The sequence below is a fragment of the Oscillospiraceae bacterium genome, assembly GCA_035380125.1.
GTDB lineage: Bacteria > Bacillota > Clostridia > Oscillospirales > JAKOTC01 > DAOPZJ01.
Map to the genome: position 1 here is coordinate 57,672 of DAOSWV010000001.1, position 94,586 is coordinate 152,257.

Sequence of the window (94,586 nt, forward strand, 5' to 3'; positions counted from 1 at the left end):
TCCGGTTTTCATGTGTTTTTTACCTCCGTGTTGTTCGTGTAGGGAACGGTCTTGACCGTTCCGTTTTTTGAAACATTTATTTCAATATTTCAAAAAGAATGATTTCATAAAGTGAAAGCGGTTTGTTGTTCGGGGGTCATTGCGCTAGAGGGCTGTTTGTCCATACGGAACGGTCAAGACCGTTCCCTACAGAATTGCAGTTTTATTCCACCATGACCGATTTATTGTCATCCTGAGCGGAGCGCATAAGCGCGTAGCCGAAGGATCTCGTTATCATAAGGTTTACGGAAACCTTGCCCGGAGGCCGTTATCAGTCTGAGATTCCTCGCTGCGTACGCCTGCCGAAATGTTTCTATTTGATGAAGTAAAACCCCATTGACGATCCGGAAAAATACTTTAACCGGAATGAAGATTTAATCTTGATTTTTTGAGTTTTATGGTATATAATACAAAAACTTGGTGCGTATAATGGTTCAGCACGAGACTATTTATTAGTTTCGTGTTTTTCATTTTGCCCGGGAATAAAAAGGGTGGTCATAAAATAAATGGACTTTTACATGAAATTACCTCGAAACAAAAAAGAATTTGCATTATTCATGGCAGTGATATCCGTTATATCCGTCAACATCATTGCTCCTCTGATTACCGGTTTTGAAGTGGGGTTCAGCCTTAATATGTGGACGGACACGCTAACAGTCATTCCTTTCATTTGGATTGCTGTGATTGCCACGGTTTTGATCACATATAAACCCGCCGAATGGTTGACTTCCCGCATTGTAAGGGAAGGTGACAGCTTTGGTTCTCATGTTACAATCAATATTCTCTGCACGGTGTTTCTGATGTCTATTCTCTTGACTGTCATCGGAACATGGATTGGGACACGGCATATCAGTTTGGAACCTATCCGGTTGTTCTTTCATAAATGGCCTCGAAATGCCGCCATTTCATTCTTTGTGGAAGCGTGTATTGCACAGCCTGTCGCACGCCTGGTAATGCTGAAGATGCATCAAAAAACCGATTTAGAAATAAAATAAGCACTTTACGGACTATTGTCCGATTTTACTCCGCCGTGCGGCTCAGAATGACATTTTTATTCCACCGTGACCGACTTGGCGAGGTTGCGCGGCTTGTCGATGTCGCAGCCGCGCTGTAACGCCACATAATAGGCGAATAACTGCAGCGGCACCACGCTGAGCGAAGGCAGCAACGCCGGATGGGTATCGGGCACCACGATGATGGCGTCGGCGATTTTACCCATCTTCTCTTTTCGGCTCTCGGTAGTCAGCGCCATAACCTCAGCGCCCCGAGCCTTGACCTCGACGATGTTGCTCACGGTCTTGTCGAACAGGGGGGCGTAGGTCCCGAGCGCCACGACCAGCGCGCCCGGCTCGATCAGCGAAATCGTGCCGTGCTTGAGTTCACCGGAGGCGTAGGCCTCGGAGTGGATATACGAGATCTCTTTCAGCTTCAGCGAACCCTCCAGCCCCATGGCATAATCGAGGTTGCGTCCGATAAAGAAAATCGAGTTGTGGTTGAAATAGCGCGAGGCGAAATATTGAATATCTTTTGTCTGCGCCAAAACCGTTTTCATCTTTTCGGGCAGCGCCTGTACCGCGCCTAAAATCTCGTTGTATTCCGCGGGGTTGACCGTACCGAGCAGATCCGCCAGATAAAGTCCCAGCAGATCCATCAGAACCAGCTGTGTGCTGTAGGCCTTCGTGGTGGCGACGGCGATTTCGGGACCCGCCCAGGTGTAAAGGACATGATCGGCATTGCGCGCAATCGACGAACCGACGACATTGACGATGGAGATCGTTTTTGCGCCCCGGCGTTTGGCTTCACTCATAGCCGCCATCGTGTCAAGTGTTTCGCCCGACTGGCTGATGACGATGACGAGCGTTTCCGGGCCCGCGAGCGGGTCGCAATAGCGGAATTCCGAGCCCAAAACCACCTCGACGGGAATACGCAGCAGCTTTTCCCAGATATATTTACTGACCATGCCGACATGATAAGACGAGCCGCAGGCGACGATATAGACGCGGGATAAGGTTTTATAATAATCGGGCGAAATGCAGGTCAGCTCGGGCATGATCACGCGATTTTCTTTTACGCGCGGGGAAATGGTTTTGCGCACGACCTCCGGTTGTTCTAAAATCTCTTTGTACATAAAATGGGGATGACCGCATTTTTCCGCCGCCGTGACATCCCAGTCGACAGTCTGCCGCGTCTTCTCGGCCGGCACGAGCTCGCTGTTGAAAACCTCGATGGAATCGGCGCTCACAACGGCGATCTCGCCGTCCTCCATATAACTCACTTCACGGGTGTGGCGGATCATCGCGGTTACATCGGAGGCGATAAAGTTGAACCCTTTGCCGTATCCCAGAATCAGCGGGCTGTCTTTTCTGGCGGCGATTAACGCGTCGGGAAAATCGCTGCACAAAATACCGAATGCATACGAACCCTCGATACGGTGCAGGGTGCGTGAGACGGCTTCGAGCATGTTATGGCATTCGTTATAATAAAACTCCAGCAGCTGCGCGGCGACTTCGGAGTCGGTGTCGGAGGTGAACTTGACGCCCTTTGTGAGCAATGCGTCTTTGATCTCCATGTAGTTTTCGATGATGCCGTTATGTACCAGCGCGATGTTGCCCGAGGCGCTGACGTGCGGATGGGCGTTGGCGTCGTTGGGTTCGCCGTGGGTGGCCCAGCGGGTATGCCCGATACCGAGCGTGCCGTTAAGGTCTCTCCCGTCGTGAAGAAGTTCCGAGAGCACCGAAAGGCGGCCCTTTGCTTTTTTAACCTGTAAATTTCCGTTTTCACCGCGTACCGCGATGCCGGCCGAGTCATAGCCGCGGTATTCCATCCGCGCAAGACCGTCCAATAAAATCGGCGCTGCCTGTTCTTTTCCGACAAATCCGATGATTCCGCACATATAAAACCCTCCCGTTCAAAACTAAAAAACGTACCGCGAAATTCCATATTCACAGTATATGACACAATTATGCCGTTGTTGTGAAAGAGAGATTTCGGAAATGTTACGCTTATCTATTTTACCAAATCGCATATCTATATTCAAGCAAAAAATCTCCGCCCCGAATTTTTCGGGGCGGAGATTTTCATATAAATTTAAAATTTATTCAGATTGTCTTTTTTTCGAAGTGATAACAATTACGGCGAGAGAACCTGCAGCAAGCACCAAGCAGCCGATGATGATAAATACAAGATAATTCCCGCCGGATGAAGTCGTTTCGTCAACATTGCTTTCCATCACGGTGACGGTGTCGTTGATTTCGCGTTGTTCAACACCGATGAGTGTCGGATAATCATAACTTGAATCGTTTCCGCCAAACGTCCAGACGTTGGTCAAATCCCAACCGGAATATTCATTTTGTTGTTTTAGCTGTGTATCCGTTAACCCGACCGCTTGATCAGAGAAATCCGCACTGTCGATTCCGCCGGAAGCGGTCTCTTTGAGATAATAACAGTTGCTGATCGCTCCCGAAGTAAACCACCCCATAACGCCGAGATTCCAGCCTGTTATGCCGCCGACTTTTTTATTTCCGCCGATCATTCCGATACTGTAACAGTTATGGATAGCGCCTGAGATACTGCCGTAACTTGAAATATCTCCCGCCACGCCGCCTACTTTTTCATCTCCGTTGATTATTCCGGTATTGTAACAATTATCGATGGAACAGGAAATGGCCCATCCCGCGATACCGCCGACATATTTGCCCGTTCCGCTGACGTTATTAATATTACAGCAGTTATTGATTGTGCAGGTATTGGCATATCCGGTGATACCGCCGATGATTCTGCTGCCGCTGACCATTCCCGTGTTACAGCAATTACTGATGGCGTAACAAATTGCCGTCCCGGCGATACCGCCGTTTTGACTGCCTGTTCCCGTAACTGTTCCGGTGTTATAGCAGTTGTCGATGACCGTGGATTCAGAGGAGGAGGAAATAGCGTAGCCGATTACGCCGCCGATACCGTCTTTATTTTCTTCATCTGCAATTCCGCTGACAGGGCTCGTGTTATAACAGTCCTTGACAGACCCGCCGTTGAGATATCCCACCACGCCGCCGACGGCACGATTCCCTTTGATAATGCCCGTGTAATAACAGTTGCTTACAGTGCAGAAAAAAGCATATCCGACCACACCGCCGATACTGGAGCCTCCTTTGATATAACTGCTGACAACACCGACATTTGCTACGGTTGCAGTATCATTTAAATATCCGAATAAACCCAAGCAATCACCTGACGAATTGATATAGACACCGCTGACCGTATACCCGCCGCCGTCGAAAGAACCGCTGAAAGTAAACATGCCGTTTCCGATCGGTGTCCATTTATTTGCCGGTGCGGTTTTGTTCCAGTTCTCCCAATTCGAAGTATCGTTTAAAACGATGTCGTTTTCAAGTTTGACGTACTCGCCCTCATACGTAGATATTCCAAGGGTGATGCTTTTTGAAAAAAACGCAAACTGCGATGCCGTTTGGATGAGGTAAGGGTCCTCTGCCGTCCCTGATCCTCCTGCAAACGCCTTAGCGATGCTCCCATCCCAAACGGTGTTTTCTTCAGCGGAAATTGTTATTGCTGAGATCGGTAACATCAAAAAAACCAAAATAGTTGCGATCAAAACAGACCGAAAGCGTTTCATAAAAACTCTCCTTTCCGATTTAAAGGGCGGTTGCACAGTCATAAAAATAACCTGAATCCCGCTTCTTTTGTCTTTTTTGTACCGTATTTCTTTATATTCTTTTTCCGCGACGTCTCTGTTTATAATAAAAGTATAATAGCTAAGGCAAAAAATGTAAATAGATTCCATGGAAAAAATATCAAATATTCTCAAAAACATCACATTAAAACTAAAACCCGCCGCCCCAAAGGGCGGCGGGTTCCTTGAAAACGGTAAAATTTATTTAATTGGTATGTTTTTTTCTGCGTATTGAGATCACGAGGATCAAAGCGAGGGCAAGGATGGCAATTACAGGGATCGACCAAACCAAAATCGCATTTGATGATGTCTGTGCGGATTCAGTGACTTCAGTTGTCGTCTGAGAAACAAGGGAAAAATCAACTCGATTCTGAGCGGGTATATCTTGAGGGACGCTGATTTCAAAAGAAACGTCGACCGACAGGTTCGGACTGTTGATCTGTTGTTCGGAAACTGGTTCGGATACGGTGCTGTCTGTCTCAATGACGACAGGTTCGGAATTATTTGAAGAAGAACGGGAAGCCGTTATCTGCTGTGAGGTCTGGATCATCGCTTTGATGAAATCCGGTCCACTGATCAGCTGAAAGGATGAGGAAGCGTCCGGATAACCCTCGCCGACTTCGTAGGGCGAAAACTCAGGCTGATATCCGATGGGGGTGACAAATTCCAAAACGCCGTCTGAAAACAGATAATATTGCCCGGCTTCGCACATAAAGAGCGTTGCAGCGGTTTTGGTCAGATCGAGATCGCTGTCTTTGAGCATCGCATAGACATCCACGGAATGGGTGCGCAGATCATAAGTAATATATGCGGATTCGAAATCTTGATAACCCATTACATGGTATGCGCCATCTCTTATGACGATGTGCTGCAATCCGACATTGATACGCTGATTATCTTTCATCATGATTATGTAATTGACACTTGTGGGATTAATGATCGCCTCCGCCACGGTTTTCTCCTCGGAAAACGGCGGCATATTAATGCTGAAGCTGAAATCGGAATATAAAGATGAAAAATCAGGTGTCCAGTTTCTATATTCGCAGATATGATTAAAATCATCTGTTGCAATGGCCTCGCACAGCGTTTTGTCGTTTGAGAGATAAAACGACGCAAAAACCGGTTCGAGCGCCTCCTCGGCCTCTTGAATTTGTTCGTCGGTATAGGGTTTGATGATGATGGTGTCGTTTGCGCTGGTGCCGACCTTGCCGTTGGGATAGATATAGGTATTGCCGTTGATGATTTTTGTTGTACCCGACACGGTTGCGCTTGAGGATGTGGCGCCAAGTGCCGGTGCAAACAGACGGCACATTATCGTCGAAACCAATAGGATAATAAATATTCTTTTCATGATTTATCCCCCTCCTGTATGAAAGATCAATTCGCTATTTAACCATATTATACCACATGATCTGGAAATCGCAAGAGGAAAAACCCGCCGCCCCAAAGGGCGGCGGGTTCCGGAATTGGAAGTAGAGTCTTTTAATAAACTTTAGAGACCGTGGAGGAGACATAATCCGGCATAGAGGGCTCTGTGGGTTCGATAATGTTGTCTTGTGGGATTTCGAATTCGATACGTGAAATCTGTGTGAAGTCGCTGAGACGGTTGGCTGCGAGGATGTTGTTTGACAATGTATAGATCACATCGTCGATATACAGGCCGCGCACAATGTTGCTGTCATAGCGGTAGCTGATTTCATCGGTGCTTGCCGCGTGGGTGATGCGTCCTTTTTCATAGAAACCGGTCTGTGCGTCATAACCCAATACGATATAGCCGGTAAACACGGTCGTGCCGTATTCGTATATCTCGGCGCCGTCCCTGAGCTTTGAAATCGAGATGGGGAACGCGATGATATTCTTCTCCTTGTCGAACAGCAATGCCTTATGGTCATAGGACAGATCGGAGTAGGTGCCCCGGTCGCCGATATAGAAGGTGGTCAGCTCTTTGGGATTGCTCGGGTCGGAGACATCAAACATCGCGACTTTGAAACCCATGGTCAGGCCGTTGGTACCGGTGACATCCTCAATCGCATCCATGCCGAAGCCGATCACGAGGTTTTCGGCATAGGGCTGCAGATACTGTGAGAAGCCAGGGATTTTCAGTTCGCCCTGTACATAGGGCTGGGTCGGGTCGTCGAGGTTGATGACGAAGAACGGGTCGGTCTGGCGGTAGGTGACCGCATAGGCCTTTTTGCCCTCGAAACGCACCGCGTACATGTTTTCACCTTCGGCCAGTCCTTCGAGCGTGCCGATGGTCAGCATTTGTCCGTTGAGCACATAGAAGTTGTTGTATTGCTTGTTGTCTTTTTGATAATCCCAGCTGTTGGTGGCGACACGCAGGTTGCCCTCGTATTCGTCCATTGCGAATTGGCTGCACAGATTGCCGCTGACGGTGCCGGTTGCAATGACCTGCAGGGTACCGGAATAAGCGATCTTGGTGATGTCGGTATAACTGCCCAGCGTGGTATAGTAGGTGTAATCGCCGTAGGAAGTGGATTCGCTTTTCTCCGCGTATTCATACCGGTTGGCGGTGACATATACGTTTTCGGTATTGGCGTAGATCGTATTGATGTCGCCCATGATCGTAACCGACTGAGCGGGGGTATCGCTTGTGAGGTCGATGGTGCTGATTGTGCCGAAGGACAAACTTTCGGTGTTGGGGACAATATAGCATGCATCGGGCGGCAGGATGGCCATCTCTTCGGAAACGACCGAATCCATTGTGCGCGGGATGACGGCTTCGGCATCGAATTCTGTGATGCCGTAGATATAGTTGTAGGCGTATTTACAGGTGACGAGCAGCAGCTTGCCGTTGCTGATACGAGCGTCGTTGTAGCTGCCTTCCTGTTCAAAGGAGCGCACAAGTGTGGGGTTGGCTTTGTCGGTCAGGTCGTAAATCTCAACGCGTGTGGCGCTGTTGACTGGGGCGAAGTCCGTCGCAAAGGTCCTGTAGTAAAAAGAGTTGGGCTGCATCAGCAAAACCAGTTTGTTGTCGGACAAAAAGATCTCGGAAATGGTGTGGTCTTCACTGTTGTATTCCCAGACCTTACTCATATCGCCGCTGTTGGCTTTGACGATAGCGACGGTACTGTTGTCATAGTAGCGGTTGACGACGAAGTAGATGTATTCGCCGTCGGTCTTGATGATGTCGGCCTCGTCGACGCCCTTGACCTGTACGTTGGTCGTAGAATAATCATTGTCGTCGGATTGGCTGCCATCCGAACCTGCTGCCGGTGCTTGGGGAGCCAGCGTTGCGGATGAATTGGACAACATCGCAGCTGAGCTTGTAATAACCTCTTCTTCTGCCGCGTTTTCGGTGGTGGTTTTTGTCTCTGTATCAAAATAACCATAACGATTGTTGTTTTGATTTTCGACATATGCGTCAAACACCGTCTTTACGGCATTATAGTTTTCTCCGGCCGTGTTTTCGGTTGCAACAAAGACACTCTCAGCGCTGACGCCGGTTATACTCATGGTCTGTTCGGAACTGTTGTCCTGCGCCATATTGATTCCGGCCGTATCGGGCTGGGTTGTCATATTCTCTGCGAGGGGCAGATTAGGTAGCACGGCAAAAGCCGCCACGATCAACAAAAACGCTGCTGCAATCGCTCCGTAACGCCAGACGGGGAATTTGACCACTTTTTTTTGATTTTTCGTTTGTTCGCTCTGCTCAAGCAGCTTGCCGATATTTTGGGGCAACAGCGAGTCAGGCACCTTGTCGGCTGCCGGATCGTTGAATTTCCCATCGAATTGTGCTTTGAGCCGATTGATTTCATTTTCACTTGGAAACTCTTTTTTCATCTTAAATCATGCCCTTTCTCAAACGGGGCGTTTTGCAGTTGCCATAATGGCCGGATAAACCAAAAAGCGCAAAACGCTTTGCTTAAAAGTTTTCTTTTAAGCTTACACCTCAAATTGCAAGCCGTATGGTCGCCTTAAATTGCGGCCAAGCCGTTTCGAAGCGCGCCGAGGGCCCTATGGAGCCTCACGCGCACGTTTCCGGCGGTCATGCCGAGCATCGAAGCGATCTCGTCGGATGAGTATCCGCCCTGAACCGACAGCAGGACGATGTTCTTGTCGTCGGGCTTCAGGCGGTCGAGCATCTGGTTAAGCGCGGTACGGGTCTCGGTATCCACCGCGTTTTTGTCCTGAATGTCGATCGGCTCGTCGTCTGCGTTATACAACGGCATAACGGCGGCAGAGCGTTCTCTCAGACGGCTTTTGCAGGCGTTTTGTAAGATCTTCAGGAACCAAAATTTAAACTTTTCACGCTCACGCAAACTTTCGAATTTCGCATATGCCAAGGTGATGGCATCGGACACAGCATCTTCGGCGTCGTCGGCATTGCCCATAAAATAGAAGGCATAGCGGTAAAATTCGGAATAATACCGGGCATAATACTGTGTGAAAAGCGCCTGTTTGTGTGTGTTGGGGTCATCGGCCATTATAATCCCTCCGCTTCACGTTCATATGAGACGAAAAAATGTCGAATTGTTACAACATTTTCAAATAAGTGCATAAAAAACCGCACGCGGAAAAAAATAACTATAAATCCTGCGGACCTCACGTCGGCTTTCAAAGGCCGAATCGGTCGATTTGATCAGAAAGGATGGTTTATCCATGGAAAAGGACGATCAAAATAACAAGAAGGAGAGCAAATTCATCGCCTACATCACGGGCAAGGGCTTTTACAAGATCATAGGGCTTTGTATTGCGTTGGTTGTGCTGGCGGCCTGGTTTATCACCTCGGTTTATAAAAACCGGATCGGAGGTGAGCTCACGGACACTTCCTCTTCGGCTTCGAGCCAAGAGACATCACAGAACGGCGGCGTCGCCTTTGAGAGCGGTCTGTCCAGCGAACTGTTCGAGCCTTCGCAGCCAACCGTGACTGAGAACAGTGAACCCGAGACGCCGACAAACACCCAGTCCTCCGATGAAGCGACAGCAGCCAATGCGTCTGCCGAATCGGTTGAGACAACAATTGAAACCGAGGACATGCTGTTTATCATGCCGGTGAGCGGCGAGATCATCCGGGACTATTCCGCAAGCCTCCCGGTGTATTCGCCCACATTTCAGGACTGGCGGGTGCACAACGCCGTGGATATTGCCGGCGAGGTCGGTACACCGGTTCGTGCAATGGCTTCGGGCACGGTGACCTCAATCACCTCGGACGTACTCTGGGGCACAACGATTGTCATCACCCATGACAACGGCTATGTAAGCAAGTACTGCAATCTCGGCACCAAACCGACCGTGAAGGCAGACAGTGTTGTCGAAGTGGGGCAGGTCATCGGTTCCATCGGCACCACCGCACAGGCCGAGACCGCCGACGAATCCCATCTCCATTTCAGTTTAACAAAAGACGGCGTTTCCGTCAATCCGATCGACGTGATTGCGGGTGTAAATTAATCACAATTCAGGCGAATCGACCCAATTTGTCCAAAGAACGCGGGCGCAGAAAAAACGGCGACCGCGTTCTTGACTTTTCGTGGAATATTTTGTATCATTGGCATAACAGAGAAGAGAGAATCAAGAGAGGGGAACGGTGATGTCGGACTTGAAAAAATGGATTTACTGGGTTGCATGCATACTGGTGCTTGCCGGTGCCGCAGTGATCATCATCTCGGCGTTTCCGAAAAAAGAAGTGATTCCGGCGTCCAAATTCAACAGCAGTGTACAGCTTTCGGAATTGTCGGAAGACGACTGCATCGATTTTATTAAATTTTGCGGGATTTCCATACCAAACGATTTAAAGAATGCCGATTTAGGTGCATTCGTCAGAGAAAACATCATCCGATTTGAAGCCGAACCCTATTCTGCAGCGGTCTATGATTACAGCATTACATTAGAATTCGTCGAGAATATCCGGCGGGCGGTCAACGAACATTACGGCGTACCGATGCTTGAATACGGAACCTATGAATTTGACGAGTGCCTGTATATGACCCCAATCAGCTCCTATTATCCGTTTGAGGGAACAGGTGAAAACTATACTGTTAGTTCCAATTATTTTTTGATTGTCAGCCTGCAAAACGCGGGTGCAGTCCAAAAATTCTTCAAGCCCTTCTGGAAGGTGCAGCCGGTCGATCTCAGCACCTGGGACGCCAGATTTCTATTTATCCATCCGGATTTCATCGATATCACCGACTATACCTATCGCGCCTGTTATCCGGTCAGCGAGCGGTACCAAATCTATCTCATGGACGACGAGGTCTGGTTTGCGACGCTCAGTTCCGGCTCGGATACTTTCTGGTCGATTTATAAATTGAAACCGGCCTCTTAATAATTTACAGTAATATCTTCCCGGTTTGCTCGTCCAAAAACACCGTCTGCGACGGTTCGAGGGTGAGTTTGACCGGTTTTTTATTTTTTAATGTGATTTCACGCTCGCCGCCGTCTCGGCTTTGAATCATGATCAGTCCGGCACCGATAAGGGCGGCGTCGTCTTGTGCATTGTAAATATGGCAGCCGCAGGCCGAGAACAGGTTGCGAAGCTGCGACGGCTCGGTCGGCGGCAGCGCGAAAAACCAGTCGGTGTGATCTGTTGAGGCCTTTTTGGCGGCGGCGCAGGTCTGATCGGCGTCATAAGTCCCGATGCAATCTGCCTCGGGGTCGTCGGGTGAAAACAACGTCTGCATAATCTCGGCGTTTTTGCGTTCGGGGACGTTGGGATTAAACTTGACGCCCGGAATTTTGCCGCCCAGCGTACCGCCGATCTCGTTTTCGAGCGTGATTTCGGGCAGCAAAACGCAGGGATGTTCGGTCATTTTGATCCCCGTGATCTCGCTGACAAAATCGGCGCTCAGTTGTTTTCCGTCGGTGTAGGCGGGTGCGGTCAACCACACGAGATTGCGCCCGTTTTCCCCGGCTTTTTCGCGGATTTCACGGCGCTGTTGTTCGGTCATATAAAAGCAGTTGCAGAATACGATAACCTTGTATTTGCCGAGCGGCATGTTGAACAGGTCGGACAGATAGCAGGTCTCGACCGCCGCGCCGCTTTTATAGGCCGCCACCGGTGTGATGTTGACCGAGATTTCATCGGTGATCGGGTCGTTTTTAGACGAAATCGCGGTCTGCAAAAACACCTTGGTGTCAAAGACCAGCAGCACCTCGGCGGGCGCCGTATGTTCCATGTGGAACTGTCGGTCGGCCAGCGCTTTGAGTTTTGCGATGTCGGCGCGGTATTCGGGTTCCTCCCACCAGCCGCCGCAAAACAGATAACCGAAGTCGTAATACCAAAGCCCTGCGCCCCGAATGATCGACTGCATTACGCATTTGCGGTTGTTTTGAATGCTGGTCGGTTTGTCGAAAATGTACATACCGCCGAGAATCGTGCCGTCTGCCGTCGGCTGATCCATCTCGTCGAGCCAGAGTTTGCCGTGGCTTGTCACCGATTCGATCAGCCCGCGCGAAAGCCCCGGTCCGCCCGGTTCACGGCAGCTTTTGCTGTAAGCGCCCGGTGCGCACAAAAAGTCGATGTCGGGTGAGGTCAGCAGTTCCTGTTCCATCAGATGACCGCCTGCGGCAGCCCGCCCGAACACCGAGATATAATAACCGTAAAATGCACCGGTCAGAATCTTGCGCGGCCAGTTTTGCTTAATGAGTTTTGCGAATTTGAGAATGGAATCGGTGACGGTGTGGTGCTGACACTCGTAATAATCCGAGACGAGATGTTCCTTTTCGGGGTCGCGGAAAATGCCGCAGGAGACCTCGTTGCGCTCAAGCCCCGGCACCTGAATTGAGGAAAAATCGCCGCCGTATTTAGCAGTTAAAAATTGCGCGAACTTTCGGCGCATCGGTTCGGAGGTATCGGGGTCATGGTGCAGAAACGCCCAGTAGTGGTTTTCGCCGTAGATGCCGTTAGCGATTTGAATCGCAAACAGCCGGTCGCCCTCGGGGGTCTCGGCGAGTTCGTGCAAAAACCGCTTGACCTGCTCGCTCATATAGTCATACCATATTTCGGAGGCATAGCTGCAGGAAGCGCGCGGTTTCAAATCGTCCTCGATATAGCCGCGGAATTTCGGCAGATAGTCGGGCAGGGGAACGGTATCGGTATCGGCGAACTGCGTCCAGGTCTCCGGATGCGCCTTGATCCACCAAAACGGCGGGTTGACATGCAGCCGCAGCATCACCGCGCAGTCGGGGCAGCAGTCTATGGCACCGCGAATCTGCTTTTTCGCAAACGTGATGTCGAGTTTGTCGCCCGGAAACAGCATGTCGTTAAAATTGACGTCAAACTGGAACAGTTTAAAACCCATTTCGGCGAAGAGTTTGGTGTTATAGCCCGAAATACCCTCGAAAGAGCGGTTTCCGGTCGGCTTGTCGGTCAGCGCGTACAGCATCGGCGCGACCGGTTCGCCGTTGAGGTGAATGGCGGGTTTGCCGCGATACGATTTCACTTCCGCCTGAATTTTCGCAGTCATTTGAAAAGGATTCCTTTCGTTTTATGCGCGGTTCTCGAACGCCTTGTCTTTTCGGATGAGCGCCTTATGGAGCAGCCGCCCGATAATATACATGACAAACATCATGATTAGCGCCAGCGCATCGATGACAAAGACATAACCCGGCCACCCGAACATGCCGTCGAGTGTTGCGATAACGGTGCCGGACGGTGCTTCCATGATGTATAAAAAGTTTGTGTCCAGCGCCCGGTTGACGAAATAGACGGCGGCCAGCGCGACATTGCCCAGCCCGGCGATCCAGAGATAGGCCTTAAAAGTCGGTTTCATCTTGTCGACGATCAACAGATACAGCGCGCCCATGATGAGCAGCGCGTGGCTCATGATAAACAGAATCGCCCGGGGTTCGCCCGGTGCGGGATGGTTGCTGCCGGGGAACAGCGCGACCGAAAGCGCCGCCGGAATTCCGATCAGAAAGCAAAAATTGAACAGCGGCTTGAACGGTTTGATCAGGCAGACGGACAATAAAATCAAATCGATGTGGCAAATGTGCAGTGAGAACAGGTCATACCACTCGAACACGCCGAAATAGGCGTCCATGACATAACGGGCGCCTCTGCATACGATAATGGTGATTGCAAAGAGAAGCCCCAGCGTTCTGCGCTGCCGTTCGGTTTTGGCGTGTTTTCCGAGCAAAATGAAAACAACGCCGATAATGACCGACGCCAGCAGCGTCAGCAGATGCACGGGCCCGAAGCCCTTGAAATCCGTAATCATCAGTTATTGCACCTATTGCACCGAAATTCGCTCGGTGTATGAGGGCAGCGTACCTTTGACGTTAAGTTTTCCGTTGTCAAAATCCAGCTGTTCGATGTTGCTGCCGGATTTTGCGTTCATCCGGGCGATTAACCCGTCCACCGTATCGACGATAAAATCCTCATTAGAGTCAATCAAATCATTCGGAATCGTGATACCCATCACGCTGACCGATTCGATGTCGAGGTCTTCCACGCTGTTGTCGACCACGGAACCGGACAGCTTGACATAGAGGTTGACGTTGTCGGGAATCAAACCGAGCATCGGAAGCGCGCGCTGTGCATCCTCCATCGAATACTCCCCGCCGAGAACATGGTCAAACACATAAGCGGTGTTCAGGGTTCCGGAAGCCTCGACGGTCCCGTCGTCGTTGATGCGGATCTGAACGTTTTTCACCGCGAAATAAGGCGGGCGGTTCTCGTTGACATAGGAGGTCAGTTCCTCGCTGGTCAGGGTCTCATCCACCGTATGTGAGCCGGAATATACCACCTGATAATCTTCTATGGCGCCGGATTCGGGCGTGTCGTCTCTGCTGAGTCCGACTTTGTCCATGGCGGACAGATAGGCCTCGTAAGAAGATTTGACCCCGAGGTTGACGGGCATAACCAGTCCCGGAACAAGGAATGTGACGGCGATAAAACCGGCCAAAAGCACAATGATAATGACCAGTAAAGTAATCAGCCCTTTATGTTTTTTGGGCTTCACCGCAACTGCGGCTGCCGGCTGCGCCTGATAGACGGGCTGTTGATAAACCGGTGCGGGTTGGGGTTGATATGTCGGTGCAGGTTGTTGATAGACCGGCGCCGGTGCAGGGTCAGGGGTGGGCGCGGTCTTGGCGGGAGACGGGCTGATGCTGTGGCCGCATTTCGGGCAGAAAGCGGCATTATCCGGAATCTGTTGTCCGCAGTTATTACAAAACATAGTATTACCCCTTCACACTGTAATAGTGACTATATTTTATCATCCGGACTGCGATGCGTCAACCGTAAAACCGGATATTATCAGATCTATTTGACAAAACCTTCAGCGAACCATATAATCAAAAAGAATTTACACAATTCCCCGGAGTTAAATGAGGATGATTGTTTTTACTTCCGAGTACGTCAATCCGGTTGCTTGCGGCTTCTGGCCAAGCATTTCAACGTATAACACCCACAGCGTCGCCCGACGCGTTGACGAACGCAGAATCAACCGACACGAAGGAATAGAATATGGATAACGATAACTTTAACGAATTGAAAACCTATCTGAAAAAGCCGGAACTCTATGAAAAGACCCCGGAAAAATTCTGGGACGACGAACATATTTCGAAAGGGATGCTCGAGGCGCATCTGAACCCGAATACCGATGCTGCGAGCCGAAAGCCGGAATTTATCGGCCGCGCGGTCAAATGGATTTCGTCGCTGCTGCCCGCAGGCGCGAACCTACTCGACATCGGCTGCGGCCCGGGCCTTTACACCAAACGCTTTTCCGAGCGCGGGCTGAATGTGACGGGGCTGGATTTTTCCGAACGCTCGATTCATTACGCGAAAGCGAACGATTCAAAAACCGAATATGTGCTGCAAAACTATCTTGAGATGGATTTTGAAAACAAATTCGATATGATTACGCTGATCTGGTGCGACTACGGCGCTTTGGTTCCGAAAGATCGGAGGAAATTGCTTGAGCGTGTACACAGAGCGCTTAAACCGGGCGGTTTGTTCCTGTTCGATGTTTTTACGCCCGAACAGTATGCTGAACAAAGCGAGAAAACCTCATGGGAGGTCTGCGAAAACGGCGGTTTTTGGAGTCCGAACCCGCATGTTTGCCTGGACGCGGAATATCGTTACGGCGAGTATGTCGACATGCACCGGTATGTGATCATCGAAGGTGAAAAAATCCGTTGTTTCAATATCTGGAACACATGTTTCACTAAAGAAACTCTGGCAAAAGAAATGACTCCGTTTGGCTTCAGCGCGGCAGCGTTCTTTTCCGATTTGACCGGAGTGCCTTATATTGGCGGTTCAAAGATTCTGTGCGCCGTCATGCGAAAAGGGGGATAATCGGGATTCTTTGAATCAGCGGAATAAATGTCATTCTGAGCGCAGCGCATCATATTTTGGGCATAAAGGAACATCCTCGATGTTCCCCGAAATCCTAAAAAATCTCGGATAGATAACGGCCTCATAAATCCGAGTTCATTCGGCTGCATTTTGTTCAGGATGACAAGTTTTGAGGCGTGAAACATATTATGAAGCAGGGTGGGGTGTTTGCACCCATCGTGTTCCCGTAGGGCATGGCATTCCTGACGCGCCGTGCGGGACTTAATATTCATATATGGCGGGTCTATGGCGGGTCGTACCCGGGTCGCCTTATAAAATATTACTGCATAAAGAAATTTGATTTAATTTTCCCTCTTGACATCTTTTTTCTCCTATGGTATACTCATTTGCGCAGTAAATTAGTAAATTACTGCGTAAACAGAGGGAACTGTGATGAAATATAAAAAATTCTCATATCAAAGGAGAGAACGAAGCATGTCAAGCAAAAATTTTATGAAAATCCCCACGACGCTCAAACACAAACCGGTCGTGGTCTGTGAAAATTACGAGGCCGTCGACGGCAGGGACCAATACGATTCCTGCGCCAAAGGGCTTTCACTGGGACTGGCGCAGTGGAACGACCGGGGTAAGGTCGACATCTCGGCCAAGGTCTGGCGTTATACCGGCGATAAATGGTCGCGTCAATCCGAAGAACTGCCGATGCACCGTGTACTGGATTTGGCGTTATTGATCTGCCGCGCCAAGCAGTATTTCATGGACGCTTACCGCTATCCGAAACTGTACGACGAAAACAACCCGCGTATTGACCGGATCGGATTGCAGGGCGATGCGATGACCGTGGAAATCTGCAAGGATAACCCCATGCTCGACACCGATATCAAACTGTTTGCCGACGCGCTTTCCCGCGACGACGAGATGATCGCCGAACGCCTGCACACACTGGCTAATCTGCTGAACGAAATGGGTTACGGACGCGGGAAAAAGTAACGCTTTAAAAAAATATGACAGGAGGACGCAGCAATGTTACTGATTAAAAATGCAAATATCGTTTCTATGAAAAGCCGGGCGATTGATGAAAATCAATCGGTACTGATTGAAGACGGCATGATTCAAACCATCGGAAATACGTCCTCCGTGCCGGAATCGGATTGTACCGTCATTGATGCGAGCGGGCTGTATGTCATGCCGGGTTTGGTCAATATGCACACCCATCTGGGCGACAACCCGGACGATCTGACGCTGTATCTCGCAAACGGCGTGACTGCCATTCGCAATATGTGGGGGCAGGAGGGCTTCAAACCCGGTCAGTATCTGTTCGGCACAAGGGTGTTTCACCATCTCAGGTTAAAAAGGCAAATCGAAGCCGGCAGCGCCGTGGGGCCGGATATCTTTACCGCAGGCGCCATACTGGACGGCGACCCGCCTTTCTTTCCGAAATTTATGAACATCCACGCGGTAAAAAACGCCGGTCAAATTCGTAAAATCATCAAAACACAGGCGGAAAAGGGATATGATTTTATCAAAATTTATTCCAAGCTGTCTCTTGAAAATTTCGATGATATTATGCGCATTGCGAACGAATACGGCATGCCCGTTGCGGGTCATGCGCCCGATGCGGTGGGATTGAAACACGCGCTGGAGTCCAAAATGCGTTCCGTCGAACATTTATACGGATTCGTCAATCCGTATTTCCCCGAAAAAAACCTGAGCGATGAGCAAATTCGGGAAATGGCGGAACTTGCGGCTTCAAATCATGTTTGGAATTGTCCGACGCTGGTCGCCAACGAGCGGTTGGCGAACGTAAAAATGCAGGAAGAATACGAAAAAGAGGAATCCCTTGCTTATGTTTCTGAAAAGAACAAAAAAGCGATGCGATTCCTGATCATTGAGGCAAACAAAGTGTATGAAAAAGCCGGACTGACCGACCAGGAAGCGTATATGGAAAAGCTGTTTTTCATCATCCGACAATTAAAAGCAGCAGGCGCTGGAATTTTGCTCGGTACCGACAAATCGGTGCCCTATGTGGTCGCGGGTTTTTCCGAGCATCGGGAAATTGAACTGCTGTCAAGGGCGGGACTTTCGAATTACGAAATCCTCTGTGCAGCGACGGTCAATGCGGCGAATTGCTTGGGAAAAGCGGCGGAGTTCGGAACGGTTGAAGCCGGCAAACGGGCGGATCTGGTGCTGACGGAGAAAAATCCGTTGGATGATCTGCGGACTTTATCCCGCCATCGCGGCGTTTTTAAGCGCGGCGTCTTTTATTCCCGGGAGACATGTGATAAAATGCTTGAGGAGATCAAAAAGCGCGCGGCGTGCTGATTAAAACGCAGATTGGAGTATAATATGTATAACAGCGAACGGACGAAATGGTTTCGGGAATCCGGTTACGGCTTGTTTTTTCACTTTTTGCCGGGTACCAAAGAGGATTTGATTGCACGCACCGAGGGTTTTGATATCGAGGGCTTTGCCGGCGACTGCGCGGCGGCGGGTGCGGGTCACGTCTTTGTGACGACCGGGCAGAATTCGGGCTTTCTGAACGCACCGAACGCGGCCTATGAAGCCGTTATCGGCCCCGGGTATTGTGCAAAGCGTGACATTTTCGCGGAACTGATCAAGGCGTTTGAACCGTATCATATCAAATTGATGCTGTATCACCCCGCATCCGCTCCAAAGAGAGAAGAGCGGCTCGGCAGGGCTTTGGGATGCGACAAAATGAGCAGCGCCGAGACCACCGATTACATTTTGACCGAACGGTTTATCCAAAACTGGTGCGCGGTGATGTCGGATTTTTCTAAGCGGTACGGGAAAGATGTACACGGCTGGTGGATAGACGGCTGCTATGACTGGATCGGATTCGATTTTGAGATTTCGAAGCGGTACGCGGCGGCGCTTAAGAGCGGCAATCCGAACTCCATCGTCGCATTTAACCCCGGCGAGCAGCGGATGTACGCCAACGGCGCCGGCGACTACTGCGCCGGAGAATATAAAAATATCTACGACCCGATTTGCACTTGGCCGACCGCCGATCATATCCAGTGGCACGAGCTCACATTTATCGGCACACGTTGGAGCGGCGGCGACATCCGCTGCAAAGAGGCAGAACTCGCCGCGCACATCAATAACACCCGCGCACACGGCGGGGTTTTCACGCTTGATGTTCCGTTTGAACCGGGTACGGCGAACCGCATGCGCCCGGACGTGCGGGAATTCCTCGTCCGCGTGCGCAAGATGTTGAAATAAAATTGTCATCCTGAGCGCAGCACCGCTTGTGGTGCGGAACCGAAGGATCTCGTATTGATGAAAATCGGTTTCATATAAACAAAGCCTTAATCAGTCCGAGATTCTTCACTTCGTTCGAAATGACAAATGTAAAATGGGCAGACGAAACCGTCTGCCCATTTTGCCGTTAATTTTTATTGCAACAAATATAAGAAGTGAACAACCAATTATCAGATTTCGGGCGGCTGAAAGCCGCCATACGGTTCGGAGCGCCGAGGTCGTCGCTTCCTACAGAGAAACACCGAGGCTGGAAGCGCGCGTTATCGGATGAACGGACAGCAGGTTTCAGGCCGCGTTTGCAACCGCCATCATGGCGGCAGACGGAAGCCGTCTGCCCCCTTACTTAATTATTGATATTATAAATTGAACCGTTCTTTGATCTGCACAGCAGCCTGCGCGGCGGAGAGATTGGTATTGTCGATTTTGATATAATTTTCAAACGGAATTTCACCGTCGTTGCTGACGCAGCGGTGTTTGGCGTCGTCATTGATCAGCCGCTGATTGGAGATTTCGATGTCGCGTTTTGACGCCTTATGCTTCAAACGGTTTTCGGTGGCGTTGCGCTGCAAGCGGACTTCCTGCGGGGCGACCAGTTCAGCGTAAAAAACCTCCGCACCGTGCTGTTCAAAGAGCTCTCGGACATGCGCGATATAGTCCCAGTCCGACTGCAAGTCAAATCCCCACATATAGGTGAAAATCAAGCCGTATGCGTCGGAGGCGGCGAATTCCTCGAAAATTACCTCGCGCCAACGCCTAATTACGGTTCCGTTCAATTTCCCGAAAATCTCAAGAACCGGTTCGATTGTCATATGGTTGTGGAATAATCGCAGATCGGTGATTTTCATCAGTTCCTGCCCGACGGTCATTTTCCCGACTGCGCTGTCTCCGATTAAAACCAACAGTTTCATCTTATGACCTCCTTTATGCAAATCGGCGGCCTTCCATCGAAAGGCCGCCGATCGTTTCAGCGATTGTATTACAGCTCGTGGACGCTCTCGCGCTTTTTGAAGTGAATCTCGACCGTGCGGTCGATCGGGGAATCGTCGGTGCTGTAGATCGTGAAGCAGTCCTTGGCCTGCGGGACGCTGCCGCGCATGCTCGTATGATACAGATGGCTGGCGAACGTGCCGTCGATATAAATCTCCTCGCCGGCCGGCTGTTCGAGCCGGATCTGCCCGTGCTTGACCGTGATCTGGCTGCCCGCAGTTGCCTCTGTGACGGTATCGGCGGTCTCGACCCGGCAGTTCGGGGATATGACATATTCGAGTTTGAACGGCACGCCGTCGGTGCCCGAAGTCGTGATGTGCAGCTTTACACCGTCGTTAAGATCGGTGAATTCGACGGTGAAATCGAGATCGCAGGAATGGATGACGCCGCGTTTGGAATGATCCATCTCAGTCCAGATCGAGGTGGTCGGATGCTCGAACGGCATTTTATATTCGCCGTGAGAGTGGAAAAACATTTTATAACCCGTGTCGGTTTTTTCGAGTTTATTGGGCATGAACTGGGCGACCGCGAAGAACGAGGCGCAGATGCGCAGATACATCTGAATATCGCCGCATTTGAAGAACATAAAGTTCGGGTTGTTGGCGATGATCGAATAGGACCAGAAGCCGTTCCTGCGGCGGTAGATGTCAGAACCGGGATAAAATGCGCTGTAAGTTGTCGATACCTCGGTATCGGACAGGTCCGGTTCAAATTCCTTAAGTTCCGGCATCAGCATATACAGCCACAGCGGCCCGGGCGTGCCTCTGCCGGAATACAGCGTATCCTCCATGATCTGCTCGGCAAATTTCAGGTAACGTTTGTCGTTGAACAGATAACCCGCCCACAGATAGATGTGGTAATAGGAGTGGGCCGGATAGAATTTACCGCTTGCGGAACCCTCGCCTTTGTCCTTGCGGCGGGAATTCTGGGTAAAGATCGTGCCGTCCGGTTCGATGTAGTTGAACAGCAGATCCATGTTCTTTTTCACATGCGGGTAAAGTTCGGGCATATTGCCTTCCTCGGCCATCATCAGCAGGGCGTTGTCGTTGACGGCGTTGTACATGCCCGGGGAACGCTCGGTGAATTCGCCGTCCTCGTCGATATCAATACCCTCGGCGAGATATTTATTGACCTTTTCTTTGAGTTCCGGCCAGCCGAGAATGTTATAGCAGCCGAGCATCGCGGCGCTCTCGACCCAACGGTGGTTGGGCGTGTGGAAACCGCCGTTCAGGCATCCCAGCGCCAGTTTTTCGAGCAGTTTTTTGATCCATCCGAGGGTCTCTTTTTCTGCCGCGCCGTCTCCGCAGTATTTTTCGAAAACCTTATAGGCGCGCACCACGGAATGCAGTTCAAAAGTCGCGGGTGTGAAGAAATTGGTGGCGCGAAAGTCGGTCGTGCCGTCTTCGTGCGCTCTGGAAATGATGTATTCACAGGCAAGCTTGATATTGGGCAGCAGCGACTTGTCGCGGTAGTGGCGGCTCTCGGGGCAGCAATACAGAACCGAGGCCGCATGCATGGTGCCGATGTGATAATTCGGTTCGACCAGCAGGGTGTTGTCGGCGCGTCCGTTAAAATATTTGCTCTCGGGATTGCGGATAAAGTGGCTGAGCGAGCTCTCGTAGCCGCGATCGTTCGCTTCTACAATCCGTGCGTAATATTTCTTCATAAACTGATACTCCTTCTAAGGCGTTTTTAGTATTTTACCACAAAAAAACCGAATTGCAAATATAGAATCGGTATGGTAAAATCAAACCCGACAATAAGGTGAGTTACTGATCCGCGAAAGGATGGTTTTCATGGAAAAATTAAAAATCGGCGTTTTCGGCGGCCGCAGAGGCCAGACAATGATCGATGTGCTGTTGCGGCACCCGGATGCGGAACTGGTCGCGGTCTGCGATAAGTTCCCGCATCTGCTCGGAAAAGTGCGGGAAAAAGACCCGAAAGTCGCCTGTTATTCCGATTTCGAATCGTTTATCGAACACGACATGGACGCGGTTGTATTGGCGAATTACGCCAACGAACATGCGGTTTATGCGGTGAAATGCCTCGAACACGGCCTGCATGTGCTCAGCGAGGTGCTGCCCTGTGAGACCATGGCGCAGGCGGTGGCGCTGATTGAGGCGGTCGAAAAGAGCGGAAAGGTCTATGCCTACGCCGAAAATTACTGCTATATGAAGCATGCTTTCGAGATGTGGAAGCGTTATCAAAACGGCGATATCGGCGAGATCATGTACGGCGAGGGCGAATATATCCACGACTGCTCGGGGATCTGGCCGCAGATCACCTACGGCGAACGCAGCCACTGGCGCAACAATATGCACCCCAATTTTTACTGCACCCATTCACTCGGCCCGCTGCTGACCATTTCCGGTCTGCGTCCGGTCAAGGTGGTCGGTTTTGAAATGCCGCCCGAGAAGTGCATGCTGGAACTCGGCGCCTGGCACGGCGCGGGGATGGAACTGGTGACGCTGGAAAACGGCGCGGTGGTCAAGAGCATTCACGGCGGGTTGAAGCGCGAACCGAGCAGCGTGAATTACGAGATCTACGGGCAAAAGGGTATGATGGAAAGCGGACGGTTCAAAACCCAGCCACCGGTGAATGTTTATCGCGAGGGCGAAGAGTTGTGCAAGGGCGAATGGGAGAACTACGACCCCGAGCAGACCATCGCGGGCGATGCGGCGAAAAACTTTACGGGTCACGGCGGCAGCGATTTTTACGCGACGCACTTTTTTATCGAAAAAATCTTGGGCAGATCAGACGGCAAATGGTCGATCGACGTCTATAAAGCGGTCGATATGGGTATTTGCGGGCTTTTAGGATATCGGTCGGTGCTGAACGGCAATACACCTGTTGACGTGCCCGATCTGCGCGACCCGAAACAGCGCGATCAATGGCGCAACGACAATGCCTGCACCAACCCCGCAGTCGCCGGAGATCAGTTGCTGCCGCGTTCGTCATACGGCGAGCCGGAAATTCCGGATGAGGTCTACGAGCGGGTTAAAAATACTTGGTTAGAAGGGTTGAAAAATTAGTTTTAGCCCCTAATCTTCGAAAGTGAGACAAAAATAATGAATTCAAGGGAACGCGTCGCAGCTGCGATGAAGTATCAAAAACCGGATAAAGTGCCGGTGGAATATCTGTGTACGCCGGTCGGTTATTACGAGCACGGCGAAAAGCTGAACGATCTCTATGCAACATTGCCCGGAGACTTCGGCCCGTTTGAACGCAGACCGATTCCGTTACTCGGTCCGGAATTGTTCGACATGAACGGGAAATACCATGAATTCCGCCGTGACGACTGGGGGATTTTATGGGAATACCGCATCTACGGCATTGCCGGAATTCCGTATGAGCGACCATTGGAAGACCTTTCAAAGGTTTATGATTTTAAATTTCCGGAACCGCCCAAAGCAGTAGGCGAGCGGTTTGAAACTGACCTTGCGGCGGGGAAAATCCACCGCGAACAATATTATCACCAATACCACTGCGGTTCATTGTTTGAGCGTCTGCGCGAATTATGCCTTGACGAGGACGTCTACTGCGAGATGGCCGAGGACAGCAAAGAGATCAATTATCTGGCCGATAAAATCGCCGAATACGACCGCGCAAAAGTAGAATACGCCGTGGCGCTGGGTGCCGACGGGGTCTCATTCGGCGATGATTACGGCACCGAGCGGGCGCTGATCACCAGTCCCGAGATGTGGCGCAGATTTTTTAAACCGCGTCTGAAATATATCTTCGAACCGGCGGTCAAAGCGGGCATGACGGTGCATTTTCACAGCTGCGGGCAGATCAGGCCGATCATCGAGGACTTGGCTGATGTCGGCGCGACCTCGATCTGGCCGCAATTGCCGGCATACGATATGGCCGATCTGGCAAAACTCAGCCGCGGCACGGGGCTTGCGATCGCCATTCACACCGACCGCGCCAACACGATGACGTTCGGCACGCCGCAGCAGGTGCGCGATCTTGTCAAGCGCGAATATGAGACCTTCAAAATGGCCGACGGCGGTTCGTGGTTTTATATCGAGTCCGACAACGGTTTTCCGTTCGAAAACCTCGAGGCGCTGGTGAACACCGTCAAAGAGATTCGGTAATGACAAAGCGCCGACCAGCAGGTCGGCGCTTTTTACGTAGAGTGAATTCCCCCTGTGCGAACTTTTTTCGCACTTCCCCTTCTTTGACAAGGGGGGTTAAAGATTACGTTTTCACAAACCCGCATTTGCCGATGTCCTCCGAGGTACGGCAGACTTCTTCCGACAGGCGGGTGAACAGTTCGCCGTATTTTGTCTTTTGCGCGAGCTTCATCGCACCCGCCCGCATTGAGACGGGTATGTTTTCGTTGCCGCAGGTTACTGTTTTGCCGTTTTGGCTGAGGATTTTTTCGGCAAATGTTTCGACGTCTTTTTTCTCGGTAAATTCGGTGAACAAGGCGAATTCGTCACCGCCGATGCGGCATAGCAGCATACCGTCGTCGGTTTGTTCGTCAATCCGGCGCAGGCATTCGGCAATAATCTTATCGCCCGCCGAACGACCTTTATCGGTGTTGATCGCGCGCAGTCCGGCGATATCAAAACTCAACACAAATTTACCCTCTTTGGCGCGGATGTAGTCATATAATTCGGTCATATCGAATTTTCGTCTATTCATGTTAGAATCTCCTTCTGTATTCAAGATTAATTTCGGAAATATCTCGGTAAATTTTCGGGTGTGTTTAAAGTTCGAGGGCGTGGTATTCCAGACCTTCACAAAAGCCCGTGAGAAGACTTCAGGCGAGTTGTATTGATAGTTCATTGCCGTATCGAGGACGCTTGCACCCGTAAGTAGATCACGCGCGGCTAACGTCATGCGCCGCCGGGTGATGTAGCCCCCGACCGAGATGCGAAAGACATACCGAAACAGTTTTTGCAGATGAGACAGCGAACAAAAACAAGACGAAGCAATGTCTTCCTGCGAAATGTCGTTTTTGATATTATCTTCGATATAAGCGAGTGAAACCGTCAAAACACCGAGATCCCGAATACCGAACACCCCCAAACGATTTCAAAAGTACTTTTGTGTTTCTATTATAGCATATTGTTTATAAAAATCCTGATGTTTTGAGTACAAATGATCTCTCGGGAAATCCGTGATTTTGTGTTTTTGCCTTGACCTTTTGGATGATTATGGTATGATGATATCAATCAAAGCGCTACGGGATTATGATATTATTGACGAAAGAGGTATTTACAGATGTGTTTTAAACGCACAACCCTAATACTGCTCGGTCTATTGATTATGATATCGGGATGTCAGAATATCTCGGAGTCAAGCGAAGCAAGCAGTGTTTCTGCCGTTTCGAGTTTGGTTTCAAGCGAAGAAAGCGGTGTTTCTGCCGTTTCGAGTTCGGTTTTAAGCGAAGAAAGCGGTGTTTCTGATATTTCAAGTTTGGAATCAAGCGAAGCGAGCAGTGTTCCCGCTGTTTCAAGTGAAAATACAGGTATTCCGTCAGATTCTCCTTATACACTCGAAGAATATAAAGCGATTCTGCAGCCATATTTAAATGATGATGAATTTATAAACTATGTGAGAGCATACAATGTCTATCCTTCACCCGATGGGGAAAATCAATTTATTGAAGTAGCTGTTTGCCTTTGGTATGTTGATGATGACTATGAAAATTATGTGAGTTATCTGTTCTTGAACGATTTTGATCATTTTGTTAAGGATTATGGTTATACTTTTATCGAAACCGTAAAATGGATTGATAACAATCGAGCGTTGATTGATCAAGGAACCATTATCGATATCGAGACAGGCCAAGAAAAGAATATCATGGATAACAGCTATTTTGATAATATCGAATGGAGTTATATTGTCGAGTCCGACGTAAATTCAACAGGAACAAAGATCGCAGTATTTTCAAGACGCCATAACTTTGATTATGTGATCAGACCGTCTATGCAGTATCTGTTCCTCTATGATATTGCCGAAGATAAATGGATCATGTTATATGAGGCTTCTTATCGATATGAAGATACGGGAGATCCGAGTGCTTTGCTGAAATGGAAAACAGATGACTGTATTGAATTTTATCTTCATTACGGAGCAAAACTCAATTTTATCATATCGTCAAATGAGATCATTGAAGTTCCCAATTTTATTGTTGAAGATGGTGGTGTCTATGACGCTGCAAGATTGAGGGAAGACGGTGGATTCGCAGGAGAAAAAACGATTTATGTCTGGAAAGAATATGCTGCGGATGAATCTACTCACGCTTTTTCAAGACTTTATTTATATATGGAAAGGAATAATTTAAAAATTGCGCCGGGCGAGTATTTTATCTACGAAAATGATCCCTATGAAAATTTGATCGCGAAGTTGAATTTCGTGCCGAATGAATAATCTAAATAATCGGAGGTGCATTTTATGAAAAAGCCGCTGATCATTCTTTTCTGCCTCATCATTGCGATACTCACAATCGGTTGTCAAACAAATAAAGGTTCAGAGGTTCAAGAATCATCAATTTCTGCAAATTCATTTTATGAAAATGGATCATTTGAATATGAATGGGGAAATAAAGTAGCCGAAATATCTTATATCTATCAATATGACTATCATGAATACTATTTTTCAGATAAGTTTTTAATAGAAATCATGATCAGTGTTAATGTTGAGGAAGACGACTACGGTTTCGAAGATGAGTGCTTTGTTTACATTGACAATGCAGGGAGTATTGAAAATTTAGTTCATGTTTTCTTTGCAGACCCTTCTGTAACCGGCGAGAGAATGGAAGGCGTCATTTTCCTCGGGGAAAGATATGCGTTAATCGGCGGCGAGGTCATTTTTGATATGGATTCCCGTGAAAAATACAGCATTCCCTTTTTAGAAACGTTTGATGAGAATAACACTGAAGAAATATCCGAAGGAACCGCGAAGTATGTTAGCAACTGTATTTATGATCCTGATAACAATCGTTTGATCTATATATTTACTTGCGGATATATAGATGAAAACAATGATCTTGTGATGTATGATTACCTCTATACCTATGATCTGAGCGACATCGCAAATCCTTCCGAAGCAAATTGGACACTGATCGGAAAATATCTTGCCGAGATTTATAACACCGAGCCGTATTTCGTTGATTTGCAGCTAAATGAAGACGGCACGGTAACTTATCGGGAGTATTACGATATATACTATAAAGTTGATATTGATACCGGAGTGCGGAGCCCTGTCATCGAATAGTTTTAAGCAATACATGACATAATAGAGCGGAATCCCCTATCTCGCTCTATTATTTGGTGTTATATTACGGCGTAGGGGCGAACTGCGTTCGCCCGTCAATTCCCATAGAGGTGTTTTGTTTTATTGAACCAAAATTAGCGGGCGAACGCAGTTCGCCCCTACGATTCACGGATTTTACGACGCTCGCTAATTCCGAAAGCGGAACAGTTAAGACTGTTCCCTACGGATTTAAACCACCTGGAATAAATAAAACTTCAAATAATCGGTCTCGGGGACGGTCAGTAAAATCGGGTGGTCGGGCGACTGTTTGCGCGCCTCAATCAGTTTGAGCGTGACATTCGCGTCCGATGCTGCCGTCAACAACGTTTTGACGAACAGCTCATTCGTCATAAAATGCGAACACGAACAGGTAGCCAGATAACCGCCGCGCGGCAGGAGTTTCATCGCCGCGCTGTTGATTTCGCGGTAGCCCTTTTCCGCGCCCGCAACTGTTTTGCGGCTCTTGGTGAACGCCGGCGGATCGAGGATGATCAGGTCATAATCCGCTTTTTGCTCGCGCAGTTTAGGCAGCAAATCAAACACATCGGCGCAGATAAAATCCATTTTGTCGGTCAGCCCGTTTTTTTCGGCGTTCTGTTTTGCCAGTGCAAGCGCCGATTCCGAAACATCGACCGCTGTGGCGTGCGTTGCGCCGCCCATCAGCGCGTTCATGCCGAACGACCCGGTGTGAGTGAAGCAATCGAGTACCTTGCGCCCTTTGGCGATGCGGGCCAAAGCGGCGCGGTTATATTTTTGGTCGAGGAAAAAGCCGGTCTTTTGGCCGTTTTCCACGTCTACCGCGTATTTTAAACCGTTTTCGGTGATCTCGGTAATTGCGCTTTCGGGGTGCGAAATAAAATCGCTCTCGTACCAACCCTTGCCCAAAGAAAGCCCTTCCAGCGAACGGATTGAGACGTCGTTGCGCTCGAAAATGCCCGAGACGGTCACGCCGTATTCGTTTAAAATTTTCACAAGTTCGCGATAGATCATGTCTTTGCGCTGTTCCATGCCATAGGACAAAATCTGACTGACCAGAATGTCATTGTAGCGGTCAATCGTCAGACCGGGCAGGCCGTCGGCCTCGCCGAAAATCAGGCGGCAGCACGAGAAATCGTCCCGCATCACCGTGACGCGGTAATCAATCGCATATTTCAAGCGGCGGGCGAAAAACGCGTCGCCGAAAGTTTCGTTGGCATTGGCGGCCAGCACCCGAACGCGGATTTTGCTCTTTTCACTTAAAAGCCCCGTGCCGAGATAGACGCCTTTTTCGGACAGCACGTCCATCAGACCGCCGTTTTCACAAGGCCCGTTGACATTGGTAATCTCCTCACCGTAGACCCACGGGTGGCCGTTTCGCAGGGACGCCTCGGCCTTTTTCGTGACCGTTGCCGCCGGGAATTTCCGTTCGGTTTTCATCGGTTTTTCTCCTTTTGTACGATTTCATGTACAATCTTTTGAATCAATGATAGTTTATCCGCTTCCGCTCCGTTTGGCGCAAAGGTGTTTTTTGCGATATCTCCGCCGAGTAAAAACTCGTACCAGACCGCCGCCGTTGCATACCTGCCGTAGATGTAATCCATGTGAAAACCGTCTCGGCACAGCGAAAGCCCGCCGTTAGCATAATCGAATGCGGGCGTTTTGCGCAAGTGTCGGATCACATCGCCGCAGGGGATGATCGGAACGCCGATGCGCTTTGCCGCTTCGGCGCTTGCGGTTTCGATGGCATTTGCCATCTGCTCCTGATCGCGGTCGTAGTTGGCAAAACCGGGATGGGTCGAGTCGATTTCATACGCCCAAGTTCTGTGGAAAACTTGCTTGGCAAGCGGTCTCAGCTTTCGTACATAAGCCGAAAGTTCGGCAAGATAGGGAAAATAGGTCTCGAGCAGTCCGCTTTCGTGGCTGACCTGCTGCATGGTCACGATGTCCCAGTCATCTTCGAGCAACGTCTGTTTGATGGACACAAGCGTACCCGTTGAAACACCGTTCAACTGATAATCATAGGCGGCGGCATCATTTTGAATGTTCTCGCAATGCCGCTGCAATGAGCATCCACCGATATAGAGATTGACGATTTTCGTTTTCATTCCGCCGGCTTCGGCAATGGCATGCAGATAAGCCGTGGCGTCCTCGGAAAAGCTGTTCCCGATCGCAAGTATTTTGGTCACTTTTTGAAAAATCCTTTCAATTTGTCCTCGAGCAAGCCCATCATCAGACCCGCTGAAATTTCGGCGACCGTCCAACCCGACTCAATCGCCCACGGACCCCAGCCGAGGTCATTCGGCAGGGCAAAGACCTCCATTTGGTCAAGGTCCAATGCCCGTGTCCAGCCGCCGTCGATTTTCGGGTTTGCACTGTGAATCTGTGCGCTGACCATGAATCCGGCAATGCCTTTCCACAGTTCCTTGAAGTAGGAATCACCGGTGATGAAATACGCCTGAATGAATCCGATCGGCAGCCAGTTGCAGGAATAGAGCAAATCCACCACCGGATCGCCGTTTTTGGTCAAGAGCGAACATTCGCTGTCATTTTGAGAGAAGCGGTGCGCTTTGTAACCCTCGTCCCACTCGGCGTAGGCGCCGCTTTTATGACGCATGGGCTGCAGATCGGCGGCGACTTGATACAGCCAATCCTTATGTTTTTTTTCGCCCGTCACCCAATAGAGATAGGCGAGCGGCAAAATCAAGCGGCAAAGTTCCTGCGTCTGGCTGTGTTCGCGGATGGTGTTCGGGTAGACATTCATCAGCGTCTCAAGCCCTTTTACGGCGACGTTTTTAAATTCCTCGATTCCGGTCAGTTTGTAAGCCAGCAGCAGAGCGGCCCAGTAATATGCGTTGTGATGCGCGCACGGGAAATTGCCCGAGGTGCTGTGAAGCCGTTCAATCTCCTGCGGCGTGAGTTTAAAGTTGTCGGTTCTGGAAACCCTTGTGCCGTCGGTGCCGGTGGTTTTTACGAGAAAACGGAGTGCGGACACGCAGTCGGAAAGGTGATTGTCGTTTTGCAGAATCAGGCATTTGAAAAGCTGCGGCAGAATCGCTCTCGCCACATCGTCCTGATAGCATGCGCCCCAGCCGATTTCCGTCCAGCGCATCATGCCCTCGAGCGGGCCTTCTTTGATTTGAAAACAATCAAAGCAAAAATCAAGCAGATTGTCCGAAATCGCAAGGTCTTCGGCTTTGCCGTGCAGTAAATAATTCAAAAAGTGGGGCAGGGCGGTTTCGCCGCTGCAGTCGTCGCGCACACCGGTCAGCATACGTTGGTTTCCGTCGCCGTCAATCTCGGTCGCAAGCCCTTCCAACACACCGTCTTTGCCGTCGTGAATCAAAATTCCGGCGTTTTTAAACCAACCGAGCCCTTTTTCGGCGCTGTCCGAAAGCTGTGCTTCGAAATCGTCTGCATTCGGATCGGCGGGCAGCAGCTCATAAGTGCTTTCAAGGCCGTCGAAAATATGCGCACCGGCGGGTTGTCCCAGCAGCCATTCGGTGATATAGCGGACAACCGCATGCCAGCGGCTGCGCGGAGAAAACCGGCTGCGGTTGAAATTCGACAGCCGGAACGAGCAGATCAGGAGATTGTCGCTTTCGAGCCAAAGCCCGCGCTCGGTCACATTTTGAAAGGTCTCTTCGGTGACGGCAATATGACCGTGGACATTTTTGCGGACAAATTGCAGCAGCGGCTTTGCCGTTCCGAGCGACAGCCACGGTTTGACGCGCATGCCGCACTGGTCGTCCAAGATGTCGCCTTCGGCAAGTCCCGGAAGATCGGGCCCGAGCCAAACCGGACGGTCAAATCGGGTGGAGGATGCCTCCGGCCAGTAAATTTCCCCGATACTGCCGCAGAATTCGGCGAGCAAACGCTTTCCCGCCGCAATCTGTCTTTCAATCAACACACGGGTTCTTGCCGGAATTTCGAGCGGCGTATTGGCCGCACCGCCGAGTACCGCAATCGCATCACAGCTGCCAAGGGATTCCTGCGTTGTGTCGTCGGGTTTTAAAATTAACAAATCGGGGCAGGCGGCTTGAAAAACCGCAAGCAAATCGTTTTCTTTTACACAGATTACGCCAAGTGTTTTTTGCGGCATAAAAATAACCACCCTTAATTAAAAGAATCCCGCCGCTTTATCGTTCGGCGAGATTCATTATAGCGTAAAATTTTTATTTATACAATGACATTGCTTTCACGAATCGGTTAAAAAATCAAACTTCCGATCTGATAGACAAGGAACGCGCAGACCCAGGCGATCACGCACTGCCCGATCACAACGCCGAGGGTTTTGATGCCGGAATTCAATTCGCGTTTGATCGTCGCCACGGCGGCCGCGCAGGGGGTATAGAGCAGGGTGAAGATCAGAAAACTGACGGCGGAGAGCGAGGAAAACAACCCCGGCAGCACACCCGAAAGCGCCGAAGCGGTGGTTTGCGTCAAAACTCCGAGAGTGCTCACGACGGCCTCTTTGGCCGTAAATCCCGCGATCAATGCGGTCGTGATGCGCCAGTCGCCGAAGCCGAGCGGTGCAAAAATCGGCGCGATCAGCTGCCCGATGGCGGCCAGCAAGCTCTGCGAATGGTCGGTCACATAATTCAGCCGGAAATCGAACGCGCCCAAGAACCAGACGATAATGGTCGCCAAAAAGATGATCGTAAACGCCCGCTGCAAAAAATCCTTGGCTTTGTCCCACATCAGCAACAGGACGCTTCTGAATGAGGGCAGGCGGTAGTTGGGCAGTTCCATCACGAACGGCACCGGCTTGCCTTTGAATGCGGTTTTATTGAGCAAAAGCGCCGCCAGAATGCCTACGAGGATGCCCGTAAGGTATAAAGCAATCATCACGAGCGCAGCGTGGCCGGGGAAGAAAGCCGCGGAAAAGACCGCATAAATCGGGATTTTTGCCGAGCAGCTCATAAACGGCGTCAGCATAATGGTCATTTTACGGTCGCGTTCGCTGGCCAGCGTCCGGGTCGCCATGATCGCCGGAACCGAGCAGCCGAATCCGATGATCATCGGCACAAAGCTGCGGCCCGAGAGCCCGACTTTGCGCAGCAGCTTATCCATCACGAACGCCACCCGCGCCATATAGCCGGTGTCTTCGAGAATCGAGAGGAAGAAAAACAGCACGACGATCAGCGGCAGAAACGACAGCACGCTGCCGACGCCGGCAAAAATCCCGTCGATGATCAGGTTCTGCAAAACGGCGTTGACGTCCCAGTTCGTCAGTGCGGTGTCGACAAGACCGGAAAGCGCATCGATGCCCATGGACAGCAGGTCGGATAAAAAGCTGCCGACCACGCCGAACGTCAGCCAAAACACCAATCCCATGATCGCAATAAAAATCGGAAGCGCAAAAATTTTATGGGTTAGCACGTTGTCGATCCGGACACTGCGCAGATGCTCTTTGCTTTCGCTGCATTTGACCACGGTTTTGGCGCAGACATTTTCGATAAAAGCGTAACGCATGTCGGCCAGCGCGGCGTTGCGGTCGAGGCAGCGCTCCTGTTCCATCTCGACGACCGAGTGTTCGATCAGATCCAGTTCGTTTTGGGTCAGCCCGAGTTTATTGATAAACGGAATATCATCGCCCTCGATGAGCTTGGTTGCGACATAGCGCTGCGAGACGCCAATGCGTTGGGCGTGGTCTTCGACAATGTGGCAGACCGCGTGAATGCAGCGGTGAACGGGTCCCGGGGAACAGAAATCCATCACCGAGGGTTTGATTTTGTTTTCGGCGGTGCGCACGGCGCAGTCCACCAGTTCGGCGATGCCCTCGTTTTTGGCGGCGGAGATCGGCACGACCGGAATTCCGAGCAGTTTCGACATCTCGACGGTGTCGATCGTGCCGCAGTTTTCGCGCACCTCGTCCATCATGTTCAGCGCCAGCACCATCGGAATGCGCAGCGAAAGCAATTGCAGGGTGAGATACAGATTTCGCTCGATATTGGTGGCGTCGACGATGTTGATGATGCCGTCGGGTTTTTGATTTAATATAAAATCGCGGGTGACGATTTCCTCGGTGGAATAGGGGCGAATCGAATAGATACCCGGCAGATCGACGACGGAGTTATTCTTCGAATTTCTGATTTCTCCGACCTTTTGCTCCACGGTTACGCCGGGAAAATTGCCGACGTGCTGGTTGGACCCGGTAAGGGCATTGAACAGCGTCGTCTTGCCGCTGTTCTGATTGCCCACGAGCGCAAAAACCATGTCCGTTTCCTCCTTTTAATTCGATTAACGCCGCATCCTCTTTGCGCAGCGTCAGTTCATAACCGCGTACTCGGATTTCAATCGGATCGCCGAGCGGTGCCATTTTGTGAACAGAAATCATCGTGCCTGGAATCAAACCCATATCCAACAGACGCAGCCGCAAAGCACCCTCGCCGTTGACTCTTGTGATAAATCCACCGCTGCCGATGGGGAGTCGGTCAAGTGTCATATATTCACATCCTTTCGATGAATGATATCAGAGGGCAGGTCCGCCCAAAGGCGGAAGCGAAAAACGTTTTCCGCAGGACCCGCTTTCCGCCACTATGTTAGCATATGCTAACTCGAATGTCAACAGTTTTTTTCGGATTTATTAAATATACTTGATTAATCGTTTTTTGCATGTTACAATCTGTATCTGTAAAAAGAGATGCAGGTTCTTGCAGCCTTGTCGATCTTTTGAATGTGCTTGTAATTTTGGAAATACTCAGGGAACATATTTCGGACTGCTTTTAAATATCCAAAAAATGCCGAATTGTAAGACGTATGCTGTCGCTTTTTCATCAGATGATCGGGGCGAGTCAGTAAAAGTATACCCAGAACATCTGGAAAAATCTCAAAAAATCAGTATACTGAAAGATGAATTTTCATGTCTGGGAAATTCTCGGGCAGATGAACGGAGTTTGATGATGGTGAATAATGCATTATATGTAACAATTAATGCAATCGGAGTGGTATTGCTTTTGCTGATGCTGATCAATTTCGGATCACACAGTATCATGCGAAAAAGCGTCGATGACAGATTATTCACGGTAATGCTTTATTTTAATATGTTTTTATTGATTACCGATACGGTAATGTGGCTTTTAAACGGTAATCCGACACCTCTTGCGGGTGTGGTTTTACGCATCGACTCGGCATTGTATTATATTTTGCAGCCGGCAATATGTTTTGTTTGGTATATTTATTGTGAATATAAGCTCGGCGTAAATACGCGAAAAATTATTCGGCAGCTGCCATGGCTTGCAATTCCCGCTTTTGCGGCCACAGTATTGACGGTGGTCAGTTTATACACACCTTTTTTCTTCTCTATTGATGCTCAAAACAATTATACACGGGGAAATTATTTCTTTTTGTGTTTCGTTTTAACGCTGTTTTATATTTTCGGCATCTATTTTGTTATGCTGCACATGGTTATAAAAGACCCCATGACAACAAAGCGTGAGACCATCCGGGTTCTCTATCTTTATCCGATTCTTCCGGTTATTTGTGCGGTGATACAGTGGATGTTCTACGGTATTTCGGTCCTTTGGATCGGGTCTGTAATCTCGTTGTTGATTATCTATTTTAATCTGCAAAACACGTTAATCACAACAGATGCGCTGACCGGCCTCAGCAACCGCCGGCGTTATGAGACCTTTATCAACAATAAAATCAACTCACAATTAAAGAATCCCATCTTGTTCGCTTTGATGATTGATATTGATAAATTTAAAAAAATCAATGATAAATTCGGGCATGCCATTGGAGACGAAGCACTTAAGAACGTAGCGACGATCCTGATCAAAGCGGTAAACCGAACTGATTTTATTGCCAGAATCGGCGGAGAAGAATTCATCGTAATCGGGGAATGTGAAACCACCGAGACTGCTTTTATAACTATGCAGGCCATCAAAGAAGAAACCCAACGCTTCAACGAAAAGGGGACGGCGCCATACAACCTCTCTATGAGTATCGGTTATGCATTTATCAAAGCGGGGGAATCCCGCACAGCCGATGAAATTATCCGAGAGGCCGATAAACGGATGTATGATGAGAAGGAACGGACCGACGGGAAAGTAGGGCAGGCATAATTTTAAGTTATCCCATTCGGCTTAAAATTAAAAAAATAACCGGGATTTAAAACAGGTATTAAGCACAATATAATTATGGAATTTCGGAAAGGAGCGGAGCGGTAAGAAATCCGAAAAAACGGACGTTTTATCGCATTACAATGGGAAGAATCAGCATCGGATTGTTATTATCAATAATTGCCGTGGTTTTTTTGGGCGCTCTTATATTTAAGTTTGTTCTGAAAGCTTTGGTTTTCGGGTTGGCGGCCATTCTGTTTATCGGATTGGTTGTCATACTTTTCGCCGGGTTGGTTGTCGCTTTGATTAAACATTTATGAAAACTTCCAATCCTCAACAATAAGAGAAGAACCCCCATCCTTGCGATGGGGTTCATTTATTGATTCATATCCCGTTTCGGCATTTTGAAAATGTGAAAGCTGTTATGGTTGTTATATAATTTTTAACAACATCTCACGGGCGAATTCCCGCAGGACGGATCTGTTTGATTCAAATTCCGCATCCGATGAATAACTGTCCAGCGCTGCTTGAATAAGCGCGGTATACTTATCGGGAAGATGTGATATCCCCCATTTTCCGCCGTCCGATTTCGAAACGACGATTCCGTCTCTGAAATAAGCCAACGTCCGGCAGAGATTGAGGATATAATAGACAGGACTGTTTTCTATCTCGCTTTCGCAATTTTCGAGATCGGCTTTGATACTGTCGAGATAAGCGGCCTTCGGAACTTCGTCGAACGCTTCGTCAATCGGTTTTCCGCAGAGGACGATCCCGATATGCTTAATTACGGTAAAGTGCGCAGCCAAATCGGGGTCTTTTCCGTGCACGGTACGGCAATATTCAGGCAGGTTTTTAATCGCTCTTTTTAAGTATGCATTGGAAAAATGCAGTTCGAAAGGCGTCGGGTGAGAAAAGTTTAAGCAATCTCGAAGCAGCACCACACTCATCTCAAACCCCTTTTTCGTCGCCTCCGGGTTCAGCTGAAGCAGCGTTTGAATCAATGCCTGCTTTTGGTCGAGAGTCGGCGGTTCGTTCACAACAACAATGAAATCAATATCGCTCTTGACCGGATTAAAACACCCGAACGCAAGCGACCCGTGCACATAAATCCCGCACAGATTTTCGTTGAGAACGGCTTGATATTCTGCTTTAATGATATTTAGGAGTTCAAACGGTTCCATGATGTGGCGTTATACTGTACTTTTTATCTTCTTTTTCCGTATGACCGGACTCTGGAACGGTTATAACGATGCGCGTTCGGTGCGGTGGACTTGGCAAGGGCATTGTTTTTGGCAATCACCTCGGCCGGTTTTGCGGCAGAACGGTTCTCGGAAACGCTTTTAATATTGACACGTCCGATATTGGCTGTATCAAGAGAAGCACCGCGGCGGTTTTGACCTCCCGAACGGCCTGTCTTGTTGTGAACCGTTGTGTCGGTCAGCGGATATTTGGGGTTTTCGGCGACCGGAATGCTCTTGGTGAGCAGTTTTTCGGCCTGTTGGATCAACGGAAGCTCCTCGTAATTGCAAAACGAGATCGCAACGCCCCCTTGTCCGGCTCTGCCGGTACGCCCGATACGGTGGATATACATCTCGGCTTCTTCCGGGATATTGTAGTTAAACACATAGGGCAGTTCTTTAATATCAATGCCGCGCGCGGCAATCTCCGTCGCAATCAGCATTCTCACCGAGCCGTCTTTAAAACTTCTCAGCGCGTTTTGGCGTGCGTTCTGAGACTTGTTGCCGTGAATGGCCAACGCCGATACGCCGGCTTTTACAAGCTGTTTAGTGAGCATATCTGCGCCGTGCTTGGTGCGAGTGAACACCAGAGCCTGCCGGATGTTTTCATCGGCAAGGATGTCGAGTAAAAGGTCTTTTTTGTGTGCGGTATCGACGTAATAGAGCCGCTGCTCGATGGTCTCAACAGCCGGGGTGTCGGGCGAGATATCGATGCGGACATAATCCTTGAGCAGGGTGTCCACCAAACGGACGACCTCGGTGGGCATCGTGGCGGAAAACAACAAGGTCTGGCGGTCGGATCTCAACGCGCGGGCGATCCGTTTGACGCTGTAAATGAAGCCCATATCGAGCATCCGGTCGGCCTCATCCAGTACGAAGAATTCGACGGATTTTAAACTGATAACGCCCTGATCCATCAGGTCGCACAGCCGTCCCGGTGTTGCGATTAAAATATCAATGCCTTTTGTGAGCATTTGTTCCTGTGTTTTCTGACTGACGCCGCCGACGACCACACCGCAGCGCAGCGGCAGGTGGCGTCCGTAGGCCTTGAAGTTGTCGTAAATTTGAATGGCAAGCTCTCGGGTAGGGGTGAGAATCAGCGTGCGGATTTTGGAATGATCGTTATCGCTGCCGTATTTACTCCATAAAAGTTGGAGGATCGGCAGGGCGAAAGCGGCGGTTTTTCCGCTTCCGGTTTGGGCACAGCCCAAAATATCGCGGCCGGAAAGCACCTCCGGAATGGCTTTTTCCTGAATTTGCGACGGGGTTTCGTAGCCCTGTTCCTCCAGCGATTTCAAAATCTGAGGGCAGAGCTGCAATTGGCTAAATGACATGAAAAAAATCTCTTTCTAAAATTATTCCTTTACTTTAATGGGTGATAAGCAATTTAAATTAAAAACGCATGGCGTTATAATCAAGCGGATATGAAGTATCATGAAGTAAAGGGCATACATAAACATCCCATAATACGCTACTTTAATAGTATAACATAGATAAAAAATATATTCAAGTTTTAATAGTATGATTTAAAGCGGGTGAGAGATGCGCCTTATCGCCATTAAAAAAGTCGAGAACGGATTATATCAGTATGATATAATCAAATCACTTCATGCATGAAGGGCGAGGGATGTTCATGGATTACTTTCTGGTCATATGGTCGGTTACTGTATTTATTGAAAACCGGATTGAGTCGGGTTTCGACTATGCAGAGTTGGAAAAGTGCACAGGCTTCTCACTCTCACATCTTCGGGCGATCTTTGCCGGGCTGACGGGTACTTCACTGTCGCGCTATATCTTGGAACGCAGGGTATCGCATGCGGCCTTCGACTTGATCCACAGTGAGAAAAGCATTCTGGACATCGCCGTTCAATACGGGTTTCAAAATCCTGACACCTTCACACGCGCTTTCAAGCGCATCACGAACAGAACGCCGCAAGAGTTCCGAAAGCAGAGGCCACCGGTCGGAAACATCAAACTCTGCGCGGGGGTCTTCGGCGTCTCGGAAAGGATTTTAAGCATGGAGATTAAACCGAAAAATACGCAGGACAGCACAGTTTTATACGGCGTTCCGAAGGTCGGCTACGGCGTCTACGGCTGCACGCCGTTCCCGATCTGCCTCAAAGGAGCGGCAAACTATCTCGGCGAGGACGTCGATTACGATTATGCGATGACGGCGAGCGGTGCGGCGTTCCGATTAACCTGGGACGAGACCTGCTGGAACGGCGGGAATGTCGATGTCCTGCTTGCGTTTGACGATCCGATCATGGCTTTTAAAAAGGGAATCGAAGTCCTTGGTCGGGAATTCACAATGTTGTGCAAAGGCGAATTCTTCAGGAACGATGAGAAAAATTCCGAAGTTAAATCGAACGCAACGAAAGAGGAGTTTATCAACTTTATCAGAGAGCAGATCGACAAGGGTTCGCCTTGTATCGGGCTCGGGTTCATCGGCCCGCCGGAGGCCTGCCTGATCACCGGTTACCGCGATAACGGCAAAACGCTGCTTGGGTGGAACTTTTTTCAAGACAGCCCCGAATTCGCAACGCAGGTGAAGTTCGACGAGTCAGGCTATTTTATCACCGACCGCTGGTGGGAAAACGCAGGCACTTATGCCGTGATGTCACTCGGTGAAAAAGTCAAAGCCCCGATGCCGCTCAAGGAACTGGTTCATAACGCCGTCACCGTGCTTTCGGGCAGAAAATACGGCGATTACGCAAAGGGTATTCTGGCATACGAGACCTGGAAAAAGGCGATCACGGATGAGAGCCAGTTCCCGAAAGATTTGATCATGCCGCTGCTCGTCGAGCGGCTGATGTGTCAGGGTGACGGGATGGACTGCCTTGCAGACGGCAGGGATAATGCGGCGAAGTTTTTTGCAAAGCAAGCCGAAAAAAATCCCGGGCAGCCGCTGTTTGCGGAGATTGCCATGCAATTCGGAATTGTGAGAGACGGTGCGTTTGAGATGTATAAGACGCTCGGCGGTTGGTGCCGGGACGAAAAGCAGCTCAAGGCGTTGGCACAACCCGAAACCCGCCGCAAGCTCGCAAAATTGATCGATCGCTGCAAAGCCGCCGACACCGAGGCGCTTGCATTGCTCAAAAAACTTGAGCAGGTACTTTGAAATATCCGTTTAAAATCGATATCCCCCGGGAAAATCCGGGGGATATTTGCTGTTAAAAATCGTATTTCATACCGTCGTATGCAACGATGAAACCCTCTTTTTCGGCGATCGGAGCCATATCATCATAAAGCGCCGCTTCGGCGTTGTGCGAAAAATGGTTGAGGCAGAATACGGTGTTGCCGTCTGCCGCACCGCGTTCTTTCAATGTTTTGCGAAACCGCAGATTTCGCTCAAAATTCATATGGCCGCGGTATTCGATCGGCTTTAACCCCTCGGTGCAATCCATCGACACAAAATCAAAGCGCCAGCCCCTGTTTTTAATAAAATTCCAAACCGCGTCTTCAAAAATATCGGTGTCGTGGGCATAGAACAGGGTCTTTTGCCCGTGTTCGATCACATAGACATAGGGGTGGTCGGTACCGTGGACGGCTTCGAGCGGTGTGATCCGGTAACCGTCCGCTTCAAAGGTGATGCGGGGTGCGACAATATGCACACGAATGAGGTTCGGGTTGCTTTCGGGCAGCTTGACGATATATTTTTCCATATCCGGCAAAATGTCCTCCGAACCGTAGATGTCCAGGGGTTTGCAGTCGTCGATATGGGCAAAACCGGGTCGGCGCATCGCGAAGTCGGCGGGGTAGAAATGATCGCCGTGGGTGTGTGTGATGAGCAAGGTGGAAATGTGTGCGTAGTCGATATTGCAGTTGCGCATATGCATAAACGAATCCGCCGGCCAGTCGATGAGGATTTTATCGTCGATGAGCGTTTGCGAGCGGGAGCGGATGTTGTGTCCGCCGAGAAGCCGTGCGCGGCGGCAGTTTTCACAATGGCAAAACAGCGCGGGCAAGCCCTCCGCAGCCCCGGTTCCGAGATATTGAATCTGCATGAATGATCGTCCCTCCGTCTTTTGTTACGGGACCATTTTGCTCTTGATCTGCTTTTTTGTCAAGGGCGTTTTTTATCGTGTATAAGATTCAAATTCTTCTGCTGACCCGTAAAACACATTCATATCGATGTATTTTTCATCACCCCGATAGCCGTCCAGCCGTTCCCGATTGGTATACTGCCAAAAGGTCCAATCCCGGTTGTCCGAGAGGGTTGGGGTTGTAATGACATTGCGGATCCAAATGTCATAGCCGTCGAAGCGATCCGCGATATACAGCTGATAAGATTTTTCGGTGGCATATAGAATCGGTTTCAATCCGTAATATGCTTCAAGTTTCTGCAAAAGGGCGGTTAACTCTGTTTCAACGGTCTCGGCATCGGGGGGATTTTTCTCTTTGTCCCCGTAAAACTCCACGTCGACTACGGGCGGCAGCATATTTTCGATGATCGGAACGGTTTTGATAAAGTTGTCGGCCTGTGTGCCGCCTGAGCTGTCATAGCTGAAAAAGTGATAAGCGCCTACACGCAGCCCGTATGCCGCCGCTTGTTTGTAATTATCAGCAAAATATGCATCGGCATAGCTGCTGCCCTCGGTGGCTTTGATAAACGCAAACTGAATATCCTGACCTGCAAGCGTTTCCCAGTCGATTTCGCCTTGATATGAGGATACATCCACTCCGCGCACCGAATATTTTTGTGCAGTTGCTCCGTTTAAAATAATAACGCCGTTATAAATCAATATACAGAAAAGTAAACCGATTGAAATGACAGCGGCGGCGGTGAAAATTAAAACTCTTTTTCGTTTCATGGTTACACCTTTAGATTTTAATGCTTTTAAAAAAACTTTTTCTGCCATGTGGTTTAACTTGCTTTATAATATCGTATGTTCATTTAAAAGTCAAATTGTGGGTTATGTTCATGTTTTTTTCAAACTTGACAAAAAGCGGCCTCTAAAATAGAATAAAATTGATATAATAAGAGGTCTGCCCGAGAAAACAGCAGGGAGGAACGTATCATGGAAGCCAGCCCTTTGGAACGTATGATCAATGCCGATTGGACGGCGTACAGAACGGATTTACAATTTGAGATTCGGTTTTTCGGCACTGACGGCACGGTATATGAAGGCGACGGATTTCAGGTTCCCGCCTGCACAAGAGGGAATTGGGCGTTTTATCTCACCAACAACGGCATGGATATCCAAGCGCCTTTGACGCTGGAACTGTACGCTTTGAATATTGCGTTTGCCGTAAAAACACAGATGGTTGATGTCTGGCAACAGGACTATCTCTCTTTGGCTCAGGGAGATGCGGAAAAATGGGAACTCGACCCGACGTTTTCGGGTTTCTTCAAGGCAGTGCGCCTGACGCTGAAAACGGGTTGTTTTGAATCCGGAGAACAATTGATCGTAGCGCTGGGTTCGCCCGAAAATCCCTGTGAGACCTATTGGACTGCCACCGATGCGTTTATCGTTCTTGAAGCCGTCACGGAAAACGAGCGGCAGTTTGTCGGCAAAAAGCCGTTTGAATTTTCGATTACAGCCCGCAGCCGGCCGACCATAGCGCGGCTGCTGTTTCCCACCTGCGTAAATCTTGATTCGCCGTTTCGTGTGACCTGCGGGGTTTTTGATCTGTGCGGCAACCTCTGTGAAGAATTCACCGGCAGGTTGAAAATAACGCTTACTGACGCGGTAAAAGGGCTGCCGGAAGAACTTGTGTTTTTACCGGAGGACAAGGGCAATAAAGTCATCGAAAATGTGCGTATTACAACGCCCGGCGTATACCGCATCGCCGCGTCGTTGCCGAACGGCAGGTCGTTTGAATCCAATCCCTGCGTGGTGGGAGAACACGATTTTAATATTTATTGGGGCGATCTGCACGCCCACGGTTACGGGGATTCCACGATGCATCTGATGCATATGAACACGAAAAAAGTAAATCCGCTTTCGCGGCATCTTCAAGCCAGAGACATCGGTCGGTTCGACTTTTCCGCCGTGGGTCCGATGTCTTTTCCCGCAACCGATCGGGAATACATATGGGATTTATATAAAAACGCCGTGACCGAGACGGAAAAAGAGGGCTGCTACATCCCGTTTTTGAGCTATGAAGCCCATCCCGCCGACGAGGACAGAACCGTGATCTATCAAAACGCCGACGAACCCGTTCCGCCCGATATGCGCACGGACATGAAGCAGCTGATGAAAACGCTGTATCCCCGTCGGGATGTTTTGATGGAATGTCATATCGGCGGCGCCACACCGAAATGGGAGCATTTCCGCCCCGATCGGGAAGATCTCGTGGAGATCAGCAGCGCATTCGGCAACGCGGAATGGCTTTTGCACCACGCCCTGTCTTTCGGATACCGTCCGGCGGTTTGTGGGTGTTCCGACCTGCATTTGGGACTGATGGGCGGACCGCGGGCAGTGGAGATGTCGCGTGGGCGGTTCGGAAAATCTTTAAACCGGCGGGACTGCGCCTACGGAACCGGTCCGATCACCGCCGTATACGCGCAAAAATTGACGCGGAACGGTCTGTTCGACGCCATGAAAAATAAAACCACTTATGCCACCGACGGCAATCGGATTTATCTGTCGGTGCTGTTGGACGGAAAGCTCCCAGGCAGTGAACTGACCGAAAAATCCTCTTATCAATTGCAATGCAGATGCCACGGAACGGAGGTCATCGAAAAAATTGACGTGATTTCGGGCGAACGCGTAATTTTCAGCTGGAGCCCCGACACGCTTGATTTTGTCGGGGAATGTACGATTGAGAATTTGCCCGCCGATTTCGTCTATGTTCGGGTGAAGCAAACGAACAAAAGCTATGCTTGGACGACGCCTTTTTATATCAACGAGACCTGTCCGCATTGGAACGACGGGGACGATTTTGACGAGTCGAAAAAAGCCGAAGCCGCAAAGTATCTGAAGTCGCTTCAAGATTACTTACGTCTAGAGGAAGATGCGGTGCTGTTTGAAAATATCGAGCCGGTGGGAATTTTGCATGAGACGCTGACCTCCTGCGCGGTGTTCCGCTGCCGGTATAAAGGCCGGTATGAGATGATGCTTAAATGGTATCACGAATTTGACCGGCCCAAGCTTCGTCTGGATTGGGGCAGTTCCTACTGCGGAACGCGCGACGACGAGGCGGTTTATCAGTGAAAAACGCGTTGTTGTTTATTTTAAAATACATTGTAAGCGATATTAATTTTAAAAACCACCGTAAATAAAGTGCCACCAATACGGCCAGATAACTTCCGATGCACTTCCGGTAGTTGACCAAATGGTATTCCATCTTGTTTCCGTCCATTTTCCGTTTATTTTAGCAAAAGTTAAGACATCAGCGCCGCTCATGTTTTTTGATACATAATAAACTTTTGCCGAATTGTCGGAGCATTCCAAAACTTTAAAATATTCCATATCTCCAAGCATTGTATTTGAGGAGTAGGCATATTCAAAGTCGGAATAATATTTCCATGTCAAGTAATCACATTTTATAAGTGAAGTTCCCCATGTAAAAAAGAACGCGCCATAAAAAAGAGCAATTATTATTAAAATAATGAATGGAGAAGCGTTACTTTTTGTTTTCAAATAGATCACTCCTACGTTTTTTTGTTTGCAATCTCGTGAATCCGAGTTTGCGGATTACTTTTTGCATGGCATCATTATCTTCTTCCGTCCTTATGGTGGCTGTTTTGTTTTGCGATAAAATATATGTAAGAACAAATAAGCACAGTTGATAGGCATATTCGTGATTTCTGAATTCTTTGACAGTTCGGACGTCGGCGATCTCCCAGAAATCCTCCGAATATTTTTCCGCACAAGCGCGGGCGACCATTTTATTGTCGGTAAAGATACCGCAATATACCGTCTTTTCCAGATATGCGGATTCTCATATGGATTTTTTCGCAGATTTTCTGCCCGCATAATGCAAGGTGTTCGGCAAAAATGTCGTAATCGTCTACGGTTAACCAGCGGATATCTGATTTGCTGCCCCCCGTATCTATGGCACCGTTTTTCACAACTGACATATCTATTATACACCATCTTGATGCTTTTGTCAATAGAATTGGGATATATTAAATAAATAATTTATAAAGTAATAAAAAATGTTTACACAATCAATTTTATGGTGTATAATGCAAGACCCACAGATCTGTTTTTAGGAGGTCAATATGTCGGTGAAATTGTATCTTAAATCGGTTACAGACTTTATCTCGAAAAAAATCAATTACTTGGAGAAGAACCTGAAAAACTATTCCAACGAGCGAAAGAACACCATCGCGCATGTGCGAAATAATATTCGCGATATCGACGGATACGAAATGGCGTTTTGGAACGACCGAAGCATGTTCCAAGACGAGATGGCGGACGGCAACGTCAAGGAACTGCGGCAATTGAAGCGGGCGCTTTATTCTCCTTTTTTCGGGAATATGCTTCTTCGTTTTGCCGGCGACGAGACCGATGGGACCTACTATATCGGAATCAAGGGTCTGTATGACGACGAAACGCTCGAACCGTTGGTGCTCGATTGGCGCGCGCCCATTGCGGGGTTGTTTTATGAAAACGAAGTGGGACCTTGCAGCTACGAGAGCCCAAACGGCAGCATCATCGACCTTGAAATGAGCAAAAAGAATCAAATCCTCGTTCGCAACGGTATTTTAGAGTCGGTCACCGATATCTCCGACCCTGTTCATGACACTATGTTGTTGGCGTATCTCAATCAAAACGCCACCCGCGAGATGAAAAACATCGTCGCTTCTCTACAATGTGACCAAAACCGAATCGTGCGCATCAATCCCAAACAATCTGTCTTTTTGTTTGGGCCTGCTGGCTCGGGCAAAACCTCCATCGCACTGCACCGCGCTGCCTTTTTGCTTTATAAAAACGAACGGCTGCAATCCGATCAAATCGTTTTCATCTCTCCCAAAAAGCATCTGCACCAATATATTTCATGCGTTTTGCCCAGCTTGAACGAGGACAATATCCGCCTGCATACATATGAGGAGCAACGCTCTTTGATCTTAAAAGGAGCTGAAATCGGAAGTCCGGATTGTTCTGTAAAACTCGGTATTCCCGAGCAGTTTGCAGTCGTCTCTTCACTCGGGGAGTTCGCCCAAACGCTTGAATCGGAGTGCTTTTTGCCGACCGACATTGTACTTGACGAATGCACTGTGCCCAAAGAGGAAATCGAACGGTTGTTTTTTACCGAATACAAACATTTGCCGCTTTTTTCACGGCTGCGTCCCGTAAAAAAAGACATCAAACGAAATTTCAGCGGCTTTTTTCATCAAAAATCCAAGCGTGACTTTTTGGCATCGGTCAATTCGGAAACGGAGCGGATGCTCACTCCGCTTACGCTGCAGCAGGCATATGATCGCTTTCTGCTCTGGCTTTACTCCGAAAAGAATATCAAAACCGATATGACGGGTGTTGATCTAGATATCGCCGCATTGCTGCAGCACACACTTTTTCGCTCTATCACCGCTGACGATGCGCATTATCTGATTATCGACGAGATGCAGGACCTCACTTTGCTTCAGCACGCCGTTATGAACTGCCGGTTCAACTGCCCGTTTTTGATAGTCGGGGATATCAACCAGTCCCTCAATTATTCGGATGATGAGGTGGGATATATACAGCGTGTGTACCGTCAAAAAGCCGAGAATATCACGCTTTACCGCTGTTATCGCTCGACATATGAGATTGTCGAGTTCAGCAAAACCATTATCCGAAACCAAAAAATCGAGGGTTTTCAACGCCATGGCGATCCGGTTGAAGTCCATCATAATGTCGAGTTGGGCGGGCTGCTCAAGCATGAAATTGATTCAAAACGGTGGAACACCATTGCTGTTATCACACCCGATTCGGCAAGCTGCGAAAAGGTCGCGGCACAGCTTTCCCGAAATTACACCGTCGGCAAAAATACGATTGAAACCGAGAGCGACGTGTATGTATATGCGCTTGACAAGGTGAAAGGTCTCGAATTCGACTGCGTGTTGGTCTGCGAGTCCGAACATGAGGTCTATCGGCAGGAACGGGGTGAAAATAATTTGTATATCGCCGTAACGCGTGCCTTGCACAAGTTGATATTGTCATAAATATATTGACATTATCAGTTTATTGGTATATAATGCTGCCGTTGGAGGTGAGCCCAATGGCTTTGAGCGATACCATCAGAATTCTTTTAATCAAACGCGGAAATATCTCCGAGGCGGAATTGGCCCGCCGCCTTGGGATCAGTCCCCAGAGCTTAAACGGCAAAATGAAACGCGATAACTTTTGCGAGAGAGATTTGCGGGAAATTGCCCGTGCGCTGAACTGCGAACTCAATATAAATTTCACATTGACCGATACAGGTGAGAAAGTATAGGGTACAATACGCCGTTGCCTGCGTTATTCGTGTGTGAAAAATCAATTTGATAAATCGCCGCCGCCCTGAACGGGCGGTTTTTTATTGACTTGATTTTTTATGGGTTATTCTATATGATATAAGGGAACTGTTTAAAAAAGGAGGGCTTACCATTCCTAAAAGACCGAATCTGTTATTTTTGATGGTGGATCAAATGCAGGGCAAGGCGCTCAAAGACCCCGCGTGCATCACGCCGAATTTTGACGCCCTCATCGACAGGGGCGTCTGTTTTGAAAACGCATATGCCCCGAATGCGGTTTGCTCTCCTTCAAGGGCCTCGTTGATGACGGGTCTTTTGCCGCATAATCACGGCGTATTGCATGTGATACATTTGGTTGATGACGATCAAAGCGTGATCAGAGATCAGTATCCGCATTGGGTAAAGGGACTCAAAGAATCGGGATATCAAACGGCCTATATCGGAAAATGGCACGTCGAGCGGAGTGAGAACCTCAAAAAATACGGATGGGATCACTATATCCCGACGACAAATGTCAAGACCCCGTTGATAAAATCAAGGTATATCAAAGAGATGGAGGGGTATCCTCCATGCCTTTTATACGGCGTGACCGATATGAAACCGGAAGAAAGGTCATTCGGCATCAGCGTAAAGCATGCGCTGGACAGTTTGGAACGCCTGTCCCAAACGGATGACCCCTGGTGCCTTTTTGTCAGCACAGAAGAACCCCATGATCCGTATGTATGCGGAAAAGACGCTTACCAATTATATAAAAACCAAAACATCACTTTGCCTGAAAATTTCAACGATACGCTGGAGGGGAAGCCGAATCTGTATAAAAGAGCGGCAAAAATATTCTCGGATTTGACGGATCAAGAAAAAACAGAGGCCAAAATTTGCTATTACGCGTCTATTACGGAAATCGATCAGCAATACGGCAGATTGCTGCAAAAACTGAAAGCGCTTGATCTGGAAGACGACACCATCGTGATTTTCACAAGCGACCATGGCGATTTTTTAGGTGCGCACGGGCTGTATCAAAAAAACATTTCAGCGTTTGAAGAAGCGTATAACATTCCGATGATCCTTGCGGGGCCCAAAATCAAACCGCAGGGCATTTTAAAAGCGCGTGTAGGGATTCATGATCTTTATCCGACTATTTTGGAACTGATGGGTTGCCAAGCGGAAAAATACCCCGATTCCAATTCGTTTGCCGATCTGCTCTGCGGCAAGGGCGATCCGGCGGAATGGGATAAAGGATTTGCCGAATATTTCGGCGGCAGAATTATATTGACCCAGCGCGTGGTCTGGGATAAGCAGTGGAAGTATGTTTTCAACGGGTTTGACGACGATGAACTGTACAATCTTGAAGAGGACCCGCAGGAGATGCGCAATCGAATCAACGACGCGGACTGCGCCGAAATCGTGAAGCATATGGTAATTTTGATGTGGAGTTATGTCAAAAAAACCGGCGATCATAGTTTGGAAAATATCAATTATCCGATTTTGCGGCTGGCCCCGTTCGGCTCGAAGATGGAGTAGGGAAGGTAGATTATATCGCAGGCAGTTTTTCTGCCTGTGGAGGGCTAAACCACAGGCCCCCGGACTGTTCCCAAAGTCCCGAAGGACTTTGGTGTGGTCCGAATTTGCTCCTTTTTAGTCGCACATCATTCAGACGCAAGCATCGCTTGCGTTACGGCCCTGGTTCGAATCCACTTTAAAATCTCATACCAAAACAAAAAGAACACCTGAAGGTGCTCTTTTGTTTTGGTGGGGGAAGGTGGATTCGAACCACCGAAACGATCACGTAACAGATTTACAGTCTGCCCCCTTTGGCCACTCGGGAATTCCCCCATACGGTATTCGGTTTTGGCGCGAGCAGAGCCCGCTGGAGCTGGTGGACGGATTTGAACCCCCGACCTGCTGATTACAAATCAGCTGCTCTACCGACTGAGCTACACCAGCAAAGCGCCGCGACGCCTGACTATAATAGCACAACCGATTTTCCTTGTCAATATTTAATGGCAATTTTTTTGTAAGTAAAATTTTCGCGTCGCTTGCATTTCACATCGAATTCCGGTATTAAAAAGTAAAAATTCATTTCCTGAAAATTCGAACGTGAACCGCTTGACAAAGAGTAAATCCGTGCTATAATAAAAAACTGTCGGCGGGAGACCGCCGCGATATATGCGCCCGTAGCTCAGCTGGATAGAGTGACTGGCTACGAACCAGTAGGCCATGGGTTCGAATCCCCTCGGGCGTGCCAAAAGCTCGGCAGAAGGCCGGGCTTTTATTCAATCGAAAAGGAGGTGAACGAAATAGGAATATGGTCCAAAATATTCGGCGCCGAAAAGCGATCAAGCGGTGAAAAACGGTCGGCAGCGGTATTTGTGGATTTTGAACACTGGTACATCTCACTCGAGAAACTGTATGGCATTAAACCGGACATCAAGAATTGGAGCAAGGAATTGAATACCAAATATGACGTCCGCGAAATGACTTTTTTTGCCGATTTTTCGGTACAGGGCATGCAGAACGAGATATCAAAAATCAGAGAAGTCACCAATATGATTGTTCAGACCCAGAATACGAGCCATTATAAAAAAGATTTTACCGATTTTATCATGCTCGATTTGATCTACCAGCGCGCCTTTGATCCCAGCAGCGCCGAAGTTTTTATCATTTTCACCGGTGACGGTCATTTTTCCTCGGCGGCACGTTTTTTAAAGAACAGATGTAACAAAGAGGTCGGGATTTACGCGGTAAAGGGTGCATTCAGCAAACAGCTGCAATCCATTTCGGATTGGAGCGTCGAAGTCGAAAAACCCCCCGTAGCCGATCCGCTCGCAACTTATTACGAGATGATTTTGAAAAATTTCAAATATCTCGAGAGTCAGAACAAAAAAATGGTTTTGTCTTTTAATAAGACCGTACAGACAATCTCAGGGATTAATCACGTTCAGTATTCAAAGGTCCAAACAGCATTAAAGGCCCTGATGAAAAAGGGATATATCTTTCAAAAGAAAGATAAGATCGACGGGAATCCGATTACGACACTTGCCGTCAACTGGGAATTGGTAAAACGCGACGGGCTTGAGCCCGCGCAAAATTAAGAGGAAGGGCGGATACTCCGCAAAAACGGAGCATCCGCCCCTCTTATTAACAAAGATATAAATATTAAAAATAGATATTCAAATTTAACGGTTTTGTCCTTTCTTTTGGAAAAAGTGATTTATCAGACAAAACTCTAAAAAGTGTGAAAGTAGCCATAACTATGCCGAAACTTGAGACCAACCTCGTACAGGGACATGTCGGAAAGCAGCTGATTCAATTTGCGCTGCCTTTTTTATTGTCTAATTTTATTCAAACTTTATATTCGGTCGCCGATATGATTATTGTGGGGCAGTTTTCCGGAACCGCCAGCATGTCCGGCGTCAATATCGGAAGTCAAGTCACGCTGCTGATCACCAATTTGGTACTCGGCCTCTCGGTCGGCGGAACGGTATTGATCGCGCAGTATTTGGGCGCCGGAAAACGGCAGGAGATCAAAGAGACCATCGGCACATTGTTTACAACACTGGGCGTTTTGGCGGTTGTGATGACCGCAGTGATGCTGGTTTTAAAGGTTCCGTTATTAAAATTGATTCAGACGCCGCAGGAGTCCTTTTCCGAGGCGAACAGCTATTTCGCCATCACGATGATCGGGACTGTTTTCATTTTCGGTTATAATGCACTCAGTGCGGTGATGCGCGGCATGGGCGACAGCCGAAATCCGTTGATTTTCGTCGCCATTGCCTGCGGTATCAACGTGATCGGGGATTTGATTCTCGTCGCAGGTTTCAAAATGGGTGCGGCAGGCGCCGCAATCGCGACCGTCATCTCTCAGGCTATCAGTATGTTCCTGTGTGTTATTTACCTGAAAAAGAACGATTTTATCTTTGACTTTAAACTCAAATCCTTCGGGTTCCATCCCGACCGTATGAAAATGATTTTAAAAATCGGGATACCGACCTCGGTGCAGAATACTTTGGTCAGCTTCTCGTTTCTGTTTTTGACAGCGTTGGTCAACACCCTCGGCGTCACGGCTTCTGCGGCGGTCGGTGCAGTCGCAAAACTGAACGGATTTGCGATTCTGCCGGCGATTGCGATGAGTTCTTCGATTTCGGCAATGAGCGCCCAGAACATCGGCGCGGGAGAGATCGGACGCGCCAAAAAGACCATGGGGATCGGCATGCTGATCTCGATGTCGATCAGTGTCGTTATTTTCGTTTTGGTTCAGCTGTTCCCGGAGGCGTTTTTGGTCCTGTTCGACAACGACCCGGAGATGATCGCAAGCGGTGTGCAGTATCTGCGCAGCTTCAGTTTCGACTATCTGCTGGTACCGTTCCAGTTCAGCTTTATGGGTTTGTTCATCGGTTCTGGGCATACGGGCTTTTCGCTGTTTTGCGCTGCGGTTGCTTCGCTGCTTGCCCGAATTCCGGCCTCGTATATTTTGGGTATTACACTCGGTTATGGGCTGCTGGGTATGGGTGCCGGCGGGCCGGTGGCGACAACGGTCGGCGCCATTATCAGTTTGATCTATTATTTGACCGGCAAGTGGAAAAAGATGACCATCATCAAAATACCTGCAAAGGAAGCATCATAATACAGAACAAAAAGACAGGTCAACGCCTGTCTTTTTTATATATTTCAGTGTTGATACAGCCATCTGCTTTGTGCTATGATGAGTTCGGTATAAAGCGCTGAAGGAGTAATCTATATGGTTGAAAACAGCAAATTGTATATGAGACACAACGGCTGGGGCTTTGTCCAAAACGGATGTTCGCTGACTTCCGGCATCTCGCTGGAGGTCGGGGGAAGGCAAATAAAATGGGAATCCGATAAGATGCGGACCGAGAATGGTATTGACCCCGTTGAAGGTGCATACACGAACTATACCGGCAGCATGGAGACTTCTGCCCTTTTACTCACACTCACAGCCCGGTATTATACCGAAGCGGGATTTATTACCCTGCAGATGAAGATCGAAAACCGTTCCGCAATGCCGGTCGTATTGGGAAAATGCACGCTCTTTTCCGGTGAAATCGCATTGGACGGCGGAAATCCGGCTGTTTTGAAACAATCGGGTTGGGTGCTGGAAAATGACGTCCGCGCTCTGCGGGAGGGGGAAAACGTCTTCTCCAAGACATTTTCTCTCCTGTTCAGCCGGGAGACCCGAAAAAGCATTCCACTGTGTTTTCTGACCTTTGACCGCGTCACGACCGCCGGAGAACTGACCCTTTCACAGGGGAAAATCACGAGCGCTCTTCATTGTGATTTCGAGGGCTTTTCGCTGTTACCCGGCGGGGTTCAAAACAGCGAAACGCTGTATATCGCAGTAGAGACCGACCCATTTGCGGCTGCTGAGCATTGGGCGGAGCGGGTTGCACGACACTATCAGCCGGTCTTCAATCCAACGCCCTCAATCGGTTGGATCGGCGGCTGGACTTGGCGCTGCGGCTTTACGCAGGAGTTGTATGAAGACCTTGTTGTCGAAAACATCGCGGCGATTGAGCAAAAACTACACGGTTTCGGCGTTAAAAACATCTGGATGAGCATCGCCAATTACAAAGACATGGTGCCGGGCAACTGGCTTGACTATAACCGCGAGCGTTTCCCGCACGGCTGGGAATGGCTTTTTGAGCGGATTCACGAAAAAAAGATGCAGCCCGGGTTTTGGATCGCACCCTTCTGGGTACCCGACAAACTTTCTCCCACCGCAGAACGGATGAAGGATTGTTTGTTAAAAAAAGATGGTGTGGCTTTCAACAACGGGTATCGGCTGGGTTACGGGCTTTCGCAGACCCTGCCGCCGGAAGAGCGGGTCTGTTTCAACGCGCTCGACCCCAGCAACCCGAAAGCCATTGCCTTTTTGAAAGAGGTCTTTACCGAACTGCACCGGTTAGGCGTGCGCTACTATATGATCGATTTTCTGCACGTCGCCTCGGGCAGCACACCCGGGCATTTTCCGTATGACGAATATTGTGATACGAGCATGGTTAAAGGTCCCGAGGTTTACCGCAATGGCCTGAAAGCCATTCGGGAGGCTGCGGGCGCCGACACCTGGCTGCTCTCCTCCACAGGCACAACGCTTCAGCATATCGGCTGTGTGGATGCCGTACGCGTCGGCCCGGACTTCGGCGAAGGACGCCCGCTGTATCGCGAGATGTTGTTTTATCCGGCCATGTTCATGGTGGACGATTTTGAATTATTGAAAAAAGTACTGTGGTCTTTCGCGGCAAGCTTTTTCACAGACCGGCGGCTTTATTATAACGACGTGTTTAACGTCATGACCGTCGATAAACCTGTTCCCCACAGCGAGGCCGAGATTGTCGCCAGCTTATTTGCACTTTCTTCGGGTCCTGTGATGCTTGGGGACGACATCGCCACCATCGACGATGAGCGGCTGGCCATGATCAAAAAGGTGCTGCCGCAGTATGACCGAAGCGCCGTCGCCGCCGATCTTTTTGACACGGATTATCCCGATTATCCTAAGGTCTTTGTGCTGCCCGTCGAAAAGGACTGGGAATCCTATGTAATCGTAGGGCTGATCAATTTAGGGGACGAGCCGCTTTCTGTTGAGCTGCCGCTTGAAAAAGCGGGGTTATACAGCGGCGAATATACCTTATTCGATTTTTGGAACGCCCGATACTGCGGCAAAATCTCGAATGATCTCACTGCTTCTGTTCCGCCGCGTTCCGTTAAAGTTTACCGGATTGCACCGGTACGCGAGTACCCGTGGTTTTTATCCACCGATATGCACGTCCTGCAAGGCGCGGTCGAGGTTGAGGATGTTTGCTGGGATGAAGACGCAAAAACCCTCACAATCACCTGCACGCGTCCCATCGGTGAAAACGGTCTTCTGTGGATTCGGATTCCGAAGGGTTGGAAACCGACAGATTACAGCGGTTTACACACCGTTAAAACCAAAACCGACGACTGCGTGATCGCCACCCGCAGGGTGGAATTCAAATCCGAGCACGAGACTGTCCGGTTCGCCTTTGAAAAAATGTGATTATAAAATAAAATTGTCATTCCGAGGCACAAAAGCGTCCCTTCGTGACGCTCTGGAGGAATCTCGGTATAATACAGTTTCCGGGTAATGTTCCACCGGATTCTGCGTACTGAGATCCTTCTGACTTCAAAGGAAAATCCATGGATTTTCCTCAGGAAGAATTGCGCGGGGAAGCAATTCTTCTCGCTCAGGATGACAAAATTTATTCGTGAAGGATTACATTTTTATGACCGCCAGTTCGGGGATAAATTTCTCAAAATCGGCCTTGGTGCAGGGAGTTGTGCCTTCATGAATCACCGAGGCGTGCGCCGCCGCACAGCCGTAAATCAGGATTTTATCGGGCTCGCCGTTCTCGATCAGCGCTTTGCAGATACCCGCGACCATGCTGTCGCCGGTTCCGACGGTGCCTTTGACCGGGACGTCGAGCGCGTCACATAAGAAAATCCCGTCGCGGCAGGCCAGCAGCGCGCCGTCTCCGCCCATTGAGGCACAGACATAGGCGATGCCCTCATCCAGCAGGTGCTTTGTCGCCAAGGCAACTTCTCCCGAACCGGACAGCGGCCTTCCGAAAATACGCCCAAGTTCGGCCTTGTTGGGCTTCAACAAGAACGGAACAGCTCGGATACCCTGAAACATCGCCTCGCCGTCGGTGTCCAAAATCGTGCGCACGCCGCAAAAGTTGGCTTGTGCGATAATCTCGGCATACAGTTCGGCCTCAATACCCGGGGGAATGCTGCCCGAGAGCACGAAGATATCGCTGTCTTTGAGCGCTTCGGTGGCCAGTTCGAGCATCTTTTTCGAATCCGATTCGGTGAGCGGGTTGCCGCCTTCATTGAATTCGGTCAGCTGTTTGCTGTTTTGTTCAAATATCTTGATGTTTTCACGCAGTCGTCCGGAAACCGGAACGGACCGGCTCTCAATCCCTTTTTCCTGTAAGAAAGCGGAGACGGCTGAGCCGCCTTCCTCGTGCGAGAAGTAAAGACAGCGCACGTCAAGGCCGAGATTTTTAGCCGCTGCAGCTACGTTGATGCCCTTTCCGCCGATACTGCGGATGGTTTTTTCAACTCGATTAGTACCGCCGGGAATCGCTTCCGATAACTTTAAAGTCTTATCGATGCAGGGGTTTGCGCAAAGTACGGTGATCATGAATAAAAACTCCTCCGTTTCAAATGGTATTTTAACATAACATCGTTTTATGTTCAAGAATGTAAAAATTTAAACATAATATTGACATATTTTTATTCGCCCCTTATAATATTTATATAACCGAAAGGAAAAAGGAGGAGTACATATGTTCTGCAAGAATTGCGGCAAAGAAATTCCCGATAACGCCACATTCTGCACCTATTGCGGCGCACAGACTGGAACTCCGCAGCAGCAGGTACAGCAGCCCCAGCAGCCGGCCTATCAACAGCCCACTTATCAACAACCGGCCTATCAGCAGCCCACCTATCAACAGCCCGCCTATCAGCAGCCCGGATATGCGCCGGCTCCCATGGAATCTCCGGAAGGAAAAAGCGCAGCCACGGCGGCACTGGTTTGGGGCATCCTCTCGTTTGTTTTGTGCGCTGTTCCGATTTTGGGATTTGTGTTCGGCATCGTGGGGATTAATAAAGCAAAAACGGCTCAGCGGCTGGGTGTCAAAAACGGCATGACGATCACAGGTAAGGTTTTAGCAATTATCGGCTTAATCGCGGGCATCATTTGGACGATCTACTGGATCGTTGCGGCTATTATTGCTATTGTTGCCGCAAGCACTTATTCAGGCTATTACGATTATTGGTATTGATAATTCCTTAAGAATTTCATAGCAAACATAGAATACGCGCAGAGTTTCTGCGTGTATTCTTTTATCTTAAATGTTATACATTGACATATTCACAAAGAATCTATAAAATAAGTATCTGAAGGAAGGTGTTTTTATGTTCTGTGAAAACTGTGGGAAAGAGATTCGGGACGGGTCCGTTTTCTGCACTTATTGCGGCGCACAAACAACCTCATACCAACAGTCAGATTATTATACATCTTCGAACGTCTCTCCGGGTGCCAAAGGCGCTGCGATTTCGGCGATGGTTTGGGGTATTGTTGCGCTGGTAACCTGCCAACTGCCGCTGGGATTTATCGTGGGTATTGTGGGCATGAATAAATATCGTTTGGCGGAAGAACTCGGTATGACAACCGGAATGGCCAGGGCCGGAAAGATCATGTCGATTATCGGAATCGTTTTAGGGGCGATCTCTTCTTTGTACTGGATTGGTGTTTGTTCAAACACATATTCATATTATTAATTCGGTAGTTTTTCATTCGGAGGGATTTTATGTATTGCAGCAACTGCGGCAGGGAGATTGCCGATAACGTTCAATTCTGCACCTATTGCGGTGCACGGAGGGGGCAACCCGGTTCTGCCCCCGCGATGTCTCCGGAAACCAAAGGGGCTTCGGTTTCGGCGCTGGTCTGGGGCATTGTGGCGGTGGTGGTATGCCAGCTGCCGCTCGGTTTTATTTTCGGCATCATCGGCCAAAACAAAGCGCGGGAAGCCGCGGAGATGGGCATTGAGAACGGTATGGTCAAAGCCGGACGGATCATGTCGAAAGTCGGCTTAATCGTAGGGATTGTCATGTCGGTTTTCTGGGTGGTCTATTTCTTGGTTATCGTCGGGCTGTTCACCTTTGCCGTTTCCTATCCTTATTATTGGAATTAATGGCATTAACGTTTTATACAAAAAATGGTTGACACCTGCAAATATTTGCTATAAAATGCGGATATGAAGAGGTGTATTTATGCAGTTTGTCAGTGCAACATGTACGAATTGTAACGCGGTTTTACGAGTTGACAGAAGTAAAAGCGCTACCACATGTCCTTATTGCGGAACCGTTTTCACGATAAAATATGAAAATAATGATTTTGGTGGGAACGGAAAGGATACGTTTGTGGTTCGTGCCGGATTGCTCTGTCAATATAACGGCGCTTCTGCCACTCCTGTTATACCCGACACGGTTGTTAAACTCATTCACGGCGTTTTCTCAAATCTTCCGGTTTTCGAAATTATAATTCCGGATAGTGTTAGAATTATTGAAAACAAGACCTTTGAAAGATGTAACTCGCTTGTTTCTATTACTATTCCGGACAGCGTTTCCGATTTAGGATTTTGGATTTTCGATGAGAGTGTAAATCTGAAAGCCATTGTTATGCCTCGATTTTTCAGGGACAGTACCGGAAAAAGACGTGATATTACAGATTCATCCACAAGAGAAGAAATCTTAGGGAGATGTCCGAATCTACAGGTTATTCGAAATTCCAACGGGGATCTTTTATGGAGCCGAGAATATGAAATAATCGAAAAAAATAAACAGTATAATCAAGCGATTAAAGAACAACAGGCGTTTAATCATACACATGCCTGGGCGATCGCTTCTATCTGTACGTCATGGATTCCGTTTTTAGGGTTTATTTTTGGTGTCATCACCCTTATAAAAATAAATAAAGCAATTAGTGAAGGGATAGATGAAAACAAAATAAGGCAAAACAGAGGATTGCCTATTGTGGCAATATTTATAAATGCGATTTTTACACCGATTTGGTTATTTTCTTAAATATTCAATCAAAAAGGCGGGTTTTCACCCGCCTTTTACATGATTTATGATTATTTAATGTATTGATCAATGTCGACGTTCGTCATCGGCAGCAGGCGCGAAAGCAGCAGGCGGCGGCGCATATAGGGGTGGTATTTCAGGGCGTCGTGCAGTAATTGTGCGTCTACATGCACCTCTTCGGGAGTGATTGCCGCGCCCGCGCGCTTCATCATATCCACCAGATGTTCATCGGTCGGAAGTTCGGTTAAAACCAGATTGCGAATTTCCGGCCAGCACGCTTTCAGATGCGCCGGTTCAATCCCGTCGATGATGCTCGGATTGTTTTCGGCGAGCATCGAGTCAACCAGTGCGGGGCCGTATGCCTTTTTGATCGCCTCCCAGTCGGGGTTGTCGGCATGGGTTTCGATTTCGGGATAATCGGCAGCGATTTGGCGGAACATCCGGTTGATCAATACGGTGGCGACGCCCACTTTACGCCCGTGAAAATCCGGCCAGATGCCTTTGACGATCTTCTTACATTCCCAGAAATGCGAGACGACGTGTTCGGAACCGGCGGCGGGGCGGGAGTTTCCGGTGAGTTTCATCGCAAGGCCCGTCAGAACCAGGACTTCCATGATCTTCCCCGCGGTTTGCTCATCGTTATCGGTGACATGGTCGCACAGGGCCGTAATGCGCCGCAGCGCCTCTCTGACGAGTCCCGCGACGTTGTCACAGTAATATTCTCCGGCAACGATGTTTCCGATTTTCCATTCCACCAGCGCAAGATATTTTGCCATCACATCGCCGAACCCGGCGGATTTCAAAATCGTCGGGGAAGCGGCGAGGATTTTGGTGTCGCCGATGATGACCTCGGGTTGTTTGGCCTGCCAGGAGGTCTTATAATTGTCTTTGACGATCGGCGCAGTGTCGGAGGCGAAGCCGTCCATCGAGGGCGCGGTTGCGAAAATACAGTATTGTTTATTCTTACGGAACGCCGCGACCCGGCAGATATCGTTGAGTGAGCCGGTGCCGACCGAAATGATCGAGCCGATGTCGGCGCAGAGTGCCTCGACTTCGTCGACCTGTTCGGCATTCGCGTATTTCTGGTCGTTGTAGATAAATTGTTTGATGATAAAGCCGGAGTTTTTTAACGCATCCAGAATTCCGTCCGCCGCTGCCAGCGTATTGCGGTCAGCGACCAGCAGTATCTTTTTGTCGAAATTTGCTTTTTCAAGAATTTCACCGGTTTTGGCGGTTAATCCGCTGCCGATTTCGCAAAATTGTGTGTTAAACGTATGTGTTTTGCCGCACGGGCAGTTTTTCATGTCTTTCAACAGAGCCTGAAGATCCATTTTTTACGCCTCGTCATAGTAAAATTTGACGCATCCCGCGTCTGAAAAATTATAGCATCGCCGTTAAGCGCTGTCAAATGACGGATCTGAAGAAAACCCTTGACAAAAAATAGACATCTGTGTAAAATTATCAAGAAAAAGCACACCAAAATAGTGTTGTTCTATTTTATCCGTGTTTCCCAACCTCTTTTTTAGGGACGGGCGGATAAAACGCGAAAAGCTGTGCGATTCGCTATTCTAAACTGTGCGGGGGAGGCATTTTATGATTTATCGCTTTGATGAAAAAATCTGTTTAAACGGCTGGTGGGATATCCTGCCTGTTTATGATGATGCTTCCTTCGCAAAAGTACCAATCGAAGGGTGGCTGGAGGGGAAGTATCTCGTCCCCTCGTTTTACAATAAACCCTACGATGCGGTAAAAAAGCCGGGAGAAAAGTATTACAGCCAAAATCCCGACATTGTGGGTGAATCCGACACCGAGAATCTGTTTGACGCGTTCGGTTATCCGGCGGAATGGTGTGCCGCAACCCGGGTATGGGTACGCCGAGTATTCGATTTGAAGCCGCAGACCGGCAGGCGGTACTTTTTTATCGCCGAGGCCGTCGGTCCAACTGCGACGATTTACATAAACGGAAAAAATGCGGCCGTCAGCCATGAATATACGCTGCCTACCGAGGTCGACATCACCCCGTTTGTCATTGACGGGAAAAACGAATTGGCCATCTTTTTGGACGATTACGAGCGGGATGAAAATGGGGATTCGCTCCACGGAACGGGAAACTGGCTCACCAATAAAATGCGCGGCATCCAGCGGGATGTCTGGCTGATCGAAAAGGGTGACGTCTATATCGACGATCTCACGATTATGACCTCGGTGCGGGAAAAGACGCTGAAGCTGAAGTATACGGTTAAAAACACGACGGGCAACACGCAAAAACTGACCTTGAGACCGGTTATCGACGGCAAAGCGATTCAGATACCGGAAGTTGCGGGGATTGTCGAGGCGAATTCGGAGGCCGAAGCGGAGATTTCGGTACCGTGGGAAAATCCAAAACTCTGGGATACCTTTAAACCGAATCTGTATTACATTCGCACCGCACTCATTTCCGAGGAAAAGGAAATCGATCACATGACCGAGCGCTTCGGTTTCCGTGAGGTCTGGCTCGAAGGCGAAAACCTGATGCTGAACGGCCATCCGCTGCATCTGTTCTCCGACTTCGGGCACAAGGGCACGCCGTTTTCTTATACACGCGGCTGGATCGGGAAATGGTTCGGCATGATGCGTGATTATAACATGAATCACTCCCGCCTGCACACGCATCCGCATCCGGAATTGATTTTAGACATGGCCGACGAGGCCGGTATTTATATCACCAGCGAGACCAATATGCACGGCAGCGGCAGCGGACAGGCCGCTGCGGATATTCGGTATTGGAAAAATGGGCAGCAGCATGTACGCGATCTGGTAAAACGCGAAAAAAACCATCCCAGCGTGCTGTTGTACAGCTGCGGCAATGAGCTGCGCTGGACCGGTTGTTCCACCGAGCTGATGAAGTGTGAAGCCCCGAAAATCAGAGCGCTTTTTAACGAACTCGATCCGACCCGCCCGGCTTATCACGAGGGCGACAGTTCCATGTGGGATGAGACCACGCAGGAGATGTTAAGCCGGCATTACGGCAAAGACGCGGCGGGGACCGGCTGGTGGGATAAAACCAGACCGCTCAACAGCGGTGAGATGTGTCTGTATCATTATATCGGCCATAATAACACGCTGCAGTTCATCGGCGACGACGCCTGGCGCGAATATGACCGGATGGTGGCGGCTGCGACCAAAGACCTTGCCTATATCGTCGAAGACGCCCGCGCAAACGGCGTCTGCTGCCTCGGTCCCTGGAATATGTCCTGCCACATGAATCTGCGCCCCCACAAAGAGAAGACCTTTACATATAAAGATTTTACAACGTCCGGTATGAAGCCGCTGTTTGCCAAAGAGGGCGTCAGCGAGTTCGATTATTGGACGAAAAATGCCGGAAAGGGTTATATCACCCAGCCCGGAACGGAGGACGTCGAACAGGCGTTCCGACCTTTGGCGGCCATCGACCGAAGCCGCAGAAGCGGTTATTATCCCAATGCGCCGATTGAGCGGGAAATCTATATTGTCAACGACACCAAACGGGAAATCAAAGGCACTTTTATCTGTGAACTCAAACGCGGTTCAATTGTGAAAAGACGGTATCGCTGTAAAATCAAGATAGAGCGCGGTGAGACACAAAAACTGAACTTCACCTTAAAACCGGTGAATAAGTACGGAGCGTTCACACAGGTTCTGAAAATTAAAAAAGGTCTTCGGACAATGGAGTGCCGTGAAAAACCGATTCGAATTGCAAATCCGAAAGTGTTCACGCCGAAAAATAGGGTTGCGGTTATCGGCGGCGGATATTTCAAGCAACTCTTAACCGAAATCGGCGCGGCATTTGAATATAACCCGCAGACCCTTGACGGATTCGGCACACTCATTATCGAAAAAGACGCCGTTGAAGCGGGAAGCGGACTCAATCAAACGATAAAAACCTTTGCGGAAAAAGGCGGGAGCGTTTTGATTTTCGAGCAGCGCGTCTCGCCGATGCCCGGCGTGAAACTGGTGCAAAAACCGGTGCAGACGGCATTTATCCGGTCGTTTGATACGGTTTTGACCGAAGGAATTGAAAATGCCGATCTGGCGATGTGGTCCGAGGATCCCTATACGTTGATCTCGGGTGACGCCTTCGTGGCGCTGAAGATGTATCAAAAAGACGACGGAACCTTCATCAAGCCGATTCTGGACAGCGGAGAGGGCGATTTCGGCGACGGCGATCTATCTCTTACACCGCTGTTCGAAACCACCGTCGGCAAGGGCAGGGTGATTGCCTGCCAGATGCGCGTGACCGATAAATATAACGAGATTCCGGCGGCAAAGCAGTTGATTTTCAATATGCTCAAATGTGCCGAAGAAACGGATGTCGTGAGAAAAACTCCGAAGGTACTCGACAGCCTCGTAGAAGCAGCGGCAGCGTTGTCGGGGATGCGGCGGGGAGATGAATTCATCATTTTCCGTGTGGATAAAAAGATGGCCGAGACCATCTCTGAGAAGACCGGTATTTCAATTGCGTTGGATGAAGACCCCGACGGGATCTACAGCGGTGTGCGAAGCGGAGATAGTCCCGAACTTTCCGGCATTTCGAATGAGGATTTGTGCGGCATGGAACGGGTCAGTTACTGCAGCCCCGACAGTGAGAACATCCCCGTGGCGAAATACATGATTCAACCGGTGAAAGGATTGGAGCCGCTGGTCGAGACCTGTCCGCAAAATTGCATGACACCGCTGTACAAGTATAATAACCGTGCTGAACTGCTGCGATCCTATTGTGCGATGCATTATTGTTATCAAAATGACGAAAAGCCTAACATTTTAGCCGCTAAGCTCAAATACAACGGCGCTGTAATCTGGCTTTCGACCTTCGACTTTAACTCTGAAAAACGTGAACGTTTCGGACGCTTTGAAAATTTATTGATGCGAAACCTCGGTCAAAAGACCGACGCCGGCATTTTATTCGACGGAAACATCGAAAACGAGGGCGGCAGCAAGGGTTTCCCGGAGCGCGTTTTCACAATTCCGACCGCACAGTTTTCACCGGAAGAAGCGTTGCATTATACGAAATATCTGACCGAGCGCATGTTGACAATGCCGATTTTGGCGGCAGCGCAATTCGAGGAGAAAGATCATCCCGAAGGCAGTTACACTGTCGCAGGCGATACTTTGATTTATTTCACGCTTTATTCACCTGCGGCACGTAAAAATCTCGGAAGCAACATCGGCGTCCCCGATCCCGGCGCGCAGACCTTTGCCGACGTCGAGGCGAACGGCGAAGTGACACTCTGGATCAATTCGCAGCAAAAAGGCAGCGTAAATGTCTCCGGTTCGGCGACTTTTGCCGACCTGGAACTCGAGGGCGGATTGAATCATATTCTGGTACGGTATCAACCCAAAGATGGGGCGGGCGCGTTTAAAATCAGCTGGCGCAATATTCTGCGCCGTCCGGAGTGCGACTTCGATTTCCTGACGGTCGGCAACGGGGCTTAGGTGATTTAACGGGTGACTTCATGTGGTCGCTTGAAAATTCAATAAATAATAACGGGCGGCCACATGGGGCCGCCCCTACTTTTATAGTTCTTTTTTCTCCTGTGTGATAAGGTATTTCCCCGTATATTCTTTGGGCGGCGGGAAAAGTTTTTTGTGGAACACAATCATTAGAACACCCACAAGAACCAATATCAACGATAACGCCTGTGAAACGCGCAGACCGGGGAACAGATATAAGCTGTCGGTGCGGAGTCCTTCAATCCAAAATCGTCCGAAGCCGTACCCGATGAAGTATTCGGCCAGCAGCTGACCGTAAAATTTAGCCTTTTTGCGCGACAAAATCAAAGCCAAAAATACCAGCAGATTCCAAACGCTCTCGTAAAAGAAGGTGGCCTGGTGCCATTCACCGAGTTGTTGAATATATACCGCGAGCGGGAAAAACTGCAGTTTCGGATTCGTAATCAATTCGCCGAAGGCCTCCTGATTGACGAAATTGCCCCATCTGCCGATGGCCTGTCCCAGAATCAAACCGGGTATGACAATGTCGACGAACCGGAACAGCGGGAATTTGCTGCGGCGGGTAAAGATCGCGGCGGCCAGAAATCCGCCGATGACAGCACCGTAGATGGCCAATCCGCCCTTCCAGATAAAGAGCGCGGTGATCGGGTTGTCTTTATATACAGACCACTCGAAAATGACGTAATACGCCCTTGCCCCGATAATCGCAAGCGGCAGCGCCCACAGCGTAAAGTCGAAGAGGATGTCTGTTTTCAGTTTTTGCCGCCTGACTTCAAATCCCGCCGCAAACAGACCCGCGACGATGCCGAGGCCCAGAATCAATCCGTACCAGGCGACATTCCAACCCTCGATTCCAAACAGGTTTTCGATGAAATATCTGCTGCTCATATTCTTTCCTTAACCGCGCTTTTTGGCGGGGTGTTCACGGATGCGGCTGATGTAATCGAGATTGATCAGTTCGCTTCCGGATTTCGTTTTGATGGTCATCCAATTTTCTTCGATCGAGACAACAGTGCCGGTCATTTGATTGTTGTAGGTGTAAATCATGCAGCTTTTGCCGATGAATTGTTTGACGGACTCGTTCATGGGATCAATTCCTTCCTTTCTTGCTTTGCGCTTTACGATTCTGAGGGTCATCATTTGCGCATAGGTTTGCTGCTGTTCCAGAAGAATCACCAGCAACGGTAAAAAGACGCCGATGTAAATTGCCGGATTCATTCCACACCTTCTTTATAGTCCCGAACTTACAGTCCGTATAGATCGGAAAATTTGGCGTTCAGATAATCGGTGTAGTATTTCGGATTAAAATCCTCTCCCGTGCAGTTTTTCAGCACGACTGCGGGGTCGTACAGCGAACCGGATTGGTGGACGCGCTGCCCGAGCCAATCGACGATGGGTTTCAGCGTACCGGTTCCGATGGCCTTTTCGGGGTCGAGATCTTTTTTCATCGCGTGCATCATTTGAGCCGAATAGGCACTGCCGATCGCATAAGACGGGAAATAACCGAGCAGTCCGTCGGACCAGTGAACGTCCTGTAAAACGCCGCGTTTGTCATCAGGCACTTCGATGCCGAGATAGGACTGTATTTTTTCGGCCCAAACCTTCGGCAGATCGTTGACGGAGATCTCTTTGTGCAGCAGCAGGTTTTCAATCTCGTAGCGCACCATAATGTGCAGTGAATACGTCAGCTCGTCCGCCTCAATGCGGATCAGCGAGGGCTGGCTCTTATTGACCGCGTGATACATCTGTTCGGCAGTGACGCCGGAAAGCTGCGGGAACAGTTCGATGAATTTGGGCATCATCAGTTTGATAAATGCCCGGCTGCGGCCCAGATTATTCTCAAACAGGCGCGACTGGCTCTCGTGAATGCCCATGGAGGTGCCGTTCGACAGGCAGGTATATTGAAGTTGATCCGCAACCCCGAGATCGTATAGCGCGTGACCGGCCTCGTGGATAACCGAATACAGAGAATTAGAGAAATCCTCCTCAAAGTATTTGGTTGTGATGCGTACGTCATGATTGTTGAAGCTGATCGTGAACGGGTGTTCGGTTTCGCCGATGTTGCAGTGTGTACGGTCAATACACATGACCTCCATCACATAGTCGGACAGCAAACGCTGCTGCGGAATTGAAAAATGTCCGTTTAAAAATGAGACGTCGGGTTGTTTTGAAGCGTTTATCTTATGAATCAGCGGTACGAGATCGCTGCGCAGCCGGCTGAAAAATTCCTCGCAGGTCTTCCGGTTCAGGCCCTTTTCGTAGCGGTCGAGCATCACGTCATACGGGTCTTTGCCGGGTTCGGAATATTCGGCGAATTTGATTGTGGTGTCGAATATCTTTTCAAGATACGGCGCAAAGGCAGGGAAGTCATTCGCCGCTTTGGCCTTGTGCCAGACGTCCTCGGCCTCGTTGATGAGCAGGGTGAATTTCACATATTCGTCCTGCGGAATCTTGGCGATGATATCCCGGTTGCGGGTCAGCAGTTCGACTTCGCGCCGTTTCTGTTCGTCAAGCGCCTCCGCGTTTTCACCCAAAAGTTTGAGCAGTTCTCCGGTGTCCTCACAGGCCAACAAATTATAGGAAATCGGCGAGAGGATCTCGTAAGTCATGCCCCTGCCTGCTGCGGTATCGGAGGGCGAGGCGGTGACGCTGTCATAATAGATCATCGAGGTCGCGTGCGAATAAGCCGCCATCGTGCGTTGGAGGTTGGTGAGTTTCTCGATTGCGGTTTGCAGTTTATCGGCCGTCATTTTCATTTCCTTCCTTTTTTCCGTCTTTCAGCAGTTGTCTGCTGTATTTGAGCATTTTCAGTTTTTCAAGATAAAATTCGAATTCTTCGGTGCGTCTGAACAGCAGAAAGAATATGAGGTTCGGAACGAGTCCTGTGATTAAGGTCATCACCGCGAACCGGACGGCTGTAATTTCTTTTAAAATCACGAATACGGACAGCGCATAAAGCCCGCCGCCGACAATCAGCACCATGAGAAAATAAAGGGCGAATTTCCCGAGATATTCGCGCATCGTGCGCCCGAGCATTTTCCGGTAGACCAACCGGATACGCAGCGTGAAGGCGATGATTGTAGAGACGACCGAGCCGATGTAGACGCCCGGCAGCCCGATTTTGAGTGCCAGCACAATGCTGATGGCGAGGTTTACCCCGCCTTGGATCAACGGCGTCGCCCAGTCGCTTTCAAACGCCCCGCCCGCGTCCCGAAACGATAAAAGCCCGCCGTGTTGGCCCGAAAGGTAGAGGTTGAGTAAAATCAACATCAAGGAAAAGTTATCGATCAGATATCCGGTTCCGATCCAAAGGGTGATAAACGGTTGAGTCAGCACGGCAAATGCGATGCATACAAAACCATAGACCCAAAAATTCATAAAATTCAGCGCACCGAGCACATTTGCCTGTCGTTCTTTGCCTTCAGTGGCGATCAGATTGCCCAGACTTCCGAACATGCTGCTGCGCAGGACATTGACGAAGCTGAGGATTTTACTCGTCAGCATCACATAAGTGTCGACCAAGCCGTAGACCGCGATGCCGATCAGCGAGGAGATGATCAAGCTGTCGGTCTGATTGACCGCGACATCCCCGAGCCGCCCCAAAAACAGCGCTTTAACGCGGTTTGTGATGGATTTTATGTCGTTTTTATCGAGCTTTTTGACTTCTTTATCACGCAGATAAGGGTGCAGTTTGTCTGCCTTTCGATACAGCACACACCGCATGGTGAAATAGATGGTGGACTGTGTGACAAGATAAGCGGTGTAAGCAAAGATGTTTCCCTTGAAAAGCAAAAGCACCGTGCACTGGCAGATCATCATAGTGACGACGCATATCAAATTATTTTTCGTTACGACATATCCCTGTTGATTGGCGTTCAGCAGCGCTTCTTTATAGGAAAACAGATAGGAAGTGGAGGTGTTGAATAAAAAAGTCAGATAGTAGATGACGAGATAGTCGATCGGCTGTTCGGTCTTGACCAGATATTTGATAAACGGAGCGATCGCAATGCCGAGGACGGCGACTACAACCGCGACAACGCGGTTGATGTTGCGAAACAGCCGCATTAGCGATTTTATTTTCTCGGTATCGTTTTCGGCGAGCGGTTTATATAACGCAAACGTGATGGCGGTGCCGAAGCCGAGTTCCGACAATGACAGCACGCCGAGAATATTGGAAAACAGTCCGTTGACGCCTAAATAGACCTTTCCGAGGACATAGATGAAAATGGTACGGGAGATAAAGGACAGCAAAAGCTGAACAGTGGACAGGATATATCCCCATTTAATGTTTCGCGCGGTATTAAAAGTCCTTGATTTCAGCGGATTATCCATTTAAAAACTCCCGTGCCCGAAGAATCGTACAGATAAGAATATCACAAATCAGCTAAAAACGCCAGATGCGCCCGTACCATTTCTTCGATCGTATAGCGCCGCGCAGCGGCAAGAGAGGCTTCGGCGGCGGTTTTCAGCGCATCGGGATCGGAAGTGAGCTCAACCAGTTTTTGAGTCAGGGCGTCGGCATTTTCGGCGGGGATAATGTATTTGCGGTCCAACATCTCGAGCCCGGCGATGCAGCGGTCGGTCGTGATGACCGGCAGGCCTTTGGCGGCGGCCTCGTTGACGACGAGTCCCCAGATGTCCTCCCGCGTCGGAAGCACAAACAGGTCGGCGGCGCGGTAGTATTTTGCGAGTTCTTCACGGCTTTTCTGCCCGGCAAAAATGACATTGTCCGGCGCGCAGTATGCCGCGGAATCGCCGTTTCCCACCACACAGAAGCGAATACCGGGCAGCCGTTTTGCGGCTTCGACGAGGAGATCCACGCCCTTGCGGTGAATCAGTTGTCCCGCGAACAGGCAGAGCAGGCCGCCGGGAAGTCCGAGCGCTTTTCTCTCTTCGGCCTTTTCTTCGGCGCTCGGGGGCGCGTCGGCGAGTTCGGCCTCAAAAACCGAGGAGAGCGGATAATGCCGGACTTTCGTCTCGTCTGCGCCGTAGAAGGAGAGATATTCATCCGTCGTTTTACCGGTTGTCAGGTAGTATTTTGCGCCCGAAATGAGGTATTTTTTCAGCTGACGCTTCAATGCGTTTTCTTCACGTATAAAACCGCCGTCTACCTCGAGGATATACGGAATTTTTCGTTGTTTCAGTGAATGGAACAAGAGGATCTCGGTGGGCGAGCAATAATTGGTGACGAAAATCGCATCCCAATTTCCCGACGCATTCTGCGCATTCGTACCGAGCGCGTTTGCATACGCATATTGAATTGCTTCGGGGTAGGCATATTTCGGCCGGTGCAGGGCTTGTCCCCCCGTATGTGAGACGGTTGAATCGCATAAGAATATCGCTTTGAAATTTCGGATATTTTCGTCTCCCTGAATCCAACCGACTTTTTGGCTGCGGTGATCGGTAAAAACAACGGACAAATCGACACTCTGTCCCAAAAGATTAAAAAAGTCCACGCGGTACGGGGAGGGCAGATTCGTGTAAAACAGTATCGTCATATATCATTCACCGTCCCGGGCTGTACATTCCGATACAGTTCAATATATTCGGAAAACTTAACATTTTTATCAAAACATCGGGCCCTTGCCGCACAGCCCTCCCTTGAAAACGGTTTTGTCTCGCAGACGCGGATGATTTCGTTGGCAAACGCGGAAAAATCATCGCACGGGACGACCGAACCGCAAGTTTTATCGGGGATTTCAGAACAGCCTCCCGTGTCGAAGGTGACGATCGGAGTCCCGCAGGCAAGCGCTTCCGCATTTACCAAACCGAATACTTCCGCTCTTGTCGGATTGGCAAAGACGTCGGCGGTGGAGTAAATCTCGGCGAGTTCTTTTTGGTTCTGCGTTCGGTGAATCGAGATGATTTCCGGCGGGAGTTCACGGTCGGTGTTTCCGTTTGTGCCGACAAGCACAACCACGTATTTCTCAGGATCAAGCTGCTTTGAGAGATTGATCATGACGTCCAAACCTTTCCACTTGTCCCATCTTGCAGCCAAACCGAGGATGATGTACTTACCGACCAACCCGTGCTTATCGCGAAAATCGCTCGGGGTCGGTTTGAAAACATTTAAATCGATTCCGTTGTGAATGACTTTCACCGGGTATTTTGCCAAGAACGACTGCCGTACTTGCCCGGCCAGCCAGTTGGAGGGCGTGACGATGGTCATCTTTTCCGGAAGCGTGAAAAGCCGCTTTTTATCTTCGAAATTACGGGCGCTTCGATCAATCAGAGTACGGGGGTATTCCTTGATTTTCTGACATTTTTCGCAGCCCGTTTTCCATTTCTCACATTCCGCCGGATAAGCGCAGTGGCCGGTGAAAGCCCAGCTGTCGTGAAGCGTCCAAACGACCGGCTTGTCCATTTTTACAAGCGTTTCAAACAGAATTTTAATATTCAGATAATAGCCGTGGAGATTATGCAGATGAATCACATCTGGATTATACGCGCGGATGAAATCGCAAAACTTCCGGGTCGCGGCGGACGAAAAAAATCCCTGGCGGTCGGTCAGCCGTGAAAGCAGAACGTGGAGAAGGAACTCACTTTTTTTCTCGATGCGAAGGGACTCGACCGACGGAGCCGCCTTGCCGCGCCCGTAGGCAATTAACGATTCGCCGCCGTTTGCGGCGACAAGCTGTGCCAGTTGGACGCTGATCGTGGCGGTGCTTGCGCCGGTGCAGACGGTATTGACCTGCAAAACTTTCATCAATCTTCACCTTTTTTGATTCTGCGGAGCGTCCGGACGGTGCGGACAGCCGGAGCACCCGTGTAACACTCGCAGCCGCTCAGCCAGACCTCGCCGCCGAATTTCCGGTTCAGCGCCTGTGCAAGTTCGGCCTTCGAGACGCCTTTTTTCAGCATGACCTCCAAAAAGCCGCCGCCGCCCGCGCCGCAGATGAATTTGCCGTCGATATAGGGCGCGCAGGTCTCGAAAATCTCCTCGATGCGCGTGTCCGTCGTGTTTTTGTCAAGCTTCAGACGGCTTTCCCAGGCCGCGTTCATCAAAACGGCAAACCCGTCGACATCGCCGTGCAAAAGCGCATCCCGCATCGAAGCACAGAGCTTGTCGGCATGTTTCAGGGCTTTTAGTGCCTCCGGTTCGCGGTCAAGGTATTTGCTCATGATCTCGCGCAGCAAAAACCGCGCCAGACGGCGTTCTCCGGTGTAAATCAATACAAACCGCTCGGAGAACTCGGCGGATTTTTCCTCGGTGAGCGCCACCGGTTCGACTTCAAGCACCTGCGGCGCGCCGGGTTTTGAGGTGATCAGCTTGATGCCCGGTGTGAGACCGCCGACCTGATCCTGCCAGCCGCCTCCGGTACTCATCAGCTGTTCGATGCACAGCACCCGGGAAAATATAGTTGCATCGTCGACTTCAATGCCGAAGAATTGATAAATCCCTTTCACACAGGCTGCCGCCAAGATGCTGCTGGTACCGAGTCCCGAGCCGCGCGGAATGCCTTCGACTTTGGTGGAGAGCGAAAAACCGCCGCCGAATCGTTCCAGCAGCACATGCAGCTCGCCGCCGCTGATCGGGAAAACGCGGCAGCAGAGCAAAGCCGCTTTATGCAGGGCAAACGGGTCGAGCGGATCGCCGCAGTCTTGAATCGATTCCAGCTCGTAAAAATCCGCTTTCTCGCCGCTGTCTGCGCATTTCAAGGTCACACAGCGTTTTTCGTGTCTCCGTAAAACCACTGTAACCGGCAGCTTTCCGTCAATCGTGACCGCCATATTCAGCACACAGCCGCCGTTTTCGTAACAATAGGGCGGGGTATCGGTCCAGCCGCCCCAGTTGACGCGGAGCGGCAGACAGACGCGGCAGTTTTTTTTGATCGAGCGCGGATCGGGCAGCGGATGAGCCGGCATCTCAGAGGAAATGACCAGGTCACGCACCGCCGCAAAGGCCAGTTTTTGATTTTGAACCTCTGCGGCAATCGAGGAGCGCCAATCGGCCATTGCCTTTAAATCGCAATTTTCAAAACTTGTGTCAAACCCCAGATGTGCGTCGGCGGGGACATTTCCGGCGATAATATCCAGTGCGTCTTGAACAGCCGGTTTCATATCGGAGCGGGAGGTAAAAATCGGCGCATTCCACAGAGACCGGTCGAGTTTGCGTCCGAAATGAGCGTTTTCTTTGGGGTTGTCGTCGAGGCCGCAGCAGCGCACGCAGATGGTTCCGTCAGTTTGGAAATAGCCGCTTAAAACGGTGTTTTCGGGTATCGTGACGCCTTCGAGATCACAGTTTGAAATGATGCAGCCGTCGCCGATGCGGCAGTGCAAAATGCGGCTGTTCTCAATAAAACATTTGCCGACGTCGCTGTGCCGGACGACGGAGTTGATCGCCGTAAATTCGCCGTAAGCCTCGGAATGGACCGCCGTATGCCACCCCAGATCCGCGAATTCGGCAGTGCCGTCAATCATCAGATTCAACAATTCACGATTTGTGCCGAAGTGGATGAATTGCGCGGGTGAGAGCGGAAGATGCCGAAGACGGCGTGCGTGCAGCGTGTTCCACAGCAGCGTGCGTGCCGCATCACGTTTTTTTGAACGCGGCAGCTCTCCGCTTTGAAGAAGAAACTTCTCAAAAGTCGAATCAGCTGCCATCGGATACAGCAGATCACCGTAAAAATTCAGGCGAACGGTATCATCGATCAGATCCGGATGGTCAAAGGCAAGCCGATGCAGAATTTCCAATGTATGTTCCGATAAAAAGATCATGCCGGTATCGAGTTCAACGCTGCCGTCGGCCGATACCGCACCGCGCTTTCTCAATTCTTTGGGTGAGAGTTTATGCAAGAATTCCGCGACTTCAAAACTGCGGCTCAAAAATACCCCGTGATCGGCACCGACTTCGACAGGGGCTCTTGCGGTAATTGCACAATCGTTCTTTTGAAGTCTGGGTTGTGTGATCTGAGAGGGGTCAAACAACACCAGAACGTCGCCCGACATCACCAGTGCCCCGGCGGGAACACGCCCCGCAATACCTGCAGCGGTGATCATCAATTCGTCGAAAAGACATTCGGCGCTGCCGTCGGCCATCGGGCGGGGGATCGGCGAAAAAAGCTTGCCGCGCGCTGAATACTGCGGAATGCGGCGGCTGTCGCCTCCCGAGTGAATGATCAATATTTTCTGCCCGCCCGTATCACCCAGTTCGGACAGCAGATTTAAGGTCGCTCCGCCGGAACCCACACGCTTGCCATCAGGATCGGCGACCACCTCATAACGAGCGTTTGGCAGCAGACCGGCGGCTTTTCTGTTTTCGATTTCAACTCGGTAAGCCTCAGCCTGACGTTTGTTGGAAGCAGTAACGGCGACAATATCAAAAAAAGGGCGTGTTGAATCGGTCAGCAGGCGCAGATAATCTGCGCGCTGACGGGAAGCAATTGCACGCCAAAAGTCCTTTTCCATATTTCAGGCGATCCTTTCACGGATTTGGAGGCACAGTAAAAAGCGGAAATTATAATTCAGCTCCAAAGATATTTGACCAGTTCAATTCCGATGCATTCAAACAGGTACAGAGGGGAAAATCCGTTTCTGCGATAAACATGACAGCGGATTTTGATGCGGGAAAACATCGCGGGAAGCGTCTTTTTATTGCTTGCGCCGCCGAACGCGAATTCCGCCAGCACTTTGGGGATCAGTTGAATGCGCCAACCGCCGTATTTGACCTTGAAAAAGAAATCGAGGTCGGCATAGACGCCGCAGTTGAGTGAATAACGGAAGCTGTCGTAGATGCGTTTTGAGACAAACTGGGTCGGATGATTCCACCCGCGTGAAGTCGGGTAAGAATAGTTTTTCGCAGGCTTGATGTATGTTCTTTTTCCGCGTCTGATCAAGACATTGCCATAGGACAGGTCGCAGCCCGATTCAAAGACCCTTTCGGTCTCTGCCAGCGCATTGGGCAAATAGATATCGCCGCAGTTGATTAGGCCGATAACATCTCCCGAAGCGGCCTCAATGCCCTTGTTCATGGCGTCATAGATGCCTTCGTCGGGTTCGGAGATCAGTTTGACAGCGATATGCCGCCGTTCAAATTCCGGTACGAATGATTTGGCGATTGCAAGCGTCTGATCGGTCGAGGCACCGTCCACGAGAATGTATTCAAAAGGCGCAGTATATGTCTGCCGCAGCACAGAGCGCATGGTGCGCTCGATTTCTGCCTCTCCGTTTCGGACGGCGGTGACAACGCTGAATTTCACGTCCTTGCACCGCCTTCCGAAATTTGAATGGATTCAGCCAAACTCGCAACTCGGTAATTTTGGCGGTATTTGCTCATGCTTTGGTCATAGGTATAGGTCGAAAAAGCATTGTTGAGTTTTTTGATAAACAGAGAACCCCATTTCAAAAGAACCCCCGATTTGACAAACCGGATCTCTCTGCCGTAAAAAGCGGCGATTCTGGCGACCATATCCGAAGTGCGGACATACTCACCGTTCTGTGGAAAGAATATGCCGTGTTCGTTGTTTTCAATCATCAGCCGGACAAATTCACACAAGTTTTCGATATAAAGCATGCTGCGCCGATTGTCTGTGTCCGGGAAAAACGAGAGTTTTTGCCCGTACTCCGAAAGTTTGGAGTAATTGCCTTTGCAGCCGGGACCGTAGATCATCGGCGGGCGCAGGATCACCGCCCGAAACGATTTATCCTCCAGCGCCAGAATGCTCTTTTCGGCCTGCAGCTTGCTGAGCCCATAAGCAGAGTCGGGTGCCGGTGCAGTATTTATGGTGATTTCAATCGGTTTGTTGAGCGTGGGAGAGGGGTAGACCTTCATTGTGCTCATCAAGATAAACTGTTTCACACCGGCTGCTTTGGCTGTTGCGGCGGTCTTGACAGCCAAATCGCGGTTGACCCTGAAATAGAGGTCATCGGCGTTTTTCAGATCGGCATGGGCAATGCCGGCGACGTGAAACACGGTATCATAACCGGAAAAATCAAACTTCTCCCAGTTGCCAGACTGCATATCGAGTGTGGTGACGCGATATGCGTCCCCAAAACGCTTTAAATAGGTTTCAAAGGAGGAGCCGATATAGCTGCCGCTCCCTGTGATGAGGATATTCTTCAGCCATATCAGCTCCTTTCGAAAATATGCGATTGTATCTTACCACAATTTACTGAACCAGTCAATCTCAGGCAGATTATTATGAGATTTAAATTGTCAGCGAACCGTTCTCACTCTCGAGCAAAATCAACAGCTTCACAGCTTCACCGGTTTGGGCATCGATATAGGCCAGAATGCGCTCGTCCTCTTGTCCGCGGCACTTGTATTCATAGCAGAAAACCTCTTTTCCGGAATCGGTCGGGATAATCGCCGTCTCCACCGATTCCACCGAGAGTTTGGGGCTGACCGACTTCAGGCCTTCGGTCTTTGAGATGATGTCGGCGGGCAGGGTACGGGCCTTATGGTTCATGATATAACCGCGCGCATCATAGCCGCAGATACTGCCATTATCGAGTGCGACAAGCACTTTGATCAAATCGGGATAGACAACCGTGCTGCCGATTGAAGACGCGAAATTGATTGTGCATACGTTGTCGCTGACCATATAATACGTCGTTTTCAAGTCCTTAAAACCAAGCCCCTCGAGAAATTTTGCAGCGTTGTCGACTGCGCGGTCGGCATCGATGTTGGCGCCGCCGATGGCACGGTTATTGGTCATATAGACCGGTATTCCGCCGGCTTTTGTCACGGCGACACTGATTTCACCGGCGAAGAAGCAATAGGACGGCATCGTGCTGTTTTCCATGCCGGGTGTTCCGAGTTCGCTTGCGGGCAATCCCGATACCTTGGAGGCAACCGCGGCGGCATAGGCCTCGTCGACATCGGAAAGGCCTTCGGTGAATTTCGGGGTTTGGTTCAGAAGATGGTCGGAAAACGGCCCGTCATAGATCAGCGAGGGATAACCGCTGAAGCCCGCTTCGAGATCGCCGTAGCCGTCGCCCATGCTCTTTTCGCTGCTGGGATCCTCGTCACCGCCCTCGGGTGAAGCGTTGACCGCCTGTTCCTGCGACTGGCCCTCTTCGTTGCCCATATTTTCCTTTTCCATGATTTGTTTGACCTGTCCTTTGAGGAATTCTTCGTCCATGATAATTGAACGCATCACCTCAATCTCATCAGACATTGTCGTACTGTACTCGGAGAGCTTGCGCATATTTTCCCATTCCTCGTCGGTGATCGAGCCGCCGGTGGTCAGCTTCTTGTTCAGTGACAGCGAATATTCGCCGACCTGTGACAGAAACTTGTAGGTGTTAGTCAGATCGACTCCTGCCTGCGGCAAAATCGCAAGATTGCTCTTGGCCTGTGCGGCGTCGGTGGAAAGCTTATTGACCGTAGCTAAAAACTGCGCTTTGGTGCCGGCGTAAATGCCTTTTGTCAATTCTGTGTTGATCGATTGGGTATAATAACCCAAGTCGTCGAGTGCGCGCATATAGGAGTACTGGAGCGCGGTTTTGAAGTTGTTGGCGACGACATAGCCGCTGATGGCGAAACAAACGGATACGAACAGCGCGCCGAATACAAAGGTCACCACGCGAATCAGCGAGCGCCGCGATAAAATTCTGATCGGATGCAAGATAAACCCTCCATTAAATGAGATTCGACATCATTTTTTCCCACTCTTGGGGAAATATCCGTTTTCCGACAAAAAAGGGGCTTTCGGGTTGAAATCGGCGGGAAATTCTGCTATAATCTCAAGGTATCAAGAGCGATTTTATTTGCGCTCGGACAAACGCCGGAAAGGAACTGCAAACATGTATAAAGATTATCTTGACAGTATCGGTTTTGTAAAGAAATTCGACCCCGAGGTCGGGGCGTCGATGGAGGCGGAACTGGCGCGCCAGCAGCGCAACATCGAGCTGATTGCTTCGGAGAATTTCGTATCGGGCGCCGTGATGGCGGCGATGGGCAGCGTTTTGACCAACAAGTATGCGGAGGGGTATCCCGATAAGCGCTATTACGGCGGCTGCCAGTGCGTCGACATCACCGAGAACATCGCAAGAGAGCGCGCCAAGAAGCTCTTCGGCGCGGACCATGCCAACGTCCAGCCCCATTCCGGCGCGCAGGCCAATTTCGCGGTCTATTTTGCGCTCGCTAAACCCGGCGACACCATCATGGGTATGTCGCTGGCACACGGCGGCCACCTGACCCACGGTTCTCCGGTCAACGTGAGCGGCAAATATTTTAATTTCGTCTCCTACGGCGTAGACGAGACCACCGGGCGCATCGACTATGAAGCGCTCGAAAAACTGGCCAAAGAGAGCAAGCCCAAGATCATCGTGGCGGGCGCAAGTGCTTATCCGCGCGAGATCGATTTTAAACGGATGGGTGAGATCGCAAAAGAAGTCGATGCTTATTTTATGGTCGACATGGCCCATATCGCCGGACTGGTTGCGGCGGGCCTGCACATGTCCCCGATCCCCTATGCCGACGTCGTCACAACCACGACTCACAAGACCCTGCGCGGACCGCGCGGCGGCATGATTTTATGCAAAGAAGAACTCGCCAAAGCGATTGATAAATCTATTTTCCCGGGTACCCAGGGCGGTCCGCTGATGCACATCATCGCGGCCAAAGCCGTCTGCTTCGGCGAAGCGCTGTCCGACGATTTCAAGATCTATCAGGGACAGATTGTCAAGAACGCCAAGACATTGGCCGACGGCCTGCTCGCACGCGGGTTCGATCTGGTCAGCGGCGGAACAGACAACCATTTGATGCTGGTCGATCTGCGCAAATTCGACGTCACCGGCGTCGATATGCAGCACAAGCTTGACGAGGTCTTTATCACCGCCAACAAGAACGCCATCCCCGGCGATCCCCAGAAGCCGATGGTCACGAGCGGCATCCGTCTCGGCACCCCAGCGGCCACGACCAGAGGGCTCGACGAAAACGACTTCAAGGAAGTCGCGGAGCTGATCTATCTGACCGCATCGGATTTCGAAGCCAAGAAACAGGAGATCATCGATCGGGTCGACGCCATCTGCGCAAAATATCCGCTCTATCGCTGAGTCAATTTAGGAGAATTCATGGAAAGCACGCTTGCCCCTCTCGCCGAACGGATGCGGCCGACCACTTTATCGGAAGTGGTCGGGCAGCGCCATATCGTCGGACCGGGAAGCGTGCTTTCCCGTATGGTTGAACAGCAAAAAATCAGCAACATGATCTTCTTCGGCCCGCCCGGCACCGGCAAGACCACGGTGGCTAATATCGCCGCAAAGGCCGCCGGAAAGCGGCTGTATAAACTCAACGGCACGACATCTTCGACCGCCGACGTCAAACAGATTGTCGAAGAACTCGATTCGCTGCTCGGCGCGGACGGCGTGGTGGTCTATCTCGATGAGATTCAATACTTTAACAAAAAGCAGCAGCAGACCCTGCTGTCCTATATGGAAAACGGCCGCATCACATTAATTGCGTCGACGACCGAAAATCCGTTTTTTTACGTCTATCCGGCCATTTTATCCCGCAGCGCGGTGTTTGAATTCAAGCCGGTCACCGAGGACGACATCAAGGAAGACCTCGAACGCGCCGCGCAGTTTATCCAAACAGAGCAGGAGATCGCCGTTGAGTTTCAGGGCGATTCGCTCTCATTGCTGGCGGCTGCCGGAGGCGGTGATCTGCGGCGTTCGATCAACTGTTTCGAACTGGCTGTGCAAATCGCAACGGAAAATAACAAAGCTGTTTTGACCGACGAACTGATCAAGAGCATGTCGGTCGGTGCGCCGATCTTTCACGACAAAGACGGCGATTCGCATTACGATTTATTATCCGCGTTTCAAAAGTCCCTGCGCGGCAGCGACGAAAATGCGGGCGTGTACTATTTGGCACGGCTGCTCGAGGGTGGAGACCTGATTGGGGCTTGCCGGCGGCTGATGGTCACGGCAGCCGAGGATATCGGATTGGCATATCCGCAGGCGCTTTCGATCGTCAAATCGGCGGTGGATATGGCGCTGCAGCTCGGAATGCCCGAGGCGCGTATCCCGTTGGCCGATGCGGTGATTTTACTTTGCACTTCGCCCAAGTCGAACAGCGGCATTTGCGCGATTGACGCGGCGCTTGCCGACATCCGTTCCGGCAGACCCGGCAATATCCCCGACAATCTGCGGGACGCGCATTATGAAGGCGCGAAAAAACTCGGACACGGTAAGGGCTATGTCTATCCGCACAGTTATCCGGGGCATTATTTTGAACAGCAGTATCTCCCAGACGCGCTGAAAAACCAAAAATATTATCAATTCGGGGACAACAAGACGGAGCAGGCGGCAAAGGCCTATTCCGACAAGATCAAGGGCGGGCATTAGCGATGGATTTTATCAAACTGAACGTCGGCGACAAGGTGAAGATGCGCAAAAAACACCCCTGCGGCAGTGACGTGTTCACGGTCAAACGCACGGGCGTTGACATCCGCCTCGAATGCACCGGCTGCGGCCGCCAGATCATGGCGCCGCGCGAGGAAATTTTAAAAAAGATAAAATCCATTGTGAAGGAAGAAGTTTAAAATATGTTTGAAAAATTGACCGCCACCCGCGACAGATATGACGAAATCGCCCAAAAACTCATCGACCCGGAGGTCTGCGCCGACATCGCGACCTACACCAAGTTGATGAAAGAATATAAAGACCTGACCCCGCTGATGACCCAGTATAGTGCCTTTCTAAAGGCCGAACAGGAAATCGCCGACGCCGAGGAGATGATGAGTGGCGCCGACCCCGATTTCAAGGCCATTCTCAGCGAAGAGATCGAGGCCCAGAAAGAACTTCGGGAAAAAGCGGCGGAGGAACTCAAAATTTTGCTTTTGCCCCGCGACCCCAACGACGACAAAAACGTCATCGTCGAGATTCGCGGCGGCGCGGGCGGCGAAGAGGCCTCTTTATTTGCCAATTCGCTGTACCGCATGTACACGATGTATGCCGAATCCAAGCGTTTTAAGGCCGAGGTGCTGTCGCTCAACGAGACCGAACTCGGCGGCATCAAGGAGATCAGTTTTAATATCTCCGGCGACGGCGCCTATTCGCGTTTCAAGTTCGAAAGCGGTGTCCATCGGGTGCAGCGCGTGCCCGAGACCGAAGCCGGCGGACGCATCCACACCTCGACCGTGACGGTTGCGGTGCTGCCCGAGGCCGAGGACATTGAGGTTGAGATCAACCCCGACGACCTGCAGATTGATACCTACCGCAGCGGCGCGGGCGGTCAGCATGTCAATAAGACCGAGTCAGCCATCCGCATCACCCACATTCCGACCGGCACCATCGTTGAGTGTCAGGACGAGCGCAGCCAATTCAAAAATAAAGAACGCGCGATGAAGATTCTTCGCAGCCGCATTTACGAGCAGCAGCAGCAAAAACAGACCGCAGAAATTGCCGCCGAACGCCGTTCTCAGGTCGGCAGCGGCGACCGTTCCGAGCGCATCCGGACTTATAATTTTCCGCAAGGCAGGGTGACCGATCACCGCATCGGGCTGACGCTGTATAAAATCGACGCGATTATGAACGGCGACCTCGATGAATTAATCGACGCACTGATCACCGCCGACCGCGCCGCAAAGTTGGGAGAAGGCGAAACCGAATGAGACAGGACAAGACCAAACGCGTAAAGTTTGCCGAGAAAATGCTCGACCGAATCGCGCGTAATAAAAAGTATAAAACCCAAATCGTCCCCGCTGACGATGACGGAATCGCAAAAGCCGAAAAACTGCTCTCGTCCGGACAAGTGGTCGCGGTGGCGACCGAGACGGTCTACGGGCTTGCGGCTTCGGCGTTTCACGACGGCGCGGTCAAAAAGATTTTTATCGCCAAAGGTAGACCGCAGAACAACCCCTTGATCGTGCATATCACGACCCTGAACATGGTCTATCCGCTGGTGACCGAAATCCCGGCAAAACTCAAAAAATTGGCCGAGACCTTCTGGCCCGGCCCGCTGACCATCGTGATGAAAAAGAGCGGCCTGATTCCGCCGGTTGTGACCGGAGGGCTCGATACCGTCGCCATCCGTATGCCGTCGCACCCCTCGATCCGCAAATTGATTGACGCCTGCGGCTATCCGCTGGCGGCGCCGTCGGCCAACAGCAGCGGCATGCCGTCCCCAACGACCGCGCAACACGTTTTTGATGATTTGAACGGCAAAATCCCGCTGATTTTGGACGGCGGCACCTGTGAGGTCGGCGTCGAATCGACCGTGATCTCACTGGCGGGCGAAAAACCGATTTTACTGCGCCCGGGCGCAATCACACTGGAACAGCTGCAGGCGGTTTTGGGTGAAGTCGAGGTGGCAAAAGGCGTTGACGAGGCCCCGTCTGAGGATGATGCACCGCTTTCACCCGGCATGAGCTACCGCCACTACAGCCCCAAGGCCAAAGTGACACTCGTAGTCGGCAGCGAAGACGCCTATTTAAATTATTTATCCGAACACAACGGCGAAAACGTCTGGGCGCTCTGTTTCGGACACGAGGGCGAAAAGAGCGGGCTGCCGTATCTGTCGCTCGGTGAATTCGAAGACAGCGTCTCGGCACAGCACAATCTGTTTGCAGCTCTGCGTATGGCGGACGAAAAGGGAGCGGCGCAGGTCATCGCGCGCTGCCCCAAGAAAAACGGCGAGTGGTATGCGCTGTTCAACCGCCTGCAGCGCTCGGCGGGATTTACAGTGATCGAGATTTAGAATATTTTCAGAGGGGATTTTGCTTTAAAGGCATAAAGGGGGTGTCGTTCATGAATAAAATCATCGGCGTGACAGGTCCGAGCGGTGCGGGGAAAGGGCAGTTTTGCGCTTATCTCGCGGATTTGGGCTGCACCGTGATCGACAGCGATAAGATTGCCCATTCGGTGACCAAAAAGGGTTCAGAGTGCTTGAACGACTTGGTGAAAGCGTTCGGAACAGAAATCCTGTCCAAAGACGGACGGCTGAACCGTCGCAAACTCGCTTCAATCGCCTTTTCCGACCCGAAAAAGACCCAAACGCTCAACCAAATCACCCACCCGGCGATTTTGAAAATCATCGACGATAAAATAAAAAAAGCGAAAAGCACCGTCGCGCTGGACGCACCGCTGCTCTACGAGGGCGGGCTGGATGCGATCTGCGACGTTGTGGCGGTCATAGACGCCGACGAAGAGACGCGGCTTTCCCGCATCATGGCGCGCGATCATATGACCCGCGAAGCCGCTTTGACCCGCTTAAAAGCGAAAAAGCCCCTTGAACCCACTGCAAAAATGCGTTATTATATCAACAACGGCACCAAAGAACAGTTGGGCGTTTTTGCCCGCGAAGTGTTCGAATCGGTCACAAGATTGAAATAGATAGGAGTTAATACAATGCCTGAAACAAAAACAGAGAGCGAATTTGAAAAGCTGAAAAAAGAACTTTTTATGGATCCCAAGCACCTCGGAACCACCCTCGGTGAGGACGAATTGAAACAGACGGACGACTTCTGCGAGGGTTATAAAAAGTTCCTCGACAGCGGCAAGACCGAGCGGGAAGCCGTCAAAGCCGCCGTCGCCATCGCCGAAAAATCCGGCTTTAAACCGATGGATCGGGCGAAAAAATACAAGGCCGGCGACAAATTTTATTTCAATAATCGCGGCAAGGCGATCATCTTTGCCCAACTGGGCACCAAACCGCTGTCCGACGGCGTGCGCATCGTCGCCGCCCATGTCGACGCGCCGCGCCTCGACCTCAAACCGAATCCGCTTTATGAAGACAGCGAGATTGCCCTGTTCAAGACCCATTATTACGGCGGCATCCGCAAGTATCAGTGGACGGCGATTCCGCTGGCGCTGCACGGCGTGATCTGCAAAAAAGACGGCTCCTGCGTCGAAGTTGAAATCGGCGAAAAAGACGACGAACCGAAACTCTATATCACAGACCTTCTGCCGCATCTGGCCAAAGATCAGAGAACACGCACATTGGATGCCGGTATCGCAGGTGAAGAGCTAAACATCGTGGTTGGCTCGCTGCCGGTCAAGGATGATAAGGTCTCCGATAAAGTCAAACTCTCGGTGATGAAGCTGCTTAATGAAAAATACGGCATCATCGAAGAAGATTTCCTCTCCGCCGAACTCGAAGCCGTTCCGGCGTTCAAGGCCTGCGATATCGGTCTCGACCGGTCGCTGATCGGTTCTTACGGACATGATGACCGCGTTTGTGCCTATCCGGCGCTGATGGCGCAGCTCGCCGTCGAAAAACCCGCCTACACGACCGTTACGATTCTGGCCGACAAAGAGGAAATCGGTTCGGTCGGCGCCACCGGCCTCGACAGCGATTATCTCAAAAACTTTTTGCACAATCTCGCCGACAATCAGGGCGTGAAATACTACGATCTGATCGAACACAGCAGCTGCCTCTCGGCCGACGTCAACGCGGCGTTTGACCCGACCTGGGCCAGTGTCAGCGAAAAGCGCAATACCTGCTATGTCAACCGCGGCCCCGTGATGACCAAATACACCGGACGCGGCGGCAAGAGCAGCAGCAACGACAGCAGCGCGGAATTCTGCGGTAAAGTCAGAAAGCTCTTTAACGACAACAACGTCGCCTGGCAGACCGGCGAACTCGGCAAGGTCGATCAGGGCGGCGGCGGCACGGTCGCGCTCTATGTCGCGGGCCTTGAGATGGACGTCGTCGACATCGGCGTACCGGTGCTTTCGATGCACGCGCCGTTCGAACTGGTCGCCAAGACCGACGTCTATATGACTTTCAAGGGCTTCACCGCCTATTTCGGCGAAAAATAAAAACACATACGATAATCGGAGGATCAACCCATGGGCAAGCTGAAAATCGGCATCATCGGTACCGGCGGGATCGCAAACGTCCACATCGAAAGCTATCTGAAAAACCCCAACGTTGAACTCTACGCACTCTGCGACATCAACGAAGAGCGTTTAAAGGCAAAGGGTGAAAAATACGGCGTCACCCGTCTCTTTACCGATAAAGACGAGATGCTCAAGCTCAAAGAGCTCGACGCGGTTTCGGTCACGACTTGGAATTCTCAGCACGCGCCCTGCACGATTGCGGCTTTAAACGCGGGCAAACATGTCATCTGCGAAAAGCCGATGGCAATGAACGCCGCTGAAGCGCAAGCCATGGCGGACGCCGCCAAAAAGAACAACAAGCTGCTGATGATCGGCTTTGTGCGCCGGTTCGGAAATGACTGCGATATCCTCAAGGACTTTGTCGACAGCGGCTATTTCGGCGATATCTATTATGCCAAAGCGACTTATTTGCGCCGCAACGGCAACCCCGGCGGCTGGTTTGCCGACAAATCCCGCAGCGGCGGCGGCCCGCTGATCGATCTGGGCGTACACGTCATCGATCTGGCGCGCTACCTGATGGGCTGCCCGAAGCCGGTCTCGGTCTATGCGGTCACCTTCCAAAAACTCTTCGACCGTCCGGGCGTTAAGGATAGCGTCGGTTACAGCGCGTCGGATGTCGCCAAAGGCAAACACATCTGCGACGTCGAGGATTTTGCCTCGGCGCTGATCCGTTTCGACAACGGTGCGGTGATTGCGCTGGAGGCCAGTTTTGCACTGAACATCAAGGACGGCGTCGGCGATATCCAGCTGATGGGTACCAAAGCCGGTGCGCGGCTTGACCCGTCCCTCGAAATTTTCACGGAACAAAACGGCTATATGTGCGATATTTCACTCAAAAAACCGACCGCGCTCAGTTTTGACGGGCTGTTCCAAAAGGAAATCGACCACTGGGTCGACTGCCTGCTCGGCAAAACCGAGTGCCGCGTACCCGCAGAAGCCGGTGTGACCCTGATGAAGATTCTCGACGCGGCTTACGAATCCGCCAAAACCGGACATGAGGTGATGATAAAATGAAAACGGCAGTCAGCAGTTACAGTTTTTCAAAAGTAATCGGTATGCACCAGTTCGAGTGTATCAAAAAGGCCAAGGAGATGGGTTTTGAGGGCATCGAGTTTTCGGGGCTTTCTCCGCGTGAGGGCGAGAGTGCCGCGGATTATGCCAAAGCGCTTGCGGCCGAGGCCAAAGCGGTCGGCATTCCGATCATCAATTATTGCACCGGCGCGGACTTTTTAAAGGCCGACAGTATCGACAAAGAGGCCGAACGGCTGTTTGAGCAGGTTGATCTTGCGGCGATTCTGGGCGTCAAAACCATGCGCCACGATGCGACTTTCGGATTTAAAGACGGCACACGCGGCTACCGCGGTTTCGAGACCGAGGTTGCTAAAATCGCCGACGGCTGCCGCAAAGTCACCCGTTATGCCGCTTCCAAGGGCATCAAGACCATGATCGAAAACCACGGACAGCTGGTGCAGGAGAGTTCTCGGGTCGAAAAGCTGATCCATACGGTCGCCGACGACAATTTCGGCCAACTCATCGACATCGGCAATTTTATGTGTGTCGATGAGGCCCCGGAACTTGCGGTCGGCCGCAACGCACCTTACGCATTCCACGCGCATGTCAAGGATTTTCATTTTAAGAACAGCAATGAACCTGATCCCGGTGAAGGGTGGTTTAAGACCCGCGCTCAGAATTATATACGCGGCGCGATTTTGGGCCATGGCGTGGTGCCGGTCGTGCAGTGCTTGAAAATTCTCAAAGCCAACGGCTACGACGGTTATGTATCAATCGAATTCGAGGGCATGGAAGAGCCGGTCAACGCGCTCCGGATCGGTCTGGACAATTTGAAAAAGTATATTCAGATGTTATAAAAACAGCGGCGGCTTTTTCAACAAAAGCCGCCGTTTTCATACAATCGGAGGAAATAAAATGCTGATCGCACTGATCGGAGAAAGCTGCGTGGGCAAAAGCACCATTGCCGCTGTATTAAAGGAAAAGCTGAATGCAACCGTTTACAGTGGCAAGGACTATCTGCGCCTTGCAAAAAGTGAAACGGAAGCTGTGCAAAAATTTAAGATTTTGCTTGCACAAGCCGTGAACGGCGACAATATCGTCTATGTGATCACCGAAAAACCGCATCTGGCATTTTTGCCGGAGAGCGCAAAAAGGGTTGTTGTAACGGCGGGTTTGAACACGATCAAGACCCGTTTCGCCGCAAGGACGAACGGTGTGCTGCCTCCGCCGCTTGCAAAGATGCTTGAGGCCAAACACGGGATTTTTGATAACGAGCCCTGCCTGCTGAAGATCGAAAGCGAAAAAATAATGCCGGAAGAAGCGGCGAACCGGATTCTTTCGATTTGACGTTGCGGGTGTCGGTTGAACGTTTAAAAATTTGTGCCTTAACCGTAGGAAGCGATCTGTCATTCTGAGCGAAACAAATCCCCGCATTTTTCAATGCGGGGATTTGTGCAACCGGAAAATCTCGGACAGATAACGCTCTGTCTTTGCGAGGAGAAACAATCAAAAGAAAAGAATCTGGATTGCCGCAGGGCGGAAGCCCCTCGCAATGATGATTAAATATATGCTCAGTGTTCCCACTTGTCGGATAGTGCGTTGATCTGATCGGCAAATTTGGCCAGTTCCTTGTTCGACATGCCTTTTTTCGAAGAAATCAAAGCTGTCAGACGTTTTCCGGCGCTGACAAGTCGGTCAAATACCGTCGAGACAGCGGCGGGCCGCTTTTTCTCAATCTCCACCGGTTGTGCGATATAGGTGAACTGCTCGGACAGGAGATCGAAAGTCGCACCGCTGTAGGGGGCGTCGGCATTGAAACCCAGCGTGCGGAGCTTGTCCTTATAACCCTCACAGACAGTGTTCTCACCATGATTGACAAAGACCTTTTTCGGCGCGGGATTATAATGTTGAATCCATTTCAGCAGTTCGTTTTCGTCGGCGTGGCCGCTGATGCCGGGCATATTGATGATGTCGGCTTTGACGGCGATTTGTTCGCCGAAGAGTTTAACCTCTTTTTCGCCGTCGAGCAGAATTCGCCCGAGGGTTCCGACGGCCTGATATCCGACAAAGACGATACTGCACTCCTTGCGCCAGAGGTTGTGTTTGAGATGGTGCCGAATCCGACCCGCTTCGCACATGCCGCTGGCCGAGATGATAACCTTGGGTTCGGAGTCAAAGTTAATTTGTTTTGAATCATCGCTGGTGATGGCTGTATTCAGACCGTCAAACTTGATTGGGTCAATGCCTTTATCAAGCAGGGCGCGGGTCTCTTTATCAAAATACAGCGGGTCGGTGTTGTTAAAAATATTCGTCGCTTCAATTGCAAGGGGGCTGTCTAAATAAACCTTAAAATTCGGGTATCTGGTCATTCCTTCCGACTTAATTCGGCGGATAAAATACAGCAGTTCCTGCGTTCTGCCGACCGCAAACGACGGGATGACCACATTGCCGCCTTTTGAAAACGTGCGGTCGATGATCTCGGCCAGTGCGACAGCATAATCGGGCGGCGGTTCGTGGGTACGGTCGCCGTAAGTCGACTCTGTAACAACATAATCGGATACCGGAGGATACTGCGGGTCTCGGACGAGCGGCTGATTGATGTTGCCGATATCGCCGGAAAAAACAATGCTTCTGGTTTCGCCTGCTTCGGTCAGCGTCAGCCGGATACTGGACGAACCGAGCAGATGGCCTGCGTCAATTAGCATAAATTCGACGCCGTCGCAGATTTTTACCGTTTGGTTATAGTCACAGGTTTCAAACAGAGTCAGCGAACCCTCGGCGTCATCCATCGTATACAGCGGTTCGAATGTTTTGTCGTCGGCACGTTTGGCTTTCCGGTTGCGCCATTCGGCCTCGAATTCCTGAATGTGCGCACAATCGCGCAGCATAATACGGCACAGAGCGGCTGTGGCTGCGGAACAGTAAATTTTACCGCGGAAACCGTTTTTATACAGCAGGGGAATCAACCCCGAATGGTCGATATGCGCGTGGGTAAGCAACATAAAATCGAGCGAACCGTCCGGAATCGGAATCTCACGGTTTTCAAATTCGTTCGGACCCTGTTCCATACCGCAGTCCACCAGAAACCGTTTTCCGGCGGTCTCCAAATAGGTGCAGCTGCCCGTTACTTCATGATCAGCGCCTAAAAATGTGACTTTCAAGTCAACACCTCCGATTGCTTATTAAATATCATTATATTCCTTTTATCGATTTATGTAAACTGTCTTTTGTATGTCTCGACAATATATTTATTATATCACAATTTTACTATTTTTTAATAATAAGCATGTTTTTTGCTTGAAATTTTTGTCTCGATGTATTAAAATAAACCAGTAGACACAATGTGAGAGGAGGGACAACGTGGACAACGGCAAAAGAGGAAAAAGCAAAGCTAAAAAAGCCACACTCAAGGGAAAGTTGATCTTTGTGGTCATATTGATCTGCCTGGTCCAACTGTTGTTCCTTTCAGCCGGATATATTTTCGTTTACGGCAGTATCAATGAGCGTTCAAAACGCCATATCGAAAACGCCTTTTCAACGACGGTTGATTTTGTCGATTCCATAGAGGCTTATACCGACAATCTTGCCGAAATTATCGGCAGAAATGTCGATTTTGATTATATCACACAGGATAATTTACGGTTGGAACCGTTGGCTTCAAATACCCAGATGGATCGGGCATACTATATGCTGCAGATGGCCGTGGCCGATCCGCGGCTTGATGAGGCCGGGTTGTATTTTCCGGATGAATATATTTCAATATCCTCTTATCTGGGCGTTTCCCTTGACAATGACTCCACAAACAGCAAGGAATATGCGCTATATAATTTATACATTATTTCAATTGAGAACACGTTTTTTAATTACACCGACGAATTCACCGGAAAGACCAGTGTTTATTATATGTACAAAATGCCTGCGATCGGAACGATTTCAAAAGAGGCTTACCTCTATCTCCGAGTCGCGGATGACTTTTTCGGTGCGGCGATGAACAACAACACCTCGGGGGTCGACGGTGAGTTTGTAACGCTGGTACAAGGCGGAACGGTGCTGTTTTCCACAGACACCGAGAACGGCGCAAACGGTATCCTCATGAAAGCATTGGCCGATGAGAAGACGGGCAGCACAAAAATCGTATCCGCAAACGGAATCCGTTATTTCACCTATATCGAAAACGACAATTCCGGTTCGCTCAAGGCGATCTATGCCGCACCGGCAGCCAATTATTACAGCGAGATGTATCGGTTCCTTGCGGTTGCGGGCATTTGTCTGGTGCTCGACATTCTCGTTTGGATCTTTTTCGCCCGCAGTTTGATTATCAAGACGGTCTATGACCCGGTCATGGATCTGGTCTCCAGGCTTGAGAAGATTCAAAATAACGACTATGACGTCATTCAGAAAGAATTCGAAGAACGCGAGTGGGACGAGGTGACCCGCGTCTTCAACATGATGGTGCGCAAGATTAAGGCCAACATCAACGACTCGTATCAGAAAGACCTGCTGATGAAGAGCATGGAGCTCAAATTTTTACAGAGCCAGATCAATCCGCATTTCCTGTATAACACGCTTGACTCGATTGCCTATAAAGCCAATGCCGGCGAGATTGTCGACGTCAACAGAATCACGGGATATCTGTCAAAGATGTACCGATTGGTCTTCAACAAGGGCAACGACTTTCTCAGCGTCGGAGACGTTTTGCTGTGCTGTGAGATGTATTTAAAAATCTGTGAGTTTAAATACAGTAATTTTGAGTTTAGAATCGAGAGTCAGGATGATATCCAAGACATTGAGATGCTTAACTTGATTGTACAGACGATCGTGGAAAACGCCGTCGTTCACGGCTTTGATTCTTCGCGCAAAAAGTTTATAATCCTGATCCGTGCCCGTCGTGAGGAGGAAAAACTCGTTTTTGAGATCATCGATAATGGCAAGGGTATCAACAAAAACCGGCTGGAAGTATTCGAACAATTGCTGGCTGACGAGAATGCGCGCAGCGAGTCCGGTTTGGTCAACGCCCAAAAACGGATACAGCTTTATTACGGCAATCAATACGGGATAAAAATAAAAAGCCGTCAGGGAAAATATACAAAGGTGACGGTTACCATGGCGGTCGAAAAACCTCAGCCGGTGGTACACCAGCTGGAGGACTTTGAAGGGGAGGAAGAAGACGATGTTTAACATTCTGATTGTGGACGATGATATCAACGTCCGTGCGCATGTACGCAGTGTCTGTAAAAGGGCGGGTGAAGGTGTTGCAATTTACGAAGCGGTCGACTCTCAGGAAGCGTTGACTCGTCTTGAAGAGCACATCATCCAACTCTGTATTATGGACCTGCATTTGCCCGATATGCTAGGAACGGATCTTCTCAAGATTGTCAAGCAGCAGTACGGCGGAATTAAAGTCATTATGCTTTCGGGCGACAGTTCGTTTGATGCGGTGCGCCAGTCGTTTATGTACAAAGCCGACGACTATATCGAAAAGCCGGTCGACGAGATGTCTTTGCTGCAAAAAGTCCGTGAGATGCGTGAGAAGTATTTTCTCGGCTTGAAAACCATCGAGCTGCCCAAAAAGAGCATCTCGGAGTATCTTTCTTTTTCACTCAACGAAGATTTTGCCGCGCTCGGACGGGATAATGATGATCGTTATGTACAGCTCAGAGAGCGTTATGACCTCGGCTTTGATTACACCGGCGGCGCAATTTGTTCGTTTGAACTCGGCGGCCTTGATGAAGCCGCAAACACCGAATATTACTACAGTTATCTGGCCGAACGGATTAAACGGGATTTTTCCGGTTTTAATATCGTGTTCATGTTTTTTGGCGGGCGGTTGACCGCAGTGATCAACAGCGGTTCGCTGAATGAAGATTTGCTCCGATCCCGATTCAATGAAATCAAATCGATCTTCAATGAAAACGGTATCTCGATGTCGGTTTTTATTTCGGAACGATTTAACGGTAAAGTCGAATTTTTCCCGGCTTACAGAACACTTCTGGACATGATTCGGAACTCGGATATGTACGGAAAAAACGAGATTGTGGTCTCTTCCGGCGGTGAATCCAACCGTTCACAGGTGGCGTTGGTTCAGCGTGCCAAACGCTATATTCAAGATATGGTTTACGAGAGCTTTTCATTGGTAAATGTAGCGGAATACCTCGGTATTCACCCGAATTATCTGTCGAAAATATTTAAACAGGCAGAAGGCATCGCTTTCACCGATTACGTCTGCGACTGCAAGATGCAGGAAGCCAAGAGGCTGCTACTCGAAACCAATCTCAAAATTTATGCGATTGCAGAAAAACTGCATTATTATGATACGGGATATTTCATTCGGATTTTCAAAAAGTACTATGGGGTCTCTCCCAATCAGTTCCGGCAGCGTTCAGAGTGATGAGTGCGCATAATGCACAAAATCTCGCGTTTTTCATCAACAATAAAACGCCTAATATTTTTAATTAATTTGTGCAATATAACGAATTGCACAAATTATTTTCTTTAAAATTCTTAAGAGAAAACCGAAATTTTACAAAACAAAAAGAAAAAAATACACGAATTTGACACGAAATTGGCCAAATGTTAGAATAGTCCTATAAATGTTAAGATAGTATCATTTAAAAATACACAAACAACGGTTATAATGAATAAGAATTGTTGAACAGGGCATATGTCTGTTCGATGTTCCCATAACTTTTAAAGGTGGTGCCTTTTTTTATGAGCGTCGCAACGCGCACCGAAGTCGAAGAGGTCCGGAGCCCGTTACAAAAAGTAGAACCGAGGCCATGGGGGCTTTCACCGCAGGATCTGATCGTCTACCTGATGATCTTACCTGCGATATTGATGTATGTGATCTTTACATATGTCCCGATGCCCGGTATGATAACCTCGTTTTGCGAATATACGTCAGCTGCAGGCTTCAAGGCTTGGACCGGGTTGGAAAATCTGGTTTCATTGATGAGAATGTCCGATTTCCCGTTGGCTCTGCGAAACAACGTTATGTACGCCGCACTAGGCTATGTCATCAATTTCCCGGCGCCGATCATTCTCGCTCTGTTGTTTAACGAGATGCGCGCGCAAGGCTATAAAAAAGCCGTTCAAACGATGACCACGATCCCGCACTTCATCAACTGGATTGTCATCAGCGGTATCTTTAAAATCCTGCTCGACCCCGATTACGGTTGGGTCAATAGCTTAATCAAAACATTGGGCGGCACCGAGATCTATTTTCTGGGCGATCCTCGATGGTTCCCGTTCATGTACGTTCTTCTTTCACTTTGGAAGAGTGTGGGCTGGGGCACAATTCTGTACTTGGCTACGATGGCCTCAATCGATCACACATTATATGAAGCGGCAGCGATCGACGGTGCAGGCAGATGGCGTCAGACTTGGCATGTTACCCTCCCGGCTTTAAAAGGTATCATACTCCTGATATTGATCATGTCTTTCAAGAGTATTCTCGACTTGTTCGACGCGATGTTTATTTTGTATAACGTATCAAACAGAGAGGTTTCACTCGTTTTAGACACATTGGTTTATTACACGGCATTCGGTTCCGGAGGCGGAAACTTCGGTCTGTCTTCGGCGATGAGCTTATTTAAGACTGCGTTCGGCGCAATCATGACCATCATCGTCAACGAGACCGCTAAAAAGCTGTCCGACGACGGACGCGGAATATTCTAAGGGGAGGGTGAAATACAATGTTACGTTCAAAAGGCGAAAAAGCATTCGGCGTATTCAACAACATTCTGATGGGTATACTCACTGCTCTCTTTATCTTCCCGGTGCTGTTTGTCATCAAGACATCCCTGGATATGGCCGCACCAACCATCGACCTTTCAATTTTCCCGCGCCAGTTCACCACGATGTTCTATCAGATGATTTTTATGGACTATTCGGTTTACCGGCCGTTCCTGAACAGTATTCTGATTACTGTGGTCGGTGCGGCAGGAGCGCTGGTATTCAACTCAATGGGCGCTTATGCACTGTCCAAACGTGATCTGCCCGGTATGATTAATATGGTCTATTTCCTGATCGTCATTCCCATGTTCGTACATGGCGGTATGGTTGCCGCCTTCCTGTTGATCAAAGCACTCGGCTGGTTCAATACATACAGCGTTTTGATTATCCCCGGTATGCTCAGCGCATTGAACATGGTTATTATAAGAAACTATTTCTGGGGATTGCCGAAATCATTACTTGAAGCGGCAAAGATCGACGGCGCCGGTGAATTCACGGTCTTCACCAAGATCATGCTTCCGCTGTCCAAATCGGTTCTCTCGGCGACCACATTGTTCACCGCTGTTGGTTATTGGAACTCCTACATGAGCTCCATCCTCTACAACAGCCAACCCGAAATGCGTACCTTCCCGGTTAAAATCCGTGAGATTCTGTTTGAAAACTTCGGTCCGACCCGTATCAACGAACTGAACGATCAGTTGGAAGCAATGGGCATCACCGATGTCAGCGCCGGTTCATTGAACCCTGACGCACTCGGTGCCGCGATGACAATTGTCTCGTTCCTGCCGATTCTGATCCTGTATCCGTTCATGCAGAAGTATTTTGCAGCCGGTATGCTTAAGGGCTCCATTAAGGGCTAATCAAATACAAAAAACGAAGGGGCGGGTTTTCCGCCCCTTTTTCGTACAGATAAACATAAATAGAAATTTCTTGCATTCAACCGGCTTTCATAGTATAATGACCTTGTTTGAGAAAGCACGTAAAGCGGCATGAAACGGAGATAAAAAAGTATATGGAAGATTATAAAAGAGAATTTTACAAAAAACTCCCCGAGGATATGGATTTTGATCTTCAGCAGCAGTGGAAAAAATATTTCCTGCGCAAGGATGCAATTTTGGTCGGTATGGCATTGTTAATCTTTTTGGCGGTGCAAAACATTCTCGGTGTGATTGCCGCTATTCCTTCGCTTGTATCGGTTAGTCAACTCACGGATCAACTGATACAGACATTCGTGTATGTTCTCAGTATGGGAATTCCGTTTTTTATTTTATTTTTTGTCTCAAAGCGCGATAAAACCGAATTAATTTCGGCGGAGATACCCAAACCCCATACTTTCTGGCCGGTCATCCTGATGGGCATCGGTTGCATACCCGTTTTACAGTTTGCCGCCGGTTATTTTGATCAGTTGCTGTCATTGGTCAAGCTTGACACCTATCAACCGCTGCTGGACGCGGCGTTTTCGCCGGTTACGGATACAGGTGCGTTGATTGTTCAATTTATTTGCACATCCTTATTAGCGGCAATTTTCGAAGAATTCGCATTCCGGGGTGTGATTTTACAGATTTTACGCAGATACGGAAATACGTTTGCAATTGTTACTTCTGCGCTGATGTTCGGTCTGATCCATGGCAATACTTATCAAATCCCGTTCGCCTTTTTATTCGGGTTAGTGCTCGGTGCGGCGGCGGTTTATACCGGTTCACTCTGGACGCCTGTACTGCTGCATTTGATCAACAACATGGTCGCATTCGGCTTGAATATTGTGGCAGAAAGATTTGGTGATCAGGCCGGAGATGTAGCCACTTATATTGCCTGGGGTGCATTTTTCCTGTTGGGAGCAGCAGCCGCGATATTTGTGGCAGCGACGGCCAAAAAAAGCGCCGCATTCAAAAACGAGCGTCAGCCGTATGAACTGTCCGGGAAGAAAAAGGGCTATGGTATCTTTTTCAAAGCGCCCACAATCATCATCAGTATTGTATTGATGGCCCTTACCGCCTTTTTTATGACGACCCTGGTGCAGGATTGGGTCAACAGTATCGTCCAGTATGCCGACCTCCTGTGACTTTGAATTCATGAAAGCGGCGCTCGCTTCGGCTCTGTCTGCCGCGCAGTGCGGTGACGTACCGGTGGGTGCTGTTGTCGTGAAAGAAGGGAAGGTCATCGGGCGCGGGCAAAACCGTTGTCAGAGTAAAAACGACCCTACGGCGCACGCCGAGATCGAGGCTATTCGGGAAGCTGGTAAAACCATCGGCGACTGGCGGCTGACAGGCTGTACGCTGTATGTGACGTTGGAACCTTGTGCGATGTGTGCCGGTGCGGCGGTGAATGCCCGTATTGAACGCGTTGTCATCGGTACAAGGGAAGACAGGACCGGCTGTTGTGGTTCGATATGCAACATATTTGCGATGCCGTTTTCAGGACAAATCCGAATCGAGACCGGCGTGTTGGAAGAAGAGTGCCGAAACCTCTTACAGGGATTTTTTAAAGATGCCCGATAGTCATCTTGCACAAAAAGGCTTAGTCGGATTTGGCAGCGCAACCAAAAACATGAAAGTTTTCCAAAATCAAGGGATGAAGTATGGACAATTTGTGAAGACTGTGGTATTATAAACAAGAACAGTTTGGTCGGTTTTTTGACCACGGCTGCTTTGCAGCCGCTGTTCGTTTATCTCCCTCTCTTTTAACCCCTTATTTTGTGCCCTCATGGCACTTTTTTTTTGCACAATAAATATCCCCCGGTAAAACCGGGGGTTTTTCATAGACGGGCAAAGCCCTA

Annotated in this window: 76 protein-coding genes, 3 tRNA genes and 1 pseudogene (1 of these 80 only partly in view); 42 read left to right on the forward strand and 38 right to left on the reverse strand. The window is 49.8% G+C overall.

Annotation, left to right across the window (positions count from 1 at the left end):
- On the reverse strand, positions 1-12 hold the beginning of the coding sequence (locus PK629_00240) for a TIM barrel protein (GenBank protein ID HOP09902.1). The gene continues 777 nt to the left of window position 1, outside the view; only the first 12 of its 789 coding nucleotides appear in the window; the start codon lies at positions 10-12; its stop codon lies beyond the left edge, outside the window.
- A gap of 533 nt (positions 13-545) precedes the next feature.
- Here PK629_00240 and PK629_00245 point away from each other — a divergent pair.
- A complete protein-coding gene (locus tag PK629_00245; GenBank protein HOP09903.1) occupies positions 546-1,034 on the forward strand; it encodes a hypothetical protein in 489 nt (162 codons plus the stop codon).
- 56 nt (positions 1,035-1,090) lie between these two features.
- On the opposite strand, the gene glmS is transcribed toward PK629_00245, so the two are convergent.
- The 5 genes from glmS to PK629_00270 all read right to left on the reverse strand — a co-directional run bounded on the left by glmS (position 1,091) and on the right by PK629_00270 (position 9,168).
- Positions 1,091-2,932 (reverse strand): glutamine--fructose-6-phosphate transaminase (isomerizing), encoded by a 1,842-nt coding sequence (gene glmS, locus PK629_00250; protein ID HOP09904.1) that lies wholly within the window; start codon positions 2,930-2,932, stop codon positions 1,091-1,093.
- A gap of 201 nt (positions 2,933-3,133) precedes the next feature.
- Positions 3,134-4,666 (reverse strand): GLUG motif-containing protein, encoded by a 1,533-nt coding sequence (locus PK629_00255; protein ID HOP09905.1) that lies wholly within the window; start codon positions 4,664-4,666, stop codon positions 3,134-3,136.
- Between the two features lie 262 nt (positions 4,667-4,928).
- Positions 4,929-6,074: a hypothetical protein gene (locus tag PK629_00260; GenBank protein HOP09906.1), complete on the reverse strand. Its 1,146-nt coding sequence runs from the start codon at positions 6,072-6,074 to the stop codon at positions 4,929-4,931.
- A gap of 131 nt (positions 6,075-6,205) precedes the next feature.
- The gene (locus PK629_00265; protein ID HOP09907.1) at positions 6,206-8,524 is read right to left on the reverse strand and encodes a beta-propeller domain-containing protein; all 2,319 of its coding nucleotides are present in this window, start codon (positions 8,522-8,524) and stop codon (positions 6,206-6,208) included.
- Between the two features lie 134 nt (positions 8,525-8,658).
- Positions 8,659-9,168: a sigma-70 family RNA polymerase sigma factor gene (locus PK629_00270; GenBank protein HOP09908.1), complete on the reverse strand. Its 510-nt coding sequence runs from the start codon at positions 9,166-9,168 to the stop codon at positions 8,659-8,661.
- A gap of 175 nt (positions 9,169-9,343) precedes the next feature.
- On the opposite strand from PK629_00270, the gene PK629_00275 reads away from it, so the two are divergent.
- Complete coding sequence (locus PK629_00275) at positions 9,344-10,132, forward strand: M23 family metallopeptidase (protein HOP09909.1); 789 nt, start codon at positions 9,344-9,346, stop codon at positions 10,130-10,132.
- Between the two features lie 139 nt (positions 10,133-10,271).
- On the forward strand, positions 10,272-11,006 hold the full coding sequence (locus PK629_00280; protein HOP09910.1) for a hypothetical protein: 735 nt from the start codon (positions 10,272-10,274) through the stop codon (positions 11,004-11,006).
- 4 nt (positions 11,007-11,010) lie between these two features.
- On the opposite strand, the gene PK629_00285 is transcribed toward PK629_00280, so the two are convergent.
- Genes PK629_00285 through PK629_00295 form a run of 3 tightly spaced genes read right to left on the reverse strand, consistent with a single transcriptional unit; the run spans position 11,011 to position 14,859 of the window.
- On the reverse strand, positions 11,011-13,146 hold the full coding sequence (locus PK629_00285; protein HOP09911.1) for a hypothetical protein: 2,136 nt from the start codon (positions 13,144-13,146) through the stop codon (positions 11,011-11,013).
- 21 nt (positions 13,147-13,167) lie between these two features.
- Positions 13,168-13,899: a TIGR02206 family membrane protein gene (locus PK629_00290; GenBank protein HOP09912.1), complete on the reverse strand. Its 732-nt coding sequence runs from the start codon at positions 13,897-13,899 to the stop codon at positions 13,168-13,170.
- Between the two features lie 12 nt (positions 13,900-13,911).
- Positions 13,912-14,859: a zinc ribbon domain-containing protein gene (locus tag PK629_00295; protein ID HOP09913.1), complete on the reverse strand. Its 948-nt coding sequence runs from the start codon at positions 14,857-14,859 to the stop codon at positions 13,912-13,914.
- Between the two features lie 290 nt (positions 14,860-15,149).
- Between PK629_00295 and PK629_00300 the strand changes: the two genes are divergently transcribed.
- The 4 genes from PK629_00300 (at position 15,150) to PK629_00315 (ending at position 19,220) form a co-directional block, all read left to right on the forward strand.
- A complete protein-coding gene (locus PK629_00300) occupies positions 15,150-15,980 on the forward strand; it encodes a class I SAM-dependent methyltransferase (GenBank protein HOP09914.1) in 831 nt (276 codons plus the stop codon).
- A gap of 492 nt (positions 15,981-16,472) precedes the next feature.
- Positions 16,473-16,967 (forward strand): DUF6530 family protein, encoded by a 495-nt coding sequence (locus PK629_00305; protein ID HOP09915.1) that lies wholly within the window; start codon positions 16,473-16,475, stop codon positions 16,965-16,967.
- Positions 16,968-17,000: 33 nt separating this feature from the next.
- Complete coding sequence (locus tag PK629_00310; protein ID HOP09916.1) at positions 17,001-18,299, forward strand: amidohydrolase family protein; 1,299 nt, start codon at positions 17,001-17,003, stop codon at positions 18,297-18,299.
- Positions 18,300-18,323: 24 nt separating this feature from the next.
- Positions 18,324-19,220, forward strand: coding sequence for an alpha-L-fucosidase (locus PK629_00315; protein ID HOP09917.1), 897 nt, complete (start codon positions 18,324-18,326; stop codon positions 19,218-19,220).
- A 395-nt stretch (positions 19,221-19,615) separates the two neighbouring features.
- Here PK629_00315 and PK629_00320 read toward each other — a convergent pair whose 3' ends face one another.
- The gene (locus PK629_00320; GenBank protein ID HOP09918.1) at positions 19,616-20,167 is read right to left on the reverse strand and encodes a shikimate kinase; all 552 of its coding nucleotides are present in this window, start codon (positions 20,165-20,167) and stop codon (positions 19,616-19,618) included.
- Between the two features lie 68 nt (positions 20,168-20,235).
- Positions 20,236-21,912, reverse strand: coding sequence for a hypothetical protein (locus PK629_00325; protein ID HOP09919.1), 1,677 nt, complete (start codon positions 21,910-21,912; stop codon positions 20,236-20,238).
- A 130-nt stretch (positions 21,913-22,042) separates the two neighbouring features.
- On the opposite strand from PK629_00325, the gene PK629_00330 reads away from it, so the two are divergent.
- Positions 22,043-23,278, forward strand: a complete 1,236-nt coding sequence (locus PK629_00330) for a Gfo/Idh/MocA family oxidoreductase (protein ID HOP09920.1) — start codon at positions 22,043-22,045, stop codon at positions 23,276-23,278.
- Between the two features lie 36 nt (positions 23,279-23,314).
- A complete protein-coding gene (locus PK629_00335; protein ID HOP09921.1) occupies positions 23,315-24,343 on the forward strand; it encodes a uroporphyrinogen decarboxylase family protein in 1,029 nt (342 codons plus the stop codon).
- A gap of 103 nt (positions 24,344-24,446) precedes the next feature.
- On the opposite strand, the gene PK629_00340 is transcribed toward PK629_00335, so the two are convergent.
- Positions 24,447-25,277, reverse strand: a complete 831-nt coding sequence (locus PK629_00340) for a helix-turn-helix domain-containing protein (protein ID HOP09922.1) — start codon at positions 25,275-25,277, stop codon at positions 24,447-24,449.
- A gap of 201 nt (positions 25,278-25,478) precedes the next feature.
- On the opposite strand from PK629_00340, the gene PK629_00345 reads away from it, so the two are divergent.
- Together PK629_00345 and PK629_00350 are read left to right on the forward strand one after the other, a co-directional pair.
- Complete coding sequence (locus PK629_00345; GenBank protein ID HOP09923.1) at positions 25,479-26,630, forward strand: hypothetical protein; 1,152 nt, start codon at positions 25,479-25,481, stop codon at positions 26,628-26,630.
- 24 nt (positions 26,631-26,654) lie between these two features.
- A complete protein-coding gene (locus PK629_00350; GenBank protein HOP09924.1) occupies positions 26,655-27,476 on the forward strand; it encodes a hypothetical protein in 822 nt (273 codons plus the stop codon).
- A 228-nt stretch (positions 27,477-27,704) separates the two neighbouring features.
- Here PK629_00350 and PK629_00355 read toward each other — a convergent pair whose 3' ends face one another.
- From PK629_00355 to PK629_00375, 5 genes and pseudogenes are all read right to left on the reverse strand, one after another.
- Positions 27,705-28,931: a class I SAM-dependent rRNA methyltransferase gene (locus PK629_00355; GenBank protein HOP09925.1), complete on the reverse strand. Its 1,227-nt coding sequence runs from the start codon at positions 28,929-28,931 to the stop codon at positions 27,705-27,707.
- Complete coding sequence (locus PK629_00360; GenBank protein HOP09926.1) at positions 28,928-29,680, reverse strand: DUF4886 domain-containing protein; 753 nt, start codon at positions 29,678-29,680, stop codon at positions 28,928-28,930. Before PK629_00360 ends, PK629_00355 begins: the two co-directional genes overlap by 4 nt.
- Complete coding sequence (locus PK629_00365; protein HOP09927.1) at positions 29,677-31,593, reverse strand: hypothetical protein; 1,917 nt, start codon at positions 31,591-31,593, stop codon at positions 29,677-29,679. The genes PK629_00360 and PK629_00365 overlap by 4 nt, the downstream gene beginning before the upstream one ends.
- Before the next feature lie 107 nt (positions 31,594-31,700).
- The gene (gene feoB / locus PK629_00370) at positions 31,701-33,710 is read right to left on the reverse strand and encodes a ferrous iron transport protein B (GenBank protein HOP09928.1); all 2,010 of its coding nucleotides are present in this window, start codon (positions 33,708-33,710) and stop codon (positions 31,701-31,703) included.
- 13 nt (positions 33,711-33,723) lie between these two features.
- Positions 33,724-33,939: pseudogene (locus tag PK629_00375) on the reverse strand (ferrous iron transport protein A).
- Between the two features lie 454 nt (positions 33,940-34,393).
- Between PK629_00375 and PK629_00380 the strand changes: the two are divergent.
- Positions 34,394-35,560: a GGDEF domain-containing protein gene (locus tag PK629_00380; GenBank protein HOP09929.1), complete on the forward strand. Its 1,167-nt coding sequence runs from the start codon at positions 34,394-34,396 to the stop codon at positions 35,558-35,560.
- 428 nt (positions 35,561-35,988) lie between these two features.
- Here PK629_00380 and PK629_00385 read toward each other — a convergent pair whose 3' ends face one another.
- Positions 35,989-36,738: a DUF4111 domain-containing protein gene (locus tag PK629_00385; protein ID HOP09930.1), complete on the reverse strand. Its 750-nt coding sequence runs from the start codon at positions 36,736-36,738 to the stop codon at positions 35,989-35,991.
- 23 nt (positions 36,739-36,761) lie between these two features.
- A complete protein-coding gene (locus PK629_00390; GenBank protein ID HOP09931.1) occupies positions 36,762-38,129 on the reverse strand; it encodes a DEAD/DEAH box helicase in 1,368 nt (455 codons plus the stop codon).
- Positions 38,130-38,428: 299 nt separating this feature from the next.
- On the opposite strand from PK629_00390, the gene PK629_00395 reads away from it, so the two are divergent.
- Entirely contained in the window at positions 38,429-39,913 is a 1,485-nt protein-coding gene (locus PK629_00395; GenBank protein HOP09932.1) for an AraC family transcriptional regulator, read from the forward strand.
- A 52-nt stretch (positions 39,914-39,965) separates the two neighbouring features.
- Here PK629_00395 and PK629_00400 read toward each other — a convergent pair whose 3' ends face one another.
- Together PK629_00400 and PK629_00405 are read right to left on the reverse strand one after the other, a co-directional pair.
- Positions 39,966-40,799 (reverse strand): MBL fold metallo-hydrolase, encoded by an 834-nt coding sequence (locus tag PK629_00400; GenBank protein HOP09933.1) that lies wholly within the window; start codon positions 40,797-40,799, stop codon positions 39,966-39,968.
- Between the two features lie 72 nt (positions 40,800-40,871).
- Positions 40,872-41,606, reverse strand: a complete 735-nt coding sequence (locus tag PK629_00405; GenBank protein ID HOP09934.1) for a GH25 family lysozyme — start codon at positions 41,604-41,606, stop codon at positions 40,872-40,874.
- A 207-nt stretch (positions 41,607-41,813) separates the two neighbouring features.
- On the opposite strand from PK629_00405, the gene PK629_00410 reads away from it, so the two are divergent.
- The gene (locus PK629_00410) at positions 41,814-43,952 is read left to right on the forward strand and encodes a DUF3604 domain-containing protein (GenBank protein HOP09935.1); all 2,139 of its coding nucleotides are present in this window, start codon (positions 41,814-41,816) and stop codon (positions 43,950-43,952) included.
- Between the two features lie 48 nt (positions 43,953-44,000).
- Here PK629_00410 and PK629_00415 read toward each other — a convergent pair whose 3' ends face one another.
- Entirely contained in the window at positions 44,001-44,381 is a 381-nt protein-coding gene (locus PK629_00415) for a hypothetical protein (protein HOP09936.1), read from the reverse strand.
- 584 nt (positions 44,382-44,965) lie between these two features.
- On the opposite strand from PK629_00415, the gene PK629_00420 reads away from it, so the two are divergent.
- The 3 genes from PK629_00420 (at position 44,966) to PK629_00430 (ending at position 48,703) form a co-directional block, all read left to right on the forward strand.
- Entirely contained in the window at positions 44,966-46,891 is a 1,926-nt protein-coding gene (locus tag PK629_00420) for an AAA family ATPase (protein HOP09937.1), read from the forward strand.
- A 56-nt stretch (positions 46,892-46,947) separates the two neighbouring features.
- The gene (locus tag PK629_00425) at positions 46,948-47,163 is read left to right on the forward strand and encodes a helix-turn-helix domain-containing protein (GenBank protein HOP09938.1); all 216 of its coding nucleotides are present in this window, start codon (positions 46,948-46,950) and stop codon (positions 47,161-47,163) included.
- Positions 47,164-47,332: 169 nt separating this feature from the next.
- Complete coding sequence (locus PK629_00430; GenBank protein HOP09939.1) at positions 47,333-48,703, forward strand: sulfatase-like hydrolase/transferase; 1,371 nt, start codon at positions 47,333-47,335, stop codon at positions 48,701-48,703.
- 226 nt (positions 48,704-48,929) lie between these two features.
- Here the strand turns inward: PK629_00430 and PK629_00435 are convergent.
- Together PK629_00435 and PK629_00440 are read right to left on the reverse strand one after the other, a co-directional pair.
- Positions 48,930-49,015: transfer RNA gene (locus tag PK629_00435), tRNA-Tyr, on the reverse strand.
- 35 nt (positions 49,016-49,050) lie between these two features.
- Positions 49,051-49,126, reverse strand: a tRNA-Thr gene (locus PK629_00440).
- Between the two features lie 224 nt (positions 49,127-49,350).
- On the opposite strand from PK629_00440, the gene PK629_00445 reads away from it, so the two are divergent.
- From PK629_00445 to PK629_00460, 4 genes are all read left to right on the forward strand, one after another.
- Positions 49,351-49,427: transfer RNA gene (locus tag PK629_00445), tRNA-Arg, on the forward strand.
- A gap of 43 nt (positions 49,428-49,470) precedes the next feature.
- The gene (locus PK629_00450; protein HOP09940.1) at positions 49,471-50,274 is read left to right on the forward strand and encodes an NYN domain-containing protein; all 804 of its coding nucleotides are present in this window, start codon (positions 49,471-49,473) and stop codon (positions 50,272-50,274) included.
- A gap of 161 nt (positions 50,275-50,435) precedes the next feature.
- The gene (locus tag PK629_00455) at positions 50,436-51,806 is read left to right on the forward strand and encodes an MATE family efflux transporter (protein HOP09941.1); all 1,371 of its coding nucleotides are present in this window, start codon (positions 50,436-50,438) and stop codon (positions 51,804-51,806) included.
- Positions 51,807-51,920: 114 nt separating this feature from the next.
- Positions 51,921-54,215: a hypothetical protein gene (locus PK629_00460; protein HOP09942.1), complete on the forward strand. Its 2,295-nt coding sequence runs from the start codon at positions 51,921-51,923 to the stop codon at positions 54,213-54,215.
- A 216-nt stretch (positions 54,216-54,431) separates the two neighbouring features.
- Here the strand turns inward: PK629_00460 and PK629_00465 are convergent, their stop codons facing one another.
- Complete coding sequence (locus PK629_00465) at positions 54,432-55,361, reverse strand: 1-phosphofructokinase family hexose kinase (GenBank protein HOP09943.1); 930 nt, start codon at positions 55,359-55,361, stop codon at positions 54,432-54,434.
- A gap of 145 nt (positions 55,362-55,506) precedes the next feature.
- Between PK629_00465 and PK629_00470 the strand changes: the two genes are divergently transcribed.
- From PK629_00470 to PK629_00485, 4 genes are all read left to right on the forward strand, one after another.
- Positions 55,507-56,004 (forward strand): zinc ribbon domain-containing protein, encoded by a 498-nt coding sequence (locus tag PK629_00470; protein HOP09944.1) that lies wholly within the window; start codon positions 55,507-55,509, stop codon positions 56,002-56,004.
- A gap of 133 nt (positions 56,005-56,137) precedes the next feature.
- Positions 56,138-56,503, forward strand: coding sequence for a zinc-ribbon domain-containing protein (locus PK629_00475; protein HOP09945.1), 366 nt, complete (start codon positions 56,138-56,140; stop codon positions 56,501-56,503).
- 29 nt (positions 56,504-56,532) lie between these two features.
- The gene (locus tag PK629_00480) at positions 56,533-56,916 is read left to right on the forward strand and encodes a zinc-ribbon domain-containing protein (protein HOP09946.1); all 384 of its coding nucleotides are present in this window, start codon (positions 56,533-56,535) and stop codon (positions 56,914-56,916) included.
- A 79-nt stretch (positions 56,917-56,995) separates the two neighbouring features.
- Positions 56,996-57,808 carry a leucine-rich repeat protein gene (locus tag PK629_00485; GenBank protein HOP09947.1) on the forward strand — a complete coding sequence of 271 codons (813 nt, stop codon included), beginning with the start codon at positions 56,996-56,998 and terminating at the stop codon, positions 57,806-57,808.
- Between the two features lie 50 nt (positions 57,809-57,858).
- On the opposite strand, the gene PK629_00490 is transcribed toward PK629_00485, so the two are convergent.
- Positions 57,859-59,139, reverse strand: a complete 1,281-nt coding sequence (locus PK629_00490; GenBank protein ID HOP09948.1) for an iron-containing alcohol dehydrogenase — start codon at positions 59,137-59,139, stop codon at positions 57,859-57,861.
- Positions 59,140-59,401: 262 nt separating this feature from the next.
- Between PK629_00490 and PK629_00495 the strand changes: the two genes are divergently transcribed.
- Positions 59,402-63,259: a glycoside hydrolase family 2 TIM barrel-domain containing protein gene (locus tag PK629_00495; protein HOP09949.1), complete on the forward strand. Its 3,858-nt coding sequence runs from the start codon at positions 59,402-59,404 to the stop codon at positions 63,257-63,259.
- 81 nt (positions 63,260-63,340) lie between these two features.
- On the opposite strand, the gene lgt is transcribed toward PK629_00495, so the two are convergent.
- From lgt to PK629_00545, 10 genes are all read right to left on the reverse strand, one after another.
- Entirely contained in the window at positions 63,341-64,165 is an 825-nt protein-coding gene (gene lgt, locus PK629_00500; protein HOP09950.1) for a prolipoprotein diacylglyceryl transferase, read from the reverse strand.
- A gap of 9 nt (positions 64,166-64,174) precedes the next feature.
- A complete protein-coding gene (locus tag PK629_00505; protein HOP09951.1) occupies positions 64,175-64,495 on the reverse strand; it encodes a hypothetical protein in 321 nt (106 codons plus the stop codon).
- Between the two features lie 26 nt (positions 64,496-64,521).
- Entirely contained in the window at positions 64,522-66,033 is a 1,512-nt protein-coding gene (locus PK629_00510) for a carboxypeptidase M32 (protein HOP09952.1), read from the reverse strand.
- Complete coding sequence (locus PK629_00515) at positions 66,014-67,609, reverse strand: polysaccharide biosynthesis protein (GenBank protein HOP09953.1); 1,596 nt, start codon at positions 67,607-67,609, stop codon at positions 66,014-66,016. The genes PK629_00510 and PK629_00515 overlap by 20 nt, the downstream gene beginning before the upstream one ends.
- A gap of 41 nt (positions 67,610-67,650) precedes the next feature.
- Complete coding sequence (locus PK629_00520) at positions 67,651-68,775, reverse strand: glycosyltransferase family 4 protein (protein HOP09954.1); 1,125 nt, start codon at positions 68,773-68,775, stop codon at positions 67,651-67,653.
- The gene (locus PK629_00525) at positions 68,772-69,983 is read right to left on the reverse strand and encodes a glycosyltransferase (protein ID HOP09955.1); all 1,212 of its coding nucleotides are present in this window, start codon (positions 69,981-69,983) and stop codon (positions 68,772-68,774) included. The genes PK629_00520 and PK629_00525 overlap by 4 nt, the downstream gene beginning before the upstream one ends.
- Positions 69,983-72,685 carry an L-fucokinase gene (locus tag PK629_00530; GenBank protein ID HOP09956.1) on the reverse strand — a complete coding sequence of 901 codons (2,703 nt, stop codon included), beginning with the start codon at positions 72,683-72,685 and terminating at the stop codon, positions 69,983-69,985. Before PK629_00530 ends, PK629_00525 begins: the two co-directional genes overlap by 1 nt.
- Before the next feature lie 56 nt (positions 72,686-72,741).
- Complete coding sequence (locus tag PK629_00535; GenBank protein ID HOP09957.1) at positions 72,742-73,476, reverse strand: glycosyltransferase family 2 protein; 735 nt, start codon at positions 73,474-73,476, stop codon at positions 72,742-72,744.
- Positions 73,473-74,339, reverse strand: coding sequence for an NAD-dependent epimerase/dehydratase family protein (locus PK629_00540; GenBank protein ID HOP09958.1), 867 nt, complete (start codon positions 74,337-74,339; stop codon positions 73,473-73,475). The genes PK629_00535 and PK629_00540 overlap by 4 nt, the downstream gene beginning before the upstream one ends.
- Before the next feature lie 85 nt (positions 74,340-74,424).
- Entirely contained in the window at positions 74,425-75,846 is a 1,422-nt protein-coding gene (locus PK629_00545) for a germination protein YpeB (GenBank protein ID HOP09959.1), read from the reverse strand.
- A gap of 178 nt (positions 75,847-76,024) precedes the next feature.
- On the opposite strand from PK629_00545, the gene glyA reads away from it, so the two are divergent.
- Genes glyA through PK629_00595 form a run of 10 tightly spaced genes read left to right on the forward strand, consistent with a single transcriptional unit; the run spans position 76,025 to position 85,426 of the window.
- Complete coding sequence (gene glyA, locus PK629_00550; GenBank protein ID HOP09960.1) at positions 76,025-77,278, forward strand: serine hydroxymethyltransferase; 1,254 nt, start codon at positions 76,025-76,027, stop codon at positions 77,276-77,278.
- A gap of 18 nt (positions 77,279-77,296) precedes the next feature.
- A complete protein-coding gene (locus tag PK629_00555; protein ID HOP09961.1) occupies positions 77,297-78,571 on the forward strand; it encodes a replication-associated recombination protein A in 1,275 nt (424 codons plus the stop codon).
- Positions 78,572-78,573: 2 nt separating this feature from the next.
- Positions 78,574-78,768 (forward strand): DUF951 domain-containing protein, encoded by a 195-nt coding sequence (locus PK629_00560; GenBank protein HOP09962.1) that lies wholly within the window; start codon positions 78,574-78,576, stop codon positions 78,766-78,768.
- A 3-nt stretch (positions 78,769-78,771) separates the two neighbouring features.
- The gene (gene prfA / locus PK629_00565) at positions 78,772-79,839 is read left to right on the forward strand and encodes a peptide chain release factor 1 (GenBank protein HOP09963.1); all 1,068 of its coding nucleotides are present in this window, start codon (positions 78,772-78,774) and stop codon (positions 79,837-79,839) included.
- Entirely contained in the window at positions 79,836-80,924 is a 1,089-nt protein-coding gene (locus PK629_00570; protein HOP09964.1) for an L-threonylcarbamoyladenylate synthase, read from the forward strand. Before prfA ends, PK629_00570 begins: the two co-directional genes overlap by 4 nt.
- 50 nt (positions 80,925-80,974) lie before the next feature.
- Entirely contained in the window at positions 80,975-81,559 is a 585-nt protein-coding gene (gene coaE / locus PK629_00575; protein HOP09965.1) for a dephospho-CoA kinase, read from the forward strand.
- A 15-nt stretch (positions 81,560-81,574) separates the two neighbouring features.
- Positions 81,575-82,987, forward strand: coding sequence for an aminopeptidase (locus PK629_00580; GenBank protein ID HOP09966.1), 1,413 nt, complete (start codon positions 81,575-81,577; stop codon positions 82,985-82,987).
- A 30-nt stretch (positions 82,988-83,017) separates the two neighbouring features.
- The gene (locus PK629_00585) at positions 83,018-84,082 is read left to right on the forward strand and encodes a Gfo/Idh/MocA family oxidoreductase (protein ID HOP09967.1); all 1,065 of its coding nucleotides are present in this window, start codon (positions 83,018-83,020) and stop codon (positions 84,080-84,082) included.
- The gene (locus PK629_00590; GenBank protein ID HOP09968.1) at positions 84,079-84,936 is read left to right on the forward strand and encodes a sugar phosphate isomerase/epimerase family protein; all 858 of its coding nucleotides are present in this window, start codon (positions 84,079-84,081) and stop codon (positions 84,934-84,936) included. Before PK629_00585 ends, PK629_00590 begins: the two co-directional genes overlap by 4 nt.
- Before the next feature lie 58 nt (positions 84,937-84,994).
- Positions 84,995-85,426 (forward strand): hypothetical protein, encoded by a 432-nt coding sequence (locus PK629_00595; protein HOP09969.1) that lies wholly within the window; start codon positions 84,995-84,997, stop codon positions 85,424-85,426.
- Between the two features lie 224 nt (positions 85,427-85,650).
- On the opposite strand, the gene PK629_00600 is transcribed toward PK629_00595, so the two are convergent.
- Positions 85,651-87,240 carry an MBL fold metallo-hydrolase gene (locus PK629_00600; protein ID HOP09970.1) on the reverse strand — a complete coding sequence of 530 codons (1,590 nt, stop codon included), beginning with the start codon at positions 87,238-87,240 and terminating at the stop codon, positions 85,651-85,653.
- Positions 87,241-87,439: 199 nt separating this feature from the next.
- Here PK629_00600 and PK629_00605 point away from each other — a divergent pair, with 199 nt between their 5' ends.
- The 6 genes from PK629_00605 (at position 87,440) to tadA (ending at position 94,308) form a co-directional block, all read left to right on the forward strand.
- On the forward strand, positions 87,440-89,257 hold the full coding sequence (locus PK629_00605; GenBank protein ID HOP09971.1) for a histidine kinase: 1,818 nt from the start codon (positions 87,440-87,442) through the stop codon (positions 89,255-89,257).
- A complete protein-coding gene (locus PK629_00610; protein HOP09972.1) occupies positions 89,250-90,467 on the forward strand; it encodes a response regulator in 1,218 nt (405 codons plus the stop codon). Before PK629_00605 ends, PK629_00610 begins: the two co-directional genes overlap by 8 nt.
- 320 nt (positions 90,468-90,787) lie before the next feature.
- Positions 90,788-91,753, forward strand: coding sequence for an ABC transporter permease subunit (locus PK629_00615; GenBank protein HOP09973.1), 966 nt, complete (start codon positions 90,788-90,790; stop codon positions 91,751-91,753).
- Between the two features lie 17 nt (positions 91,754-91,770).
- Positions 91,771-92,670, forward strand: a complete 900-nt coding sequence (locus PK629_00620; GenBank protein ID HOP09974.1) for a carbohydrate ABC transporter permease — start codon at positions 91,771-91,773, stop codon at positions 92,668-92,670.
- A 152-nt stretch (positions 92,671-92,822) separates the two neighbouring features.
- Positions 92,823-93,872, forward strand: a complete 1,050-nt coding sequence (locus PK629_00625; GenBank protein HOP09975.1) for a type II CAAX endopeptidase family protein — start codon at positions 92,823-92,825, stop codon at positions 93,870-93,872.
- Positions 93,856-94,308, forward strand: a complete 453-nt coding sequence (gene tadA, locus PK629_00630; GenBank protein HOP09976.1) for a tRNA adenosine(34) deaminase TadA — start codon at positions 93,856-93,858, stop codon at positions 94,306-94,308. Before PK629_00625 ends, tadA begins: the two co-directional genes overlap by 17 nt.
- Positions 94,309-94,374: 66 nt before the next feature.
- On the opposite strand, the gene PK629_00635 is transcribed toward tadA, so the two are convergent.
- Positions 94,375-94,586, reverse strand: a 212-nt coding sequence (locus PK629_00635; GenBank protein HOP09977.1) for a hypothetical protein, incomplete at its 5' end; no start/stop codon positions are given.

Excerpts from the sequence above, each read along its gene's own strand:
- PK629_00495 (HOP09949.1), top strand. The coding sequence starts at position 59,402 with ATGATTTATCGCTTTGATGAAAAAATCTGTTTAAACGGCTGGTGGGAT.
- prfA (HOP09963.1), top strand. The coding sequence starts at position 78,772 with ATGTTTGAAAAATTGACCGCCACCCGCGACAGATATGACGAAATCGCC.
- PK629_00310 (HOP09916.1), top strand. The coding sequence starts at position 17,001 with ATGTTACTGATTAAAAATGCAAATATCGTTTCTATGAAAAGCCGGGCG.
- PK629_00560 (HOP09962.1), top strand. The coding sequence starts at position 78,574 with ATGGATTTTATCAAACTGAACGTCGGCGACAAGGTGAAGATGCGCAAA.
- PK629_00525 (HOP09955.1), bottom strand. The coding sequence starts at position 69,983 with ATGAAAGTTTTGCAGGTCAATACCGTCTGCACCGGCGCAAGCACCGCC.
- PK629_00460 (HOP09942.1), top strand. The coding sequence starts at position 51,921 with ATGGTTGAAAACAGCAAATTGTATATGAGACACAACGGCTGGGGCTTT.
- PK629_00275 (HOP09909.1), top strand. The coding sequence starts at position 9,344 with ATGGAAAAGGACGATCAAAATAACAAGAAGGAGAGCAAATTCATCGCC.
- PK629_00345 (HOP09923.1), top strand. The coding sequence starts at position 25,479 with ATGTGTTTTAAACGCACAACCCTAATACTGCTCGGTCTATTGATTATG.
- glyA (HOP09960.1), top strand. The coding sequence starts at position 76,025 with ATGTATAAAGATTATCTTGACAGTATCGGTTTTGTAAAGAAATTCGAC.
- PK629_00270 (HOP09908.1), bottom strand. The coding sequence starts at position 9,168 with ATGGCCGATGACCCCAACACACACAAACAGGCGCTTTTCACACAGTAT.
- lgt (HOP09950.1), bottom strand. The coding sequence starts at position 64,165 with ATGAGCAGCAGATATTTCATCGAAAACCTGTTTGGAATCGAGGGTTGG.
- PK629_00380 (HOP09929.1), top strand. The coding sequence starts at position 34,394 with ATGATGGTGAATAATGCATTATATGTAACAATTAATGCAATCGGAGTG.
- PK629_00365 (HOP09927.1), bottom strand. The coding sequence starts at position 31,593 with ATGCCGCAAAAAACACTTGGCGTAATCTGTGTAAAAGAAAACGATTTG.
- PK629_00290 (HOP09912.1), bottom strand. The coding sequence starts at position 13,899 with ATGATTACGGATTTCAAGGGCTTCGGGCCCGTGCATCTGCTGACGCTG.
- PK629_00315 (HOP09917.1), top strand. The coding sequence starts at position 18,324 with ATGTATAACAGCGAACGGACGAAATGGTTTCGGGAATCCGGTTACGGC.
- PK629_00280 (HOP09910.1), top strand. The coding sequence starts at position 10,272 with ATGTCGGACTTGAAAAAATGGATTTACTGGGTTGCATGCATACTGGTG.
- PK629_00420 (HOP09937.1), top strand. The coding sequence starts at position 44,966 with ATGTCGGTGAAATTGTATCTTAAATCGGTTACAGACTTTATCTCGAAA.
- PK629_00390 (HOP09931.1), bottom strand. The coding sequence starts at position 38,129 with ATGTCATTTAGCCAATTGCAGCTCTGCCCTCAGATTTTGAAATCGCTG.
- PK629_00305 (HOP09915.1), top strand. The coding sequence starts at position 16,473 with ATGAAAATCCCCACGACGCTCAAACACAAACCGGTCGTGGTCTGTGAA.
- PK629_00570 (HOP09964.1), top strand. The coding sequence starts at position 79,836 with ATGAGACAGGACAAGACCAAACGCGTAAAGTTTGCCGAGAAAATGCTC.
- PK629_00260 (HOP09906.1), bottom strand. The coding sequence starts at position 6,074 with ATGAAAAGAATATTTATTATCCTATTGGTTTCGACGATAATGTGCCGT.
- PK629_00520 (HOP09954.1), bottom strand. The coding sequence starts at position 68,775 with ATGACGATACTGTTTTACACGAATCTGCCCTCCCCGTACCGCGTGGAC.
- PK629_00285 (HOP09911.1), bottom strand. The coding sequence starts at position 13,146 with ATGACTGCGAAAATTCAGGCGGAAGTGAAATCGTATCGCGGCAAACCC.
- PK629_00330 (HOP09920.1), top strand. The coding sequence starts at position 22,043 with ATGGAAAAATTAAAAATCGGCGTTTTCGGCGGCCGCAGAGGCCAGACA.
- PK629_00485 (HOP09947.1), top strand. The coding sequence starts at position 56,996 with ATGCAGTTTGTCAGTGCAACATGTACGAATTGTAACGCGGTTTTACGA.
- PK629_00400 (HOP09933.1), bottom strand. The coding sequence starts at position 40,799 with ATGCAGATTCAATATCTCGGAACCGGGGCTGCGGAGGGCTTGCCCGCG.
- PK629_00325 (HOP09919.1), bottom strand. The coding sequence starts at position 21,912 with ATGAAGAAATATTACGCACGGATTGTAGAAGCGAACGATCGCGGCTAC.
- PK629_00320 (HOP09918.1), bottom strand. The coding sequence starts at position 20,167 with ATGAAACTGTTGGTTTTAATCGGAGACAGCGCAGTCGGGAAAATGACC.
- PK629_00470 (HOP09944.1), top strand. The coding sequence starts at position 55,507 with ATGTTCTGCAAGAATTGCGGCAAAGAAATTCCCGATAACGCCACATTC.
- PK629_00255 (HOP09905.1), bottom strand. The coding sequence starts at position 4,666 with ATGAAACGCTTTCGGTCTGTTTTGATCGCAACTATTTTGGTTTTTTTG.
- PK629_00350 (HOP09924.1), top strand. The coding sequence starts at position 26,655 with ATGAAAAAGCCGCTGATCATTCTTTTCTGCCTCATCATTGCGATACTC.
- PK629_00530 (HOP09956.1), bottom strand. The coding sequence starts at position 72,685 with ATGGAAAAGGACTTTTGGCGTGCAATTGCTTCCCGTCAGCGCGCAGAT.
- PK629_00395 (HOP09932.1), top strand. The coding sequence starts at position 38,429 with ATGGATTACTTTCTGGTCATATGGTCGGTTACTGTATTTATTGAAAAC.
- PK629_00510 (HOP09952.1), bottom strand. The coding sequence starts at position 66,033 with ATGAAAATGACGGCCGATAAACTGCAAACCGCAATCGAGAAACTCACC.
- PK629_00620 (HOP09974.1), top strand. The coding sequence starts at position 91,771 with ATGTTACGTTCAAAAGGCGAAAAAGCATTCGGCGTATTCAACAACATT.
- PK629_00425 (HOP09938.1), top strand. The coding sequence starts at position 46,948 with ATGGCTTTGAGCGATACCATCAGAATTCTTTTAATCAAACGCGGAAAT.
- PK629_00580 (HOP09966.1), top strand. The coding sequence starts at position 81,575 with ATGCCTGAAACAAAAACAGAGAGCGAATTTGAAAAGCTGAAAAAAGAA.
- PK629_00615 (HOP09973.1), top strand. The coding sequence starts at position 90,788 with ATGAGCGTCGCAACGCGCACCGAAGTCGAAGAGGTCCGGAGCCCGTTA.
- PK629_00455 (HOP09941.1), top strand. The coding sequence starts at position 50,436 with ATGCCGAAACTTGAGACCAACCTCGTACAGGGACATGTCGGAAAGCAG.
- PK629_00610 (HOP09972.1), top strand. The coding sequence starts at position 89,250 with ATGTTTAACATTCTGATTGTGGACGATGATATCAACGTCCGTGCGCAT.
- PK629_00490 (HOP09948.1), bottom strand. The coding sequence starts at position 59,139 with ATGGATCTTCAGGCTCTGTTGAAAGACATGAAAAACTGCCCGTGCGGC.
- PK629_00465 (HOP09943.1), bottom strand. The coding sequence starts at position 55,361 with ATGATCACCGTACTTTGCGCAAACCCCTGCATCGATAAGACTTTAAAG.
- PK629_00300 (HOP09914.1), top strand. The coding sequence starts at position 15,150 with ATGGATAACGATAACTTTAACGAATTGAAAACCTATCTGAAAAAGCCG.
- PK629_00385 (HOP09930.1), bottom strand. The coding sequence starts at position 36,738 with ATGGAACCGTTTGAACTCCTAAATATCATTAAAGCAGAATATCAAGCC.
- PK629_00625 (HOP09975.1), top strand. The coding sequence starts at position 92,823 with ATGGAAGATTATAAAAGAGAATTTTACAAAAAACTCCCCGAGGATATG.
- feoB (HOP09928.1), bottom strand. The coding sequence starts at position 33,710 with ATGGTTTTTGCGCTCGTGGGCAATCAGAACAGCGGCAAGACGACGCTG.
- PK629_00295 (HOP09913.1), bottom strand. The coding sequence starts at position 14,859 with ATGTTTTGTAATAACTGCGGACAACAGATTCCGGATAATGCCGCTTTC.
- PK629_00265 (HOP09907.1), bottom strand. The coding sequence starts at position 8,524 with ATGAAAAAAGAGTTTCCAAGTGAAAATGAAATCAATCGGCTCAAAGCA.
- PK629_00595 (HOP09969.1), top strand. The coding sequence starts at position 84,995 with ATGCTGATCGCACTGATCGGAGAAAGCTGCGTGGGCAAAAGCACCATT.
- PK629_00475 (HOP09945.1), top strand. The coding sequence starts at position 56,138 with ATGTTCTGTGAAAACTGTGGGAAAGAGATTCGGGACGGGTCCGTTTTC.
- coaE (HOP09965.1), top strand. The coding sequence starts at position 80,975 with ATGAATAAAATCATCGGCGTGACAGGTCCGAGCGGTGCGGGGAAAGGG.
- PK629_00590 (HOP09968.1), top strand. The coding sequence starts at position 84,079 with ATGAAAACGGCAGTCAGCAGTTACAGTTTTTCAAAAGTAATCGGTATG.
- tadA (HOP09976.1), top strand. The coding sequence starts at position 93,856 with ATGCCGACCTCCTGTGACTTTGAATTCATGAAAGCGGCGCTCGCTTCG.
- PK629_00355 (HOP09925.1), bottom strand. The coding sequence starts at position 28,931 with ATGAAAACCGAACGGAAATTCCCGGCGGCAACGGTCACGAAAAAGGCC.
- PK629_00585 (HOP09967.1), top strand. The coding sequence starts at position 83,018 with ATGGGCAAGCTGAAAATCGGCATCATCGGTACCGGCGGGATCGCAAAC.
- PK629_00505 (HOP09951.1), bottom strand. The coding sequence starts at position 64,495 with ATGAATCCGGCAATTTACATCGGCGTCTTTTTACCGTTGCTGGTGATT.
- PK629_00410 (HOP09935.1), top strand. The coding sequence starts at position 41,814 with ATGGAAGCCAGCCCTTTGGAACGTATGATCAATGCCGATTGGACGGCG.
- PK629_00405 (HOP09934.1), bottom strand. The coding sequence starts at position 41,606 with ATGAAACGAAAAAGAGTTTTAATTTTCACCGCCGCCGCTGTCATTTCA.
- PK629_00515 (HOP09953.1), bottom strand. The coding sequence starts at position 67,609 with ATGGATAATCCGCTGAAATCAAGGACTTTTAATACCGCGCGAAACATT.
- PK629_00335 (HOP09921.1), top strand. The coding sequence starts at position 23,315 with ATGAATTCAAGGGAACGCGTCGCAGCTGCGATGAAGTATCAAAAACCG.
- PK629_00245 (HOP09903.1), top strand. The coding sequence starts at position 546 with ATGGACTTTTACATGAAATTACCTCGAAACAAAAAAGAATTTGCATTA.
- glmS (HOP09904.1), bottom strand. The coding sequence starts at position 2,932 with ATGTGCGGAATCATCGGATTTGTCGGAAAAGAACAGGCAGCGCCGATT.
- PK629_00480 (HOP09946.1), top strand. The coding sequence starts at position 56,533 with ATGTATTGCAGCAACTGCGGCAGGGAGATTGCCGATAACGTTCAATTC.
- PK629_00555 (HOP09961.1), top strand. The coding sequence starts at position 77,297 with ATGGAAAGCACGCTTGCCCCTCTCGCCGAACGGATGCGGCCGACCACT.